Below are 94,180 nucleotides of genomic sequence, written 5' to 3' on the forward strand. Positions count from 1 at the left end.
GCCCGCCAGGACGGCGGGCCGGGGAGATCAGTCTTGCGGGGCGTCCCTGAGGAATACCAGCTGATCCGGGCCGGATTGCTCGGCGCTGAAGTAATAGCCGTGGGCATTGAAGTCCTTCAGCCCGGCCGGGTCGCGCAGGCGCTCGCGGATCACGTAGCGAGCCATCATGCCGCGAGCCTTCTTGGCGTAGAAGCTGATGATCTTGTACTGGCCGTTCTTCAGGTCCTTGAACTCGGTGTCGATGACCCGCGCTTGCAGCGCCTTGCGCTTCACCGCGCCGAAGTACTCGTTGGAGGCCAGGTTGAGCAGCACGTCGTCGCCCTGGGCGGCCAGCGCTTCGTTCAGCCACTGGCTGATACGCTCGCCCCAGAAGGCGTAGAGATCCTTGCCACGGGCGTTGGCCAGGCGGGTGCCCATTTCCAGTCGATAGGGCTGCATGAGGTCGAGCGGGCGCAGCACGCCGTAGAGACCGGAGAGCATGCGCAGGTGATCCTGGGCGAAGGCGAAATCGTCCTCGCCGAAGTCTTCCGCGTTGAGGCCGGTGTAGACATCGCCCTTGAAGGCGAGCAACGCCTGCTTGGCGTTCTCCGGGGTGAACTCCGGATGCCAGCTGGCGTAGCGAGCGGCATTCAGGCCGGCGAGCTTGTCGGAAAGCTTCATCAGTTCGCTGATCTGCAGTGGCGTGAGCTGGCGCAGTTGCTGGATCAGTTCCTGGGCGTGGTCCAGGTATTGCGGCTGGGTGAAGCGGTGGGTGACCGGCGGGGTCTCGTAGTCCAGGGTCTTGGCGGGGGAAATCACCATCAGCATCGTTCAGGCTCCTCGAATCGTCGGGCGATTGTAGGGGCTGGAGACGTCCGGCTCCACCTATGCGGTCGATAGGGAAAGGCGCCGCCGACCGAACGGCGCCGAGGTATCAGGCCTGGACGGGAGCGAGGTGCGCGGCGACGCTGCCCCGGGCGGCGAACACCACCAGGTGGTCGGCGGCGACGCGGATACCGACGTCATCGCCCGGCTGGTGGTCGGCATGGCTGGGGAAGATCGATTCCAGCTGGGTACCGGTGGGCAATTGCAGGCGGTACAGGGTGGCGGCGCCGAGGAAGGTCTTGCCGACGATCCGCGCCTTCAGCTCGCCCTGCGGCGCGTGCACCAGGTCGTCCGGGCGCAGCAGGACGTCTACCGCGCTGCCGGAAGGCAGGCTGTAGGCGCGATTGCCGCGGATCACGCCGAGTTCGGTCTGCACCGTATCGGGGCTGAGCAACTGGCCGCGAATGAAGTAGCCCTGGCCGACGAAGCTGGCGACGAAGGGCGTCAGCGGCTCGTGGTAGAGGTTGTAGGGGGTGTCCCACTGTTCCAGGTGACCTTCCTTGAACACGCCGATGTGGTCGCAGACGGCGAAGGCTTCTTCCTGGTCGTGGGTCACCAGGATCGCGCTGGTGCCGCGTGCCTTGAGGATCTCGCGAACCTCCTGGCTGAGGCTGCGGCGCAGTTCCACGTCGAGGTTGGAGAAGGGTTCGTCGAGCAGCAGCAACAGCGGTTCGGGCGCCAGCGCGCGGGCCAGGGCCACCCGTTGTTGCTGGCCGCCGGAGAGTTCGTGGGGGTGGCGCGCGGCGAGGTGGTCGAGCTTGACCAGCTCCAGAAGCTCGCGCACCAGGCGCTCGCGTTGTGGATGCTTGCGGATGCCGAAGCCGACATTGTCGGCCACGCTGAGATGGGGGAACAGCGCGTAGTCCTGGAACACCATGCCGATCCGGCGTTTCTCCGGCGCCAGGGTGAAGCCGGGACGCGAGATGACTTCGCCGCCCAGTTCGATCTGCCCGGCCAGCACCGGCTCGAAGCCGGCGATGGCGCGCAGGGTGGTGGTCTTGCCGCATCCCGAAGGACCCAGCAGGCAGCCGATGTCTCCGGCATTGAGGTGCAGGTCGAGGTCCTGCACCACTTTCTGCGAGGCGTAGCCGCAGGCGAGATCTTTCAGGTTCAGCAGCAGGTCGTGGCTCATGGGCTCAGGCGTAATGGGCGTGTTCGATCAGCAATTCGAGGAGGGCCTTCTGCGCGTGCAGACGGTTCTCTGCCTGGTCCCAGGCTACCGAGCGCGGGTCGTCCAGCAACTCTTCGCTGATTTCCTCGCCGCGGTGGGCCGGCAGGCAGTGCATGAATAGTACATCGTCGGCGGCCCCATCGAGCAACGCGGCGTTCACCTGGTAGGGACGGAACAGGGCGATGCGCGCGGCGGCTTCGTCTTCCTGGCCCATCGAGGCCCACACGTCGGTGCTCACCAGGTGCGCGCCGGCCACCGCCTCGCGCGGGTCGCGGACGACGCGCAGGCGGTCGCCGGCAAGGGCGACGAACTCGGCCTTCGGCTCGTAGCCCTCGGGGCAGGCCACGCGCAGCTGGAAGTCGAACTTCAGCGCCGCTTCTATATAGCTGTTGCACATGTTGTTGCCGTCGCCGATCCAGGCCACGGTCTTGCCCTGGATGCTGCCGCGGTTCTCGTGGAAGGTCTGCATGTCGGCGAGCAACTGGCAGGGGTGCAGGTCGTCGGACAGGCCGTTGATCACCGGCACCTTCGAGTGCGCGGCGAATTCCGTCAGGGTGGCGTGGGCGAAGGTGCGGATCATCACGCCGTCGAGCATCCGCGACATGACCCGGGCGCTGTCGCCGATCGGCTCGCCGCGGCCGAGCTGGGTGTCGCGCGGGGAGAGGAAGATCGCCTGGCCGCCGAGCTGGATCATCCCGGCTTCGAAGGACAGGCGGGTACGGGTCGAAGCCTTCTCGAAGACCATGCCCAGGACCCGGCTCTTCAGCGGCTCGTAGAGCACGCCTCGGTTGCGCAGGTCCTTCAGCTCGCTGCCGCGGCGGATCAGACCGATCAGCTCTTCGGGGCTGTAATCCATAAACGAGAGAAAGTGCCGTACGCTCATCGCTGACTACCTTTTATTTTTACTGCTGGCCGAGGCACTGGCCGGCTTTCGCGAGAGAAAACGGGACTGGACCTGCGGCGGGACCGCAACGTGCGGGAAAATAGGGGAAGGCGCGATCTTATAAGGAAATGTCGCGGAAACACAAGGAGGGGCTTGGAAGGCGCGGGTTACGGGGTTTTTCCCCGGGTCTTCGCGGTTGTCCCGCCGCCAAAGTCCCGCCTCGTCGATCTATCGGTTGGGCGGGACGACGCTTTATGCTGTGCGCGCCCGAATGCCTTCATGGAGGAGGCGGGTTTCGGACCAGGGAGGTCGAACATGCACACGGGAGAAACACTCGCCGCCGCGCCGCCGGCACGGCCATTGCGCCAATCGCGGCTGGGCGGCCTGTCGCTGTTCCTCGCCCTGGTCGGGGTCGCCATCGCGCTGGCGGTGATGGCGCTGGCGCTCGGCGAGCGGATCGACCTCAGCGACGAGAACCATCTGCTCGGCCTGTTCGCCGCCTTGCTGGCGGTCTTCGCGGTATCGACCTGCGGCCTGGTGCTGGGCCTGGCCGGCCTGCTCAGGCGCAGCCGCAAGCGTCACCTGGCCCTGGCCGGCATCGTCCTCAACCTGTCGTGCCTGCTCTGGGGCTGGCATGCGCTGAGCACGGCGGCGGCCGCGATCCTGATGGTCCTGGGGCAAACCGGGTTGTCGTTCCTCAGCGCCCTGGCGGTGCTGTTCGGCATGATCTTCTTCCGCCAGGCCTGACCCGTTCAGCGACTGTGCGCAGGCAGCCTGGGCGCCCGCCGTTCGGCCGCTCGTTCATCGGATTGCCGGATTGCGGCCATTCGTCGCGGATTTGCAGGGGGAGGGGCTCAGCCGGGGAAGGAGGGTGCGAGAGGAGCAAAAGGTGAGCCCCGGAGGTGCGGATCTCCGGGGCTCGTGCGGCACGGTGGTGCGGGCACCGGGTCGCGATCAGCGCTGGAAGGGATAGTACAGCGCTGGATGGACAGTATAGCGCTATGCATTTCGCATGAATCCTTTAGTTAGGTCTTTTTCTCATATTTGCAGCGGTTTCGTGACCGAGGGCAATGAAGTGGCTTTTTCCCCTTGCCGCCCGCCGGAACCCATCCAACGGCTGGCATGCCCTCGTAACCGAAGTCAGAAACGCCAGTCGACGGCCAGTCCGACGCCATGGTCCTTCTCGCGGCTGCCCAGCAGGCCGTTGTAGCCCAGCCGCACGCTCACTTCGCGATTCACCGCGAGGCTGGCGTCGACGCCGAGCAGCGCGGCGTCGCGGGACAGGGCCACGCTTTCCACGCTGAATGGCTGGCTGCCGCTGGCGAACGCCAGGTGCCGTTGCGGGGTGGTGTCGCTCAGGTTGTGGCGCCAGCCGAGGGTGCCGGAGAGCGCCAGGCGGCGTTCGGCATCCAGCTCGAAATGCCGTTTCGCGCGCAGGCCCAGGGTGGTGAAGGCGGCGTCCAGGTTGTCGTCGCCACCCTCCAGGGCCGCGGCGCTACCGCGTTCGCGGAAGTCATCGCTGGCGACGTGCACGTAGGCCAGCCCGGCGAAGGGTTCCAGCTCCAGGCTGCGCCAGCCCAACGCGTAGGCGGCCTCGGCGAACAACTGGCTGCTCTGTGCGTCGAGCTTGGCCTTCTGCTTGCCGGCCACGGCGCCGTATTGCAGGTCGCGCTTGACCTCGGCGCGGTGCCAGGCGTGCGCTGCGCCGAGGCTCAGGCGCCATTGCTGCAATTGCCGGCCGAGGTAGGCGCCGAGGTGGTAGCTGTCGATGCTGGCGGAGGATTGCAGGCTGCTGTCCATGTTCAGCGAGCTGTTGCTGTAGCCGGCCACCAGGCCGAGGCGCGTGTCGCTGGCGACCTGGCTGTCGACGCCGAGCAGGAAGCCGCCGACCGAATGCCGGTAGCCTTCGCTACCGTGGCTGCCATCGGCGCTCTTGCCCCAGGAGCCGAGCGCCTTGAACCAGCCTTCGGGAGCCTCCCCGCCGGCCTCGCCGTCGCTGGCCTGGCGCAGGCGTTCGCCGACGCTGTCGCGCAGATAGCGGCTGTCGTTGAGCAACAGGCCGGCGAGCGCCGGGTAGATTTCCCCGGACAATTGCTGGAAGGCCCGTTGGGCGGTTGCGGCGTTTTCCGACAGGAGCAGGCTTTCGTAGACCGGGTTGCCGGCGCCGAGCGTTTCCACGGCCCCAGCGACCGCCGCCTGGTTGGGCGTCTGCGCGACGCTGGCGAGGGCCGTGCCGTTGCGTCCGATATCCAGGCGGATGGCGTTGGCCGCGTAGTCCAGGGTGCCGCCGAGGAACAGGTAGTTCGGCAATACCGCGTCGAAGCGCCCGTCGATGCCGCCGGCGGCGTCGAGGATGTCGTAGCGGCGGCCGACCAGGCTCTCGACCTGGGACTGGCTGAGCAGGTCGGGGCTGTTTTCCATGGCCAGGGTGACGTTGCCGCCCGCGATGCTCGCCTTGCCGCTGGCGACGATCCGGTCGCTGGCGCTTTCCGAAAGCTCCACCGCGTAGGTCGAGCCGGATTCGAAGCGCAGGTCCCCGGCGACCTCCAGGGTGCCGATGGAGTTGCCCGCGGCCACCGTGCCGCCGGAGCGCGCCAGCAGGCCGCCGATCCTGCCGCTGCCGCCGAGGGTGCCGCCGGCATTGACTTCGACGGCGGACAGCAGCGAACCGTCGACGCTGAGCAGCCCGCCATCGACCAGGGTCGGCCCGCGATAGGTGCTGTCGCCGCTCAGGACCAGGCTGCCGGCACCGGCCTTGACCAGGCTGCCCTGGTACTGGCGCTGGGCGGCGGCCTGGTCGCGGGCCATGCCGATGGCATAGTCGGTGCGTTCCTGCTGGCTGGCACCGGCCGGCAAGCCGTTTTCCCAGCCCTTGTCCTTCAGCGTCCGCTGCCAGGCCGCGTGCTCGGCGGCGTCCTCGGCCTGGCGCTGGAGCAGGGCGCTATCGGAAATCGGGTTGCTCCAATCGTCGCGCAGGCCGGCCGGGAGGTTGGCCTCGAAGCGGCCGAGCAATTGTCCAGGCCCATGCATCGCCCGACCGAGATCCGGCACGCCCCAGCCGACGGTGTCGGTGGGGGCGCCGGTCGGCGTGCCGTCGAGCTGGGTGGCGGTGGTCAGCAGAACCTGCAGCGCCTGCTCGTTGTTCAGGTACGGATAGCGCTGCATGACCAGGGCCAGCGCGCCGGTGGCGTGGGGCGCGGCCATCGAGGTACCGGACTTGTTGGCATAGCCGCCGCCGGGCATGGTGCTGTTGATCAGGCGGCCGGGCGTGGTGATGCACCAGTACTTGGCGATGCCGCAGCGGTTGTAGCGCTGGCCGTTCTGCTGGTCGAGGCCGGACACGGCCAGCCAGTGGCCTTCCAGGTCCGGCTGGAAGTAGGGCAGGGCGGAGCGCACGCTGGCGTTGGCGTAGCCGCTGTTGCCGGCGCTGAAGACGTTGATCACGCCCTGGCGGGAGACGCCGGCGGCGGCGTCCAGCCAGGTGGAGCGCCCGTAGTGCTGGGCATAGGCGGCGTGCAGGCCGTCGAGGGTCTCGTAGCTGACGTCCTTGGGCTGGCTGCCCCAACTGTTGTTGATCGCCCGCACCCCGGCGTCGGCCAGCGCCTGGTAGGCGGCCTTGAAATAGTTCGGGTCGGGCGTCGGGCCGAACAGGAAGCTGTCGTTCTGGTTGGTGTTGGCGACGTACACCTGTGCCGCGTAGGCCACCCCGTGCATGCCGACGCCGTCGCGCGAGGCACCGAGGGTGCCGCCGACGTGGGTGCCGTGGGAGTCGTTGTTGCCGTTCATCGCGCCGCTGACGCTGAACGGCGTGCCGTCGACATAGGTGCCGCTGGCCGTCACCGGCTGGTAGCGCGAGGCGGGGGTATCCGGATGGCTCGGGTCGAAACCGGAGTCCATCTCGCCGATCTTCACGCCCTGGCCGTCGATCCCGGCGGCATAGGCCTGGTCGGCCCGCATCCGTTCCAGGCCCCAGTCCTGCTGGTATTCGGCGGAGCGCCAACTGGCCGGATCGCCGGGCCGACCGGTTTCGACATAGGCGGCCGTGGCCGGCTGGGCGATCCAGGCGCCCAGCAGCAGGGCGGCTGACAACGAGGTGGGGCGAGGGCGGAAGGGGCGGGCGTCGGTCATGCGGTCTCCACGCTTTATTGGTCTTGTCGGACAGGGGTGGACTCGAAGAGACAAGGTTTAGCACCGGCTTTCGCCGCGCCGGAATTCCCAGGTGGATAGTTGACAGCCGGACAAACGGCACGCCTCCCCTCTACCGCGCCCATCGGCCAGCCTGATGCCTGGCGATTCAGCCGACTGACGCTGCTGGCGCGGCGGCGGAAGGCGCCGCATAGTGCCGATTCGACGACTAGACCGGTCGTCTGGTCCTCGCGTACGCGCCGGGCCGCGACGGCCGGCGACGACAATGAAGAGGCGAGCCATGAGCAAGACCCTCCACTACCGTGCGTGCCATCTCTGCGAGGCCATCTGCGGGCTCGCCATCGAGACCGAGAGCGACGAGGGCGGCGTGCCGCGGATCCGCTCGATCAAGGGCGACCCGCAGGACAGCTTCAGCCGCGGCCATGTCTGTCCCAAGGCGGTGGCCCTGCAGGACATCCAGGACGACCCCGACCGCCTGCGCCAGCCGTTGCGCCGGGTCGGCAGCGAGTGGCAGCCGATCGGCTGGGACGAGGCCTTCGCGCTGGTGGCCAGCCGCCTCGGCGAGATCCGCGAGCGCCATGGCAACGATGCGGTGGCGGTCTACCAGGGCAATCCGAGCGTGCACAACTACGGCCTGATGACCCATAGCAACTACTTCCTCGGCCTGCTGAAAACGCGCAACCGCTTCTCCGCGACTTCCGTCGACCAGTTGCCGCATCACCTGGTCAGCCAGCAGATGTACGGCCATGGTTTGTTGATCCCGATCCCCGACATCGACCACACCGACTTCATGCTGGTGCTCGGCGGCAACCCGCTGGCGTCCAACGGCAGCATCATGACCGTGCCGGACGTGGAGAAGCGCCTGAAGGCGCTGAAGGCACGCGGCGGCCGGTTGGTGGTGGTCGATCCCCGGCGCAGCGAGACCGCGGCTATCGCCGACCGGCACCTGTTCATTCGTCCCGGCCAGGATGCGGCGCTGTTGCTCGGGATACTCAACACCCTGTTCGAGGAGAACCTCGGTCGCCCCACGCCGCTGCCGGTCGACGGGCTGGAGCGGGTGCGCGAGGCGGTCGCGGCCTTCGACGCCGAGTCCATGAGCGCGCGCTGTGGCGTGCCGGCCGAAAGCATTCGCCAACTGGCGCGGGATTTCGCCGCCGCCGAACGGGCGGTCTGCTATGGCCGGATGGGCGTTTCCACCCAGGCCTTCGGCACGCTCTGCCAGTGGCTGGGGCAACTGATCAACCTGGTCACCGGCAACCTCGACCGGGTCGGTGGCGCGCTGTGCACCTCGCCGGCCCTGGACCTGGTGGCGAGTACCTCGGGTGGCCACTTCGGCCGTTGGCGCAGCCGCGTCTCGGGGCTGCCGGAATATGGCGGCGAACTGCCGGTGGCGGCATTGGCGGAAGAAATCCTCGGTGAAGGCGAGGGGCAGGTGCGCGCGCTGGTCACGGTAGCCGGCAACCCGGTGCTGTCCACGCCCAACGGGAGGCGGCTCGAACAGGCCCTGGACGGCCTGGAGTTCATGCTCAGCATCGACCTCTACATCAACGAGACGACCCGCTACGCCGATCTCATCCTGCCGCCCACCGCGCCGCTGGAGCACGATCACTACGACACCACCTTCAACGTCTTCGCCGTGCGTAACGTGACCCGTTTCAACGAGGCCGTGCTGCCGCGTCCCGAGGGTGCGCTGCACGACTGGGAGATCTTCGTCGGCCTGGCGCGGGCCTTCGCCGCGCGCAACGGCCTGGAGCTGAAACCGACCCTGGAGCCGCAGCAGATGATCGACCTCGGCCTGCGCGCTGGCGCCTACGGCGACCGTTCCGAGCACAGGCTGAGCCTGGCCACTCTGCGCGAACATCCCCACGGCATCGACCTCGGGCCGCTGCGGCCGAACCTGGCGCCGCGCCTGAAGACCGCCGACCAGCGCATCCAGGCCGCGCCGCCGCTGTTCGTCGACGACCTGCAACGCTTCGCCGCACAGCCGCTGCCTGCGTCCGACCAGTTGCTGCTGATCGGACGACGCCACGTGCGCAGCAACAATTCCTGGATGCACAACTACCATCGCCTGGTGAAGGGCAAGCCGCGTCACCAGTTGCTGATGCACCCGCGGGACCTGGAGGGTCGCGGCCTGGTCGACGGGCAACGGGTGCGGGTGCGCTCGCGGGTCGGCAGCGTGGAGGTGGAGGTGGCGGCGAGCAGCGAGATGATGCCCGGGGTGGTCAGCCTGCCGCACGGCTGGGGCCACGCGCGGCCCGGCGTGCAACTGGCGATCGCCCGCGCCCAGGCCGGCGTCAGCGCCAACGACCTGACCGACGAGCGTCATCTCGACCTGCTGTCGGGTAACGCCGCGCTCAACGGCCTGCCGGTGGAGGTGGAAGCGGCCTGAGCGGGTCGACGGAACGCGAGAGTAAAGCCGAGCGTCGCGCTAGGCTTTCCGATACAATACCGGTCATTATTTGCCGAGTTACCGTGTCGAAACGTTCCTGTTGAGGTAAGCCATGGACATCATCGAAACCATTAAAGAGCAGATCGCTAACAACCCCATCCTGCTGTACATGAAGGGTTCGCCGAACGCCCCGCAGTGCGGTTTCTCCTCGCGCGCGGCCCAGGTGCTGATGGCCTGTGGCGAGAAGTTCGCCTACGTCGACATCCTGCAGAATCCGGAAATCCGCGCCAACCTGCCGAAGTACGCGAACTGGCCGACCTTCCCGCAGCTGTGGGTCAATGGCGAACTGGTCGGCGGCAGCGACATCCTCGCCGAGATGTTCGAGAAGGGCGAACTGCAGACCCTGGTCAAGGACGCGGCGGCCAAAGCCAACGCCTGATCCGCGCATCCGACGAAGAGCCCCGCCTTGTGCGGGGTTTCTTTTTTGTCCGGAGAAACCAGCAAGGAAACCGGGAGCCTCCATGTCGGAAGTCAATCCTCGCCAGGGTCGCCTGGCTTGCATCTATTTCTTCGCCATGGCCGGGCTGGTCATCGGCAACCTGATGGGACGCATCCCGGCGCTCAAGGAGCAGACCCAGCTGGACGAGCGCGCGCTCGGCCAGGCCCTGCTCGGCGTCGGGGTCGGCGCGCTCACGGCGTTCCCGTTGAGCGGTTTCCTGGTCCAGCGCATCGGCAGCCGCAGCGTAGTGATCGGCGGTTGCCTGATCATGCTGCTGGTGTTTCCGCTGCTCGGCCTGAGCCAGGGCTGGTGGCAACTGGCGTTGGCCTTCTACGTGCTGGGCGTGAGCTTCGCCGGGATGGACGTGGCGATGAACATCCAGGCGGTGGATGTCGAGCGCCTGCTCGGCAAGCCCTGCATGTCCATGCTGCATGGCATGTACAGCCTCGGCTGCCTGGTCGGTGCGTTGAGCGCCGCGGCCCTGGCCGGACTGACGCCGTTCTGGCACTTCCTCATTCTCACCGCACTCGGCCTGCTGAGCCTGCCATTCTTCGTACGCGCGTTGCTTCCGCCGGACCCGAGCAAGGCGGGCGCGCGCAAGGGCGGCGGCTTCACCTTGCCGCCGCGGGCCTTGCTCGGCCTGGGCCTGCTGATTCTCTGCGCGTTCGTTTCCGAGGGCGGCGTGGCTGACTGGAGCGCGCTGTTCCTGCACAGCGTTCTGGATGCTTCCGAGCGGGTGGCGGCGCTGGGCTTCGCGGCGTTTTCCGCGGCGATGGTGGTGGGGCGGCTGTTCGGTGACCGCCTGCGCGGACGCATCGACGATGCGCCGTTGCTGCGCGGCCTGGGTTCGCTGGCCACGCTGGGCATGCTGGTGGCGCTGTTCAGCCCCTGGCCGGCGCTGAGCATCGCCGGTTTCGGGGTGGTTGGCCTGGGACTGTCGGTGATGGTGCCGATCGTGATCAGCGCTGCTGGCAACCAGCCGGGCATCGATCCGGTGATCGGGGTCGCCGCCGTCTCTACCGTGGGGTATGGCGGACTGCTGATGGGACCGCCGCTGATCGGCCTGCTGGCCCACGAGATCGGCCTGCGCTGGGCATTGCTGGTACTGGTCGGTCTTTGCCTGTTGCTGGCCCTGCGCGCCGATCTGGTCCGGCGCAGGCCGCGCAGCGCCTGAGGCTTTCTGGCGGCAAGAAAAAAGCGCCGGCGGGGCAGGCCGCCGGCGCTTCGTCGTGGTTCCCGATCAGTCGTCTTCGTGCATGTGCGACTGCAGGTAGTTCTCCAGGCCGACTTTCTGGATCAGGCCCAGCTGGGTTTCCAAGTAGTCGATGTGCTCTTCTTCCGACTCCAGGATGTCCTTCAGCAGGTCGCGGCTGACGTAGTCGTGCACCTGCTCGCAATGCACGATGGCTTCGCGCAGGTCCTTGGTCGCCTTCAGCTCCAGGTTCAGGTCGCACTGCAGCATTTCCTGGGTGTTCTCGCCGATCAGCAGCTTGCCGAGGTCCTGCAGGTTGGGCAGGCCTTCGAGGAAGAGGATGCGCTCGATGAGCTTGTCGGCATGCTTCATCTCGTCGATCGACTCGTGGTACTCGTGGGCGCCGAGGCGCTTCAGGCCCCAGTCGTTCCACATGCGCGAGTGGAGGAAGTACTGGTTGATCGCGATCAGCTCGTTGCCGAGGATCTTGTTGAGGTGCTGGATGACTTTCTTGTCGCCTTTCATGCCGAATCCTGCCGTCGTAGTGGGTGTGATTCGCCAAGTTTGGCCGCGACGAAGCAGGGTGTCAAACCTAAGTTATTGAAATATAAGGGAAAAAGAATATGAATACGAATGTTTTCTTTCCGCGTTCTGCCGCTAAGTCATTGAATTGAAGGCATAAAAAAACCGGGCGCCAGGCCCGGTTCTTCTGAAAGAGGGATAAAAAATATTTTTCAGGCAGCGACGAACGCCGTAGTCCCGAACGCCGGTACCGGCTGGGCACTCTGCAGGTCGTTGAGGGTTTCGCGTACCACCTGCTTGGCCAGGCATGCGCACTTGCCGCACTGGGTACCGACGCCGGTGGCTTCGCGAACCTCACGATAGCTGCAGCAGCCTTCGTAGATGGCATCGCGGATCTGGTTGTCGGTAACACCTTGGCAGAGGCAGACGTACATGGCGATCTGGCTACTGGGAAGTTGAGTTGGAAAAGATACTAATAATAATGAGAATGATTGTCAAAGTTCCCTGGAGCGTTTTAGTCGGGTTTTTTTCGCCCCCCGACAAATGGCTTTGTCGGACAAAGACTTAGCGCCGGCTGGGGCGGGGTGTATGATGGTTGTTTCCCGGGGAACGGCGCCCCTGCCATCGAGGCTTCACGAGGAGCCGGCAGGCTGCGGTGCCGTCCTTCAACCTTCCGCTTAAAGGAGACATGGAATGAGCGTACTCGTAGGTAAGAAAGCGCCTGACTTCAACGTTGCCGCGGTACTGGGCAATGGCGAGATCGTCGAGAGCTTCACCCTGTCCGAGGCCATCAAGGGCAAGTACGGCCTGGTGTTCTTCTATCCGCTGGACTTCACCTTCGTCTGCCCGTCCGAGCTGATCGCCCTGGACCACCGCATCCCGGAATTCCAGGCGCGCAACGTCGAGGTGATCGGCGTTTCCATCGACTCCCACTTCACCCACAACGCCTGGCGCAACACCCCGGTGGACAAGGGCGGCATCGGTGCCGTCAAGTACACCCTGGCGGCCGACACCAAGCACGAGATCGCCAAGGCCTATGACGTCGAGTCCGACGGTGGCGTGGCCTTCCGTGGCGCGTTCCTGATCGACAAGGAAGGCGTAGTGCGCTCGCAGATCGTCAACGACCTGCCGCTGGGCCGCAACATGGACGAGCTGCTGCGTCTGGTCGATGCCCTGCAGTTCCATGAGGAGCACGGCGAAGTCTGCCCGGCCAACTGGAAGAAGGGCGACAAGGGCATGACCGCATCGCCCGAAGGCGTGGCCAAGTACCTGGCCGAGAACGCCAGCAAGCTGTAAGAAGAGCCTGCTTCGCGCGTTGGAAAAAGCCCCGCTTCGGCGGGGCTTTTTCATGGGTTCGCGGGGGCCGGCAGCCCCATCCCAGGTCACGCGCCTCGCTCCGAAGAGGGGGAGATTGCCTGACCGGTCGCGTAGGACGGATAACGTCCTGGCGTTATCCGCCTAAGTGGGCCGAGGCTCAGTCGTCGTCATCCATCCAGCCGCCCATTTCCTTCCAGCGGTTGACGATGCCGCAGAACAGCTCGGCGGTCTTCTCGGTGTCGTAGCGTGCCGAGTGCGCCTCGCGGTTGTCGAACTCCATGCCGGCGGCCTGGCAGGCCTTGGCCAGGACCGTCTGGCCGTAGGCGAGGCCAGCCAGGGTGGCGGTGTCGAAGCTGGAGAAGGGATGGAACGGATTGCGCTTGATCCCGGTACGCGCCACGGCGGCATTGAGGAAACCGAGGTCGAAGCTGCTGTTGTGGCCGACCAGGATCGCCCGCTTGCAGCCATTGGCCTTCAGCGCCTTGCGGATGCCGCGGAAGATCTCGGTGAGTGCCGCTTCCTCCTGCACCGCCATGCGCAGCGGGTGGTCAAGCTTGATGCCGGTGAATTCCAGCGCGGCCGGCTCGATGTTGGCGCCTTCGAAGGGCTCGATGCGGAAGAAGTAGGTGTGTTCCGGGAACAGGAAGCCTTTCTCGTCCATGCCGACAGTGGTCGCGGCGATTTCCAGCAGCGCGTCGGTGGCCGAGTTGAAGCCGCCGGTCTCGACGTCCACCACTACCGGCAGGTAGCCGCGGAAGCGGCGCGCCATCGGATGGCGCGGGCCGCTGGGGAGGCTGCCGTCGAATTCGTCGTCGAAGTTGTCTTCGCTCATGCCCCGGCCTCCAGCAGTTTCCAGCGGAGTGTCTCGCCGGCGCGCAGCGGCACCACGTCGAAGTCGCCGAAGGGGAGGCTGGCGGGCGCCTGCCATTCCTCGCGGACCAGGGGGATCCGGTCGGTGTTGCGCGGCAGGCCATAGAAGTCCGGGCCGTGCAGGCTGGCGAAGCCTTCCAGCTTGTCCAGCGCATTGCGCTGTTCGAAGGCCTCGGCATACAGCTCGATGGCGGCGTAGGCGCTGTAGCACCCGGCGCAACCGCAGGCGGCTTCCTTGGCGTGGCGGGCGTGCGGCGCCGAGTCGGTGCCGAGGAAGAATTTCGGATTGCCGCTCACCGCGGCGTCCAGCAGGGCTTCCTGGTGGGTGTTGCGCTTGAGGATCGGCAGGCAATAGAAGTGCGGACGGATACCGCCGACCAGCATGTGGTTGCGGTTGTACAGCAGGTGATGGGCGGTAATGGTCGCGCCGACGTTGGCCGGGGCTTCCCGGACGAACTGGGCGGCGTCGCCGGTGGTGATGTGCTCGAAGACCACCTTCAGGGTCGGGAAGCGCTCGACCACCCGGCGCAGGTGCTCGTCGATGAACTGCTTCTCACGATCGAATACGTCGACCTCGGCGCGGGTCACCTCGCCATGCACCAGCAGCGGCATGCCGACCTCGGCCATCGCCTCGAGCGCTTCGAAGATATTGTCGATGCGGGTCACGCCAGAATCCGAGTTGGTGGTGGCGCCTGCCGGATAGAGCTTGGCGGCATGCACGAAGCCGCTGGCCTTGGCGGTACGGATTTCCTCGGCGCTGGTGCGGTCGGTGAGGTACAGCACCATCAGCGGCTCGAAGCGGCTGGCGGCGGGGCGGGCGGCGAGGATGCGCTGCCGGTAGGCGTCGGCTTCGGCGGCGTTGCGCACCGGCGGCACCAGGTTCGGCATGACGATGGCGCGGCCGAAGGTGCGGGCGGCGTCGCCGACGGTATTGGCCAGCGCGGCACCGTCACGCAGGTGAATGTGCCAGTCGTCGGGGCGCAGGAGGGTGAGACGGTCGGACATGGGGCTTCCAGGACGGGATTTCGTGGGGGGAAATGCTACCGGAAAAGGGGGGGCGGGGCACTCGCTATCAAGTTTTGTCCGGGCCGTCCGATACATCCTTCGTATTTGGACGCTTTCCCGGAGCCCGCCGTCGTGCAGCCGCGCCTTCTTCTATTGCCTTTCCTGCTCAGCAGCCTGCCGGCACTGGCGGTGACCTTCCAGACGCGGCTGGAGAGCGTCGAGTGGAAGGTCGAAGGCGACCAGTTCGAATGCCGCCTGTCGCAGCCGGTGGCGAATTTCGGGGTCGGCGAGTTCGTCCGGCGTGCCGGCGAGCAGGCGACCTTCCGCCTGAAGCCCGAGGCCCAGTGGCTGGGGCGCGGGTCGGCGACCCTGCTGGCTGCCGCGCCGCCCTGGCGACCGGGACAGGGCGACATCAACCTTGGCCAGGTCAGCATCGGCAGCGGCGAGGTGCCGTTCAACAGCAGCCAGCAACAGGCCGGTCGGTTGCTCACCGGCCTGCTCGAGGGGCGCAGCCCGCTGGTCCGCCATCGCACCTGGCAGGGCGATCGCCTGGAGGTGCGCCTGCTGCCGGCGCGCTTCGCCAGCGTCTACAGCCAGTACCAGGCCTGCATCGCCAAGCTGCTGCCGGTGAACTTCGACCAGGTCAAGCTGGCCCAGGTCGGCTTCCCCGACGGCGGCACGGCGCTGAACGACGTGGCGCGAGCCAAGCTGGACATCATCCTGCAACTGCTCAAGGCCGATCCGAGCATCAACCGGATCGAACTCGACGGGCACTCCGACAACAGCGGCAACCGCCTGACCAACCGCGACCTGTCGCGTCGCCGCGCGCTGGCGGTGCAGGAGTACCTGAAGAGCAACGGGGTGCCGGAAAGCCAGATCAACGTGCGCTTCTATGGCGAGCGCTACCCGCTGGTGGCCAACAACAGCGCCGCCAACCGTGCGCGCAACCGCCGGGTCACCGTGCACCTGTCGCGCGAGGCGGTGGTCGAGCCGGCGACGGAAGCGCCGAAGGCCGAGGACAAGCCGGCGCCGCCCGCGGCAGAACCTGCCGCACCGAAGCCTCCGGCCGCCTCGCTTCAGGGAAAACCCACGGTTTGAGTCGCGCAAACGATAGAATCTGTCGCTTTTGCGTCTAAAGCTGTCGCCCCTCTGTAATTTCCCGAATGCCCTGCGTAGAATTGTCGCTTTTCGTGACGACCCCCGTGGAGTGATGGCATGGCGGATGTGAAGAAGGTAGTCCTGGCGTATTCCGGCGGCCTGGATACCTCGGTAATTCTGAAGTGGTTGCAAGATACCTATAACTGCGAAGTGGTGACCTTCACCGCCGACCTCGGCCAGGGCGAGGAAGTCGAACCGGCTCGCGCCAAGGCCCGCGCGATGGGCGTCAAGGAAATCTACATCGACGACCTGCGCGAAGAATTCGTCCGCGACTTCGTCTACCCGATGTTCCGCGCCAACACCGTCTACGAAGGCGAGTACCTGCTGGGCACCTCCATCGCTCGTCCGCTGATCGCCAAGCGCCTGATCGAGATCGCCAACGAGACCGGCGCCGACGCCATCTCCCACGGCGCCACCGGCAAGGGCAACGACCAGGTCCGCTTCGAGCTGGGCGCCTACGCGCTGAAGCCCGGCGTCAAGGTGATCGCGCCCTGGCGCGAGTGGGACCTGCTGTCCCGCGAGAAGCTGATGGACTATGCCGAGAAGCACGGCATCCCGATCGAGCGCCACGGCAAGAAGAAGTCGCCGTACTCGATGGACGCCAACCTCCTGCATATCTCCTACGAAGGCGGCGTGCTGGAAGATACCTGGACCGAGCACGAAGAAGACATGTGGAAGTGGACCGCTTCCCCGGAAAACGCGCCGGACACCCCGACCTACATCGAGCTGACCTACCGCAAGGGCGACATCGTCGCCATCGACGGCAAGGACATGACCCCGGCCGAGGTGCTCACCGAGCTGAACCGCGTCGGCGGGATCAACGGCATCGGCCGCCTCGACATCGTCGAGAACCGCTATGTCGGCATGAAGTCCCGTGGCTGCTACGAGACCCCCGGCGGCACCATCATGCTCAAGGCCCACCGCGCCATCGAGTCGATCACCCTGGACCGCGAAGTGGCCCACCTGAAAGACGAGCTGATGCCCAAGTACGCCAGCCTGATCTACACCGGCTACTGGTGGAGCCCGGAGCGCCTGATGCTGCAGCAGATGATCGACGCCTCGCAGGTCAACGTGAACGGCGTAGTGCGCCTGAAGCTGTACAAGGGCAACGTCGTGGTGGTGGGCCGCAAGTCCGACGACTCGCTGTTCGACGCCAACATCGCGACCTTCGAGGAAGACGGCGGCGCCTACAACCAGGCCGATGCCGCGGGCTTCATCAAGCTCAACGCGCTGCGCATGCGCATCGCCGCGAACAAGGGCCGCACGCTGTCCTGACCGACGTGCGCCGCCTGCGATGGAACGAAGAACCCCGGCCATGAGCCGGGGTTCTTCGTTCCTGATTGCTGAAAGCGATAGCCGGGGCCGTTCAGGAAGACTTCTGGATCAGTTCGATCTTGTAGCCGTCCGGGTCGGTCACGAAGGCGATCACGGTGGTACCGTGCTTCATCGGCCCGGCTTCGCGGGTGACCTGGCCGCCGTTGTTGCGGATGTCGTCGCAGGCCTGGTAGGCGTCGTCGACCTCGATGGCGATATGGCCGTAGCCGGTGCCGATCTCGTAGGCATCCACGCCCCAGTTGTGGGTAAGCTCGATCACGGCGGAATCCGCCTCGTTGCCATAGCCGACGAAGGCCAGGGTGAACTGGCCGTCGGGATAGTCGTTCTTCCTGAGCAGGGTCATGCCTAGCACCCGGGTATAGAAATCGATCGAGCGATCGATGTTTCCGACCCGGATCATGGTATGGAGAATGCGCATTTTCATTGCCTCGAGCTTCACGGTCAAAGGCGGATTTTACCATGTGGCCGGCAACCGGCTGCGAGATCGGGATTGTCCCCGTCCCGGCGACCGGCCCTTTGCCGGACTTCCCTTCCTACGGGGCGTTTCGCCTCTTCCCTGGGCCGGCCGTCGATAGCCGGTCGGCCTGCCTCCGCCACCTTCCCGAGCTGCCCGCTGCGTCTCCGAGCGTGCCAGGCGTCCCGCCCCCGGTGACCGGCCGAAAGCTCGCTGCGCCTTCGCCATGAGGTCGGAAAAAAGGGGGGTTGACCTTGCCAAGGTGTCAAGGTCGATAACCGGCCACGGAAGCGGTTTCGTCCAGCCAGGCCACGCAGGCTCAGACCAGGAAGGCACAACAATGAATCTCAGACACTTCATCCGCATCACCGCGACGCTAGGTGTCGCGGCCCTTATCGCTGGCTGCGGGGAATCGGCGCCGCCGGGAGCGGCGAGCGCCCCGCCAAGCGTTCCCGTCGCCGAGGTGGTGGTTCGCCCGGTGACACCCTACGCCGAGTTCACCGGCTCGCTGACCGCTGTCGAGCAGGTAGAACTACGGCCGCGCGTCGCCGGCTACATCCAGGACGTTACGGTGCCGGAAGGCCGCCTGGTAGAGAAGGGCCAGCAACTGTTCCTCATCGACCCGCGCGTGTTCAAGGCGGCGCAGGATGCCGCCAGGGCGCGCCTGCGCGAGGCCGAGGCCGCGGCGTTGCTGGCGCGCACCGAACACGAGCGAGCCGAGCTGCTGTATGCGCGGAAGGTCGTCGCCCGGGAGCGGCTCGACAGCGCCATCGCCTCGCGCAATGCCAGCAAGGCCCAGGTCGATGCGGCCAGGGCCGCCCTCGACGCGGCGCAACTGGATCTCGGCTTCACGCGGGTGACGGCACCGATCGGCGGGCGTGTCGGGCATATTCAGGTCACCGAGGGCAACTACGTCACCAATGGCGTCACCGCGCTGACCAGCATCGTTTCGGTCGATCCGCTGTATGTGTACTTCGATGTCGACGAGCGCACCTACCTGCAGGCCCTGGCGCCGACCCGCGGCAGGGAGGGTGAGCAGGCCCCCAGGGTCAAGGTGGCGTTGCTCACCGACGAGTCCTATGGACGAAGCAGTCGCCTCGATTTCCTCGCCAATGCCGCCGACCGCGGGACCGGCACGGTCCGGGTTCGGGCGGTGGTCGACAACCCGGACGGGCAACTGACGCCGGGGCTGTTCGCCAAGGTCAGGCTGGAGACCGGCAAGCCTCGCGCGCAGGTGCTGGTCGCCGACCATTCCATCGGCACCGACCAGGGCCGGCGCTATGTGCTGGTCGTCGACGAAGGCAACAAGACCCAGTACCGGCCGGTGGAACTCGGCCCGATGGTCGACGGCCTGCGGGTCGTCCGCCAGGGCCTGCAGCCGGGCGAGCGCATCGTCGTCAAGGGCCTGGTCCGGCCGGACATGCAGATCACGCCGCTCCTTGCGGAAATCGATGGCACGCCCGTCGACCTGTCGAAGACCGTGGGGGCCGCACAATGACATTCCCACGCTTCTTCATCGATAGGCCGATCTTCGCCATCGTTCTTTCGGTGCTGATGATGATCGGAGGCATCGTTTCGTTCTTCCAGTTGCCGCTGAGCGAATACCCGGCGGTGACGCCGCCGACCGTGCAAGTGACCACCGCCTATCCCGGCGCCAACCCCGACGTGATCGCGCAGACGGTGGCGACACCGCTGGAGCAGGCGATCACCGGGGTCGAGGGGATGCTGTACATGTCCTCGCAGTCGGCCACCGACGGGCGAATGATCCTGACCATCACCTTCGACCAGCACATCGATCCCGACATGGCCCAGATCCAGGTGCAGAACCGGGTCTCGCGGGTGCTCTCGCGCCTGCCCGACGAGGTGCAGCGGCAGGGCGTGGTCACCCAGAAGACCTCGCCGGACATCCTCATGGTGGTGCACCTGCTGTCGCCGGAGCAACGCTACGACCCGCTGTACATCTCGAACTACGCCTACCTCCAGGTGCGTGACGAACTGCTGCGCCTGCCGGGGATCAGCGATGTGGTGGTGTGGGGCGCCGGCGAGTACAGCATGCGCCTGTGGCTCGACCCCGACCTGATCGCCGCGCGCGGGCTGACGGCGGGCGAGGTGATCGCCGCGGTACGCGAACAGAACGTCCAGGTGGCGGCCGGCGCCGTCGGCCAGGCGCCGGACTCCACCGCGGCCTTCCAGGTCACGGTGAATACCCTCGGGCGGCTGAGCGACGAAGAGCAGTTCGGCGACATCATCGTCCGCACCGGCGCCGACGGCCAGGTGACGCGCCTGCGCGACGTCGCGCGGATCGAGATGGGCGGCGATGCCTATGCGCTGCGCAGCCTGCTGGACGGCGAGCCGGCGGTGGCCTTGCAGATCATCCAGAGCCCCGGAGCCAACGCGCTGGATACCGCCGAAGCGGTGCGTGCCACCGTGGCGAGGCTCGAAGGCAACTTCCCGGCCGGCCTGAGCGCGCGCATCGCCTACGACCCGACGGTGTTCGTCCGCGCTTCGTTGCAGACCGTGGCCACCACCCTGCTGGAGGCGATCCTGCTGGTCGTGGTGGTGGTGGTGCTGTTCCTGCGTAGCTGGCGTGCTTCGCTGATTCCGCTGATGGCCGTGCCGGTCTCGCTGGTCGGCACCTTCGCCGTCATGCACCTGATGGGTTTCTCGCTGAATACCCTGTCGTTGTTCGGCCTGGTGTTGTCGATCGGCATCGTCGTCGATGACGCCATCGTGGTGGTGGAAAACGTCGAGCGCCACATCGAGAACGGCGAGCCGCCGCTCCAGGCCGCGCGGCGTGCGATGGACGAGGTCACCGGGCCGATCATGGCGATCACCTCGGTGCTGGCGGCGGTGTTCATCCCCACGGCCTTTCTCAGTGGCCTGCAGGGCGAGTTCTATCGTCAGTTCGCCCTGACCATCGCCATCTCCACCATCCTGTCGGCGCTCAACTCGCTGACCCTCAGCCCGGCCCTGGCGGGCCTGCTGTTGCGTCCGCGGCCGGCCGGAGGTGCGGTGGCGGGGCGCTTCCAGCGACTGCTCCAGGTCCTCGGCCGACCGTTGCGAAATGCCCCCGAGGCCTACGGCAACGCGGTGCGCAAGGTGGTGCGGGTGAGCGGCCTGGCCCTGGTGGTGTATGGGGGCCTGCTTGGCCTGACCTGGGTCGGTTTCCAGGCGGTGCCGCCGGGCTTCGTGCCGATGCAGGACAAGTACTATCTGGTCGGCATCGCCCAGTTGCCGAACGGAGCGTCGCTGGAGCGTACCGATGCGGTGGTCAGGCAGATGTCCCGGATCGGCCTCGACGAGCCGGGGGTGGAGAGCGTCGTGGCCTTTCCGGGCCTGTCGGTGAACGGTTTCGTCAACGTGCCGAACGCCGCGGTCATGTTCTTCATGCTCGATCCGTTCGAATCGCGCACCTCCGCCGATCTCGGCGCGCTGGCCATCGCCGGGCGCCTGCAAGCCAGGTTCGCCAGCATTCCCGACGGCTTCCTCGGGGTCTTCCCGCCGCCGCCGGTACCGGGGCTGGGAACCATCGGCGGCTTCAAGATGCAGGTCGAGGATCGCGGCGGCGCCGGGCTGGAAGCCCTGGCCAGGCAGACCCAGGTGCTGATGATGAAGGCCACTGAGTCCGGCCAGCTCGGGGGCTTGATGACCAGCTTCGATATCAATGCCCCGCAGCTCGAGGTGGTGGTCGACCGCACCAAGGTGAAGAGCCAGGGCGTTCGCCTGGCCGATGTGTTCGAGGCATTGCAGGTCTACCTCGGCTCGCTGTACATCAACGACTTCAACCGCTTCGGTCGCACCTACAAGGTCACTGCCCAGGCCGATGCGCCGCACCGCATGCAGGCCGAAGCCATCGGGCGCCTGCAGGTACGCAATGCCGCCGGGGCGATGTTGCCGCTGTCCTCGTTCGTCACCGTGACGCCCAGCTCCGGTCCCGACCGGGTGATCCACTACAACGGCTATCCGTCGGCGGATATCAGCGGCGGCGCGCTTCCCGGCGTCAGTTCGGGACAGGCGGTGGCGTTGATGGAGCGCCTGGCCGGCGAAGTGCTGCCCGAGGGCATGACCTTCGAATGGACCGACCTGACCTACCAGCAGAAGCTGGCCGGCAACAGCGCGCTGTTCATCTTCCCGCTGTGCGTGCTGCTGGCCTACCTGATCCTCGCCGCGCAGTACAACAGCTGGCTGTTGCCGCTGGCGGTCCTGCTGATCGTGCCGATGTGCCTGCTCAGCGCGATCGCCGGGGTGTGGCTGGGGGGCGGCGACAACAACGTGTTCGTCCAGATCGGGCTGGTGGTGCTGGTAGGCCTGGCGGCGAAGAACGCGATCCTGATCGTCGAGTTCGCCCGCACGCTGGAGGCCGAGGGCGCCCGTGCGCTGGAGGCGGTGGTCGAGGCTTGCCGCCTGCGCCTGCGGCCGATCCTGATGACCTCGCTGGCGTTCATCGCCGGCGTGGTGCCGTTGGTCATGGCCAGCGGCGCCGGAGCGGAAATGCGCCAGGCGATGGGCGTCGCGGTATTCGCCGGGATGCTCGGGGTGACGCTGTTCGGCCTGTTCCTCACGCCGGTGTTCTACGTACTGGTACGGGCACTGGCGGCGCACCTGGAGCGACGCGCCGGCGGCAGCCTGGCGCATCTGGAGGGAGGCCGTCCATGAAGCCATACCTGCGGTCTTCGTTGAGCGCGCTGATCCTGCTGGGCGGCTGTGCCGCGGTGGGGCCCGACTATGCGCCGCCGAGCGCGTCCGCACCGGCCAGCTTCGGCGCGATGCCGGCGGGTATCGATGGCGGTGGCGTGGAGATCGAGTGGTGGCGCGGGTTCGACGAGCCAGCCCTGGAGTCTCTGATCCAGCGGGCGCTCGCGGCGAACCTCGACATCGCCCTTGCCGGCGCGCGCCTGGACGAAGCGAAGGCGCTGCTGCGCGAGAACCGCGAAGAGTTCCTGCCGCGCGGCGGGCCGGCGTTCGATTACCAGGCCCGGCGGCGCGGCGAGGTGGAAACACCGGCCGGCCAGCAGCGCGACATCGAGACCTATCGCGGCGCGCTGGATGCTTCCTGGGAAATCGACCTGTTCGGCCGGGTGCGGCGCTCGGTGGAGGCCGCCGAGGCGCAGGCGGGCTCGCGCGAGGCCCTGCTGCGCAACGTGCAGGCGAGCGTCGCGGCTACGGTTGCCATGACCTGGTTCCAGCTACAGGGCATCGAGGCCGAACTTGCGGTGGTCCATGACATCGCCGGCAACCAGCGCGACAGCCTGGAGATGGTCGAACGCCTGGTCAGCGCCGGCTCCGCCCACGAGTTCGACCGGTTGCGCGCCGAAGCGTTATTGCACAACGTCGAGGCGGCCGTGCCTGACCTCGAACGGCGCCGCGCCGCCACCCGCAATGCGCTGGCCGTTCTCCTCGCGGAAGCCCCGCAGGCCTTCAGCCCGCCGGTCGCCCGTGCCTCCGGGGAAAGGCTGACGCTCCGCACCCTCGGGGTCGGCGACCCGGCGGGACTGCTGGCGCGTCGCGCCGACATCGCCGCGGCCGAACGCAACCTGGCGGCCGCGACCGCACGTATCGGCGTCGAGACCGCGGGGCTGTATCCGCAGGTCGAGGTACGCGGCTCGATTGGCCTGGTCGCCGGCAATCTCGATGCTTTGGACGAGAGTGGTACGTCCTTCAACGTCCTGAACCCGGTGATTCGCTGGGCGTTACTCGACCGCGGTCGCGTGCGGGCGCGGATCGCCGCCAGCGAGGCCCGTGCGCAGGAGGCATTGATCCTCTACGACCGGACGGTGCTGCGCGCCCTGCAGGAGACCGATGATGCCTTCAACGGCTATGGCGCTGCCGCTGACAGGCTCCGCCTGCGCCTGCTCGAGGCGACGGCCAATCGCGAGGCGGCGCGCCTGGCCCGGGAACGCTTCGTCCAGGGGGACGGCGAGTACCTGGACGTGCTCGAGGCGGAACGCTCGGACTACCTCAGCCGGCGCGCATTGAGCATCGCGCGCACCGAGCAGCGCCTTGCCGTCGTGGGTATCTACAAGGCGCTGGGGGGTGGCTGGGAGGCCTGCGCGGGGGCGCGGCGCTGTGGCGTGGCTACCGACGATACCTCTCCAGGCGTGGCACGGCAGCGCGACAGTCGCTCCTGATCAGCCGCCGGCGGCTTCCGGCCGCCGGCCTTCGCTCGACTGCCTGGGTCGAGGGCCGTGCGGCGCGTCCTCCGGTTATTTGGCGAACCCCGGGAGTACGGATTGCCTGGTGCGGATCACTCGTCCCTATCCGCCTTATCGATAAGTCGGTTCCGAACTCTTTTCGGTAGTTCATTCAGATGGATGAGTGAAGAGGGCAGATGGAAAGTATCTGCTCGGGACTTCAATGTTCAGAAGAGTGGGGAAGCATTACTTTCTCACTGTTCTTCAGGTACGTTCCGGCTGCCCGCCGTTTCTTATTGAACGAAGTCACTCCTGTGCCTCTGCGCTCGCGCCGCACGGAGAATATCGTCGAGAGGTTCTTCAATGGTGAGTGGAGCTGGCTGACGCGGTATCTCGGTTGTCTGGCGGAGTTGTTCTATATGTTCGAACTTGGCTTTGCCCGTTGTTTGAAGTTTGCGGAATAACCTCTGGAACTATTCATATGAATTTTTGAAAGTTTGGTTTACCTGAGAGATTTATGAGTTGACCTTGTCACGATGGCAGGACTCATGGTTCGCAGGAGTCAACAAACCAGGAGGTTGCGATGTTTTCTTTCCATATTCCGAACATGACCTGCGGCGGTTGTGCCAAGACTGTCACCCGTATCCTGCACGGCGTCGATCCCCAGGCGCGCGTAGAGACCGATCCCCCTCGGCGCGAGGCCAGGGTCGAGAGCACTCTGGACAAGCACGCATTCCTCGAGGCGTTGAGCGAGGCCGGTTATCCGGAGGGCCGTTGAGTGCATGGGCATGACGCAGGCGTAGGGTCGGATAGTAGCGTTTCGCCCAGTGCCGGCAATAGGAAAATGATTTTCATTGAAGTCTGCGCGCCATATGCCATCAATGGTGCTTGGCTATTGTGGAAAGAACGCTTTGGAATTTGTAAATCAATATTTCAGGCGGCCGCGAGGTGACAGTTATGTGAACGGAAAGAGGCGCTGACAGGAAACCCTAAAAGTTATTCTCCGATGGATTCGCAGGCCTTTAGCTCGGGGTTTTTCGCAGCGCATCCAGTGTTATCGAAGAGCACCTTTCGGCGAACTCCGTTGTCCGCCGAGAAGGCCGCTGCATTGCTTGACCTTGCCACCGTGGCAAGCTTTACGGTCGCCCCGCACAACAACAAAAACAAGGGTGATCCAAATGACTTCAAATCCGTTACAGCAATGCTGCAGTTCTTCCTCCGATATGAATATCCGTTCCCAGCGGACAATGTCGGAACCTGCCCGAAATGCATCGGCTCTCCTGGCTGAAGCCTTGAAACCCGGTGCCTCCCTGGACCAGATCACGCTCGCGCTCGAGGCGATTCTCGCGGTCACGGCCAAAGGCCTGGGCGGCGATGCTTCGGCTTACGCGCAGTACCAGGCGTTGCTCCTGGAACTGCACGTAGGCAGCGATCCGCATACGGAGCCGACCCGCCGCTGGATGGCGAGCCAGGTCTACCTGGTCGAGGATCGTTTCGCTCCCGAGCCGGCCGGTTTCAGCGCCGTCCCGGTGGAGGAGTTCCGCAAGAAGGTCGACGCCGAGATCGAGGCGCGCAGCCGGGTGCGCCATCCCATGTCGGTCCACCTGTTCCAGGGCACGCCGCCGGTCGAGGACGTGCGCTTCTTCCTGGAACACCATTGGGTCCGTTCCTACAACTTCTACAGCCTCCTGGCGGAGCTGGCCTTCCGCTTCGAAAACATCGAGGACGCCTCGGTGTTCTACCGCAACCTCTACGGCGAGGCCGGGGCGGAGACGCCGGAGCGCTCGCACCCCGCGTTGCTGTCCCACCTGATGACCTACTTCGACATACCGCTGCGCATCGATTTCCCGGCGCTGCATCCGCTGGAGAAGGCCTACCTCAACAACCGTATCCGTTGCGTGCGGCACACCGATGTCGCCTGGGGCCTTGCGCTCCTGTACGCGGTCGAGTCGGTGAGCTGCGTCAACCACCGGCGCATCTACGAACTCCTGCAGCGCCTGGGCGTGCCCGAGCAACCCAGCGAGTTCCATCGCCTGCACGGCACCCAGGACGAGATCGATACCGAGGAGATGTGGGCGCTGATCGCCAAGTTCGCGCCGAGCGAAGACTTCCAGCGCAAGTTCATGCAGTCGCTGGCGCGCCACTTCGAAATCAACCGGGCCTACTTCGACCTGCTCTGGGAGCAGATGCAGGCGAATTCCCTGGCCATGGCCTGATGCCTATCCAGAACAAGAACAAGGAGTACAGGATGAATACCCGCAATTTTTCCCTGCCGCAGTTGCAGAACCTGCCCATCGAAGAAGCACGCATCGTTGCCGATGCGCTGGCCGTCCACGCTACTTCCCGCCAGATCGATAGCGCCGCGAGCAAGCTGGCCGCGCTGGCCGAGGCAGGGCTCAAGGGCGACCGCCAGGCCTATGCCGCGTACCAGCAGTTGCTCTACGTCCTTTCGTTGAGCGACGACGTGGCGACCGCCCAGACCCGGCGCTGGCTGGCCCGGGCGATCTATCGCGTCGAAGAGCGTTTCATGCCCGCCGCCGATCTTTCCAGGGCGCTGTCCGAGGAGGATTTCCAGAAGCGTCTCGAACAGGAAATCGCCGCGCAGTCCCGCGAGCGGCACCCGATGTCGCAGTACGTGTTCTCCGGCTCGGCCTCCCGCGCGCAGCTCCAGGTGTTCCTCCGTCACCAGTGGTTCCGCACCTTCCGCCTGTACCGCGATGCGGCCGATCTGTTGGTCAACCTGACCGATGTGGACGAGGCCGCGGCGCTCGCGCGCTACCTCTATGGCGAGTTGGGCGAGGAAGACGAAAAGGGTTCGCATCCGCGCCTGCTGGCCAAGCTGCTCGAAGCCATCGGCCTGGAGGCGGACTTCCAGGCCGTCTCGACGATGCCCGAGGAAATCGCCTACCTGAACAATCGCGCCCGTGCCTTCCGGCATGCCGAGGTCGGTTGGGGGCTGGCGGTGTTCTACATCACCGAACTGGTCGTGCCGGGGAACCACGAAAAGCTCTATCGGGCCCTGCTCCAGGCCGGCCTGAGCGAGGACCAGGCGGAGTACTACAAGGTCCACATCAGCCTCGTACCGCCGCGGGCCAAGCGCGAATGGCAACTCATCGCGCGGCGGATTCCGGACGTGCAGTTCCAGAATGCGTTCCTGACCTCGCTATCGCAGCACTTCCGTGTGGAAAGGGCCTATTACGACGCGATCTGGGAAGAGATGCAGAGCGTCAAGTGACTTCCACCGGGACAAAGCGAGCACTCGAAAATGCCAAGTCACATTACGGAATCCCGTATACACGGGGGCGCCTACTCGTCCCCGGCATTCGCCGCGATCTTTTCCGATACCAACCAGGTGCGGAGGTGGCTGGATGTCGAGCGAGCCTTGGCGGCGACCCAGGCCGAGATGGGCATCATCCCCCACGAGGCGGCGCGGGAGATCGACCGCGCCGCCCAGGTGGAGCGCTTCGACCTCACCCAACTGGGCCGCGAAAGCCTGGAGACAGGGCACCTGCTGGTGCCTACCATCCGCGCCCTGGCGAGGTCGTGCGAGGGTAGCTGGGGGGAGTACGTGCACTATGGCGTGACCACCCAGGACATCCTCGACACCGGGCTGATGCTGCAGGTCAAGGAAGCCTGGGGCCATGCGCTCGGGCTCCTGCACTCGATCCGTGGCCATCTGCTGGCGCTTGCCCTGCGCCACCAGCACACGCCGATGGTTGCACGCACCCACGGGCAGCAGGCGCTGCCCACCACCTTCGGCTACAAGGTCGCCGTCTGGGTGGATGAAATCGACCGTCACCTGGCGCGCTTCGACGAAGCGCGCGAACGCGTCCTGGTCGGCAACCTGACCGGTGCCGTGGGAACCCTGGCGTCGTTCGGCGCCCAGGGCTTCGAGCTACAGCGGCGAACCCTGGCCAGGCTTGGCCTCGGCGCGCCGTCGACCAGTTGGCACAGCGCCCGGGACCGGGTGCTGGAGGTTGCCGGGTTGCTGGTCCAGGTGTCGGTGACGCTGGGCCGGGTGGCGAACGAGATCTACCACCTGCAGCGCAGCGAAATCGACGAGGTACGCGAGGGCAGCCGGCCGGGACAGGTGGGCAGCAGCACCATGCCGCACAAGCGGAACCCGTCGTCGGTCGACCTGGTCAGCGCGCTGTCGCGGCTGGTGCGGGCGCAGATGGTGGCGCTCACCGATGCCGCGTTCCAGTTGCACGAGCGCGACGGCACCGCCTGGCGCATCGAGTGGGCGGCGTTGCCGGAGCTGTTCGTCTACGCCGGCGCCTTGCTGACCCGCATGGAGGCGGTGCTGGCCGAGGGGCTCGAGGTGCGCGAGGAACGCATGCGCACCAACCTCGACCTGCTGGGTGGGCTGATCCTGTCGGAGCGGGTCATGCTCGCGCTGGCGGGGCAGTTCGGCAAGCAGACCGCCCACGAACTGCTCCATGAGATAACCCAGGCCTCCCAGCGGCAGGGCGTTCCGTTCCGCGAGGCGCTGCTCGGGCAGCCAAGGTTGCGCGGCTGTTTCAGCGCCGAGGCGCTCGAAGAACTGCTCGACCCCGTCGGCTACGTCGGCCTCGCCGCGGAGATGGTCGACCTGGTCGCCGGCAAACCACGAACCGGCGCGTCGGGCGACAGGCCCGAAGGCGCCGCCTCTTCCCAAGGAAATCCCGGTCAGTCCCAGTACGTGATGGAGGATAGGTGATGGATGCTGAATCGCTGGAAATGCTTGCCCGTTCCTCGTGCACCGCGCATCCGCAGAGCTTCGGCGGCGCACCGGCCGAGTCGTCCTGCAAGCACGAACACAGTCACATCGTTGACTCTAAAACCCATGGCGGAGGCTACGCCGGTCCGGTGAGCCGACGGATCTTCTGTAGCCACTGCCGCCTGCAACGCTGGCTCGACGTGGAGGCGGCGCTGGCGCTGGCGCAGGCCGATGTCGGCGTCATTCCGCCCGAGGCCGCGCTGGAGATCGCGAAGGCCGCCAGGCTTTCGGCCGTCGACCTGCAGCAGATCGCCGACGGCGTGGCCAGCACCGGGCACTCGCTGATGCCCCTGCTGGGCGCGCTGCAAAGGAACTGCAGCCCCAGCGCGCGCGAGTACGTGCATTTCGGCGCGACCACGCAGGATATCCAGGACACCGCGCAGTCCCTGGAAATGCGCGATGTGCTGGATGAAACGGAGCGGGCGCTGGACATCCTCCTGGACCGGCTCTCGGTGCTGGCGAGCGGGACCCGCAATGCGCTGATGGTCGCCAGGACCCACTCGATCCCGGCGTTGCCGACCACCTTCGGGCTGAAGGTGGCCGGCTGGATCGACGAGTTGCTGCGTCACCGCGAACGCCTGGGCGAGGCGCGCAAGCGGATCCTGGTGGTGCAACTGTTCGGCGGCGTGGGCACGATGGCCGCCTTCGGCGACGAGGCCATGCTCCTGCTCGAAAGCTTCGCGCGGCGGCTGTCGCTGGACGTGCCGCTGGCGGGTTGGCACGTGTCCCGCGACCGGGTTACCGAGTTCGTCAGCACCCTGGCCATGGTCACCGCGTCCCTGGCGCGGATCGCCGACGAGATCCGCACCCTGAACCGCTGGGAGATCGGCGAGCTGGAGGTGGGCTGGACGCAGCAGCAGATCGGTAGCAGCACCATGCCCCACAAGCGCAATCCGGAAGGCTGCGAGCAGGTCGTGGTGCTGGCCCGGCTGGCCAAGGCCCAGGTCCTGCTCGCGTTGGACGCCATGATCCTCGAGCACGAGCGGGACTACCGCGGCACGCGCCTGGAATGGTGTGCGGTGGCGGACGTTTCCCACTATGCGCTGATGGCGCTGTCGCTGCTGACCGACACCATCGACGGGCTCACGGTCCACGACGAGACCATGGCGCGGACGGCGAATGCATACAGCGATGCGATCTGTACCGAGGCGTTCGTCTTCGAGATGGCCAAGCAACTGGGCAAGAGCAGCGCTTACGAAATCATCTTCGAGATCACCCAGGCCTGCCAGCGCAAGCGGATTCCGATGCGCCAGGCGCTCGAGTCGGATCCGCGGGTGGGCGCCGTCATGCCGAAGGAAACCCTGGCCAGGCTGTTCGAGCCGCGGACCCATCTCGGCATGGCCGGGACCATCGTCGACAAGGTGCTGGACAAGGTCGCCAGCCACCACTGAATCACCCGCCGCCAGAGGCGGCGGTACTGCATATCAACGGAGAACAAGAATGACAAAGGCTAACGAGATCGAAACCGCGAAGGTCAAGCAGTTTTCAGCACGGATCATGGAGGACTACGGCAATACCCTGCGCGGCGCGATGCTCTACATCGGCGACCGCCTGGGGCTGTTCAAGGCGCTCGCCCATGGCCAATGGGTGACCCTGGAAGAGCTGGCGCAGCAGACCGGCTACACCACCCGCTACCTGCGCGAATGGCTGGGCAGCATGGTCACCGGCAACTACCTGGCCTACGATCCGCAGAGCAGGAGCTATCGGTTGCCGGCCGAGTTCGTCCCGGTGCTCGCCGACGAGGACTCGCCTTATTTCGCCGGCGGGATCATCCAGTTGAGCGTGCCCTTCGTGAGCATGGCGCCGAAGATCATCGAGGCCTTCCGCTGCGGCGGCGGTTGCCCCGAGGAATCCTTCCCGCTGGAAACCTGGGAAGGCATGGAGCGCATGACCATGCCCTGGTACAAGCACTTCCTCGTGCAGCACTGGATTCCTTCGCTGGATGGCGTCAAGGAAAAGCTCCAGGCGGGTGGCAGCGTGCTCGATTTCGGCTGCGGCAGCGGGCTGGCCGCGATCATGATGGCCAAGGCGTTCCCCGAAGCCCAGGTCTATGGCTGTGACTTCCACGCGCCGTCCATCGAACGCGCGCGGGCGAACGCCGAGGCCGCGGGGGTCGGCGACCGGGTGCGCTTCGAGGTCAGCGATTCCGATGCGCTGGCGGGCAAGAAGTTCGACTTCGTCACGACCTTCGTGGTCATCCACGACGCGACCGACCCGCAGCAGATGATGAAGGACCTGCGCGAGTCGACCGCCGACGATGGGACCTACCTGATGGTGGAACTCAACCTGTCGCAGGAACTGCACGAGAACATGAACCTGTTCGGTCGCGTGATGTACCCGCAGAGCACGCTGTATTGCATGACCTGTTCGCTGTCCCACGGCGGCGAGGGCCTCGGCGCCTTCATGGGCGAGGACCGCGCGCGGCAGATGGCCGAGGCCGCCGGCTTCAGTCGCTTCCGCAAGGTGCCTTCGGAGTGGCCGCCGCTGCCGGCGCTGTTCGAACTGCGACCCTGACGGCGTTATCCGGGACGGCCGGGACGGCGACCGTCGGATAGCGGTTGCCGTGGCCGCCGCCCGGCGCGTGCCGGCTGGGCATGGCGGTCTCGGCTCGATCGCACCGGTGTTCAGGCCCGCTTCGGCGGGCTTTTCATGGCCCCCGGAAAAACGAAGCCCCGCCAATTGCGGGGCTTGCTTGCGGTGTGGGCGGCGCTCTCACAGGTCGAAGTCGTAGTCCGACAACTGGCGCTGCAGGCGGCGTTCTTCCAGCAGGTTGTCGATGATGCGACGCTTGGTCAGGTTGGTCTTGGCCACCTCGACGCTGGTTTCCTCGCCGTCATCCTCTTCAACGCCGGCTTCGTCGTCGATCTCGAGTTCTTCTTTGGCTTTTGCCATGACATTCACTCCAACTTATGGGGTGGTAATGGCGCACCTTATAGCGACAAAGCCGTGGCTGGTAAAAAAGATTTTTTCAATCGTAAAGATAGGATTTCGAATAGTTGATCAATCGTCTGAAGTCTTGTGCTTGTATTCGCACAGGTCCTCGATCCGGCAGCTTCCGCATTGCGGCTTGCGCGCCTTGCAGACGTAGCGGCCATGCAGGATCAGCCAGTGGTGGGCATCGAGCAGGTACTCGCGCGGCACGAACTTCAGCAGTTTCTTCTCCACTTCCAGAACGTTCTTTCCCGGTGCTATGCCGGTGCGGTTGGCGACGCGGAAGATATGCGTGTCCACCGCCATGGCCAGTTGCCGGAAGGCGGTGTTGAGCACCACGTTGGCGGTCTTGCGGCCAACCCCGGGCAGGGCTTCGAGGTCCTCGCGGTTGTCGGGGACCTGGCCGCCGTGCTTTTCGATGAGGATGCGGCAGGTTTCGATGACGTTCTTCGCCTTGCTGTTGTAGAGGCCGATGGTCTTGATGTACTCCGACAGCCCCTCGACGCCGAGGGCGTGGATCGCCTCGGGGGTGTTGGCCACCGGATAGAGGCGGGCGGTGGCCTTGTTCACCCCGACGTCGGTGGCCTGGGCGGAGAGGATCACCGCGATGAGCAGTTCGAAGGGGGTGGTGTAGGCCAGTTCGGTCCTTGGCTCGGGGTTGTCTTCGTGCAGTCGGCGGAAGATCTCCGCGCGCTTGGCGGCATTCATTCAATCACTCCGGTGACGCGGACGCGCTGGCGCTGGGTGGCGGGTACGTCGCCCGCCTGCACCTTGGCGCGTTCCGCCAGGCTTTCATCGATACGGTTCTTCAGGGCGATCAGCAGGCCGAGCATGATGAACGCGCCCGGCGGCAGGATCGCCAGCAGGAAGCCCTGGTACTGCGGGAACGGCTGGATCTTCCAGTCCGCCGCCGCCGGGCCGAACAGCAAGTGCATGTCGGCCAGCAGGGTACCCTGGCCGAGCAGCTCGCGCAGGCCGCCGAGGACCAGCAGGACCAGGGCGAAGCCGAGGCCCATCAGCAGTCCGTCGAAGCTGGCGCGCAGCACGCCGTTCTTCGCCGCGAAGGCCTCGGCGCGACCGAGGATCACGCAGTTGGTGGTGATCAGCGGGATGAAGATGCCGAGGACCTGGTACAGCTCGTAGGTCCAGGCCTGCATCAGCAGTTCGATGCAGGTGGTCAGCGCGGCGATGATCATGACGAACGCCGGCAGCCGGATCGCCTCGCTCACCGCGCCGCGCACCAACGATACCGCGGCATTGGAGCAGGCCAGCACGAGCATGGTGGCCAGGCCCAGGCCGAGGGCGTTGACCGTCGAGTTGCTGGTGCCCAGCAGCGGGCACAGGCCGAGCAACTGGACCAGGCCCGGGTTGTTGCGCCACAGGCCGTTGCGGGCGATCTCGCGGAAATCTTGTTCACTCATGTCCGGCAGCCTCTTCGGGGGCGAGCAGGCGTTCGCGGTTGGCGTCGAAGTAGCGCAGCGCCTTGTGCACGGCGCGGACCACGGCGCGCGGGGTGACGGTGGCGCCGGCGAACTGGTCGAACGTACCGCCGTCCTTCTTCACCGCCCAGCCGGCGTCCGCCGGGTCGCCCAGGCTCTTGCCGTCGAAACCGTGCACCCAGGGACTCTTGGCCAGTTCGATGCGGTCGCCGAGGCCGGGGGTTTCCTTGTGCGCGACGACCCGCACGCCGAGCAGCCGGCCCTGGGCGGTGACCCCGACCAGTAGCTGGATGGCGCCGCTGTAGCCATCCGGCGCGCTGGCCTGGAGGATGACTGCGCTGGCCTGGCCGTGCAGGCGGGCGACATAGGCCGGACGCGGCGCATCCAGGCCGAGCAGCTTCGGCGCGAAGGTTGGCACCTGGCTGTCCAGCGGATGGTTGTCGTAGCTGCCCGGCGGCAGCAGTTCCAGCAGGGCGCGGCCGCGCGCCTCGCGCTGGGCTTCGGCGATGCGCGCTTCTGTGAATTGCTGCACCAGGGCCACCAGGCCCACCCCGACCAGGGCGAAGAGCCCGAGCAGGAGGGCGTTGTGCAGCATCGAACGGCGAGTCGCGGCGTCCATCAGTCGCCTGCCTTGAAGCCGCGCTCGGCCTTGCGATGGCCGTAGGTGCGCGGCCGGGTGTAGTAGTCGATGGTCGGCGCCGCCAGGTTCATCAGCAGCACGGCGAACGCCACGCCATCGGGATAGCCGCCCCAGGTGCGGATGACGTAGGTGAGGACGCCGACGCCGAGGCCGAAGACCAGCCGCCCGCGATTGCTGGTGGCGCCGGACACCGGGTCGGTGACGATGAAGAAGGCGCCGAGCATGGTCGCCCCGCTGAACAGATGGAACAGTGGCGAGCCATGGGAATCGGAGCCGGAACCATTCCAGAACAGCAGGCTCATGGCGAACAGGCCGGCGAGCATGCCCAGCGGCGCGTGCCAGGTGAACAGCCGGCGCCAGAGCAGGAACAGGCCGCCGAGGAGGAACGCCAGGTTGACCCACTCGCTGCCGGCGCTACCGAGGTGGCCGAAGGCCGGGTTGCCGGCGAACAGCTCATCGACGGTCAGGCTGCGGTCGGTCTTCAGCACGTCGAGGGCGGTGGCGTGGGCCCAGGCGTCCGGCCGGGTAGCGAGGCCGAGGAATTCGCGGAGGCTGTCGGGCAGGCCGAGGGCGCTGTCCGGCGAGGGCCAGCGGGTCATTTCCAGGGGAAACGAGACCAGCGCCACGACGTAGCCGAGCATCGCCGGGTTGAACGGGTTCTGTCCGAGGCCGCCGTACAGGTGCTTGCCGAATACCAGGGCGAAGAAGGTCGCCACCAGGGTCAGCCACCAGGGGGCGTAGGGCGGCAGGGCGACTGCCAGCAACAGGGCGGTGACCAGCGCGCTGCCGTCCTTGAGGAACACCCCCGGCGGACGTTTGCGCAGGGCCAGCATGGCGGCTTCGCAGGCCAGCGCGACGAGGCTGGCCCAGGCCAGGTTGAGCAGGGTGCCCGGGCCGTACAGCCAGGTCAGCGTCAGCAGGCCGGGGACGCAGGCGCCGAGCACCAGGCGCATGATCGCCGGGGTACGGTTGGAGCCGCGGGCGTGGGGCGAGGTGGGGCGGGGCAGGGCCATGGTCACTCCGTGCCGTGTTCGGTCAGGGCGCGCTCGGCGGCGCTCAGGCGCGTGCGGGCGGCGGCGAGTGCGGCGGCGTCGGCGTTCGCCAGGCGTTCGAGCTTCTTCAGGGCGGCGCGGGCGTAGGCCAGCTCGGTCTTCAGCTCGCGGGTGCGCGGGTCGACCGGGCGCTTGTCGATCCGCACCAGCTCCGGCGCCGGCTTGCCGCAGGCGTCCTCGGCGGCATGCAGGTCGCGCTCGGCGGCTTGCAGCTCGCCGCGCAGGCGTTCCAGCTCGCTGTCCATCACCCCGGCCTGCTCGGCCTTCTTCAAGGCCGCGCGCTTGCCGACCAGAGCGATCTTCGCCCGCTTCAGCGCCGCCTGGCCGTCGTCGCCGGGCGCCGCGGGCTTCGGCGCGTGACGCTCGAGGCGGGCCAGGGTGGCTTCGCAACGCTCGACCTCGGCGCGCAGTTCGTCGAGGGTCGCCCGCTGCTCGGCGCCGGGCGCTTCGCCGAAGGCCTTTTCCGAGCGCTTGAGCTGGGCGCGGGCCATGGCGGCCTGGGCCTTGGCCTTCTTCAGTTCGGCTTCGTCGTCGAGCGCGGCAGGCGGTGCGCTGGGTAGGTCGCGCGGCAGGCTGGCTTCGGCATCGGCCAGGGCCTTGTCGGCGGCCTCGGCGGCGGCGCGCAGTTCCGCGACCAGGCCATGCTGTTCCGGGGTGTCGTGGCTGAGCAACTGTTTCTCGGCCTTCTTCAGGGCCACCCGCGCCATGCTCGCTTCGATCTTCAGCCGTTTCAGTCGTTCGCTGCCGCTACCGGCCTGCTTGCGCGCCCTGGCCCGCTCGATCGCCGCCTGCACCGGGTCGACCGCCGTGGCGGGGGCGGCTTCCTCGCGCTCGGCCTGGGCGGCGCGCGCCCGCGCGGCCTTCTCGGCGCGTTGGGCGCGTTCTGCGGCCCGGCGCTCCTCGTCGCGGCGCAGGCGAGCCTGGCGTTGCTCGAAACGCTCACGGGATTGTTCGGCCTTCAGCAACTTCTGCCGCTGCTCGCGGATCTCCGCCTTGGACGCGCGGTAGTACTGCACCAGGGGAATGCTCGACGGGCAGACGTAGGCGCAGGCGCCGCATTCGATGCAATCGAACAGGTTGTGGGCGAGCAATTGCTCGTGCTCGTCGCCCAGGGCGAAGAAATGCAGTTGTTGTGGCAGCAGGCTGACGGGGCAGACCTGGGCGCAGTCGCCGCAGCGGATACAGGGCATGGCCGGCACTGGTTCCGGCAGCTCCGTGGCATCGCCGGCGAGCAGGCAGTTGCAGGTCTTGATCAGCGGCACCGAGAGATCGGGCAGGGCGAAGCCCATCATCGGCCCGCCCATCAGCACGCGTTCCAGGCGTCCCTCGGCGAGGCCGGCGAACGCCAGCAGCTCGTGCACCGGCGTGCCGATCAGCGCCTCGACGTTCATCGGCCGCTCCAGGGCGCCGCCGGCGAGGGTGGTGATCCGCGAGATCAGCGGCCGACCGAGGACGACGGCATCGTGCACGGCGGCCAGGGTGCCGACGTTCTGGCACAGGATGCCGATGTCCGCCGGCAGGCCGTCCGCGGGGACTTCCCTGCCGGTGAGCAACTGGATCAACTGGCGCTCGCCGCCCGAGGGATAGCGGGTCGGCAGGGCGACGATGCGATAGGGCCGTTCACCGAGGGCGGCGCTGAGGGCGGCGATGGCTTCCGGCTTGTCGTCCTCGATGCCGACCAGCACCTCTTCGGGGCGCAGGATCTGCACCAGGATATCGATGCCGCCCAGCACCTGCGTGGCGCGCTCGCGCATGAGCAGGTCGTCGGCGCTGATGTAGGGCTCGCATTCGGCGCCGTTCACCACCAGCGTATGGATCTTTTCCGCCGGGCGCGCGGCGAGCTTGGCCGCGGTGGGGAAGCCGGCGCCGCCGAGACCGCCGATGCCGGCCGCGCGGATGCGTTCGAGCAACGCCAGCGGGCTTTCGGCGCGGAAGTCCGGGCAGGGATGCAGCTCGGTCCAGCGCTCCAGGCCGTCGCTGGCGATGACGATGGCCGGCGCGGGAAGACCGGAGGCATGCGGATAGGGGTGTGCGCCGATCGCCACCACGGTACCCGAGGTCGGGGCATGCAGCGCGGCGCTGACGGTGCCGTCCGGGAGGGCGATGGTCTGGCCCTTGAGTACGGCCTGGCCGACTTCCACGCAAGGCCGCGCCGGCGCGCCGATGTGCTGGCCGAGCGGCACGATGTAGCGCTGCGCCAGCGGCGCCTGCTGGATCGGCAGGGCGGTGGAGCGCTCCTTGTTGGCCGGCAGGCAGAGGCCGCCGGGGAAGGCGTGCAGGGCGCTCATGCCGCTCGCTCCCGGTCGCTGGCGATCAGTCGCGGCGACGGCTGCGGCCATTTCCAGTGGCGCACGTCGTCCGGTATCTCGCGCATCTCGATGCAGTCCACCGGACAGGGCTCCAGGCACAGGTCGCAACCGGTGCATTCGTCGGCGATCACCGTGTGCATCAACCGTGCGGCGCCGACGATGGCGTCCACCGGGCAGGCCTGGATGCACTTGGTGCAGCCGATGCATTCGGCCTCGCGGATGTAGGCTACCCGCGGCGGGGTTTCCTCGGCGGCGTCGAGCGGCTCGGGCTCCAGGTCGAGCAGGTCGGCGAGGGCGCGGATGGTCGCTTCGCCGCCCGGCGGGCACTTGTTGATCTTGTCGCCGGCGGCGATCGCCTCGGCGTAGGGCTTGCAGCCGGGGTAGCCACACTGGCCGCACTGGGTCTGCGGCAACAGGGCGTTGACCTGCTCGGCGACCGGATCGCCCTGGACGCGGAAGCGCACCGCCGCATAGCCGAGCAGCGCACCGCCGGCCAGGCAGATCGGCAGCAGCGCGCCGATCGCCAGGAACACGCCGTTCATGGCCGGACCAACCCGCTGAAGCCCATGAACGCCAGCGACATCAGGCCGGCGGTGATCATGCCGATGGCCGCGCCGCGGAACGGCGCCGGCACGTCGGCGATGGCGATGCGCTCGCGCAGGGCGGCGAACAGCACCAGCACCAGGGAAAAGCCCAGCCCGGCGCCGAAGCCCTGGGTAGTGGCCTGGAGGAAGCCGTATTCAGCCTTGTTGGCGTTGAGCAGGGCGACGCCGAGGACGATGCAATTGGTGGTGATCAGCGGCAGGAAGATGCCGAGCACCCGGTACAGCAGCGGGCTGGTCTTCTTCACCAGCATCTCGGTGAACTGCACCACCACCGCGATCACCAGGATGAAGCCGATGGTGCGCAGGTACTCCAGGTCCAGCGGGCGCAGCACGTAGCGTTGCAGGATATGGCTGCACATCGCCGCCAGGGTCAGGACGAAGGTGGTGGCGAGGGACAGGCCGATGGCCGTCTCGATCTTCCGCGACACGCCCATGAACGGGCACAGGCCGAGGAACTGCACCAGGACAAAGTTGTTGACCAGGATGGCACTGACCAGGATCAGGGCGAGTTCAGTCATACGCGAAGCATTCGTTGCAGGGCCGGGGCCGTCGGGGAAATCCCCTATTATCGGGTGGGATTGCCCTGCAAGGCTAGCGCAAACACGTACGAAAGACCGGGAGACGGACTGCCGTTGCGTCTCCCGGGGTCGCGCTCACTGCAACCTGGCCCGCTCCAGCAGCGCCCAGGCCAGGGCGAAGGTCGGTTCGCCATCCTCGCTCTGCTCGCTGGCGCTGACCACGATCCACCGCGCGCCCGCCGGCTTGGCTGCCCACAGGCGGTATTCGCTGCCTGCGGAGCCGCCGTCGTCTTCCTCTACCTTGTAGCGCGCCTCGCCGTCGCCCAGGCGCCTGCTCGCCAGGTCGGGCGGGGGCGGCGCGTCCTGGCGCTGGACCTCCAGTTGGCGTGGGTTGCGCAGCTTGCCGCCTTCGTCGAAGCGGAAGCCCTCGGCGCTGCGCCGCGCGTCGAAGCCAACGGGGCGCTCCACCACCAGGCCGTTCGGGTGGGTCAGGGTCTTGTCGAAGTCCACCCCGGACTCCGCGGTGCAGGCCAGCAGGGCGAGGCTGGCGAGAATCAGGGCGACTGTCTTCATGGGAACCTCATTCCGGGGTCGAGGAAGGTGGCGTAGGCATCGTCGACGAACATCGGCCAGCCCGGCGACAGGTTGTCGTCCCAGGGCCGCGAGGTGTATTCCGAGGCCAGCGCGCGGACATTGTCCCGCGGCCAGTTGCGCGGATTGCCGGCGTAGGCGCGGAGATCGATGGAGGGAAATGCGCCGCGGGTCTTCGGCAGCTTGCGCAGGTCCTGTTGCGACGCGAGGTTGGCGACGTAGCGGATGTAACGGGCGGTGGCGAAGATGTTGAATTCGTCGGAAGCCAGCAGGGTGGCGACCGCCTTGCGCGACAGACCGCGGCGCACCGGCTGGCCGAGCAGGTCGGTGAACAGCTCGTACTTGATCGCGGTGGAGACCACCACCTGGCCGAGGCCGATGGAGGTGTTGGCGCTCTTGATGCTGACTGCCGCCTGATAGTCCTTGGCGTCTTCGTCGCGGGTCTGGTCACGCTGCTCGGCGAGGATGATCGCGCCGATCAGTTGCGGCGTCAGGTCGTACTTGCGCGCGGCCGCGGACATGACCTTGGCCCGCGACGGCGGGTTGCCCGGATAGGCGTCGGGGAACAGCGTGCTGATCGGCTGGCCGACCAGCGTCTGTGCCTGGTTCAGCTTGTCTTGCGGCGAAAGCTGGCTCAGGTAGGCGCCCAGGTCGCCGAGCGGGTTGCTGTACTTGGTGACGGTCGCCGGGTCCTTGTTGAGCAGCTTGAGCTGGTCGCCGAAGGCAATGGACGGCAGGTCGGTCGGATTGACGCCGGTGGCGCCGACCCCGCTGAACGGACCCTGGATCGCCTGGCTGGCCACCCCGGTGGCGCCGGCCGCGGCGAAGCCCAGGCGGCCAGCGGCGTCGGCGAGGTCGGCGCAGATGTCGAAGAAGGTGATGGTGGGGAAGTAGATCCAGTTGTCGGTCTGGGTGCCCAGGGGATTGTTGATCAGGCTGCGGATCAAGGCATTGCGTGCCTGGTAGCGCTGCATGGTGGTGCGCCCGGCGATGCTGGCGATCAGCGAGCGCGCCAGTTCCGGCGGGCCCACCCGCTGGAACAGCTTGATCAGCGAGCCGCTCTTGTCGAGTGCGGCGATGGTCGCATCGGGCACGTTGTCGTTGCGGATCGCGGCGATCACCCGGCGGGCTTCCTGGCGGGTCACCTGCCAGTCGTCCCAGCTATAGGAAATCAGTGACTCGATCAGGTCGCTGGTGGCGGTCATCGGTCTTCCTCCTTGTGAGTTGCCAGGCCCGTCAGGCGGTCCTGGGCGAAAGAGCGGACCCTCCCGGTCCGCCCGTATGCCTGGGCTCAGCGCGCCTCGTTCTTGCCGGGCCGCCGCAACCAGCGCCACAGGCCGCGCAGCAACAGGCCCAGCGGCAGCAGCACGACGAGGAACGGCAGGCTGTAGGCGAAGAACTTCATTGCGGCGATGGTGCCATCGACAAGGTCGTCGAGCAGTTGCCCGGCGGCCGTGGCGAGCTGGCCGAGGCGGCTGTCCGGCTGCGCCTCGCTGCTGAAGCTCAGGGTCAGCAGGTTGGTAGCGATGCGCCGCTGCTGCTGGGCGCCGGCCTGGGCGTTGTCGGCCAGTTGGGCTTCCACCGCGGCGATTTCCTTGGCCAGGGCCAGCAGGTCGCCGACGCTCATGTCCTTGCGCCCCTGGTATTGCTGCAGGGTCTGGTACTCGCGTTGCAGGCGCTCGCGTTGCTGGCGGGTGTCGGCGACCGCCTGGGCCAGGTCCTCGGCGCGGGTCTGCCGGCTTTCCAGCGTGCCGCCCTCGGCAGCGGCCGCGACCAGCTTCTCCACGCCGTCCGGGACGATGCGCACGGTGAGTTCGGCGTAATGGCCGATACCGCCGCGTTGTTCGATGGCGAGCACGTCGCACTGGCCGAAGCGCTCGCTGTTGCAGGCGTCGCGGCTGGCGGCGAGTTGCGCGTCGATACGCGCGGCGGGAAGGCGGATGCCGACGCGGTGTTCGTAGGCGAGGGCGGTGCCGGGTTTGCCCGTCTCGCCCTGGAAACCGGCATTGCCGGAGACGCTTTCGGCGTGTTCGGCGGAGCATCCGTAGAGCGCCGCCAGCAGGACGCCGGCGGCAAGCTTCCATGCGTTCATTCTATCGAGCCCTCCGTGGCTTCGTGGTCTGCGTTACTTGACGCGCTGGCCCGGCTTGGCGCCGCTGTCCGGACTCAGCAGGTAGATCTCCTCGCCACCCGGGCCGGCGGCCAGGACCATGCCCTCGGACACCCCGAACTTCATCTTGCGCGGCGCCAGGTTGGCCACATAGAGCGTCAGGCGGCCTTCCAGGGCACTCGGGTCGGGATATGCGCTCTTGATCCCGGAGAACACGTTACGCTTCGCGTCGCCGATGTCCAGCGACAGGCGCAGCAGCTTGTCGGCGCCTTCGACGAATTCGCACTTCTCGATCAGGGCGATGCGCAGGTCGACCGCGGCGAAAGCGTCGAAGTCGATCTCCGCGGCGATGGGTTCCTTGACCAGCTCGCCATTGCCGGCGGGTTGGGATGCGGCGGCGAGGTCTTCCTTGGAGGCTTCGATCATGGCTTCTACTTTCGCGGGCTCGATACGGGTCATCAGGGGCTGGAACGGGTTCAACTGGTGGTTGGCCAGCAGGGTCTGGTGGTCGGCCCAGGTCAGCGGGGCGACGTTGAGGAAGGCTTCGGCGGCGGCGGCCAGCTTCGGCAGCACCGGCTTGAGGAAGATCACCAACTGGCGGAACAGGTTGATGCCCAGGCCGCAGACGGCCTGGACCTTGTCCTGCTGGCCTTCCTGCTTGGCCAGCGCCCAGGGCGCCTGTTCGGCGATCCAGGCGTTGGCGCGGTCGGCGAGGGCCATGATCTCGCGCATGGCGCGATTGAAGTCGCGGGCCTCATAGGCCTCGGCGATGCCCGGGGCGGCCTCGCGGAAGGCGGCGAGCAGCTCCGGCGCCGGATCGGCGCCGACCAGCACGCCGGCGTTGCCCTTGTGGATGAAGCCGGCGCAGCGGCTGGCGATGTTGACGACCTTGCCGACCAGGTCGGAGTTGACCTTCTGCACGAAGTCCTCGAGGTTCAGGTCGAGGTCCTCGACGCCGCGGCCGAGCTTGGACGCGTAGTAGTAGCGCAGGTATTCCGGGTCCAGGTGGTCGAGGTAGGTGCGCGCCTTGACGAAGGTGCCGCGCGACTTGGACATCTTCTGGCCGTTCACGGTCAGATAGCCGTGCACGTTCAGCGCGGTGGGCTTGCGGTAGCCGGCGCCTTCGAGCATGGCCGGCCAGAACAGCGCGTGGAAGTTGACGATGTCCTTGCCGATGAAGTGGTACAGCTCGGCACTGGAGTCCTTGCCCCAGAACGCGTCGAAGTCCAGCTCGGGACGCCGCGCGCAGAGGTTCTTGAAGCTGGCCATGTAGCCGATCGGCGCGTCCAGCCAGACGTAGAAGTACTTGCCGGGAGCGTCGGGAATCTCGAAGCCGAAGTACGGCGCGTCACGCGAGATGTCCCACTGCTGGAGGCCGCTGTCCAGCCATTCGGCGAGCTTGTTGGCCACCGACTCCTGAAGGGCGCCGCTGCGGGTCCATTGCTTGAGCATGGCCTCGAAGTCCGGCAGTTTGAAGAAGTAGTGCAGCGATTCCTTGAGCACCGGGGTGGCGCCGGAGATCGCCGATTTCGGGTCCTTCAGTTCGGTCGGGGCGTAGGTCGCGCCGCAGGCCTCGCAGTTGTCGCCGTACTGGTCGGCGGTGCCGCACTTCGGGCAGGTGCCCTTGATGAAGCGGTCGGCGAGGAACATCTGCTTTTCCGGGTCGAAGTACTGGGTCACCGGGCGGGTGTCGATGTGCCCGGCGTCGCGCAGTTTCAGGTAGATCGCGCTGGACAGCTCGCGGTTCTCTTCCGAGTGGGTCGAGTGGTAGTTGTCGAAGTCCATCAGGAAGTCGGCGAAGTCGCCCATGTGCTCGGCGCGCACGGCGTCGATCAGTTGCTCGGAGGTGATGCCCTCGCGCTCGGCGCGGAGCATGATCGCCGAACCGTGGGCGTCGTCGGCGCAGACGTAGACGGCCTGGTTGCCACGCATCTTCTGGAAGCGCACCCACATGTCCGTCTGGATGTACTCCAGCATGTGTCCCAGGTGAATGGAACCGTTGGCGTAGGGGAGGGCGCTGGTAACGAGGATCTTGCGTGGTTCGGACATGGGTTCGGCTTATCGGCTGAGAGCTAAACGGATCGGTCACTATAAAGAAGCGGCGGTTTTTTTTCATCCGCGCGCCACTCGGGTAGGATGACCGGCATCGATTCCCCGCTTAACCCTCAGGAAATCCCCCATGTCCGCTATCACTCGCCAAACGGTGGAAGCCACCCTCCGCCAGTACCAGGACCCCTATCTGAACCAGGACCCCGTCAGCGCCGGCTGCCTGCGCGAGGTGGAGATCCAGGGCGACCGCGTGCGGGTGCGCCTGGAACTGGGGTACGCCGCCGGGCTGTTCAGAAACGGCCTGGCGCAAACCCTGCAAATGGCCCTGGAGGCGCTCGACGGCGTCGCTCGCGCCGAGGTCCGGGTCGACTGCGTGATCCAGCCGCACAAGGCACAGCCGCAGGTCGAGGTGATGGGCAACGTGAAGAACATCGTCGCGGTGGCTTCCGGCAAGGGCGGCGTCGGCAAGTCCACCACCGCCGCCAACCTGGCCCTGGCCTTGGCCCGCGAGGGTGCGCGGGTGGGCATCCTCGACGCGGACATCTACGGACCCAGCCAGGGCATCATGTTCGGCCTGCCGGAAGGCACCCGGCCGAAGGTCCGTGAGCAGAAGTGGTTCGAGCCCCTGGAGGCGCACGGGGTGCAGGTGATGTCGATGGCCTTCCTCACCGACGACAGCACTCCGGTGGTCTGGCGCGGGCCGATGGTCTCCGGTGCCCTGATCCAACTGATCACCCAGACCGCCTGGGACAACCTCGACTACCTGGTGGTGGACATGCCGCCGGGCACCGGCGACATCCAGCTGACCCTGGCGCAGAAGGTGCCGGTGGCCGGCGCGGTGATCGTCACCACCCCGCAGGACCTGGCGCTGCTCGACGCGAAGAAGGGCGTGGAGATGTTCCGCAAGGTGAACATCCCGGTGCTCGGCGTGGTGGAGAACATGGCGGTGCATATCTGCTCCAACTGCGGCCATGCCGAGCACCTGTTCGGCGAGGGCGGCGGCGAGAAGCTGGCGGCGCAGTTCGGCGTCGAGCTGCTGGCGTCCATGCCGCTGTCGATCGCCATCCGCACCCAGGCCGACAGCGGCCGGCCGACGGTGATCGCCGACCCGGAAAGCCAACTGGCGATGCTCTACCAGGAAATCGCCCGCCATGTCGGCGCGCGCATCGTTCTCAGCGAGCGGGCCAGCGTCGGCCTGCCGAACATCAGCATCAGCGACGACTGAGGCGATCGGGCAGCCGTCGGCGACGGCTGCCTTTGCCCTGGGGCGGCGGCCCCGGTAAGATTCGCGATCATTTTTCGCAGCTTTCGACAGGACACCCTCCATGACCATCAAATCGGACAAGTGGATTCGCCGCATGGCTCAGGAGCACGGCATGATCGAGCCGTTCGTCGAGCGCCAGGTGCGCGGCGCGGACGACAGCCGGGTGATTTCCTACGGGGTGTCCAGCTACGGCTACGACGTGCGCTGCGCCGCCGAATTCAAGGTGTTCACCAACATCCATTCGGCGGTGGTCGATCCGAAGAACTTCGACGAGAAAAGCTTCGTCGACATCAACAGCGACGTCTGCATCATCCCGCCGAACTCCTTCGCCCTGGCGCGCACCGTCGAGTACTTCCGCATCCCGCGCGACGTCCTGACCATCTGCCTGGGCAAGAGCACCTACGCGCGTTGCGGCATCATCGTCAACGTCACCCCGCTGGAGCCGGAGTGGGAAGGCCATGTGACCCTCGAGTTCTCCAATACCACCAACCTGCCGGCGAAGATCTACGCCAATGAAGGCGTGGCGCAGATGCTCTTCCTGCAATCCGACGAGGCCTGCGAAGTGTCCTATAAGGACCGTGGCGGCAAATACCAGGGCCAGCGCGGCGTGACCCTGCCAAAAGCCTGACGCCAGAGCGTTTCGACACCGGAAACCGGGCCTGGCGCCCGGTTTTTTCATGCCTTTTCCGCCAACCCCTCGCTGTTCCCCGCCGGCCGCTCTGGCACGCCTTATCGCGGGCGGGCAGGGGCTTATGCGCAGGCGGCCGCCCGTCCTGTGAAATCTGGCAGTTACCGTTAGCTTTCGAATTGGCTAAAAAGTGTTCATCGGCTACGCGTGAACACGGACGCCAATCGTTTGCGCAGGCCGATCTGCAAGACCCACACAAGCCCCTCGCCTGAAGGGGTACGCATCCGCCGTGGCTGGTCCGCGCGGATGGCCGCTGAGTTACTTGTCTGCCGTTCGAACAATAAGAACGAACTCTACGTAATGCCGGGATACCCGTGGCAGCGATAGCTGTTTGCCTGTTCGAAAATTTTTGGGAGGTGTGAAATGCGGCGCGAAAGTCTGTTGGTATCGGTTTGCAAGGGCCTGCGGGTACATGTCGAGCGCGTTGGGCAGGATCCCGGGCGCAGCACGGTGATGCTGGTCAACGGCGCGATGGCGACCACCGCCTCGTTCGCCCGGACCTGCAAGTGCCTGGCCGAACATTTCAACGTGGTGCTGTTCGACCTGCCCTTCGCCGGGCAGTCGCGTCAGCACAACCCGCAGCGCGGGTTGATCACCAAGGACGACGAGGTGGAAATCCTCCTGGCGCTGATCGAGCGCTTCGAGGTCAATCACCTGGTCTCCGCGTCGTGGGGCGGTATCTCCACGCTGCTGGCGCTGTCGCGCAATCCGCGCGGCATCCGCAGCTCGGTGGTGATGGCATTCGCCCCTGGACTGAACCAGGCGATGCTCGACTACGTCGGGCGGGCGCAGGCGCTGATCGAGCTGGACGACAAGTCGGCGATCGGCCATCTGCTCAACGAGACCGTCGGCAAATACCTGCCGCCGCGCCTGAAAGCCAGCAACCATCAGCACATGGCTTCGCTGGCCACCGGCGAATACGAGCAGGCGCGCTTTCACATCGACCAGGTGCTGGCGCTCAACGATCGGGGCTACCTGGCTTGCCTGGAGCGGATCCAGAGCCACGTGCATTTCATCAACGGCAGCTGGGACGAATACACCACCGCCGAGGACGCCCGCCAGTTCCGCGACTACCTGCCGCACTGCAGTTTCTCGCGGGTGGAGGGCACCGGGCATTTCCTCGACCTGGAGTCCAAGCTGGCCGCGGTACGCGTGCACCGCGCCCTGCTCGAGCACCTGCTGAAGCAACCGGAGCCGCAGCGGGCGGAACGCGCGGCGGGATTCCACGAGATGGCCATCGGCTACGCCTGAACCCTTGACCTGCGAAGACCCGGCCTGGCCGGGCTTTGCGGTTGCATAACGCACGGAGTAGCCCCATGCACGCCATCCTCATCGCCATCGGCTCGGCCGGCGACGTATTTCCCTTCATCGGCTTGGCCCGGACCCTGAAATTGCGCGGGCACCGCGTGAGCCTCTGCACCATCCCGGTGTTTCGCGACGCGGTGGAGCAGCACGGCATCGCGTTCGTCCCGCTGAGCGACGAACTGACCTACCGCCGGACCATGGGCGATCCGCGCCTGTGGGACCCCAAGACGTCCTTCGGCGTGCTCTGGCAAGCCATCGCCGGGATGATCGAGCCGGTCTACGAGTACGTCTCGGCGCAGCGCCATGACGACATCGTGGTGGTCGGCTCGCTCTGGGCGCTGGGCGCACGCATCGCTCACGAGAAGTACGGGATTCCCTACCTGTCCGCGCAGGTCTCGCCATCGACCTTGTTGTCGGCGCACCTGCCGCCGGTACACCCCAAGTTCAACGTGCCCGAGCAGATGCCGCTGGCGATGCGCAAGCTGCTCTGGCGCTGCATCGAGCGCTTCAAGCTGGATCGCACCTGCGCGCCGGAGATCAACGCGGTGCGCCGCAAGGTCGGCCTGGAGACGCCGGTGAAGCGCATCTTCACCCAATGGATGCATTCGCCGCAGGGCGTGGTCTGCCTGTTCCCGGCCTGGTTCGCGCCGCCCCAGCAGGATTGGCCGCAACCCCTGCACATGACCGGCTTCCCGCTGTTCGACGGCAGTATCCCGGGGACCCCGCTCGACGACGAACTGCAACGCTTTCTCGATCAGGGCAGCCGGCCGCTGGTGTTCACCCAGGGCTCGACCGAACACCTGCAGGGCGACTTCTACGCCATGGCCCTGCGCGCGCTGGAACGCCTCGGCGCGCGTGGGATCTTCCTCACCGGCGCCGGCCAGGAACCGCTGCGCGGCTTGCCGAATCACGTGCTGCAGCGCGCCTACGCGCCACTGGGAGCCTTGCTGCCATCGTGCGCCGGGCTGGTCCATCCGGGCGGTATCGGCGCCATGAGCCTGGCCTTGGCGGCGGGGGTGCCGCAGGTGCTGCTGCCCTGCGCCCACGACCAGTTCGACAATGCCGAACGGCTGGTCCGGCTCGGCTGCGGGATGCGCCTGGGCGTGCCATTGCGCGAGCAGGAGTTGCGCGGGGCGCTGTGGCGCTTGCTCGAGGACCCGGCCATGGCGGCGGCCTGTCGGCGTTTCATGGAATTGTCACAACCGCACAGTATCGCTTGCGGTAAAGCGGCCCAGGTGGTCGAACGTTGTCATAGGGAGGGGGATGCGCGATGGCTGAAGGCTGCGTCCTGAACGGTGCTGGCATAACAGATAGGGTTGCCATGATTTTGCCGTATCGGCAAGGCTGCGCGCTTGACAGCGTCATACCCCGGGCCAATTCTGCTGTGATGCATTTTATCGATCAGGGCTTACTGCAATGAGGAATGACGGAGGCTTTTTGCTGTGGTGGGACGGTTTGCGTAGCGAGATGCAGCCGATCCACGACAGCCAGGGCGTGTTCGCCGTCCTGGAAAAGGAAGTGCGGCGCCTGGGCTTCGATTACTACGCCTATGGCGTGCGCCATACGATTCCCTTCACCCGGCCGAAGACCGAGGTCCATGGCACCTATCCCAAGGCCTGGCTGGAGCGATACCAGATGCAGAACTACGGGGCCGTGGATCCGGCGATCCTCAACGGCCTGCGCTCCTCGGAAATGGTGGTTTGGAGCGACAGCCTGTTCGACCAGAGCCGGATGCTCTGGAACGAGGCTCGCGATTGGGGCCTCTGTGTCGGCGCGACCTTGCCGATCCGCGCGCCGAACAATTTGCTCAGCGTGCTTTCCGTGGCGCGCGACCAGCAGAATATCTCCAGCTTCGAGCGCGAGGAAATACGCCTGCGGCTGCGTTGCATGATCGAGTTGCTGACCCAGAAGCTGACCGACCTGGAGCATCCGATGCTGATGTCCAACCCGGTCTGCCTGAGCCATCGCGAGCGCGAGATCCTGCAATGGACCGCCGACGGCAAGAGTTCCGGGGAAATCGCCATCATCCTGAGCATCTCCGAGAGCACGGTGAACTTCCACCACAAGAACATCCAGAAGAAGTTCGACGCGCCGAACAAGACGCTGGCTGCCGCCTACGCCGCGGCGCTGGGCCTCATCTGATGCTTAGGGCGCGCCGGCTGGCGCGCCCTACCAGATCTGGCAGGTTGCCTGCCGTTCATCCTCCTTTAGTCTTCCCCCTCATGTGTGTGCTGGTATGTCCTCCGACTGAGAGGGCCCAGGAGTATCAGGGTAGGGATGCCGCCTTTTTTTCTCGGCCGGCACGACACGGGGACTTGGTCATGATCGAATTGCTCTCTGAATCGCTGGAAGGGCTTTCCGCCGCCATGATCGCCGAGCTGGGACGCTACCGGCATCAGGTCTTCATCGAGAAGCTGGGCTGGGATGTGGTCTCCACCTCCAGGGTCCGCGACCAGGAGTTCGACCAGTTCGACCATCCGCAAACCCGCTACATCGTCGCCATGGGCCGCCAGGGTATCTGCGGTTGTGCCCGCCTGTTGCCGACGACCGACGCCTACCTGCTCAAGGAAGTCTTCGCCTACCTGTGCAGCGAAACCCCGCCCAGCGATCCGTCGGTCTGGGAGCTTTCGCGTTACGCCGCCAGCGCGGCGGACGATCCGCAACTGGCGATGAAGATATTCTGGTCCAGCCTGCAATGCGCCTGGTACCTGGGCGCCAGTTCGGTGGTGGCGGTGACCACCACGGCCATGGAGCGCTATTTCGTTCGCAACGGCGTGATCCTCCAGCGCCTCGGCCCGCCGCAGAAGGTCAAGGGCGAGACGCTGGTCGCGATCAGCTTCCCGGCCTACCAGGAGCGCGGCCTGGAGATGCTGCTGCGCTACCACCCGGAATGGCTGCAGGGCGTACCGCTGTCGATGGCGGTGTGAGGTCGTCAGCCGTTTCGCGCACTTTTTTCCGCTTCTCCTGCCGCATGCTCGGCCCGCGCCCCGGCGTCATCGGGCGTTCCCCTGCATTCCGGGATTTGGCCGCGGCTGCCGACTTGCGTAGTCTCTCTGCGGTCCGCCATCCCGAGGAGTCGCCATGCCGAAGTCATTCCGCCATCTCGTCCAGGCCCTGGCCTGCCTTGCGCTGCTGGCCAGCGCCAGCCTCCAGGCGCAGGAGAGCCGCCTCGACCGCATCCTCGAAAGCGGCGTGCTGCGCGTCGCCACCACTGGCGACTACAAGCCCTTCAGCTACCGCACGGAAGAGGGCGGTTACGCCGGTTTCGACGTGGACATGGCGCAGCGCCTGGCCGAGAGCCTGGGGGCCAAGCTGGTAGTGGTGCCGACCAGTTGGCCGAACCTGATGCGCGATTTCGCCGACGACCGCTTCGACATCGCCATGAGCGGCATCTCGATCAACCTGGAGCGCCAGCGCCAGGCGTATTTCTCGATTCCCTACCTGCGCGACGGCAAGACGCCGATCACCCTCTGTAGCGAAGAAGCGCGTTTCCAGACCCTGGAGCAGATCGACCAGCCGGGCGTGACGGCCATCGTCAACCCCGGCGGCACCAACGAGAAGTTCGCCCGGGCGAACCTGAAGAAGGCCCGGATCCTGGTGCATCCGGACAACGTGACGATCTTCCAGCAGATCGTCGACGGCAAGGCCGACCTGATGATGACCGACGCCATCGAGGCCCGCCTGCAGTCGCGTCTGCACCCGGAACTCTGCGCCGTGCATCCGCAGCAACCCTTCGACTTCGCCGAGAAGGCCTACCTGCTGCCGCGCGACGAGGCCTTCAAGCGCTACGTCGACCAGTGGCTGCACATCGCCGAGCAGAGCGGCTTGTTGCGCCAGCGCATGGAGCACTGGCTCGAATACCGCTGGCCCACCGCGCACGGCAAGTAATACAGGGGCGGCGAGGGTGGCCGCGGGCCCGCGCGGCCTTCCTTGGCGGCGGCAAAAACGTTATGGTCGGCGCCCCATCCTGGTGCCTGGTCCATGCGTTATCTACTGTTCGTCACCGTCCTCTGGGCGTTCTCCTTCAACCTGATCGGCGAGTACCTCGCCGGCCAGGTCGACAGCTACTTCGCCGTGCTTACCCGGGTCCTTCTCGCTGGCCTGGTGTTTCTCCCGCTGACCCGCTGGCGCGGCGTCGAACCGCGTTTCGTCGGCGGGGTGATGCTGGTCGGCGCGCTGCAGTTCGGCATCACCTACGTCTGCCTGTACCTGAGCTTCAACGTGCTGACGGTGCCCGAGGTGCTGCTGTTCACCGTGCTGACGCCGGTCCACGTGGCCCTGTTCGACGACCTGCTCAACCGCCGCTTCAACTTCTGGGCCCTGGCCGCCGCGCTGGTGGCGGTGCTGGGCGCGGCGATCATCCGCTACGACGGGATCACCGGCGAATTCCTCCAGGGCTTCCTGCTGCTGCAACTGGCCAACGCCACCTTCGCCGCCGGCCAGGTGCTGTACAAGCGCCTGGTGCGCAAGTACCCGTCCGAGCTGCCGCAGCGCCAGCGCTTCGGTTATTTCTTCGTTGGCGCGCTGCTGGTGGCGTTGCCTGCCTGGCTGCTGTTCGGCGATCCGCAGCGCCTGCCGGCCGGCGAGCTGCAATGGGGCGTACTGGTATGGATGGGGCTGCTGGCCACCGCCCTCGGCCAGTTCTGGTGGAACAAGGGCGCCACCGAGGTGGACGCCGGTACCCTGGCGGTGATGAACAACCTGCACGTGCCGGTCGGGTTGCTGCTCAACCTGCTGATCTGGAACCAGCACGCCGACCTGCCGCGCCTGGCCCTGGGCGGCGCGGTGATCGTCGCTTCGCTGTGGGTCAACCGGCTCGGCCGGCGCGAGGTGCGTGCATGAGGATTTCCGGACAGGGCGTGCTGCTGTCGCTGGCCGCCTCGGTGCTGTTCGTTACCCTGCCGGGCTACGTCCACCTGCTGGAGCCGCTGGACAGCCTGCAGGTGGTGGCGCATCGGGTGGTCTGGTCGATCCCGATGGTATTCCTGCTGGTCGTCGCCACCCGCCAGTGGCCGACCCTGCGCGCCGCCTGGCGCCGGCTGTTCGCCGAGCCCTGGCTGCTGGCCTGCTTCCCGCTGACCGCGGCGATGATGCTGCTGCAATGGGGCATCTTCATCTGGGCGCCGTTGGCCGGGAAGACCCTTGAACTGTCGCTGGGCTACTTCCTCCTGCCGCTGGCGATGGTGCTGGTGGGGCGGGTGTTCTACGGCGAGCGCCTGACGCCGCTGCAGGCTATCGCCGTGGCCTGCGCGCTGGCCGGGGTGCTCCACGAGTTCTGGCTGACCCGCGCGTTCTCCTGGGTCTCCCTGGTCACCGCGCTGGGCTATCCCCCGTACTTCATGCTGCGGCGCAGGATGGGCGTGGACGCGCTGTCCGGGTTCGTCTTCGAGATGCTCTTCCTGCTGCCGCTGGCGTTGGCCGCGCTGTACTGGCTGGGCGACGAGAGCCAGGCCTTCCGCGAGGCGCCGCGCCTGTGGCTGCTGCTGCCGATGCTGGGGCTGATCAGCGCGCTGGCCTTCGGCGCGATGATGGCTTCCAGCCGGCTGCTGCCGATGGGGCTGTTCGGGATTCTCAGCTACGTCGAACCGGTGCTGCTGTTCCTGGTGGCGGTACTGTTCCTCGGCGAGGCGTTCCGTCCCGAGCAGCTATGGACCTACGCGCCGATCTGGCTGGCGGTGCTGTTGACCGGCTGGGACAGCGCGCGCCTGCTGAGGAAACAGGCGCGGCGGGGCATCTGAGCGAGCCGCAGGCGCCGGAATCAGCGCTTGCGGGTGCTTTCGACCTGGGCGAGGGTGGTCGGCAGGATGCGCTTGCCGGCCAGGTAGTGGCGTTTCCAGTAGCTGCTGTTGAGGTCGGAGACACGGACCTTCTTGCCGCGCCGCGGCGCGTGCACGAAGCGGTCGTTGCCGACGTAGATGCCGACGTGGTCGACGCTGCGGCTGCGGATCCGGAAGAACACCAGGTCGCCCGGTTGCAGCTTGCCGCGGGAGACCTTGTTGTTGTCCATGTTGTAGATGGCGCGGGCGGTCCGCGGCAGGTCGACGTCGTCGACGTCCTGGAACACATAGTTGACCAGGCCGCTGCAATCGAAGCCTTTCTTCGGCGTGGTGCCGCCCCAGCGGTAGGGGGTGCCGATCATGCTGAAGGCGCGGTCGGTGACTTCGGAAGCGGCGGCCGCGACCACCGAGCGGTTGGCGGACTGGCGGGTGCTGACGACCCGGCTGGGCGACAGGGTGGAATTCTTCGACGGCTTGAAGGTGTGGGTGACCTGGTTGGAAGCCAGGCTGGGCGTCGAGAGGGCGGCCAGAAGGGCCGCGAAGCCTACAGACAGGCATGTCAAAAAGGGTGAACGCATTTCGGCATGTCTTCGCGTGCGTGAATAACGGTCCAGGCTTCCGCTGGTTCGTGGTTACTCTCTGTTCATCGGAGTGTCTTCTGGGTGACCGGAACGAGCCCTCCTGACTCTTCCGACCAGGCCGTCAAACGAAACGGCCAACTGCTTCCGGGCCTGGATGCATTCAGGTTGTCCCGGCGATAACGGGCTTAACGAAGGAAAATCGGGGACTCATCGGCGTTCCCAGCGTATTCCCCTACGAAAGCGGCGGCTATTGTGACCTATTTTGACGCCAGCCTTCTGACCATTCGTCGAATGATCGGTTCCGGATGTGACGCGCCGGTTTCGCCGTGCAAGTGGCGATACTTGCGGGTCCGGCAATGACCTGTTGTTCGCCGTGGCCTTGGAAAGCCTCTGCGCCGGGGGTATGTTCGTGGTCCCCGTACCCGAGTGAAGCCCGTAGAAGCGAGTCCAGATATGACCGAAACAGCCAAGCGTCCCTTGTACGTTCCCCATGCCGGCCCATCGCTGCTGGAGATGCCGCTGCTGAACAAAGGCAGCGCGTTCAGTACCCAGGAACGCATCGATTTCAACCTGCAGGGCCTGCTGCCGCACAACATCGAGACCATCGAGGAGCAGACCGAGCGCGCCTACAGCCAGTACAACCTGTGCAACACCGATCTGGACCGCCACATCTTCCTGCGCTCGATCCAGGACAATAACGAGACCCTGTTCTTCCGCCTGCTCGAGGAGCACCTGGAAGAAATGATGCCGATCATCTACACCCCCACGGTCGGCCAGGCCTGCCAGGAGTTCTCGAAGATCTACCGGACCCACCGCGGCCTGTTCATCTCCTACCCGGACCGCGAGCGGATCGACGACATCCTGCGCAGCGCCACCAAGAACAACGTGAAGATCGTGGTGGTCACCGACAGCGAGCGGATCCTCGGCCTGGGCGACCAGGGCATCGGCGGGATGGGCATCCCGATCGGCAAGCTGTCCCTGTACACCGCCTGCGGCGGTATCAGCCCGGCCTACACCCTGCCGGTGGTGCTGGACGTCGGCACCAACAACCCGGACCTGCTCAACGACCCGATGTACATGGGCTGGCGCCACGAGCGGGTGAGCGGGGCGCAGTACGAGGAGTTCGTCGACCTGTTCATCCAGGCGATCAAGCGCCGCTGGCCCAACGTCCTGCTGCAATTCGAGGACTTCGCCCAGACCAATGCCATGCCGTTGCTGGAGCGCTACAAGGACGAGCTGTGCTGCTTCAACGACGACATCCAGGGCACCGCCGCGGTGGCCGTGGGCACCCTGCTGGCGGCTTGCAAGGCCAAGGGCGAGAAGCTCAGCGAGCAGACCGTGACCTTCGTCGGCGCCGGCTCCGCCGGTTGCGGCATCGCCGAACAGATCATCGCCGCCATGCAACTGGAGGGCCTGGACGAGGCCCAGGCGCGTCGGCGCATCTTCATGGTCGACCGCTGGGGCCTGCTCACCGACGACATGAGCAACCTGCTCGACTTCCAGCACCGCCTGGCGCAGAAGCGCGCCGATCTCGGTGCCTGGGGCGGCCAGCAGGGCGACGACCTGGCGTTGCTGGAAGTGATCCGCAATGCCCGGCCGACGGTGCTGATCGGCGTCTCCGGGCAGCGCGGGCTGTTTTCCGAAGAGGTCATCCGTGAGCTGCACAGCCATTGCAAGCAGCCGCTGGTGATGCCGCTGTCCAACCCGACCTCGCGGGTCGAGGCGACTCCGCAGGAAATCCTCAACTGGACCGACGGCCAGGCGCTGGTCGCCACCGGTAGCCCGTTCCAACCGGTGCAGGTGGGCGACAAGCGGATTCCCATCGCCCAGTGCAACAACGCCTATATCTTCCCCGGCATCGGCCTGGGGGTGATCGCCGCGCGGGCCAACCGGGTCACCGAAGGCATGCTGATGGCCGCGGCCAACGCCCTGGCCAACTGCTCGCCGATCGTTACCCAGGGCGAGGGCGCCGTGTTGCCGGCGCTGGGCGACATCCGCGAGGTCAGCAAGCGCATCGCCGTCGCCGTGGCCAAGCAGGCCCAGGCCGAGGGCAAGGCCCTGCATACCAGCGACGAGGTACTGAACGACGCCATCGAGGCGAACTTCTGGTTCCCGCGCTACCGTGCCTACCGCCGGACTTCGTTCTGAGGCTCTGCCGCAGGCTGCGCACGGGGGAGAGGCGTTAACCGCCGATATTCCGCGCGATCGGTGCGAGAACGCGAAAAGGCCACCCCGAGGTGGCCTTTTTCGTTGACGGTAGCGCTAGCGCTCAGCGCACATGATCGGGGCGCGTCCGGTGTTCGGCCTGGGTTTCCGGGTTTTCCGCCGCGCGCCGCGCCAGGGCCGGCAGGACATGATCGCGCAGCAGCGGCGCGAGATTGTCCGGCTGCGCTTGGCCGGGGACCAGCCAGGCCAGTTCCTCCAGCTCCGCCTGCGCACAGACGGCGTGGGGCAAGCGGGCGACGTAGATATCGGCATCGACGCGGGTGTTCGCCTCGTTGGCCGCCGGCGCCTGGAAGCTGCCGAGGTGCTCGAAGGTCGAGGCGCCCATCGGCAGGCGCAGTTCCTCCAGCAGTTCGCGCTGTAGCGCGGCGAGGGGCGTTTCGCCCGGCTCGCGCTTGCCGCCCGGGAGCATGAAGGCCTGGGTGCCGCGCTTGCGCACCAGCAACAGGTTGCCCTGGTCGTCGAACAGGCAGGCGGCGGAAATGCTCAGCAGGTTGTCGGTCATTGCGGGTCGTCCTCGGCGATCACCTGGTAGCGCATCTGTACGATGCCGCTGTTGTAGCCATGTTGTTCCAGCAGTTGCAGGCGCCGCTCGCGGCCGCCGGCGAACAGCGGGATGCCGGCGCCGAGCAGCTGCGGAATGACGCTGACGATCACCTCGTCGAGCAGCCCGGCCGCCAGGCAACTACCGGCGAGGCTGCCGCCGCCGGCCAGCCAGACCCGCCGGCAGCCCTGTTCGCCGAGGCGTGCGAGGCCTTCCTGGGGCGTGCCATGGCGCAACTCGACGCCTTCCACCGCGCTCTCCCGGGGATTGCGGGTGAGCACCTGGCAGGGCTTGCCCGGATACGGCCAGTCGCCGAAGCCGCGCACGATATCGTAGGTGCCGCGGCCCATCAGCAGCCCGTCGATGCCCTGGTAGAAGCCGTTGTAGCCATGGTCGTTGCCGCCCTCGGCGAAACGGTCGAGCCAGTCGACGCTACCGTCGGGACGGGCGATGAAGCCGTCCAGGCTGGTGGCGACGTAGTAGATCAGGTGCGGTTTCATGGACGGCGCTCCCCTCGCTTCAGACAGTGGCTTCGTCGCTGCGGCTCGGTGCGGCCAACGCCTCGAACGAACGGGCCTCGGCGTCACGCCCTTCGAGCATGCCCTGCAGCCCCTGGCGCAGGTCCTGGCCGCTGGGCTGCTGGTAGGCGCCGAGGCCGAACTCCGGCATCACCGCCAGCAGGTAGTCGAACACGTCGCCCTGGATGCGCTCGTAGTCGACCCAGGCGGTGGTGCGGGTGAAGCAGTATATCTCCAGCGGGATGCCCTGGGCGGTCGGCTGCAACTGGCGGACCATGCAGGTCATGTGCGGATGGATGTCCGGATGGTTCTGCAGGTAGGCGAGGGCGTAGGCGCGGAACGTACCGATGTTGGTCAGCCGGCGGCGGTTGGCGGCCAGCGGGGCGACCCCGCCGTTGGCGGCATTCCACTCCTGCAACTCGGTCTGCTTGCGGGCCATGTATTCGGTGAGCAGGCGCACCTGGCTCAGGCGCCGCTCTTCCTTCTCGTCGAGGAAACGCACCTGGCTGGAGTCGACGTAGATCGCCCGCTTGATCCGCCGTCCGCCGGACTGCTGCATGCCGCGCCAGTTCTTGAACGACTCCGACATCAGGCGCCAGGTCGGCACCGAGACGATGGTCTTGTCGAAGTTCTGCACCTTCACGGTGTACAGGGTGATGTCCACCACGTCGCCGTCGGCGCCGACCTGCGGCATCTCGATCCAGTCGCCGACTCGCAGCATGTCGTTGCTGGTGAGCTGCACGCTGGCGACGAAGGACATCAGGGTGTCCTTGTAGACCAGCAGGAGGACCGCCGACATCGCGCCGAGGCCGGACAGCAGCAGGAGCGGCGAGCGGTCGATGATGATCGAGACGATGATGATCGCGCCGAACACGAACACGGCGATCTTCGCCAGTTGCACGTAGCCCTTGATCGAGCGGGTGCGGGCGTGCTCGGTACGCGCGTAGATGTCCAGCAGGGCATTCAGCAGCGCTGTGAGGGCGAGGATCAGGAACAGCACGGTGAAGGCCAGTGCCAGGTTGCCGAGGAAGTGCGCGGCCTTGTCCGGCATCTCCGGGATCCATGGCAGGCCGAATTGCACCAGCAGCGAGGGCGTGGTCTGCGCCAGGCGCTGGAACACCTTGTTGCGGATCAGGTCGCCGAGCCAGTGCAGCGCGGGCTGGCGGGCGAGCAGGTTGGCGGCGTAGAGGACGATGTAGCGGGCCACCCGGCCGAGGATCAGGGCGCCCACCAGCAGCAGGCCGAAGGCCAGGCCGGCGTGCAGGATAGGGTGTTGGTCGAGCGCCGACCAGTACCCGGAGAGCTGGTCGAGAAGGGATGTGGAGTCCATGGACAGGCGACTTCCTTTGTTGCGGGCGGGGGGGACGGGCCGGCCCCGCGGTTGAACGGACATCCCGACGCGGGGGCCGGGAACGCACAAAGGAACCAAGAGTGCCCCATCGGGCGCCGGATCGCATCCCCGACGTGTCTACAAAGGTTTTCCGCCGACGCGCGGGCTCAGCCGGCAAGCTCCTCCAGGGTGCGCCCGCGGGTCTCGATGCCGAAGGCCCAGACCACCAGGGCGGCGACGCCGAAACAGAGGGCGCCGAGGGTGAACACCCCGCCCTGGCCGGTGAGCGGCAGGACCAGCCCGGTGACCAGCGGGCCGAGCAGCGAGCCGATCCGCCCGACCGCCGAGGCGAAGCCCGAGCCGGTGGCGCGCGCGGAGGTCGGATAGAGTTCCGGGGTATAGGTGTAGAGCACCGCCCACATGCCGAACAGGAAGAACTGCATGGCCAGGCCGAAGCCGATCAGCAGTGCCAGGCTGCCGCCGAACACCGCGGTCTGGCCGTAGGCGTAGGCCATCGCGCCGCCGCCGAGGAGCATCAGCACGCAGCTCGGCTTGCGGCCCCAGCTTTCCACCAGCCAGGCCGCGCAGAGGAAGCCGGGTATCCCGGCCAGCGAAATCAGCACCGTGTAGTACACCGACTGGGTGACGGCGAAGCCGGATTGCTGGAGCAGCGCGCTGAGCCAGGAGGTCAGGCCGTAGAAACCGAGCAGGGCGAAGAACCACAGGCCCCAGACGGTCAGGGTGCGGCGCCGGTAGGCTGGCGACCAGAGCTCGGCGAAGGCGCTGAAGAAGCCCGGACGGCTGCGTTCCCGCTGCGGCTGGCGCAGCGGCGGCGGCAGTTCGGTCAGGCCCAGCGAACGCATCACCCGTGCTTCTATGTCGCGCAATACCCGGTCCGCCTGTTCGCGCCGGCCGGCCTGCTCCAGCCAGCGCGGCGACTCGGGAATCAGGAAGCGGATGGCGAGGACGAACACCGCCGGCAGCGCCAGCACCAGGAAAATGCTGCGCCAGCCGGTCAGCGGCAGCAGGAAGTAGGACAGGCAGCCGGCAGCGACGAAGCCCAGCGGCCAGAAGCCGTCCATCAGCGCAATGTACTTGCCGCGGCGGCTGGCCGGGATCATCTCCGACAGCAGCGACTGGGCGATGGGAAACTCCATCCCCATGCCGATCCCCAGCAATACCCGGTAGAAGGTCAGGCTGTCGAGGTCGCCGGCGGTGGAGCACAGGTAGCTGGCCAGGCCCCAGAGCACGATGCTGGCCTGGAATACCGGCTTGCGCCCGAAGCGGTCGGCGAGCATGCCCGACAGGGCCGCGCCGATCACCATGCCGAAGAAGCTCGAGCTGGCCAGCAGCCCGGCCTGCGCCGAGTCGAGCCCGAACTCGGCTTTGATCGAGCCGAGCAGGAAGGTCATCATCGCCAGGTCCATCGAGTCGAAGAAGAACGCCAGCGCGATGATCACGAAGACCAGTCGGTGATACGGACTCAGCGGCAGCCGTTCGAGGCGTTCGGCGGCGGATGCGGGCGCGTCGGGCATGACCTGGTTCCTCTGGGCGGCGGGCGTCGAACGAGTCTGCGATCGCCGCCCGCGCCGTGCTTGCCTGGCGGCGACCCGGCGTCGAGCCGATTGCGACGCCGGCGCTGGCCGTCGCGCCGCGCGAATAAAGCCTGCGCGCCGGCGCGGCAACCGTTAGGCTATGCACCTGTCCATTTTCACGTGCAATGCCGAGGTCTCCCTTGTTCAGCCAATTTCCCCTCCACGAACGCCTGCTGAAGGCACTGGAAAGCCTGTCCTTCAGCGAGCCGACGCCGGTCCAGGCCGCGGCCATTCCCAAGGCGCTGGAGGGGCACGACCTGCGGGTCACGGCGCAGACCGGCAGCGGCAAGACCGCGGCCTTCCTGCTGCCGCTGCTGCACCGCCTGCTGGCCGAGGACAAGCCGCGCTCCCTGGCGCGCGCGCTGATCCTCCTGCCGACCCGCGAGCTGGCCCAGCAGACCCTCAAGGAAGTCGAGCGCTTCGCCCAGTTCACCTTCATCAAGGCCTGCCTGATCACTGGCGGCGAGGACTTCAAGGTGCAGGGCGCGCGCCTGCGCAAGAACCCGGAGATCATCATCGGCACCCCCGGCCGCCTGCTCGAGCAGCGCAACGCCGGCAACCTGCCGTTGCAGGACATCGAGGTGCTGGTGCTGGACGAGGCCGACCGCATGCTCGACATGGGCTTCGCCGACGACGTGCTGGCCCTGGCCAATGCCTGCCCGGCCGAGCGCCAGACCCTGCTGTTCTCCGCCACCCACAGCGGCGCCGGGTTGAACAAGGTGATCGCCGAGGTGCTGCGCGAGCCGCAAGTGCTGCGCCTGAACCAGGTCGGCGAGCTGAACGAGAACGTCCGCCAGCAGGTCATCACCGCCGACGACGTGGCGCACAAGGAACAGTTGCTGCAATGGCTGCTGAGCAACGAGACCTACACCAAGGCCATCGTCTTCACCAATACCCGGGTCTCCGCCGATCGCCTGACCGGGCGGCTGATCGCCAACCAGCACAAGGTCTTCGTCCTGCATGGCGAGAAGGACCAGAAGGACCGCAAGCTGGCCATCGAACGCCTGAAGCAGGGCGCGGTGAAGATCCTCGTCGCCACCGACGTCGCCGCACGCGGCCTGGACGTCGAAGGCCTGGACCTGGTGATCAACTTCGACATGCCGCGCAGCGGCGACGAGTACGTGCACCGCATCGGCCGGACCGGTCGCGCCGGCGCCGAGGGCCTGGCGATCTCGCTGATCTGCCATGGCGACTGGAACCTGATGTCGAGCGTCGAACGCTACCTCAAGCAGAACTTCGAACGACGCAACATCAAGGAACTGAAGGCCGCCTACCAGGGGCCGAAGAAACTCAAGGCGTCGGGCAAGGCCGCCGGCAGCAAGAAGAAAAAGCAGGACAGGAAGGGCGCCGCCGCCAAGCCCGCGGCCAAGCGCAAGCCCGCCGCGCGGCCGAAGGCCGGGCCGTCGGCGGTGGTCAGCGCCGACGGCATGGCGCCGCTCAAGCGCAAGAAGCCGACGGCGGAGTGATCGCGCGCCGCCGACCGCTTCGGAGGGCGGATAACCGTTTGCTGTTATCCGCCGCGCCGGCGTTGGATGGCGGATAACGCCGCTGGCGCTGTCCGCCCCGGGGGACTGCCTGGCCCCGTTCTCAGCTCCCCGCCGTCGCGCCCGCCTCGTCGTTGGCCGGCGGCGTGGCGCTCTTCACCAGCGGCGTATCGTAGCTGCTCGCCTCGTAGCTCACGCAATGGCGGATCTGCGGCGGACCGTCGCCGGCATGCAGGGCGGTGACGTTGTCGATGACGATCTTGTCGGCCAGGGTCATGCGGTCGAGCATGCGCAGGTGCTGGATCCAGTTGTCCACCAGGAACAGTTCCTGCCAGACCTCCGGGTTGCTCACGTCGCGGAACAGCGACCAGCGCTCCGCGCCGTTGCGCAGGCGCAGGCGGCGCAGCGGCTGGGCGGCGCGAACGAAGTCGCGGGTGCGCTCGGCGGGAATCCGGTATTCGATGGAGACCAGCACCATGCCCCGCCGCGTGTTGAAGACGAAGCTCGGCTGCCCGGGCATGCTCGCCGGCGCGCGGGAAATACTGGCGGCGTCCATTTCCGGCAGGCGCGAGTTGTACAGGAGGATCACCGAGGCCAGCAGCAGGCAGCCGGCGGCCAGCAGCGCGCCGTGCACGGTCATGGTCTCGGCGAGATGGCCCCAGAGGAACGAACCCAGCGCCAGGCCACCGTACAGCGCGGTCTGGTACAGCGCCAGGGCGCGCGCCTTGATCCAGTCGGGGACGAGGATCTGCACCGCCGAGTTGTAGGTGGCGAGGGCGCCGATCCAGCAGCCGCCACCGAGGATCAGCACCGGGAACAGGACCCAGAGGTTGTCCACCAGGCCGAGGGTCAGCAGGATCAGCGCCAGGGTGAAGCCGGCCAGGCTGATCAGCCGGCTGCTGCCGATCCGCTGGCGCAGGCGCGAGACCTGGGTGCTGCCGAGGATCGCGCCGAGGCCGAGGGCGCCGAGCATGTAGCCGTAGATCGCCGCGTCGCCGTCCGGGTTGCGGTGCGCCAGCAGCGGCAGCAGGGCCCAGACCGCGCTGGCGGAGAGGCCGAAGGCGAAGGAGCGCATCATCACCAGGCGGGTGACGGTTGAGTACTGGGTGAAGCGCAGCGCCGCGGTGACGCCTTCGAGGATGCCTTCCGGCGGCAGGCTGCGCTTGGGCACGTCGCGCCGCCACTGCCAGATCGCCCAGATCAGGGCCATGTAGCAGAAGCTGTTGAACAGGAACACCCAGGCCGGTCCCACCGCGCTCAGCAGCAGGCCGCCGAGGGCCGGGCCGGCGGCGCGGGCGACGTTGTAGTTGACGCTGTTGAGCAGCACCGCGTCGCTGACCATGCGCGCCGGCACCTGCTCGTTGACCGCCGCCTGCCAGGCCGGGATGGTCACCGAGCCGCCGAGGGAGATCCAGAGGATGGAGATGATCAGCAGCACCGGGTCGAGGTAGCCGAGGAAGGCCAGCAGGGTGGCGAACATCGCTCCGGTCATCTCGAAGCTGAGCCCCCAGAGCATGATCTTGCGCCGGTCGTGGTTGTCGGCGATGACCCCGGAGAGGATCGACAGCAGCACCAGCGGCAGCGCCGCGGCGACCTGGATCATCGCCACCATCAGCGGGCTGGCGTGGGCGTCGGTGACCACCCAGGCGGCGGCCACCGACTGGGCCCAGGTGCCGAGGTTGGCGAACAGGTTGCAGATCCAGATGATGCGGAAGGCCTGGATCGAGAACGGCGCCCAGGTGCCGGTGCGTTCTGGCTTGGCCGCTTGGCCTTCGGGTTTGAGGGGCAGGTCGTGCTTGGGCGAAACGGACTGGAGCATCAGATGGGTGCCTTGTATCAGCGTGCCTGATGTCGGGAAAGTCTAGCCGCCTGGCGCCTGGGCGCCATTGATGGCGGTCATGGGGCCGGCCCGGCGTGGATAGACATTGGTCCGATGGCGCTATCGGAGAGTTCCGATGTCCAGGCAGGACAGTGCCCTGGGTGTCCCGCATTGGTAGGCTTGCCGGCACCGAGTCGAGACAAGAGCGAAAAGCCGATGAAGTTGCTGTTGCGTTGCCTGCTGCTGGGGGCGTGGGTCGTCTCGCCGAGCCTGTGGGCCTGGTCCAACCATACGGTGGGCAGCTACCTGGCATTGCGCGAGCTGGCGGCCATCCGCGAGGCGCCGGAAGTCGAGGTGGAGTCGCTGGAGGCGTTCCTCGCCGCCGAGCGCGGCGGACTGGCCGCCCTGCTGGACGAGCAGGAAGCCTACGCCCGCGCGCATATCGGCAACTACCCGGCGCGTCCGGACGCCCTGCGCTTCGCTGCCGAGGGCGAGGCCGGCGACTTGCGTCAGGCGTTCCTCGCGGCGCTGCGGGTCAACCCGGAGATCCGCCTGGCGCTGGCGCTCCAGCCGCTTCCCGGGCAGGACCAGCCGCAGCGTCCGCACCTCAAGCCACAGGAGGTGCTGGTGTTCCAGAACCTCTCGCCGTGGACCGCCTGGCGTTTCATCCGCCTGGAGCCCGGCGAGCGAGTCGCGCCTCTGGCAGTGCTGGCCACCGCCGCCGACGAACCGGACTACGGCCACGACATCAACCTGTTCAGCGACAACCCCGGCGAAGCCGGCCAGCGCTACGGCTTCGGCACCCAGCCATTCGGCGACCCGCGCTTCGAGTTCAGCTCCCAGGCGCCGTTCCACATGGGCTTCTATCACGAGGCGGCGGTGATCTACAGCGGCGCGCCGTTCCTCGCCCGGGCCTGGCCGGAATGGCGTGCCTACCAGTACTTCGGCCTGTCCCGCTTCGCCTTCGCCAACGGTCATCCCTACTGGGGCTACCGGTTCCTTGGCTGGGGCATGCACTACATCCAGGACATCACCCAGCCCTACCACTCCACGCCGCTGCCCGGTGCCAGCCTGGCGGCGATGCTACAAATGGAGGGCAAGGCATTGCTCGGCTACCCGGAGGAAAAGCAGGCGGCCATCGAGCGTGTCGCGAACCGCCATACCGCGGTGGAGAAATACCAGTTCGACTGGCTGCGCCAACTGCTCCGCGACGGCCGCCCGCAGCCGATGCTCGACGCCTACGCCGACACCCGCCGCGACGGTGCCTATCCGGCCTATTCGCCGACCTACTTGCGCGAGGTGGTGGCCGCCGAGTCGAACGCCCACGCCGCGGCCTTCGACGCCGCCATCGGCGAATGGCTGGCCGCCCGCCCGGCCTCCGCCGCGCAGGACTTCAGCGAGAGCAACCAGCCACGCCCCGAGGCCCACGACAATGCGGGGCTGAACGCGCAACTGATCGAGCTGATCGGGCATTTCGGCGCGCATAGCCGGAACATCGCCAGGGCGGCGTTGGAGACGGAGGAGGGTGGGGCGAAGGAGTGAGGGGGCGGCGGATGAGCGGCGGATAACCGCGAGCGGTTATTCGCCCTACGGAGCGGGGGCCCAGTCCGGCTTTTTCGGGGTGTGTAGGGCGGCGAACCCGCCCCCGCCAGGCGGGGCGATGCCGAGACTCAGTCGCGCAACAGCTCCGCAGGCACCTCGCTGCGCAACATCAACTGGCACTGCTGGCTCTCCGGGTCGAACAGGATCACCGCCTCGCCCCGCCGCAAGGCATGCCGGGCGCGTTCTACACGCACGTCCAGCGGGGTCTCGTCGCCATTGTCGGTGCCTTCGCGGGTGACGAAGTCTTCCAGCAGGTTGTTCAGGGTGTCGGCTTCGAGCAGGTCGTGGGGGATCAGCATGGCGGTACTCCGGTATGGCGGCGAATGCTAGCGCGACGCATCGCGTACTGTCATGCCTGTCGCGAAGGCTGGCCGAGCAGGCGTTCGAGGGTGGCATAGAGTTCCGCCCGGTCCACCGGCTTGCCGAGGTAGGCGTCCATGCCGGCCTCGATTCCGGCCCGGCGGTGTTCGTCGAGGATGTGCGCGGTCAGGGCGACGATCGGGACGCGCGGCCAGCCCTGGGCACGCTCCTCCCGGCGGATCAGGCGGGTCGCCTCGAAGCCGTCCATTTCCGGCATCTCGCCATCCATCAGGATCAACTGGATGCCGTTCGGGTCGCGCAGGTACTCGTCCAGCGCGAGCCGTCCGTTGCCGGCCAGGCGCACCGCGTAGCCGCGCTTGGCGAGGAAGCCGCGCACCACCAGCTGGTTCACCGGGTTGTCCTCGGCGACCAGGATGCATGGGGCGTCCAGGCGTTCGTCCGGGGCCGCCTCGCTGCTCCGCCCTGGCTGTCGGCGCCGCTCCCGGTACAGTTCCAGCAGGGCTTCGCGCAGGGCCTTCACCGCCACCGGCTGGGCCAGGGCCAGCAGGCGCAGGCCTTCGTGCGGCGGCAGGTCCTGGCAGTGCTGCGGCGGGCATAGCAGGAGGATGCGCTGGCCTTGCTCCAGTTGCGCATAGAGGGTGTCCAGCCAGATCGACGGCGGCCCCGGCCAGGGCGCCGCCAGGACCAGCAGGGGCGGTGCGCTGAAGTCCTCCAGGTAGGCGTTCAGCCGTCTCGGCTGCAGGCAGCGTTCGACCCGCAGCCCCCAACGCTCCAGCAATGCCTGCAGGCAGTCCAGGGTCAGGTTGTCCTCGCTGGCCAGCAGGGCCGGGCGGTGTTGCAGCAGTTGCGCCAGTTCATCCGCTTCGCCGGCGTCGAGGGCGGGGCTGAGCGGCAGGTCGACGCTGAACCGGGTGCCCTTGCCCGGCTCGCTGCTCACCTCGATGCGCCCGCCCATCATCTGCACCAGCTCCCGGCTGATCGCCAGGCCCAGGCCGCTGCCGCCGTAGCGGCGGGTGGTGCTGGAGTCGGCCTGGGAGAAGGATTCGAACAGGGTCTTCTGCGCCTGGGCGGATATCCCGATGCCGCTGTCGCTGACGCTGTACAGCAGGCGCTCGTGTCCGCCCTCGTCGAAGCGCCGCTGCACGCGCACGGCGACATGGCCTTCGGCGGTGAACTTGAGGGCATTGCTGAGCAGGTTCATCAGTACCTGGCGCAACCGCGTCGGGTCGCCGTTGAGGCGGCGCGGCACGCCCCTGTCCAGGCCGAGATGCAGGCGCAGGCGTTTTTCCACGGCCTGGGCGCTGAACAGCGCCAGGGTGTCGGAGAGCAGTTCCTCCAGGTCGAAGTCGATGCGCTCCAGGTGCAGCTTGCCGGACTCGATGCGAGCGTAGTCGAGGATATCGTTGATCACCGACATCAGCGCGCTGCCGGAGCTGGCGATGGTCTCCACGTAGGCCGCCTGGCCGCGGTCCAGCGGGGTGTCGCGGAGCAGTTGCAGCATGCCCAGCACGCCGTTCAGCGGGGTGCGAATCTCATGGCTCATCTTCGCCAGGAAGCGGCTCTTCGCCTCGTTCTCTACCCGCGCCTGCTCGGCCGCCTGGCGCGAGCGGAAGCCTTCCTCCTTGAGCGCATTGATGCGGTCGGCGAGGCCGATGGACAGGGTCACCAGTTCCACGGTCATGCCGATCTTGACCACGCTGCTGCCGAACAGGCCGAACAGTTCGAAGCCCAGCGAGGCGGCGGTGGTGACCAGGAACGACAGCAGCAGCGCGCCCCAGGCCAGGATGTAGTAGAGGCCGTAGCGCAGGCCCTGGCGCCAGACGTGGACGCCGGCCAGCAGCAGGCTGAGGGACACCAGCATCACCGTCAGGCTGGCGAGGACGTTCCAGGCGCGCAGCCCCACCAGCGGCTCGCTGGCCAACAGGACCACGCAGGCCAGCAGCAGGCCGCGGAGGAAGCGGTCGAGGCGCGGGAAGTCGCGGCGGGTGTAGAGGTAGCCGCGGCTGAACTGGATCGACACCAGGCAGCTCAGGTACATCAGCAGGTAGATGCCGGCCGACTCCAGCGCCACGTGTCCGGGCAGCAACTTGAACAGCAGGCCGTCGAAGCTGGCGGAAAACAGGCCGAGGCTGAGGTTGTACAGCAGGTACCAGGCATAGGTGGCCTCGCGTAGCGAGACGAAGAGGAACAGGTTGTAGCAGAACAACCCGAACAGCACCCCGTAGAAGGCCCCGTTGAAGCCCATCAGGGTTTCCTGGCTGGCCGCGCTGGCCGCGTAGGTGCTGAAGTACAGCGGCACGTAGACGGTGCTGGTGCTCTGCACGCGCAGCAGCAGGGTGCTCTCGCCGGGCGGCAGTCGCAGCGGGAACCAGAAGTTGCGCACTTGCACCGGGCGCTGGGAGAAGGCGAACAGGTCGCCGCTCTCCTGCTGTTCGATGCGCCCATCGGCGGTCAGCAGGTAGACCTTGAGGTCGTCCAGCAGCGGGTAGTTGATCTCCAGGAAACCGGCCAGGTCGGTGCCGTTGCGGTTGTCCAGGCGCACCCTGAACCACCAGGCCGCGGCGTTCTTGCCGAAGTTCGCGTGGTCGCCGCGCAGGGCGGCGAAGGCCTGCGCCGGCAAGGCGAGGATGTCGCCCAGGCGCGCCTTGCCGCCGGCGTCGCGGTAGTACTCGGCGTATGCGCCCAGGGACAGGCGCAGGTCCTCTCCGTCCAGCGGCGCGGGCGGCTGCGCCCGGGCCGGCAGCGCGCAGCAGAGCAACAGCAGGACCAGGCAGAGTCGGGACATGCAACTACTCCATGGACACGAGTCGGCACGCATGATGCTACGGAGGAAACGAGACAGGCGAGGGAACCTGCCATCAGCCTAGCAGTTGGCTGGAGAGGAGGGCGGCCTCCCCGGGGGCGGGGAGGCCGGCGCGGGTTCAGTCCTTGTCGCTGTTGTTGCTGCTGTCGAGCACTTCGTCCACCGGCGGGACGTGGGTGCAGCTTTCCATGTGCACCGGATGCTCGAGCTGCTTGTTGAAGCGTTCCAGCGAGGTTTCCCGGGGCTTGGCGTCGCTGGCGAAGACCGGCGGGCTGAGGATGTAGGCGGTGAGCAGCCGGCTCAGCGCGGCGAGGCTGTCGATGTGCGTGCGCTCGTAGCCGTGGGTGGCGTCGCAGCCGAACGCCAGCAGCGCGGCGCGGGTGTCGTGGCCGGCGGCGATCGCCGACTGCGCGTCGCTGTGGTAGTAGCGGAACAGGTCGCGGCGCAGGGCGATGTCGTGGCGCTCGCCGAGCCGCAGCAGGTGCCGCGACAGATGGAAGTCGTAGGGCCCGCCGGAGTCCTGCATGGCCACGCTGACGCTGTGCTCGTTGGAATTCTGGCCTTCGGCCACCGGGGCGATGTCGATGCCGACGAACTCGCTGACGTCCCAGGGCAGGGCGCCGGCGGCGCCGGAGCCGACTTCCTCGGTGATGGTGAACAGCGGGTGGCAGTCGATCGGCGGCTCCTGGCCGCTTTCCTTGACCGCCTTCAGCGCCGCCAGCAGCGCCGCGACCCCGGCCTTGTCGTCCAGGTGGCGGGCGCTGATATGGCCGCTCTCGGTGAACTCCGGCAGCGGATCGAAGGCCACGTAGTCACCCACCGAGATGCCCAGGCTCTCGCTGTCGGCGCGACTGGCGGTATAGGCGTCGAGACGCAGCTCGATGTTGTCCCAACTGATCTTCAGGTTGTCCACCTCGGTATTGAAGGCGTGGCCCGAAGCCAGCAGCGGCAGCACGCTGCCACGGAACACGCCCTGTTCGGTGAACACCGTGACCCGGCTACCCTCGGCGAAGCGGCTCGACCAGCAGCCTACCGGGGCCAGGCCGAGGCGGCCGTTGGGCTTGATCTCGCGGACCAGCGCGCCGATCGTGTCGAGGTGCGCGGAAACCGCACGGTCCGGGGTATTCAGGCGGCCCTGGAGGGTCGCCCGGATGGTTCCCCGGCGAGTCATCTCGAAGGGCACGCCAAGTTCGTCGAGCTGCTCGGCGACATAGCGCACGATGGTATCGGTGAAGCCGGTGGGGCTGGGGATGGCGAGCATCTCCAGCAGCACCCGTTGCAGGTAGTTGAGGTCCGGTTGTGGCAGAGGGGTCATGAAGGCACCTCGCGGCTGAGGGGGAAGAGAAGATCGACGAAGCGTTCGGCGGTCGGCTGCGGCTCGTGGTTGGCCAGGCCGGCGCGCTCGTTGGCTTCGATGATCACGTAGTCGGGCTGGTCGGCGGCCTCGACCAGGAAGTCCAGGCCCACCACCGGTATTTCCAGGGCCCGCGCGGCCTGGATCGCGGCCTCGCGGAGGGCCGGATGGAGGGCGTCGGTGACGTCCTCGAGGATGCCGCCGGTGTGCAGGTTGGCGGTGCGCCGCACGGCCAGGTGTTCGCCGCTGGGCAACACGTCGTCGTAGCCATAGCCGGCGGCCCGCAGGGTGCGCTCGGTCTCGTGGTCGAGCGGGATGCGGCTTTCCCCGCCGGTGGCGGCCTGGCGCCGGCGGCTCTGCGCCTCGATCAGCTCGCGGATGCTGTGCCGGCCGTCGCCGATCACCGCGGCGGGACGACGGATGGCGGCGGCCACCACCTCGTAGCCAATCACCAGCACGCGCAGGTCGTGGCCGGCGTGGTAGCTCTCCAGCAGCACGCGCGAATCGAAATGGCGGGCGGCCTCGATGGCCTCCTCGACCTCTTCCGCGGTGCGCAGGTCCACCGCCACGCCCTGGCCCTGCTCGCCGTCCACCGGCTTGACCACCAGCGAACCGTGCTCGGCGAGGAACGCGGCGTTTTCTTCCGCGCTGCCGGCCAGGCGCTGCTGTGGCTGGCGCAGGCCGGCGTGCTGCAGGGCGCGGTGGGTGAGGACCTTGTCCTGGCAGAGGGTCATGCTTACCGCCGTGGTCAGGTCGGAGAGCGATTCACGGCAGCGGATCTGCCGGCCGCCCTGGGTCAGGGTGAACAGGCCGCCCTCGGCGTCGTCGACGCGCACCTCGATGCCGCGCCGGTGGGCTTCGTTGACGATGATCCGGGCGTAGGGGTTGAGGTCTTCCTCCGGGCCGGGGCCGAGGAACAGCGACTGGTTGATGCCGTTCTTGCGCTTGATGGTGAAGGTCGCCAGTTCGCGGAAGCCGAGCTTGCGGTAGAGCGCCTTGGCCTGCTGGTTGTTGTGCAGCACCGAGAGGTCGAGGTAAGCCAGTTCGCGGCTCATGAAGTGCTCGACCAGGTGCCGTACCAGCGCCTCGCCGACGCCCGGCCGGCTGCATTGCGGGTCCACCGCCAGGCACCAGAGGCTGGAGCCGCCCTCCGGATCCTGGAACGCCTTGGCGTGGTTGAGGCCCATCACCGTGCCTACCGCGACGCCAGTGTCGGCGTCCTCGGCCAGCCAGTAGATCGGCCCGCCCTGGTGGCGCGGGCTGAGGCGCTCGGTCTGCACCGGAAGCATGCCGCGCGCCAGGTACAGGCGGTTGATCGCCGCCCAGTCCTCCTCGGTATGCACCCGGCGGATGCGGAAACCGCGTGGCGGACGGCGTGCCGGGCGGTAGTCGGTGAACCACAGGCGCAAGGTATCCGAGGGATCGAGGAAGAGCTGCTGCGGGGCGTGGGCCAGGACCTGCTGCGGCGCCGCCACGTAGAGCGCGATGTCGCGTTCGCCGGGGGCTTCCTGCAACAGGTCGCGGGCCAGTTCCTCGGCGTCCGGGTAGGTCTGCCCGATCAGCAGGCGGCCCCAGCCGCAGTGGATGCTCAGCGGTTTCTCGGTGGGCTCGCTGTGATCTTCGGCGAGACGCGCCTGGAGGCGTTCGTAGGTGGGCGCCTGGATACGTTGCAGGCGCTGGTTGTGCGGGTGAGGCAGATGCAAGTGGCCTTTCATGATCGCTCCTGGTTCGGGCCCCTGCGTTGGGGGCCCATTTTCAAAGTCCCTGTTCGCTGAGCCAGAGGTTGAGGGCGGCCAGCTGCCACAGCTTGGAGCCGCGCAGCGGTGTGAGGTCGCCGTCCGGATCGCTCAGCAGGCGATCGAATATCGCCGGCTGGAACAGGCCGCGGTCCTGGCTCGGGTCGAGCAGCAGTTCGCGTACCCATTCGCGGGTGCGGCCCTGCAAGTGCTTGAGGCCGGGCACCGGGAAGTAGCCCTTGGGCCGGTCGATGACTTCGCTGGGAATCACCTTGCGCGCGGCACCCTTGAGCACCTGCTTGCCGCCGTCGCCGAGCTTGAAGCGGGCGGGAATGCGCGCCGACAGCTCGGCCAGGCGGTAGTCGAGGAACGGCACGCGGGCTTCCAGGCCCCAGGCCATGGTCATGTTGTCGACCCGCTTGACCGGGTCGTCGACCAGCATGATCGTGCTATCCAGGCGCAGCGCCTTGTCCACCGCGGCCTCGGCGCCGGGGCTGGCGAAGTGGTCGCGGACGAAGCGCCCGGCGACGTCCTCGACGCGGAAGCGCTCGCCGACGGTGGCCAGGTATTCCTCGTGGTCGCGGTCGAAGAACGCCGCGCGGTACGCGGCGAAGGCGTCGTCGGCGCCATCCACCTTCGGATACCAGTGGTAGCCGGCGAACAGCTCGTCGGCGCCCTGGCCGCTCTGCACCACCTTGCAGTGCTTCGAGACTTCCCGCGCGAGCAGGTAGAAGGCGATGCAGTCGTGGCTGACCATCGGCTCGCTCATGGCGCGGAAGGCCGCCGGCAACTGCTCGATCACTTCGTGCTCGCCGATGCGCAGGCGATGGTGGCGGGTGTGATAGCGCTCGGCGATCAGGTCGGAATACTGGAACTCGTCGCCGCGCTCGCCGCCGGCATCCTCGAAGCCGATGGAGAAGGTCAGCAGGTTGTCCACCCCGGCTTCGTGCAGCAGGCCCACCAGCAGGCTCGAATCGACCCCGCCGGAGAGCAGCACGCCGACCTCGCGGGCGGCGCGCTGGCGGATCGCCACCGCTTCGCGGAGGCCGTCGAGGACGCGCTCCTGCCAGTCGTCGAGCGTCAGCTCGCGCTCGTCCGGGCGTGGGCCGTAGTCCAGCGTCCACCAGGTGCGCTGCTCGCAGCTGCCGTCGAGGTCGACGCTCATCCAGGTCGCCGGCGGCAGCTTCTTCACGCCCTCCAGCAAGGTGTGCGGGGCGGGAACCACGGCGTGGAAGTTGAGGTAGAAATTCAGCGCCTGCGGATCGAGGTCGCTGGCGATGTCGCCGCCCTTGAGCAGGGCCGGCAGGCTCGAGGCGAAGCGTAGGCGCGAGCGGTCGAGGCTGTAGTAGAGCGGCTTGATGCCGAGTCGGTCACGGGCCAGGAACAGCCGCTGGCGATCGCGCTCCCAGACGGCGAAGGCGAACATCCCATTGAGCCGGGGCAATAAATCGGCGCCCCAGGCATGGTACCCCTTCAAGAGAACTTCGGTGTCGCCGCCGGAGAAGAACCGATAGCCAAGGCTTTCCAGTTCGCCACGCAGTTCGGGGTAGTTGTAGATGGCGCCATTGAACACCATGGCCAGGCCGAGATCGGGATCGATCATCGGTTGGCCGGAAGCTTCCGCCAGGTCCATGATCTTCAGCCGTCGATGTCCGAGGGCGATCGGACCCTGGGCGTGGAAGCCCCAGGCGTCGGGGCCACGAGGGGCCAGGTGGTGGGTGATGCGTTCGACCGCTGCGAGGTCGGCTGCCTGGTTGTCGAAACGAAACTCTCCTGATATGCCGCACATATTCCTTACCGGTTCTCCGTTGGGGAAGTGGGTTGCGTACCCCTTCCGGGTACATGACTTACCTAACAGAGGACCGTTACAGTTGGAAGGAGTTCTATACGAATTTTCCGGGCCTATCAGGACCCTTAACGAAGAATTTATTATGGTTGAAAGTAATAAGACCGCTGCCGATACCTATTCGCTCGCTATTTTCCGCGCCATCCGCCGTCTCCAGCAGGCCGCCGAAATCCACTCCAAGCGTCTCAGCCGATACGGTGGCCTGACCCCGCTGCAATTGCTGATCCTGCATGTCCTGGCGGTGGAGGGAGAACTGACCGCGACGCAACTGGCCAAGCTGGTCAGCCTGTCCCAGGCATCGCTCTCCGGCGTGCTCGATCGCCTCGAAGGACGCGGCCTGCTCTATCGTCGGCGCGACGAACAGGACCGGCGCAAGTCCTGGCTGCACCTCGACCCGGCCGGCCACGAAGCCCTGGCGGAGGCGCCGCCGCTATTGCCGGAGTACGTGATCGAGCGCTTCGCCGCGTTGCCCGAGTGGGAGCGCCACGGCCTGCTGGCCGCGCTGCTGCGCGCGGCCGACCTGTTCGGCTTGCCGGAAGAGGACGTCGAAGAAGAGTGAGGGCGCCAGGTTCGCTACGAAAGACAGTCGCGTCGGCGGTCTTTACCTGGCGAACCTGCCGATGCCTGGTGGACAAGCGCGTTGTACGCCATGGCGTGACCTCCGCGTAGGGCGGATAACGCCGTCGGCGTTATCCGCCGACCCAGCGATATCCGCCAGACGACATGGCATGACCGTCGAGCAGGGCGCATAACGCCGCTTCCCCGGTGCCCCGGCCGCCGAGGAAAGCTACCCGCCGTAGAGCTTCTGCGCCGCCAGGGAGAAGCTCACCGCCACCAGCATCAGCGCGAACAGGCGTTGCAGGGTCGGGCCGCCGAGGCGCTGCGCCAGCAGGTTGCCGCCGAGCACGCCGACCGCGCCGCCGGCGGCGAGGCCGCCGAGCAGCGGCAGCGGCGGGTGGGCGCCGGTCAGGTAGATCAGGAAGCCGCCGCCGGAGACCAGCGCGATCACCGCCATCGAGGTGGCGGTGGCGGCCATCATCGACAGCGGGGTGAACCAGAGTAGCCCCGGCACCACCAGGAAGCCGCCGCCCACGCCCATCAATCCCGACAGCAAGCCGACCGCCAGGCCGATGCCGAGCAGCGGCAGGCTCCGTGCCTGGTCGCTGGCCTCGCGTTTCATCCCGGCGCCGCGCCACATGCGCCAGGCTGACCAGAGCACCAGCAGGCAGAAGGCGACGATCAGCACGCCTTCCGGGACGAAGCGGCCGAGCCATTGGCCGACGGCGTTGCTCGGCAGGCCGGCCAGCGCCAGGACCAGCACCGGCCGCCAGGCCACCTGGCCCTGGCGCGCGCGCGGAATGGCGCCAATCAGCGCCGACAGGGCGACCGCGCCGAGGCTCACGCCGATGGCGTCGCGCAGCGGCAGGTGCAGGCTGAGCAGCAGGGGCAGGGCGACCAGCGAGCCGCCGGCGCCGGTGAGGCCGAGCAGCAGGCCGAGAACGGCGCCGATGCCCAGGGATTCGAAGAGCAGTACATCCATCGTCGATCAACTATTTCCGCGGGTGAGCCAGCCGGTGGTCCGGTATGGCCTGCGCGTGCGGCAGGCCCGAAGGGTAGCGCAAATCGGTGCGCCCGGGGCTTCAGCCGCGCTGCCCGCGCACCAGGTCGCGCAGCAGGAAGCGGTTCGGGTGGCAGGCCTCGGCCACCGCGCGCGGCAGCGGCAGCGGCTCGCCGCAGATCCACGCCGCCAGCAGTTCGCCGGACAGCGGCGCACTGATCAGCCCGCGCGAGCCGTGGCCGCTGTTCAGGTACAGGCCTGGCAGCCAGGGGCAGGCACGCTCCGGCACCTGGCGGGCGTCGCGGGCGAGCACCGCGTAGGCCTCGTCGAAGGCCGCGCGCTCGGCCAGCGGGCCTACCAGGGGCAGGTAGTCGGGGCTGGTGCAGCGGAATGCCGCGCGGCCTTCCAGGCGCTCCAGCGGCAGGTCGTCGGCGCCCAGGCGCTGCAACAGGTCGGGGGATATTTCCCGCAGCAGTTCGAGGTTGCCCTGGTGTTCGGCGAGGGTCGGCGCCAGGTCTTCGCTCTTGAAGTCGAAGCTGGCGCCGAGGGTGTGTTCGTCGCCACGCGGCGGTGCGACGTAGCCCTCGGCGCAGACCACGGTGCGCAGCGCCCGGCTTTGCGGGGTGGCCGGCAGGCGGGTGACCTGCCCGCGAATGCGCTTCAGCGGCAGCTCGGCGGCGGGCGGGAAGTCGCGGATGTCGGCGGCGGTGGCGAGGATCGCGAGTGGCGCGCGGGCCAGGCATTCGTCGCCGGCGTAGGCGCACCAGTCGTCGCCCTCGCGGCGCAAGCGTACTGCCCGGCCGCTCAGCAGGGTGATCCCGGGGGTGGCGGCCAGGGCCTGGCACAGCGCGGGCGGATGGACCCAGCCGGCTTCGGGATAGAACAGGCCGCCGGCGGGCAGGGCGACGCCGGCGAGGCGCTCGGCCTGCTCGCGCTCCAGGCCGTGCAGCAGGTCGGCGGGGAAGGCTGCGGCCAGTTGCGCCTGGCGTTGCGCTTCCTTGGCGTCGAAGGCCAGTTGCAGTACGCCGCAGGCGTCCCAGTCGTGGCCGCGCCGCAGGCGTTCGAGCAGCCGGCGGGTATGGCCGAAGCCGCTGAGCACCAGGCGCGACAGCGGCGTGCCGTGGGCCGAGAGTTTCAGGTAGAGCACGCCCTGGGGGTTGCCCGAGGCTTCCCGGGCGAGGCCGGGATGGCGTTCGATCAGGGTCACCTGCCAGCCGCGCGCGGCGAGGCTGGCGGCGCTGGCGCAGCCGGCCAGGCCGCCGCCGACCACCAGTGCCGCGCGGCGCCCGGCGTGGGGCGCGGGGCGTGCGTACCAGGGCTTGCCGGCGTTCGCCGGCGGCCCCTGGTAGGTGCCGCTGAGCATCTCGCGCTTCTGTCCGTAGCCCGGTACCCGTTGCATGGCGAAACCGGCCTCGACCAGCCCGCGGCGGACGAAACCGGCGCTGGTGAAGGTGCCCAGGGTCGCCTGCGGCGCCGACAGTCGCGCCAGTTCGGCGAACAGTACGGGCGACCACATGTCCGGGTTCTTCGCCGGGGCGAAGCCATCGAGGAACCAGGCGTCGACCCGCGCGTCGAGCTGCGGCAGGCACTCCAGGGCATCGCCCAGCAGTAGGGTCAGGCCGACCCTTCCGCCCGCGAACGCCAGGCGCTGGAAGCCCGGGTGCACGGCAAGGTACTGGCCCAGCAGGGCCTCGCTCCAGGGCGCCAGTTCCGGCCATAGCGCCAGGGCGCGGCGCAGGTCGGCGGCGGCGAGGGGGAATTTCTCCACGCTGACGAACTCCAGGCGCGCGCCGGCCGGCGCGACCCGCTCGAACAGCTGCCAGGCGCAGAGGAAGTTCAGTCCGGTGCCGAAGCCGGTCTCGCCAATGCACAGCACCTCGCCGTCGCCCAGCGCGGCGAAGCGCTCGGCCAGGCGGTTGGTGGCGAGGAACACATGGCGCGTCTCGTTGAGCCCGGAATGCCGGGAAAAATATACGTCGCCGAAGGCGCGGGATAGCGGCTGGCCGTTTTCGTCCCAGTCGAGCTGGGCATGCTGGAAGTCGGACATGGCAGAACCTGAAAAAGCGGATGGCGCATTTTACGGGGCTTTGCCGGCCAGCGGCGAGGCGCTGCGCGAACATGCCGCGGCGCCGCGCAGACAGCCGCACGCCGATCCGCTACCTTGAAGGACTCAGGTTAAGGGAGACCTCCATGTTCGAATCCGCGGAAGTTGGCCACAGCATCGACAAGGACACCTACGAGAAGGCCGTCATCGAGTTGCGCGAAGCGCTGCTCGAGGCGCAGTTCGAGCTCAAGCAGCAGGCGCGCTTCCCGGTGATCATCCTGATCAACGGCATCGAGGGCGCCGGCAAGGGGGAGACGGTCAAGCTCCTCAACGAGTGGATGGACCCGCGCCTGATCGAAGTGCAGAGCTTCCTCCGTCCCTCCGACGAGGAACTGGAGCGGCCGCCGCAGTGGCGCTTCTGGCGGCGCCTGCCGCCCAAGGGGCGGACCGGTATCTTCTTCGGCAACTGGTACAGCCAGATGCTCTACGCGCGGGTCGAGGGGCATATCAAGGAGGCCAAGCTGGATCAGGCCATCGATGCCGCCGAACGCTTCGAGCGCATGCTCTGCGACGAAGGCGCGCTGCTCTTCAAGTTCTGGTTCCACCTCTCCAAGAAACAGCTCAAGGAACGCCTCAAGGCGCTGGAAAAGGACCCGCAGCACAGCTGGAAGCTCAGTCCGCTGGACTGGAAGCAGAGCGAGGTCTACGACCGCTTCGTGCATTACGGCGAGCGCGTGCTGCGCCGCACCAGCCGGGACTACGCGCCCTGGTACGTGGTGGAAGGCGTGGACGAGCGCTACCGCGCCCTGACCGTCGGTCGCATCCTCCTCGAAGGGTTGCAGGCCGCGCTGGCCACCAAGGAGCGCGCCAAGCGCCAGCCGCACGCCGCGCCGCTGGTGTCGAGCCTGGACAACCGCGGCCTGCTGGACTCCCTGGACCTGGGCCAGTACCTGGACAAGGACGCCTACAAGGAGCAGCTCGCCGCCGAGCAGGCCCGCCTGGCCGGGCTGATCCGCGACAAGCGCTTCCGCCAGCATTCGCTGGTCGCGGTGTTCGAGGGCAACGACGCGGCCGGCAAGGGCGGCGCCATCCGCCGTGTCACCGACGCGCTGGACCCGCGCCAGTACCATATCGTGCCGATCGCCGCGCCGACCGAAGAGGAGCGTGCGCAGCCCTATCTCTGGCGCTTCTGGCGGCACATTCCGGCGCGTCGCCAGTTCACCATCTTCGACCGTTCCTGGTACGGCCGCGTGCTGGTGGAGCGCATCGAGGGCTTCTGCGCACCGGCCGACTGGCTACGCGCCTATGGCGAGATCAATGACTTCGAGGAGCAGCTCAGCGAGTACGGGATCATCGTGGTGAAGTTCTGGCTGGCGATCGACAAGCAGACCCAGATGGAGCGCTTCAAGGAACGCGAGAAAACCCCCTACAAGCGCTACAAGATCACCGAGGAAGACTGGCGCAACCGCGACAAGTGGGACCAGTACGTGGACGCGGTGGGCGATATGGTCGACCGTACCAGCACCGAGATCGCGCCCTGGACCCTGGTCGAAGCCAACGACAAGCGCTTCGCCCGGGTCAAGGTGCTGCGCACCATCAACGACGCCATCGAAGCGGCGTACAAGAGGGACAAGTGAGGCCCGCCGGAATGCGGCGCCGTCCTCTCCAGGGGATGGCGACGCATACGCCGGATGAATGATCGGTGCCTCGCGCGATTGCCTCGCCTTATCCTCGCTCGATCCGGCCGCTGCCCCGGCGGCCGACCGACAATAACAGCGAGGGTACCCCCATGCGTGAAGTGGTGATCGTCGACAGCGTCCGGACCGGCCTGGCCAAGTCCTTCCGCGGCAAGTTCAACCTGACCCGGCCGGACGACATGGCCGCCCACTGCGTCGACGCGCTGCTGGCGCGCAACGACCTCGACCCGCTGCTGGTGGATGACTGCATCGTTGGCGCCGGCTCCAACGAAGGCGCCCAGGGCCACAACATCGGGCGCAACGTGGCGGTGCTCTCCGGCCTCGGCATCCAGGTGCCGGGGATGACCCTCAACCGCTACTGTTCCTCCGGCCTGCAGGCGATCGCCATCGCCGCCAACCAGATCGCTTCCGGTTGCAGCGAGGTGATCGTCGCCGGCGGCGTCGAGTCGATCACCCTGACCCTGAAGAGCGTCAACACCGACCACCTGGTGAACCCGCTGCTGCAAAGGGAGGTGCCGGGCATCTACTACCCCATGGGGCAGACCGCCGAGATCGTCGCCCGTCGCTACGGCATCACCCGCGAGGCCCAGGACGCCTACGCCCTGCAGAGCCAGCAGCGGATGGCGCGAGCCCAGGCGGACGGGCTGTTCGCCGACGAGATCGTGCCGATGACCACCCGCTACGCGGTGGAGGACAAGGCCAGCGGCGAGAAGCAGGTGCTCGATGGAGTGGTCGACCGCGACGACTGCAACCGCCCGGACACCACCCTCGAAGGCCTGGCCTCGCTGAAGCCGGCGTTCGCCGAGGACGGTTCGGTCACCGCCGGCAACGCCTCGCAACTCTCCGACGGCGCCTCGATGACCCTGCTGATGAGCCTGGAGAAAGCGCTGGCGCTGGGCCTGGAGCCGAAGGCCTTCTTCCGTGGCTTCACCGTGGCCGGCTGCGAGCCGGACGAAATGGGCATCGGTCCGGTGTTCTCGGTGCCGAAGCTGCTCAAGGCGAAGGGGCTGAAGATCGCCGACGTCGATCTCTGGGAACTCAACGAAGCCTTCGCCTCGCAGTGCCTGTACTGCCGCGACCGGCTGGAGATCGACAACGAGAAGTACAACGTCAATGGCGGCTCCATCGCCATCGGCCACCCGTTCGGCATGACCGGCTCGCGCCAGGTCGGTCATCTGGTCCGCGAACTGCGCCGGCGCAACCTGCGCTACGGCGTGGTGACCATGTGCGTCGGCGGCGGCATGGGCGCCAGCGGGCTGTTCGAAGCCGTACGCTGAGCCCGTGCGCGACGGCGGGCCCCGCAGGTCGGGGCTCGCCTCATGGGTTTTATTTACATGACGCTCCGTGCCATCCCCGGCGACTCGCGCTAGGCTAGGCGCCTTTTTCCTTGCATAGGGATGTAGCGATGTCCACCGAGCCCAACTCGCCGTTCGTCGACGACCCGCTGAGCGCCGTCGATGCACGGATTCTCGGCAGCCTCGTCGAGAAGCAGGCGACCACCCCGGAAACCTATCCGCTGACCCTCAATGCCCTGGTCCTCGCCTGCAACCAGAAGACCAGCCGCGATCCGGTGATGAACCTCACGCCCGGCCAGGTCGGCCAGAGCCTGCGCCAGCTCGAGGGGCGCGGCCTGGTCAGGCTGGTGATGGGCAGCCGCGCCGACCGCTGGGAGCACACCCTGGGCAAGGGCCTGGAATTGGTGGCGCCACAGGTGGCGCTGCTCGGCCTGCTGTTCCTGCGTGGTCCGCAGACCCTCAACGAACTGCTCACCCGCAGCAACCGCCTGCACGATTTCGACGACGTCGAGCAGATCCGCCACCACCTGGAACGCCTCGCCGGCCGTGGCCTGGCCGTGCACCTGGAGCGTCGCGCCGGGCAGCGCGAGGAGCGCTACATGCACCTGCTCGGCAGCCAGGCCGACCTCGAGGCCGCCGTGGAGGCGATGGGCAGCGACCCGGAACGCGCCGCGCCGGCCGCTCTGTCGGCCGATGCGGAAGCGCGGATCGCCGAGCTGGAGACGCGCCTGGCGGCGCTGGAGGAGCGCCTGGCCAGGCTCGAAGGAGGGGCGTGATATCGCGGGAGGGCGCAATCGGTGACATGCAGGTTCCGGCGGATAACCGCGAGCGGTTGTTCGCCCTACGGCCCGCAGTGACTTTGTGGGCGGCGCTGCCTGTCGGGTAGGGCGAATAACGCCAGCGGCGTTATCCGCCGATGCGCCGCCCCGCAAGGCGAACGCCAACCCAAAAAAGCCCGGCTATTGCCGGGCTTTTTCATGCGCGCGCGTCGGTGGCCGATCAGGCCTCCGGCTGTACCGGCACGTGGATCAGTTGCAGGCGCTCGCTGCTCCAGGCACGGGTGCTGTTGGTCAGCTCGATGTCGTTGTTCAGCTTGCGCCCGTAAGACGGCACGATTTCCTTCAGGCGTGCCTGCCACTCGGGAGTAGCGACCTTGTCCTTGAAGGCCTTCTCCAGCACCGACAGCATGATCGGCGCGGCGGTCGAGGCGCCCGGCGAGGCGCCGAGCAGGGCGGCGACGGAGCCGTCCGCTGCGGTCACCACTTCGGTGCCGAATTGCAGTACGCCGCCTTTCTCGGCGTCCTTCTTGATGATCTGCACGCGCTGGCCGGCCTGCACCAGCTTCCAGTCCTCGTCGCGGGCTTCCGGGAAGTACTCGCGCAGCGAGGCCATGCGGTCGTCCTGGCTGAGCATCAACTGGCCGATCAGGTACTGGCTGAGATCGAAGTTGTCGATGCCGGCGTTGAACATCGGGCCGATGTTGCCGCTGGTCACCGAGCCCGGCAGGTCCCACAGCGAGCCGTTCTTCAGGAACTTGGTGGAGAAGGTGGCGAACGGACCGAACAGCAGAACCGGCTTGCCGTCGATCATGCGGGTGTCGAGGTGCGGCACCGACATCGGCGGCGAACCCACCGAAGCCTTGCCGTAGACCTTGGCCAGGTGGCGCTTGACCACGTCCGGGTTGGTGGTGGCGAGGAACGAACCGCCCACCGGGAAGCCGGCGTAGCCTTCGGCCTCGGGGATGCCGGACATCTGCAGCAGCTTCAGCGCGCCGCCGCCGGCGCCGATGAAGACGAACCTGGCCTTGACGCTGGTTTCCTTGTCGCCATTGGCCAGGTCGGCCATGGTCACGGTCCAGGTGTTGTCGTCGTTGCGCTTGAGGTCGCGGACCTCATGTTGCAGGCGCAGCTTGAAGGTGTCCTTGGCCGACAGCGAGCCCACCAGTTGGCGAGTGATCTCGCCGAAGTTGACGTCGGTGCCGATCGACATGCGCGTGGCGGCGATCTTCTGCCCCGGCTCGCGGCCTTCCATCACCAGCGGCACCCACTGCTTGATCTGCTCGGGGTCTTCCGAGTACTCCATGCCGCGGAACAGCGAGCTGTGCTGCAGGGCGGCGTGGCGCTTCTTGAGGAAGGCGACGTTGTCGTCGCCCCAGACGAAGCTCATGTGCGGGACGTTGTTGATGAACGACTTCGGATCGTTCAGCACCTTGCGGTCGACCTGGTAGGCCCAGAACTGCTTGGAGATCTCGAAGTTCTCGTTGATCGCCACCGCCTTGCTGATATCCATCGAGCCGTCCGCGGCCTCGCTGGTGTAGTTCAGTTCGCAGAACGCCGAGTGACCGGTGCCCGCGTTGTTCCAGCCGTTGGAGCTTTCTTCGGCGACCTTGTCCAGGCGCTCGACCATCTCGATGGTCCAGCCTGGTTCCAGTTCGTTCAGATAGGTACCCAGGGTGGCGCTCATGATGCCGCCACCGATCAGGAGCACGTCGACCGGTTTTTCCGATTCGACGCTGTTTTTGGAGCAACCCAGCACGCTGACGCACAAAAGCATCAATAAGATTTTTTTCATGGATTTACCGCTAGAAAACGTGGAGAAGCGTGGATACGCACGACATGGCAGGTATTCACCGGGTGAATGATACTGGAACTCACCCCCGATGTGAGTGCGTTCACATGCGGTGACATTTGCCTCGGCGTTCCGCCGAGAATACCTGCCTTCCCTTTCTTGAACGTTTCAGCCGCCGGGAAATAAATTCAGCGCCTGTATCGTTTCAGCGGGAACCCGGCGCGTGGATTTCCGCCGATTGGCGCATCCTGCGGATATACGCGTCGATTTCCCGCTCCGCGTCGAAACGGGTGAAATAGGGACCTTCCAGGGTCCCTTCGCGGGTGGAGAAGAAGTACTGCCCATTCACCGAACTTATGCGATCGCTGCGAAAGCGGGTGGCCGGGGTGGGATCGGTGGAACGTTTCCCCAACATGACGGCGACTCCTGGATAGCGGGCCAAGGTGTTTTCAGTGTAGGCGGGGGTTGGCCGGGCGGCAGGCCGGCGGACGAAAGGAGACGGATTTCCAGGCGAAGGGTTGGGTATTCTATTTTTTGTTATAAGAAAATCTGAATTTATTCTTTTTAACGTCAGCCGGCCTTGGGCATAGTGGGCTCCAACACGAACAAGGAGTGACCCCATGAGCCTCAGACTCGGCGACATCGCCCCCGATTTCGAACAGGACTCCAGCGAAGGGCGCATCCGCCTCCACGAGTGGCTGGGCGACAGCTGGGGCGTGCTGTTCTCCCACCCCGCCGACTTCACCCCGGTGTGCACCACCGAGCTGGGTTTCACCGCCAAGCTCAAGGACCAGTTCGCCCAGCGCGGGGTCAAGGTCCTGGCGCTGTCGGTGGATCCGGTGGAGTCGCACCTGAAGTGGATCGACGATATCAACGAGACCCAGGACACCCGGGTCAATTTCCCGATCATCGCCGACGCCGACCGCAAGGTTTCCGAACTCTACGACCTGATCCACCCGAACGCCAACGACACGCTGACCGTGCGTTCGCTGTTCATCATCGACCCGAACAAGAAGGTGCGCCTGATCATCACCTACCCGGCGAGCACCGGGCGCAATTTCAACGAGATCCTCCGGGTGATCGATTCGCTGCAACTGACCGACGAGCACAAGGTCGCCACGCCGGCCAACTGGGAGGACGGCGACGAGGTGGTAATCGTGCCTTCGCTGAAGGACGAGGAAGAGATCAAGCGGCGTTTCCCCAAAGGCTACCGCGCGGTGAAGCCCTACCTGCGCCTGACGCCCCAGCCCAACCGCTGAGGCCGGATTCGTCCCGCCTGCATGGGCAGGCACGGCAGGCGGGACCTTTTATTCGACGGTGCGTGCCGTCATGCAACGCTGTTTAGCCACGAGCAGGGTTTTTGGCCGGTTTCGACCGGCCCTCTTTTTTATGTGCGCCAGCGCGTCGCCGCGACGCTTTTTATCCGCCATCCATTTCCGAAACCGGCTCTGACTTGCCCGCCAGACGGGGAGAAGGCTCGCTCATCCACCTCCTTCCAGGAGCAGACGCATGATCGCCGCTCTCCGTCGCTGCCGGGCCTGGCTGGCCCTGCTCGCCGTTCTTGCCGTGTTTCCCGCGGCAGAGGCCGCCGCCCCCGCTGAAATCCGTCTCGACTATGCCTACTACGCCCCCACCAGCCTGGCGCTCAGGAAGTTCGGCTGGCTGGAGAAAAGCCTGGACGGCAGCGGCACCCGGGTGCGCTGGGTGTTCAGCCAGGGCAGCAACCGTTCCCTGGAGTACCTCAACGCCGGCAGCGTCGATTTTGCCTCGACCGCCGGCCTCGCCGCGGTACTCGCGCGGGCCAACGGCAGCCCGGTACGTACCGTATACGTCGCCAGCCGCCCGGAGTGGACCGCGCTGCTGGTGCGCAAGGATTCGCCGATCCGCAGCCTCGCCGAGCTCAAGGGGCGCAAGGTGGCTGCCACCAAGGGCACCGATCCCTACCTGTTCCTGCTCCGCAGCCTGCACAGCGTAGGCCTGGACAAGAACGACCTGCGTATCGTCCACCTGCAGCATCCCGACGGCCGGGTAGCCCTGGAGAAGGGCCAGGTCGACGCCTGGGCCGGACTCGATCCGCACATGGCGGCCAGCGAGTTGCAGGCCGGCTCGCGGCTGCTCTACCGCAACCTCGGCTTCAACAGCTACGGCGTGCTCAATGTCCGCGAGGATTTCGCCGAACGCCATCCGCAACTGATCCGCCAGGTGCTGGCGGCCTACGAGCAGGCGCGCCACTGGGTGATCGGGCATCCCGACGAGGCCGCGCAACTGCTTGCCGAGGAAGCCGGCCTGCCGCTGGAAGTGGCTCGCCTGCAACTGTCGCGCACCGATTTCAGCCAGCCGCTGCCGGGCGCCGAACAGGTCGCCGCGCTCAAGGCCGCGGCGCCGATCCTGGCGGACGAGCGCCTGGTGCGGCCGGGCGTGGACGTGCAGAAGGTGGTCGACGAACTGATCGCGCCGCAGTGGGCCGCCGAGGTCATCGGCGGTGTCCCGTTGGCGCGCACGGAGCCCTGAGCCATGGTCAGCCAGAGCCTGCGACTGGCCCGGCGAGTCTCGCGCCGGGCGTGGCGACTGCGCGTGCCGGGCGCCTGGCGGGCCTGGGCCTTGCCGCTGCTGGCACTATCGTCGTGGGAGGCGCTGGTGCGCCTGGGCTGGCTGCCGGCCTACCAGATGCCGGCGCCGAGCGGCATCCTGCTGACCCTGGTGGAACTGGCTCGCGGCGAGCTGTGGGGGCATGTCGGCGCGAGCCTGGCGCGGGTCGCCGCCGGCTTCGCGATCGGCAGCGGCCTGGCCCTGGTGGTCGGTACCTGGGTCGGTCTCAGTCGTCGCGCCGAAGCCTACCTGGAGCCGAGCTTCCAGGCCCTGCGGGCGATCCCCAGCCTGGCCTGGGTGCCCCTGCTGCTGCTCTGGTTCGGCATCGACGAGACGCCGAAGATCGTCCTCATCGCCCTCGGCGCCTTCTTCCCGGTCTACCTCGCGCTGGTCGCCGGGGTACGCGGGGTCGATCGCAAGTGGGTGGAACTGGGGCGGCTCTACCGTTTGTCGCGCTTCGCCCTGGTCCGCCGCATCCTCCTTCCGGCGGCGCTGCCGAACCTGTTCACCGGCCTGCGCGGGGCGCTCAGCCTGAGCTGGATGTTCCTCGTCGCGGCGGAGCTGATCGCCGCCACCCAGGGCCTCGGCTACCTGCTCAGTGACGGTCGGGAAACCTCGCGTCCGGACCTGGTGATCGCCGCGATCCTGGTCCTGGCGGCCCTCGGCAAGCTCAGCGATGGCCTGCTCCGCTCGCTGGAGCGCCGGGCCCTGCGCTGGCGCGACAGCTTCGACGGGGAGGGCGGCGCATGAGCGGCCTGCTCGACCTGCTGGAGATTCGCAAGGCCTATGGCGATACGCGGGTGCTGGAGGGCGTGGCGCTGTCGCTGGCGCCCGGCGAGGTGGTCAGCCTGCTCGGCCCCAGTGGTTGCGGCAAGAGCACCCTGCTGCGGATCGCCGCCGGACTGGACGATGACTTCCAGGGCACTGTCGAACGCAACCCGATCCTCGGCTTCGGCCCGGACGGCGAGAACGGCCGCAGCGGCGGAATCGGCGTGGTGTTCCAGGAGCCGCGCCTGTTGCCCTGGCTGACGGTGGCGCAGAACGTCGGTTTCGCCGACGGCTGGCTGGAGGACGAGCACTGGGTCGAGCGCCTGCTCGCCGATGTCGGACTGGCCGGCTGCGGAGGATTGCTGCCCAAGCAACTGTCCGGCGGCATGGCGCAGCGCGCGGCGATCGCCCGCGGTCTCTACGGACGGCCGCAGGTGCTGTTGCTCGACGAGCCGTTCAGCGCGGTCGACGCCTTCACCCGCATGCGCCTCCAGGACCTGCTGCAGGACGTGGTGCAGAACTACGAGATCAGCGTCCTGCTGGTCACCCACGATCTCGACGAGGCGTTCTATCTCGCCGACCGCGTGCTGCTGATGGGCGGCCGTCCCGGACACATCCGCCGCGAGTTCCACGTACCGCTGGCGCGTCCCCGCGATCGCCGGGCGGTGGAGCTGGCCTACTTGCGCGGCGAGGCCCTGACCGAAATGCAGCGGGCGCACGTGCTCTGAGGCAAGACCCCGAACCGGGTTCTTATATGCTTTATGGAATAAATAAATGAATAAAAAACATTTATTGGAATATGAGGCCGCCTGTTAAGGTCTATGCAACTTGGTTAGCAAGCCAAACGAATATTCTGTTTTCCGGTTATAAGGAATCCCCCCATGCTCGTCGTTTCCATCGCCGGAAGTCCCAGCGTACGCTCCCGCTCCGGGGTGTTGCTGGAGCGTGCCAGGGACTGGCTGAGCCGTCGCGGCGTCGAGGTGGCCAGCCACCAGGTGCTGGATTTTCCCGCCGAGGACCTGCTGCGTGCCCGGCTCGACAGTCCGCCGGTACTGGCGCTGGCCGAGCAGATCGGCCGCGCCGACGGCCTGCTGGTCGCCACCCCGGTGTACAAGGCCTCGTTTTCCGGCGCGCTGAAGGTCCTGCTCGACCTGTTGCCCGAGCGCGCCCTGGAGCACAAGGTGGTGCTGCCGTTCGCTACCGGTGGCAGCAGCGCGCACATGCTGGCCGTGGACTATGCATTGAAGCCGGTCCTGGCCGCGCTCAAGGCCCAGGAGGTACTGCATGGCGTATTCGCCGTGGACAAGCAGATCGCCTACGCCACCGAGAGCGACCCGGCGCGCCTGGAACCGGTCCTCGAGCAGCGCCTGGAAAACGCCCTGGAAACCTTCCACCTGGCCCTCTCGCGACGGCCGCAGCCGATCGACCCGCAGTTGCTCAACGAGCGCCTGGTGAACGCCCGCTGGAGCATCTGATCCGTCCGCCGCCAGCGCACGCGCGCCGCGGCCCGATTGCACAACGCACACACGACGACCTCACTGTTCCGTCAACGGCGCGGCAGGTTCGGCACCCACAACGACAAAGGAGAGCGCCATGCGCACCATCGCTTTGCGTCGTGGACTGGCGGCCCTGCTGGTGGCGGCCCTGTCCTACGGCGTTCAGGCCGACGAGAAGTCGGCCAACACCCTGCGGATCGGCTACCAGAAATACGGCACCCTGGTCCTGCTCAAGGCCCGCGGCACCCTGGAGAAACGTCTCGCCGAAGACGGCGTGAAGGTGCAATGGACCGAGTTTCCCGGTGGCCCGCAACTGCTCGAGGGACTCAATGTCGGCAGCATCGACTTCGGCGTGACCGGCGAAACCCCGCCGGTATTCGCCCAGGCCGCCGGCGCCGACCTGCTCTACGTGGCCTACGAACCGCCGGCGCCGACCAGCGAGGCGATCCTCCTGCCGAAGGACTCGCCGATTCGGTCGGTGGCCGAGCTGAAGGGCAGGAAAGTCGCCCTGAACAAGGGCTCCAACGTGCATTACCTGTTGGTCCGCGCCCTCGAGCAGGCCGGCCTGAAGTACAGCGACATCCAACCCGTCTACCTGCCGCCGGCCGACGCCCGCGCCGCCTTCGAGCGTCACAGCGTCGACGCCTGGGTGATCTGGGACCCCTACCAGGCCGCCGCCGAGAAGCAGTTGTCCGCGCGGGTCCTGGTGGATGGTCGCGAGCTGGTCGACAACCACCAGTTCTACCTCGCCACCCGGACTTACGCGCAACGGCATCCGCAGGTGCTCGACAAGCTGGTGGACGAGATCCGCCAGGTCGGCGACTGGTCGCGGGCCAACCCGCAGCAGGTGACCGAGCAGGTCGCGCCGCTGCTCGGGCTGCCCGCCGACATCACCCTTACCGCGGTGAAGCGCCAGGGCTACGGCGCGCAGTTGATCACCCCGGCGGTGGTCGAGGCGCAGCAGAAGATCGCCGACACCTTCACCCAGCTGAAGCTGATTCCCAAACCGCTGAGCATCAAGGACGTGATCTGGACGCCACCGGCCGGCAAGGTCGCCAGCGCACCCTGAGCCCGTACCGCCCACATACCGACACGATCATCGCGCGGCTACGCCACGCCGGCGCGCTCACCCTGGAGTCAATTGCGATGAGCCTCGAGATTTTCTGGTTCCTTCCCACCCACGGCGACGGCCACTACCTGGGCACCACCCAGGGCGCCCGTGCCGTCGACCACGGCTACCTGCAGCAGATCGCCCAGGCCGCCGACCGCCTGGGCTTCGGCGGCGTACTGATCCCCACCGGACGTTCCTGCGAGGACTCCTGGCTGGTCGCCGCCTCGCTGATCCCGGTAACCCAGCGCCTGAAGTTCCTCGTCGCGCTGCGTCCCGGGATCATTTCGCCGACCGTCGCCGCGCGCCAGGCGGCGACCCTGGACCGGCTGTCCAACGGCCGCGCGCTGTTCAACCTGGTCACCGGCGGCGATCCCGACGAACTGGCTGGCGACGGCCTGCACCTGAGCCACGCCGAACGCTACGAGGCCTCGGTCGAATTCACCCGCATCTGGCGTCGCGTGCTGGAGGGCGAGACCGTCGACTACGCCGGCAAGCACATCCAGGTGAAGGGCGCCAAACTGCTCTATCCGCCGTTGCAGCAGCCGCGTCCGCCGCTGTACTTCGGCGGCTCCTCGGAGGCCGCCCAGGACCTCGCCGCCGAGCAGGTCGAGCTGTACCTGACCTGGGGCGAGCCGCCGGCGGCGGTTGCCGAGAAGATCGCCCAGGTACGCGAGAAGGCCGCCCGCCAGGGCCGCCAGGTGCGCTTCGGGATCCGCCTGCACGTGATCGTCCGCGAGACCAGCGAGGAAGCCTGGCAGGCCGCCGATCGCCTGATCGCGCACCTCGACGACGACACCATCGCCCGCGCCCAGGCTTCCCTGGCGCGCTTCGACTCGGTCGGCCAGCAACGCATGGCCGCGCTGCACGGCGGTTCGCGCGACAACCTGGAAGTCAGCCCCAATCTCTGGGCCGGCGTCGGCCTGGTGCGCGGCGGCGCCGGCACCGCGCTGGTCGGCGACGGGCCGACGGTGGCGGCGCGGGTCAGGGAGTACGCCGAGCTGGGCATCGATACCTTCATCTTCTCCGGCTATCCGCACCTGGAAGAGTCCTACCGGGTCGCCGAACTGCTGTTCCCGCACCTCGACGTGCAGCGCCCGGCGCAGCCCGAGGGACGCGGCTATGTCAGCCCGTTCGGCGAGATGGTGGCCAACGACATCCTGCCCCGGCAGGCCGCGCAGAGTTGAGAGCGGTCGGAGCGAACGACATGAGCATTTCCAAACGACTGGCCGAGCGCCTGGCGCCCTGGGCGCTGCCGCTGGTCCTGCTGGCGGTGTGGCAGGCGGCGGTTGAGTTCGGCTGGCTGTCCAGCCGCATCCTCCCCGCGCCCAGCGCCGTACTCGAGGCCGGCTGGGCGCTGCTGCGCAGCGGCGAGATCTGGCAGCACCTGGCGATCAGCGGCTGGCGCGCGGCGATCGGCTTTCTCATCGGCGGCGCCATCGGCCTGGTGCTGGGCTTCGTCACCGGCCTGTCGAAGTGGGGCGAACGCTTCCTCGACAGTTCGGTGCAGATGATCCGCAACGTGCCGCACCTGGCGCTGATCCCGCTGGTGATCCTGTGGTTCGGCATCGACGAGTCGGCGAAGATCTTCCTGGTCGCCCTCGGCACGCTGTTCCCGATCTACCTGAACACCTACCACGGCATCCGCGGCATCGACCCCGGCCTGCTGGAGATGGCGCGCAGCTACGGGTTGTCCGGCTTCGCCCTGTTCCGCCAGGTGATCCTGCCCGGCGCGCTGCCGTCGATCCTGGTCGGGGTGCGCTTCGCCCTCGGCTTCATGTGGTTGACCCTGATCGTCGCCGAGACCATTTCCGCCAGCTCCGGCATCGGTTACCTGGCGATGAACGCCCGCGAGTTCCTGCAGACCGACGTGGTGGTCCTGGCGATCCTGCTCTATGCCGTCCTCGGCAAGCTCGCCGACCTCGCCGCCCGCGGCCTGGAACGCGTCTGGCTACGCTGGCACCCGGCCTACCAGGTCAAGGGAGGTGGCGCATGAATGCCCACAACGCCGCCCTTGGCGGCACTCCGCAGCGCCTCAAGCGCGGTATACCGCTGGCCCTGCGCGGAGTGGCGCGGCGCTTCGGCGAGCGCGAGGTGCTCAAGGACATCGACCTGCTGGTTCCGGCCGGGCAGTTCGTCGCTATCGTTGGCCGCAGCGGCTGCGGCAAGAGCACCTTGCTGCGCCTGCTGGCCGGCCTCGACCAGCCCAGCCGCGGCGAGTTGCTGGCCGGCTCGGCGGCGCTGGCCGAGGCCCGCGAGGACACCCGGCTGATGTTCCAGGACTCGCGCCTGCTGCCGTGGAAGCGGGTGATCGACAACGTCGGCCTTGGCCTGCGCGGCGACTGGCGGGCGAAGGCCCTGCAGGCGCTGCGGGCGGTCGGCCTGGCCGAGCGTGCCAACGAGTGGCCGGCGGCCCTGTCCGGCGGGCAGAAGCAGCGCGTCGCGCTGGCTCGCGCGCTGATCCACGAGCCGCGCCTGCTGTTGCTCGACGAGCCGCTCGGCGCGCTCGATGCGCTGACCCGGATCGAGATGCAGCAACTGATCGAAGGACTCTGGCGCGAACACGGTTTCACCGTCCTGCTGGTCACCCACGACGTCAGCGAGGCGGTGGCGGTGGCCGACCGGGTGATCCTCATCGAGGACGGCGAGATCGGCCTCGACCTGCCGGTGGAATTGCCCCGGCCGCGCTCGCGTGGCTCGGCGCGACTGGCCGCGCTGGAAGCCGAAGTGCTCAACCGGGTGCTGGCGCAGCCGGAGCTGCCGCCGCAACCCGAGCCCGTTTCACCCCTGCCCACGCAACTGCGCTGGGCGCTCTAAGCAACCATGCCTCGTTCCGAATCCCCCCAGGAGAAACGCCATGACCATCAAAGCCATCAACGTTCGTAACCAGTTCAAGGGCACCGTGAAGGAAATCATCGAAGGGCCGGTGCTCTCCGAGATCGACGTGCAGACCGCCGCCGGGATCGTCACTTCGGTGATCACCACGCGTTCGGTGAAGGAACTGGAGCTGGCCATCGGTAGCGAAGTGATCGCCTTCGTCAAGTCCACCGAGGTCTCCATCGCCAAGCTGTGACGCTGGCTGCGCCGCGCTTGCGGCGGCGAGAAGGGCGGGGACCCCGATGGGGCCCCGCCTTTTTTCGTCGCGTATCGGCAAGGCCGGCCGGTGGCGACGGCTGGCGTGGGTCGCTATGGAGCGGTCGGTAGGGCGAATAACCGCTCGCGGTTATCCGCCGTGGGGGCGACCGGGACTTCTCAGCCCCGGCGCGACAGGGGCTGGCGCTCGAAATGCACGCCGGCCAGGCCGGTCTGTTGCAGGGCGCGGATGTTGGCGTGGTCGTCGCCTTCCGGGTTGTCGCGCACCGCACGGTAGTGCTCGCCGAAGGCCAGCAGGGTTTCCTCGAGGCTGAGGCCCTCGAGGATGGCGAAGCCCAGGGTCTTGCAGGAACCTTCGTTCTGCCCGGCCGGGTTGCTCACGCTGCCGTTGTCGAAGGCGCTCGGCGTGTAGCTGTAGTGCTCGGCGATGAACGCCAGGGTGTCGGTGAACAGGTGGTGTTCGCTGCGCAGACGCGCGCGGAAGTCGGTCAGGGTCATCGAAACAGGCTCATGGTGTCTGGGGCAGGGTTGGCAAGGGGCCCGGTGGCCTCAGGCGTTGCCCTGGCTCTTGGCGAAGGCGGCCTGTTGTTCCGGGCTCGCTTCTTTCTGGTACTTGGCTTTCCACTCGGCATAGGGCATGCCGTAGATCTCTTCGCGGGCCTGGTCATTGCTGACTTCCACCCCGAGGTCGTCGGCGGCGGCCTTGTACCACTTGGACAGGCAGTTGCGGCAGAAACCGGCGAGGTTCATCAGGTCGATGTTCTGCACGTCCTTGCGGGTCTGCAAATGATGGACCAGGGTGCGGAAGGCGGCGGCTTCGAGTTCCAGGCGTTGCTGTTCGGTGAGGTTGGCTGCGGTCATGGCGGTGTTTCTCGACGATGGCTCGGGGCAGGGTGAAGGCACAGGGCCAGGTCCGGCGATGATAAGAGTTGGCGCGGCCGGCGGGCAACGCTTGTGCGCGTCTTCGCGCGGTTCGCTCGTCGGCCGCCTCAGCGATGGCCGGCGAGGGTGATCGAGACCGACTCGGCGAAGCGCAGCGCGTGCGGCTTGTCCACTTCCACCTCGGCGTAGCGCACCGCCGGGTTCTCCATCACCAGGTCGAGGATTTCCTGGGTCATCCGTTCGAGCAGGGCGAAGCGGTTCTCCTCGACGTGGCGGATGATCGCCTTGGTGATGGTGCGGTAGTTCAGCGCGTGCTCGATGTCGTTGACCTCCACGGCGTCCGCGGCCGGGTAGAGGATGGTCAGGTTGATCAGCACGTCCTGCTTGTTGAGGATTTCCTCCTCCTTGATCCCGATGAAGGTGCGCAGGCGCAGGTCCTTGACGCGGATTCGCGCCATTCCCGGTTCCAGTCGCGGCATGTCACTTGCTCCTTCCGATCAATTGCAGAAATTCCTGGCGGGTGGTGTTCGAGTCGCGGAACGCGCCGAGCATCACCGAGGTGAACATCTGCGAGTTCTGCTTCTCCACCCCGCGCATCATCATGCACATGTGCTGGGCCTCGATCACTACCGCCACGCCAGCGGCGCTGGTCACCTGGCGGACCGCCTCGGCGATCTGCCGGGTGAGGTTCTCCTGGATCTGCAGGCGGCGGGCGAACATGTCGACGATCCGCGCCACCTTCGACAGGCCGAGCACCTTGCCGGTGGGAATGTACGCCACATGAGCCTTGCCGATGAAGGGCAGGAGGTGGTGTTCGCACAGGGAGTACAGCTCGATGTCGCGGACGATGACCATTTCATCGTTGTCCGAGGCGAACAGCGCGCCGTTGACGATTTCCTCCAGGGTCTGGCCATAGCCGTGGCAGAGGTACTGCATGGCCTTGGCCGCGCGCTTCGGGGTGTCGAGCAGGCCTTCGCGCTGCGGGTCTTCGCCGAGACCGACGAGGATCTCCCGGTAATGCTGGGAAAGTGCTGGGTTCATAAGGGGTCCTTGGCGCCTCACTTGACGTGGCGGCCGCCGTTCACGGTCAGGGTGGTCCCGGTGACGTAGGGGTTGTCCAACAGGTAGCGAAGGCTCTGGTAGATGACTTCCGGCCCCGGTTCGATGCCGAGGGCGGATTTCGCCAGGGTGCGGGCGCGGTATTCGGCGTCGTCCCCGTCGTTGAACATCACCAGTGCCGGTGAAATGGCGTTGACCTTGATCCTCGGCGCGAAGCGCGCGGCGAACGACAGGGTCAGGTTGTCCAGCCCGGCCTTGCTCGCGCAGTAGGCGATACGCCGGGCGCTGCCCTTGCGCGCCACGTCGTCGGTGAGGTGAACGATGTCGGCAGGCTGCGAGCGTTCCAGCAGCTCGGCGCAGTGCAGGTTGATCAGGTAGGGCGCGAGCATGTGCACGCTGAACAGTTGCTGGAACGCCTCGGCTTCGTGGCCGGGCGTCTCGGCGACCCAGTCCGAGGCGTTGTGGACGATCGCTCGCAGGCTGTCGGTATGCTGTCGGAGGGCCCCGATGAAGGCGAAGATGCCGGCCTCGCTGGCGAAGTCGGCGTGCAGGGTCAGCGCGCCGGCCTGGCGCAGTTCGTCCAGCGCCGGGCGTTCGCTGCGGTAGCTGACGATCACCGACTCGCCGTCGGCCAGCAGGCGGCGGGCGCAATGCAGGCCGACACGCTGGCTGGCGCCGGTGATCAGGATCGGGGCTGTCGCCATGGGACTCTCACAGCAGGCGAAGGGAATCGGATGGATGCAGGGTACCCGACTGAGCCAGTCGGGCAAAGCCTTGCGCTACGGCCCACCCCGCCGGGGTGGGCAGCAAGCCGTCAGTGCGCTTCCGGCAGGCTGGCGGCGCGCTGCGGGCGGCGGTGCAGCCAGGGGGCGAGCAGGCGGCTGGAGAGAGGGATGAACCAGTAGGTCATCAACGGGGTGAGGACCAGGGTGCTGAGCAGCACCCGCGCGGCCAGCGACAGCTCGCCGAGGTAGGGGCCGGCGCCGAGGTTGAAGGCCAGCGAGACCGGGAAGAACGCCAGCCAGATCGCCACGCTCTGCTTCCAGCGCGGCGGTTTGCGGTTGTCGTCGAACCAGGCGGCGAGTCCGTGGGCGCGGCGCTCGCGCGGTTCGTCGAAGAGTCCCTGGCCGCGTTCGAGCCAGGCCTGGCGCGAGGCGGAGTGGGCCCAGGCGGCGAGGGTGGCGTCGTCGGCGAAGCGAAAGATCATCTGGAATTCGTCTCCGCCGGCGGGCGGCGCCAGCGCCCCGGAGCCGAGGTAGCCGGGGAAGTCGGCGGCGAGGGCTTCGCCTTCGCGCTGCCAGGCGAGGAAGTCGCGGTAACGGCCGGCGGCGACGCGGCGGGCCACCAGCAGGGTAACGGGAGCGGTAGACATCGTGTATCTCCTGGAACGGTTGAGCGCGCTTCGTGGGCGCCCTCGGACAACGGCGCAGCGCCGGGGGTGGTGGGCTGCGTCGGAGGACAGGCAAGGATCGTTCCCGGCGTGGTGGCGAAGGTTCGCTGCCGTGTCTACGGCAGCGCGATGACATCCCGATGATAGGGTGCGCACCGAAATGGTGCTTTTGCAGCCTGTCTGCATTGATTCGGTGCGTCCCGCTCGGCGAACGCATGCGGCATAATGCCCGGCTTACCCCTGTTGGCTTACGGAGTGTTCATGAAAGTCGCCATTCTCTCCGGCTCGGTCTACGGCACCGCCGAAGAAGTCGCCCGGCACGCCCAGAAATTGCTGTCCGCGGCCGGCCTCGAGGCCTCCCATCTGCCCCGCGCCAGCCTCGACGAACTCAAGGCCTTCGCCCCCGAGGCATTCCTGGTGGTGACCTCGACCACCGGCATGGGCGAACTGCCGGACAACCTGCAACCGCTGTACTACGCGATCCGCGACCAACTGCCGGCCTGGCACGGCCTGCCGGGCGGGGTCATCGGCCTGGGCGATTCGAGCTACGGCGACACGTTCTGCGGTGGCGGCGAGCAGGTTCGCGAACTGTTCGGCGAACTGGGCGTGCGCGAAGTGCTGCCGATGCTGCGCCTGGATGCCAGCGAAACCGTTACCCCCGAGACCGACGCCGAGCCTTGGCTGGCCGAGTTCGCCGCCGCCCTCAAGGGCTGATCCCGGGCCTGCCCCGCCGAGGCGGCGGATAACCGCGTAGCGGTTATTCGCCCTACACGGGGAGGGAGCAAGCGGTAGGGCGAATAACGCCTCAGGCGTTATCCGCCGAAACGCCTGCCGAGGCGGCGGATAACCGCGAGGCGGTTATTCGCCCTGCACGGGGAGGGAGCAAGCGGTAGGGCGAATAACG

At 67.2% G+C, this 94,180-nt stretch carries 87 protein-coding genes; 45 read left to right on the forward strand and 42 right to left on the reverse strand.

The window, feature by feature from the left end:
• Positions 1–27: 27 nt before the first annotated feature.
• From yaaA to argF, 3 genes are all read right to left on the reverse strand, one after another.
• On the reverse strand, positions 28–807 hold the full coding sequence (yaaA, locus tag HMPREF2716_RS27075; RefSeq protein WP_003092094.1) for a peroxide stress protein YaaA: 780 nt from the start codon (positions 805–807) through the stop codon (positions 28–30).
• Positions 808–913: 106 nt separating this feature from the next.
• Entirely contained in the window at positions 914–1,996 is a 1,083-nt protein-coding gene (locus HMPREF2716_RS27080) for an ABC transporter ATP-binding protein (RefSeq protein WP_003092092.1), read from the reverse strand.
• 4 nt (positions 1,997–2,000) lie between these two features.
• Positions 2,001–2,918 carry an ornithine carbamoyltransferase gene (gene argF / locus HMPREF2716_RS27085; RefSeq protein WP_070622066.1) on the reverse strand — a complete coding sequence of 306 codons (918 nt, stop codon included), beginning with the start codon at positions 2,916–2,918 and terminating at the stop codon, positions 2,001–2,003.
• A gap of 315 nt (positions 2,919–3,233) precedes the next feature.
• Between argF and HMPREF2716_RS27090 the strand changes: the two genes are divergently transcribed.
• Positions 3,234–3,665: a hypothetical protein gene (locus tag HMPREF2716_RS27090; RefSeq protein WP_003162731.1), complete on the forward strand. Its 432-nt coding sequence runs from the start codon at positions 3,234–3,236 to the stop codon at positions 3,663–3,665.
• A 393-nt stretch (positions 3,666–4,058) separates the two neighbouring features.
• Here HMPREF2716_RS27090 and HMPREF2716_RS27095 read toward each other — a convergent pair whose 3' ends face one another.
• The gene (locus HMPREF2716_RS27095) at positions 4,059–7,046 is read right to left on the reverse strand and encodes an autotransporter serine peptidase EprS (protein WP_070622067.1); all 2,988 of its coding nucleotides are present in this window, start codon (positions 7,044–7,046) and stop codon (positions 4,059–4,061) included.
• A gap of 298 nt (positions 7,047–7,344) precedes the next feature.
• Here HMPREF2716_RS27095 and HMPREF2716_RS27100 point away from each other — a divergent pair, with 298 nt between their 5' ends.
• From HMPREF2716_RS27100 to HMPREF2716_RS27110, 3 genes are all read left to right on the forward strand, one after another.
• On the forward strand, positions 7,345–9,453 hold the full coding sequence (locus tag HMPREF2716_RS27100) for a molybdopterin oxidoreductase family protein (RefSeq protein ID WP_070622068.1): 2,109 nt from the start codon (positions 7,345–7,347) through the stop codon (positions 9,451–9,453).
• A gap of 112 nt (positions 9,454–9,565) precedes the next feature.
• A complete protein-coding gene (gene grxD, locus HMPREF2716_RS27105) occupies positions 9,566–9,892 on the forward strand; it encodes a Grx4 family monothiol glutaredoxin (protein WP_003092082.1) in 327 nt (108 codons plus the stop codon).
• 82 nt (positions 9,893–9,974) lie between these two features.
• Positions 9,975–11,126, forward strand: coding sequence for an MFS transporter (locus HMPREF2716_RS27110; protein WP_003104266.1), 1,152 nt, complete (start codon positions 9,975–9,977; stop codon positions 11,124–11,126).
• A gap of 66 nt (positions 11,127–11,192) precedes the next feature.
• On the opposite strand, the gene bfrB is transcribed toward HMPREF2716_RS27110, so the two are convergent.
• Positions 11,193–11,669, reverse strand: coding sequence for a bacterioferritin BfrB (gene bfrB, locus HMPREF2716_RS27115; protein ID WP_003092078.1), 477 nt, complete (start codon positions 11,667–11,669; stop codon positions 11,193–11,195).
• Between the two features lie 209 nt (positions 11,670–11,878).
• Positions 11,879–12,100, reverse strand: coding sequence for a bacterioferritin-associated ferredoxin (locus HMPREF2716_RS27120; protein ID WP_003092075.1), 222 nt, complete (start codon positions 12,098–12,100; stop codon positions 11,879–11,881).
• Positions 12,101–12,359: 259 nt separating this feature from the next.
• Between HMPREF2716_RS27120 and HMPREF2716_RS27125 the strand changes: the two genes are divergently transcribed.
• Positions 12,360–12,962: a peroxiredoxin gene (locus tag HMPREF2716_RS27125; protein ID WP_003092073.1), complete on the forward strand. Its 603-nt coding sequence runs from the start codon at positions 12,360–12,362 to the stop codon at positions 12,960–12,962.
• A gap of 178 nt (positions 12,963–13,140) precedes the next feature.
• Here the strand turns inward: HMPREF2716_RS27125 and rnt are convergent, their stop codons facing one another.
• Positions 13,141–13,815, reverse strand: coding sequence for a ribonuclease T (rnt, locus tag HMPREF2716_RS27130; protein ID WP_003092070.1), 675 nt, complete (start codon positions 13,813–13,815; stop codon positions 13,141–13,143).
• A complete protein-coding gene (gene pyrC, locus HMPREF2716_RS27135; protein WP_070622069.1) occupies positions 13,812–14,858 on the reverse strand; it encodes a dihydroorotase in 1,047 nt (348 codons plus the stop codon). The genes rnt and pyrC overlap by 4 nt, the downstream gene beginning before the upstream one ends.
• A gap of 132 nt (positions 14,859–14,990) precedes the next feature.
• Between pyrC and motY the strand changes: the two genes are divergently transcribed.
• Both motY and HMPREF2716_RS27145 read left to right on the forward strand, forming a co-directional pair.
• Complete coding sequence (motY, locus tag HMPREF2716_RS27140; RefSeq protein ID WP_003104269.1) at positions 14,991–15,956, forward strand: flagellar protein MotY; 966 nt, start codon at positions 14,991–14,993, stop codon at positions 15,954–15,956.
• 117 nt (positions 15,957–16,073) lie between these two features.
• Positions 16,074–17,291 (forward strand): argininosuccinate synthase, encoded by a 1,218-nt coding sequence (locus HMPREF2716_RS27145; RefSeq protein ID WP_003092065.1) that lies wholly within the window; start codon positions 16,074–16,076, stop codon positions 17,289–17,291.
• Positions 17,292–17,382: 91 nt separating this feature from the next.
• On the opposite strand, the gene gloA is transcribed toward HMPREF2716_RS27145, so the two are convergent.
• Positions 17,383–17,769, reverse strand: a complete 387-nt coding sequence (gene gloA, locus HMPREF2716_RS27150) for a lactoylglutathione lyase (RefSeq protein WP_003110007.1) — start codon at positions 17,767–17,769, stop codon at positions 17,383–17,385.
• Positions 17,770–18,145: 376 nt separating this feature from the next.
• Between gloA and mexP the strand changes: the two genes are divergently transcribed.
• From mexP to HMPREF2716_RS27195, 11 genes are all read left to right on the forward strand, one after another.
• The gene (mexP, locus tag HMPREF2716_RS27155; RefSeq protein ID WP_003124272.1) at positions 18,146–19,303 is read left to right on the forward strand and encodes a multidrug efflux RND transporter periplasmic adaptor subunit MexP; all 1,158 of its coding nucleotides are present in this window, start codon (positions 18,146–18,148) and stop codon (positions 19,301–19,303) included.
• Positions 19,300–22,461, forward strand: coding sequence for a multidrug efflux RND transporter permease subunit MexQ (gene mexQ / locus HMPREF2716_RS27160; protein WP_070622070.1), 3,162 nt, complete (start codon positions 19,300–19,302; stop codon positions 22,459–22,461). Before mexP ends, mexQ begins: the two co-directional genes overlap by 4 nt.
• Positions 22,458–23,933 (forward strand): multidrug efflux transporter outer membrane subunit OpmE, encoded by a 1,476-nt coding sequence (gene opmE / locus HMPREF2716_RS27165; RefSeq protein ID WP_003162728.1) that lies wholly within the window; start codon positions 22,458–22,460, stop codon positions 23,931–23,933. The genes mexQ and opmE overlap by 4 nt, the downstream gene beginning before the upstream one ends.
• Before the next feature lie 200 nt (positions 23,934–24,133).
• Positions 24,134–24,400 carry a hypothetical protein gene (locus HMPREF2716_RS29550; protein ID WP_128665778.1) on the forward strand — a complete coding sequence of 89 codons (267 nt, stop codon included), beginning with the start codon at positions 24,134–24,136 and terminating at the stop codon, positions 24,398–24,400.
• Positions 24,401–24,519: 119 nt separating this feature from the next.
• On the forward strand, positions 24,520–24,714 hold the full coding sequence (locus HMPREF2716_RS27170) for a heavy-metal-associated domain-containing protein (protein ID WP_003092060.1): 195 nt from the start codon (positions 24,520–24,522) through the stop codon (positions 24,712–24,714).
• A gap of 228 nt (positions 24,715–24,942) precedes the next feature.
• Positions 24,943–25,224, forward strand: coding sequence for a hypothetical protein (locus HMPREF2716_RS29645; protein ID WP_161789441.1), 282 nt, complete (start codon positions 24,943–24,945; stop codon positions 25,222–25,224).
• Positions 25,115–26,152, forward strand: a complete 1,038-nt coding sequence (locus tag HMPREF2716_RS27175) for an HOASN domain-containing protein (RefSeq protein ID WP_003119554.1) — start codon at positions 25,115–25,117, stop codon at positions 26,150–26,152. Before HMPREF2716_RS29645 ends, HMPREF2716_RS27175 begins: the two co-directional genes overlap by 110 nt.
• Before the next feature lie 32 nt (positions 26,153–26,184).
• A complete protein-coding gene (locus HMPREF2716_RS27180; protein ID WP_003112894.1) occupies positions 26,185–27,171 on the forward strand; it encodes an HOASN domain-containing protein in 987 nt (328 codons plus the stop codon).
• Between the two features lie 30 nt (positions 27,172–27,201).
• A complete protein-coding gene (gene purB / locus HMPREF2716_RS27185; protein WP_023092603.1) occupies positions 27,202–28,635 on the forward strand; it encodes an adenylosuccinate lyase in 1,434 nt (477 codons plus the stop codon).
• Positions 28,635–30,086 carry a class-II fumarase/aspartase family protein gene (locus tag HMPREF2716_RS27190; protein ID WP_003092055.1) on the forward strand — a complete coding sequence of 484 codons (1,452 nt, stop codon included), beginning with the start codon at positions 28,635–28,637 and terminating at the stop codon, positions 30,084–30,086. Before purB ends, HMPREF2716_RS27190 begins: the two co-directional genes overlap by 1 nt.
• Before the next feature lie 49 nt (positions 30,087–30,135).
• Complete coding sequence (locus HMPREF2716_RS27195) at positions 30,136–31,209, forward strand: class I SAM-dependent methyltransferase (protein ID WP_003092054.1); 1,074 nt, start codon at positions 30,136–30,138, stop codon at positions 31,207–31,209.
• Positions 31,210–31,407: 198 nt separating this feature from the next.
• Here HMPREF2716_RS27195 and HMPREF2716_RS27200 read toward each other — a convergent pair whose 3' ends face one another.
• The 12 genes from HMPREF2716_RS27200 to metG all read right to left on the reverse strand — a co-directional run bounded on the left by HMPREF2716_RS27200 (position 31,408) and on the right by metG (position 42,939).
• Positions 31,408–31,587, reverse strand: a complete 180-nt coding sequence (locus HMPREF2716_RS27200) for a PA3496 family putative envelope integrity protein (RefSeq protein ID WP_003092052.1) — start codon at positions 31,585–31,587, stop codon at positions 31,408–31,410.
• 108 nt (positions 31,588–31,695) lie between these two features.
• Positions 31,696–32,334, reverse strand: coding sequence for an endonuclease III (gene nth, locus HMPREF2716_RS27205; RefSeq protein ID WP_003092050.1), 639 nt, complete (start codon positions 32,332–32,334; stop codon positions 31,696–31,698).
• Positions 32,331–33,047, reverse strand: a complete 717-nt coding sequence (locus HMPREF2716_RS27210) for an electron transport complex subunit E (protein WP_003092049.1) — start codon at positions 33,045–33,047, stop codon at positions 32,331–32,333. Before HMPREF2716_RS27210 ends, nth begins: the two co-directional genes overlap by 4 nt.
• A complete protein-coding gene (gene rsxG / locus HMPREF2716_RS27215; RefSeq protein ID WP_019726580.1) occupies positions 33,040–33,684 on the reverse strand; it encodes an electron transport complex subunit RsxG in 645 nt (214 codons plus the stop codon). Before rsxG ends, HMPREF2716_RS27210 begins: the two co-directional genes overlap by 8 nt.
• On the reverse strand, positions 33,684–34,718 hold the full coding sequence (locus tag HMPREF2716_RS27220) for an RnfABCDGE type electron transport complex subunit D (protein ID WP_003117527.1): 1,035 nt from the start codon (positions 34,716–34,718) through the stop codon (positions 33,684–33,686). Before HMPREF2716_RS27220 ends, rsxG begins: the two co-directional genes overlap by 1 nt.
• Positions 34,719–34,720: 2 nt before the next feature.
• Entirely contained in the window at positions 34,721–37,045 is a 2,325-nt protein-coding gene (gene rsxC, locus HMPREF2716_RS27225; protein WP_023517868.1) for an electron transport complex subunit RsxC, read from the reverse strand.
• Positions 37,042–37,608, reverse strand: coding sequence for an electron transport complex subunit RsxB (gene rsxB, locus HMPREF2716_RS27230; RefSeq protein WP_003103780.1), 567 nt, complete (start codon positions 37,606–37,608; stop codon positions 37,042–37,044). The genes rsxC and rsxB overlap by 4 nt, the downstream gene beginning before the upstream one ends.
• Positions 37,605–38,189, reverse strand: coding sequence for an electron transport complex subunit RsxA (rsxA, locus tag HMPREF2716_RS27235; protein WP_003092041.1), 585 nt, complete (start codon positions 38,187–38,189; stop codon positions 37,605–37,607). Before rsxA ends, rsxB begins: the two co-directional genes overlap by 4 nt.
• Positions 38,190–38,324: 135 nt before the next feature.
• Complete coding sequence (tsi3, locus tag HMPREF2716_RS27240) at positions 38,325–38,762, reverse strand: T6SS effector muramidase immunity protein Tsi3 (RefSeq protein ID WP_003113900.1); 438 nt, start codon at positions 38,760–38,762, stop codon at positions 38,325–38,327.
• Positions 38,759–39,985 (reverse strand): type VI secretion system effector muramidase Tse3, encoded by a 1,227-nt coding sequence (gene tse3, locus HMPREF2716_RS27245; protein WP_003092026.1) that lies wholly within the window; start codon positions 39,983–39,985, stop codon positions 38,759–38,761. The genes tsi3 and tse3 overlap by 4 nt, the downstream gene beginning before the upstream one ends.
• A gap of 86 nt (positions 39,986–40,071) precedes the next feature.
• The gene (locus HMPREF2716_RS27250; RefSeq protein ID WP_003117530.1) at positions 40,072–40,872 is read right to left on the reverse strand and encodes a DUF4349 domain-containing protein; all 801 of its coding nucleotides are present in this window, start codon (positions 40,870–40,872) and stop codon (positions 40,072–40,074) included.
• 33 nt (positions 40,873–40,905) lie between these two features.
• Positions 40,906–42,939 (reverse strand): methionine--tRNA ligase, encoded by a 2,034-nt coding sequence (metG, locus tag HMPREF2716_RS27255; protein WP_043493329.1) that lies wholly within the window; start codon positions 42,937–42,939, stop codon positions 40,906–40,908.
• A 130-nt stretch (positions 42,940–43,069) separates the two neighbouring features.
• On the opposite strand from metG, the gene apbC reads away from it, so the two are divergent.
• The 9 genes from apbC to rarD all read left to right on the forward strand — a co-directional run bounded on the left by apbC (position 43,070) and on the right by rarD (position 51,934).
• Positions 43,070–44,164, forward strand: coding sequence for an iron-sulfur cluster carrier protein ApbC (gene apbC / locus HMPREF2716_RS27260; RefSeq protein ID WP_003092020.1), 1,095 nt, complete (start codon positions 43,070–43,072; stop codon positions 44,162–44,164).
• A gap of 100 nt (positions 44,165–44,264) precedes the next feature.
• A complete protein-coding gene (gene dcd, locus HMPREF2716_RS27265; protein ID WP_003092017.1) occupies positions 44,265–44,831 on the forward strand; it encodes a dCTP deaminase in 567 nt (188 codons plus the stop codon).
• A gap of 423 nt (positions 44,832–45,254) precedes the next feature.
• A complete protein-coding gene (gene rhlA / locus HMPREF2716_RS27270) occupies positions 45,255–46,142 on the forward strand; it encodes a 3-(3-hydroxydecanoyloxy)decanoate synthase (protein WP_003092013.1) in 888 nt (295 codons plus the stop codon).
• Positions 46,143–46,207: 65 nt separating this feature from the next.
• Entirely contained in the window at positions 46,208–47,488 is a 1,281-nt protein-coding gene (locus HMPREF2716_RS27275; protein WP_003092007.1) for a glycosyltransferase, read from the forward strand.
• Between the two features lie 124 nt (positions 47,489–47,612).
• Positions 47,613–48,338 (forward strand): quorum sensing system transcriptional regulator RhlR, encoded by a 726-nt coding sequence (gene rhlR, locus HMPREF2716_RS27280; protein ID WP_003119559.1) that lies wholly within the window; start codon positions 47,613–47,615, stop codon positions 48,336–48,338.
• A 179-nt stretch (positions 48,339–48,517) separates the two neighbouring features.
• Complete coding sequence (gene rhlI / locus HMPREF2716_RS27285) at positions 48,518–49,123, forward strand: acyl-homoserine-lactone synthase RhlI (RefSeq protein ID WP_003111059.1); 606 nt, start codon at positions 48,518–48,520, stop codon at positions 49,121–49,123.
• Positions 49,124–49,277: 154 nt separating this feature from the next.
• Complete coding sequence (gene pheC, locus HMPREF2716_RS27290) at positions 49,278–50,084, forward strand: cyclohexadienyl dehydratase (protein ID WP_003092003.1); 807 nt, start codon at positions 49,278–49,280, stop codon at positions 50,082–50,084.
• A 93-nt stretch (positions 50,085–50,177) separates the two neighbouring features.
• Positions 50,178–51,038, forward strand: coding sequence for a carboxylate/amino acid/amine transporter (locus HMPREF2716_RS27295; RefSeq protein WP_003092000.1), 861 nt, complete (start codon positions 50,178–50,180; stop codon positions 51,036–51,038).
• Positions 51,035–51,934, forward strand: coding sequence for an EamA family transporter RarD (rarD, locus tag HMPREF2716_RS27300; RefSeq protein ID WP_003091995.1), 900 nt, complete (start codon positions 51,035–51,037; stop codon positions 51,932–51,934). Before HMPREF2716_RS27295 ends, rarD begins: the two co-directional genes overlap by 4 nt.
• A gap of 20 nt (positions 51,935–51,954) precedes the next feature.
• Here rarD and HMPREF2716_RS27305 read toward each other — a convergent pair whose 3' ends face one another.
• Positions 51,955–52,551, reverse strand: a complete 597-nt coding sequence (locus HMPREF2716_RS27305; protein ID WP_003103763.1) for a C40 family peptidase — start codon at positions 52,549–52,551, stop codon at positions 51,955–51,957.
• Between the two features lie 456 nt (positions 52,552–53,007).
• Here HMPREF2716_RS27305 and HMPREF2716_RS27310 point away from each other — a divergent pair, with 456 nt between their 5' ends.
• Positions 53,008–54,702, forward strand: a complete 1,695-nt coding sequence (locus tag HMPREF2716_RS27310; RefSeq protein WP_003103761.1) for an NAD-dependent malic enzyme — start codon at positions 53,008–53,010, stop codon at positions 54,700–54,702.
• Between the two features lie 121 nt (positions 54,703–54,823).
• Here the strand turns inward: HMPREF2716_RS27310 and HMPREF2716_RS27315 are convergent, their stop codons facing one another.
• The 4 genes from HMPREF2716_RS27315 to HMPREF2716_RS27330 all read right to left on the reverse strand — a co-directional run bounded on the left by HMPREF2716_RS27315 (position 54,824) and on the right by HMPREF2716_RS27330 (position 58,704).
• A complete protein-coding gene (locus HMPREF2716_RS27315) occupies positions 54,824–55,282 on the reverse strand; it encodes an NUDIX hydrolase (RefSeq protein ID WP_003113894.1) in 459 nt (152 codons plus the stop codon).
• Positions 55,279–55,821 (reverse strand): dihydrofolate reductase family protein, encoded by a 543-nt coding sequence (locus HMPREF2716_RS27320; protein WP_003119560.1) that lies wholly within the window; start codon positions 55,819–55,821, stop codon positions 55,279–55,281. The genes HMPREF2716_RS27315 and HMPREF2716_RS27320 overlap by 4 nt, the downstream gene beginning before the upstream one ends.
• Before the next feature lie 19 nt (positions 55,822–55,840).
• Positions 55,841–57,169 carry a mechanosensitive ion channel family protein gene (locus HMPREF2716_RS27325; protein WP_003103754.1) on the reverse strand — a complete coding sequence of 443 codons (1,329 nt, stop codon included), beginning with the start codon at positions 57,167–57,169 and terminating at the stop codon, positions 55,841–55,843.
• 167 nt (positions 57,170–57,336) lie between these two features.
• Positions 57,337–58,704, reverse strand: coding sequence for an MFS transporter (locus HMPREF2716_RS27330; protein ID WP_003113893.1), 1,368 nt, complete (start codon positions 58,702–58,704; stop codon positions 57,337–57,339).
• Between the two features lie 185 nt (positions 58,705–58,889).
• Here HMPREF2716_RS27330 and HMPREF2716_RS27335 point away from each other — a divergent pair, with 185 nt between their 5' ends.
• On the forward strand, positions 58,890–60,230 hold the full coding sequence (locus HMPREF2716_RS27335; protein WP_003122185.1) for a DEAD/DEAH box helicase: 1,341 nt from the start codon (positions 58,890–58,892) through the stop codon (positions 60,228–60,230).
• Between the two features lie 121 nt (positions 60,231–60,351).
• Here HMPREF2716_RS27335 and HMPREF2716_RS27340 read toward each other — a convergent pair whose 3' ends face one another.
• Positions 60,352–62,067, reverse strand: coding sequence for an MFS transporter (locus tag HMPREF2716_RS27340; RefSeq protein WP_003103747.1), 1,716 nt, complete (start codon positions 62,065–62,067; stop codon positions 60,352–60,354).
• Between the two features lie 216 nt (positions 62,068–62,283).
• Here HMPREF2716_RS27340 and HMPREF2716_RS27345 point away from each other — a divergent pair, with 216 nt between their 5' ends.
• Positions 62,284–63,609 carry a phospholipase C/P1 nuclease family protein gene (locus HMPREF2716_RS27345; protein ID WP_003453529.1) on the forward strand — a complete coding sequence of 442 codons (1,326 nt, stop codon included), beginning with the start codon at positions 62,284–62,286 and terminating at the stop codon, positions 63,607–63,609.
• Between the two features lie 128 nt (positions 63,610–63,737).
• Here the strand turns inward: HMPREF2716_RS27345 and HMPREF2716_RS27350 are convergent, their stop codons facing one another.
• The 5 genes from HMPREF2716_RS27350 to HMPREF2716_RS27370 all read right to left on the reverse strand — a co-directional run bounded on the left by HMPREF2716_RS27350 (position 63,738) and on the right by HMPREF2716_RS27370 (position 71,672).
• Positions 63,738–63,968, reverse strand: coding sequence for a YheU family protein (locus HMPREF2716_RS27350; protein ID WP_003091959.1), 231 nt, complete (start codon positions 63,966–63,968; stop codon positions 63,738–63,740).
• A gap of 50 nt (positions 63,969–64,018) precedes the next feature.
• A complete protein-coding gene (locus HMPREF2716_RS27355; protein ID WP_003106637.1) occupies positions 64,019–66,775 on the reverse strand; it encodes a hybrid sensor histidine kinase/response regulator in 2,757 nt (918 codons plus the stop codon).
• A 136-nt stretch (positions 66,776–66,911) separates the two neighbouring features.
• The gene (locus HMPREF2716_RS27360) at positions 66,912–68,108 is read right to left on the reverse strand and encodes an osmoprotectant NAGGN system M42 family peptidase (RefSeq protein ID WP_003091951.1); all 1,197 of its coding nucleotides are present in this window, start codon (positions 68,106–68,108) and stop codon (positions 66,912–66,914) included.
• Entirely contained in the window at positions 68,105–69,862 is a 1,758-nt protein-coding gene (gene ngg, locus HMPREF2716_RS27365) for an N-acetylglutaminylglutamine synthetase (RefSeq protein WP_023091115.1), read from the reverse strand. The genes HMPREF2716_RS27360 and ngg overlap by 4 nt, the downstream gene beginning before the upstream one ends.
• A gap of 40 nt (positions 69,863–69,902) precedes the next feature.
• Positions 69,903–71,672 carry an N-acetylglutaminylglutamine amidotransferase gene (locus HMPREF2716_RS27370; RefSeq protein ID WP_003106635.1) on the reverse strand — a complete coding sequence of 590 codons (1,770 nt, stop codon included), beginning with the start codon at positions 71,670–71,672 and terminating at the stop codon, positions 69,903–69,905.
• Between the two features lie 142 nt (positions 71,673–71,814).
• On the opposite strand from HMPREF2716_RS27370, the gene HMPREF2716_RS27375 reads away from it, so the two are divergent.
• Complete coding sequence (locus HMPREF2716_RS27375) at positions 71,815–72,288, forward strand: MarR family winged helix-turn-helix transcriptional regulator (protein ID WP_003091943.1); 474 nt, start codon at positions 71,815–71,817, stop codon at positions 72,286–72,288.
• A 228-nt stretch (positions 72,289–72,516) separates the two neighbouring features.
• Here the strand turns inward: HMPREF2716_RS27375 and HMPREF2716_RS27380 are convergent, their stop codons facing one another.
• Both HMPREF2716_RS27380 and mnmC read right to left on the reverse strand, forming a co-directional pair.
• Positions 72,517–73,269, reverse strand: coding sequence for a sulfite exporter TauE/SafE family protein (locus HMPREF2716_RS27380; protein ID WP_003117537.1), 753 nt, complete (start codon positions 73,267–73,269; stop codon positions 72,517–72,519).
• Between the two features lie 100 nt (positions 73,270–73,369).
• A complete protein-coding gene (gene mnmC, locus HMPREF2716_RS27385; protein ID WP_003114497.1) occupies positions 73,370–75,334 on the reverse strand; it encodes a bifunctional tRNA (5-methylaminomethyl-2-thiouridine)(34)-methyltransferase MnmC2/FAD-dependent 5-carboxymethylaminomethyl-2-thiouridine(34) oxidoreductase MnmC1 in 1,965 nt (654 codons plus the stop codon).
• 143 nt (positions 75,335–75,477) lie between these two features.
• Between mnmC and pap the strand changes: the two genes are divergently transcribed.
• The 3 genes from pap to HMPREF2716_RS27400 all read left to right on the forward strand — a co-directional run bounded on the left by pap (position 75,478) and on the right by HMPREF2716_RS27400 (position 79,099).
• The gene (pap, locus tag HMPREF2716_RS27390) at positions 75,478–76,968 is read left to right on the forward strand and encodes a polyphosphate:AMP phosphotransferase (protein WP_003122193.1); all 1,491 of its coding nucleotides are present in this window, start codon (positions 75,478–75,480) and stop codon (positions 76,966–76,968) included.
• A 152-nt stretch (positions 76,969–77,120) separates the two neighbouring features.
• Complete coding sequence (locus tag HMPREF2716_RS27395) at positions 77,121–78,305, forward strand: thiolase family protein (RefSeq protein ID WP_003102299.1); 1,185 nt, start codon at positions 77,121–77,123, stop codon at positions 78,303–78,305.
• Positions 78,306–78,433: 128 nt separating this feature from the next.
• On the forward strand, positions 78,434–79,099 hold the full coding sequence (locus HMPREF2716_RS27400; RefSeq protein ID WP_003091932.1) for a YceH family protein: 666 nt from the start codon (positions 78,434–78,436) through the stop codon (positions 79,097–79,099).
• A gap of 223 nt (positions 79,100–79,322) precedes the next feature.
• Here the strand turns inward: HMPREF2716_RS27400 and HMPREF2716_RS27405 are convergent, their stop codons facing one another.
• Both HMPREF2716_RS27405 and HMPREF2716_RS27410 read right to left on the reverse strand, forming a co-directional pair.
• Positions 79,323–80,894: a malate:quinone oxidoreductase gene (locus tag HMPREF2716_RS27405; protein ID WP_003102300.1), complete on the reverse strand. Its 1,572-nt coding sequence runs from the start codon at positions 80,892–80,894 to the stop codon at positions 79,323–79,325.
• Between the two features lie 202 nt (positions 80,895–81,096).
• Positions 81,097–81,306: a DUF6316 family protein gene (locus HMPREF2716_RS27410; protein WP_003102301.1), complete on the reverse strand. Its 210-nt coding sequence runs from the start codon at positions 81,304–81,306 to the stop codon at positions 81,097–81,099.
• Between the two features lie 205 nt (positions 81,307–81,511).
• Here HMPREF2716_RS27410 and HMPREF2716_RS27415 point away from each other — a divergent pair, with 205 nt between their 5' ends.
• The 10 genes from HMPREF2716_RS27415 (at position 81,512) to HMPREF2716_RS27460 (ending at position 89,925) form a co-directional block, all read left to right on the forward strand.
• Positions 81,512–82,150 carry a peroxiredoxin gene (locus HMPREF2716_RS27415; protein ID WP_003102302.1) on the forward strand — a complete coding sequence of 213 codons (639 nt, stop codon included), beginning with the start codon at positions 81,512–81,514 and terminating at the stop codon, positions 82,148–82,150.
• Between the two features lie 250 nt (positions 82,151–82,400).
• Entirely contained in the window at positions 82,401–83,402 is a 1,002-nt protein-coding gene (locus HMPREF2716_RS27420) for an aliphatic sulfonate ABC transporter substrate-binding protein (protein ID WP_003117540.1), read from the forward strand.
• 3 nt (positions 83,403–83,405) lie between these two features.
• Positions 83,406–84,230: an ABC transporter permease gene (locus HMPREF2716_RS27425; protein ID WP_003102304.1), complete on the forward strand. Its 825-nt coding sequence runs from the start codon at positions 83,406–83,408 to the stop codon at positions 84,228–84,230.
• Positions 84,227–84,976: an ABC transporter ATP-binding protein gene (locus tag HMPREF2716_RS27430; protein ID WP_003091922.1), complete on the forward strand. Its 750-nt coding sequence runs from the start codon at positions 84,227–84,229 to the stop codon at positions 84,974–84,976. The genes HMPREF2716_RS27425 and HMPREF2716_RS27430 overlap by 4 nt, the downstream gene beginning before the upstream one ends.
• A 153-nt stretch (positions 84,977–85,129) precedes the next feature.
• Positions 85,130–85,723, forward strand: a complete 594-nt coding sequence (gene ssuE, locus HMPREF2716_RS27435; protein WP_003091915.1) for an NADPH-dependent FMN reductase — start codon at positions 85,130–85,132, stop codon at positions 85,721–85,723.
• Positions 85,724–85,841: 118 nt separating this feature from the next.
• Positions 85,842–86,813: a sulfonate ABC transporter substrate-binding protein gene (locus HMPREF2716_RS27440; protein WP_003117542.1), complete on the forward strand. Its 972-nt coding sequence runs from the start codon at positions 85,842–85,844 to the stop codon at positions 86,811–86,813.
• Between the two features lie 77 nt (positions 86,814–86,890).
• Positions 86,891–88,039 carry an FMNH2-dependent alkanesulfonate monooxygenase gene (ssuD, locus tag HMPREF2716_RS27445; RefSeq protein ID WP_003091910.1) on the forward strand — a complete coding sequence of 383 codons (1,149 nt, stop codon included), beginning with the start codon at positions 86,891–86,893 and terminating at the stop codon, positions 88,037–88,039.
• 20 nt (positions 88,040–88,059) lie between these two features.
• The gene (ssuC, locus tag HMPREF2716_RS27450) at positions 88,060–88,848 is read left to right on the forward strand and encodes an aliphatic sulfonate ABC transporter permease SsuC (RefSeq protein WP_003102309.1); all 789 of its coding nucleotides are present in this window, start codon (positions 88,060–88,062) and stop codon (positions 88,846–88,848) included.
• Entirely contained in the window at positions 88,845–89,669 is an 825-nt protein-coding gene (gene ssuB, locus HMPREF2716_RS27455; protein ID WP_003102311.1) for an aliphatic sulfonates ABC transporter ATP-binding protein, read from the forward strand. The genes ssuC and ssuB overlap by 4 nt, the downstream gene beginning before the upstream one ends.
• Positions 89,670–89,709: 40 nt before the next feature.
• Positions 89,710–89,925 carry a TOBE domain-containing protein gene (locus HMPREF2716_RS27460; protein WP_003091900.1) on the forward strand — a complete coding sequence of 72 codons (216 nt, stop codon included), beginning with the start codon at positions 89,710–89,712 and terminating at the stop codon, positions 89,923–89,925.
• Positions 89,926–90,104: 179 nt separating this feature from the next.
• Here the strand turns inward: HMPREF2716_RS27460 and HMPREF2716_RS27465 are convergent, their stop codons facing one another.
• The 6 genes from HMPREF2716_RS27465 to HMPREF2716_RS27490 form a co-directional block, all read right to left on the reverse strand.
• A complete protein-coding gene (locus tag HMPREF2716_RS27465; protein ID WP_003091899.1) occupies positions 90,105–90,443 on the reverse strand; it encodes a HopJ type III effector protein in 339 nt (112 codons plus the stop codon).
• A gap of 51 nt (positions 90,444–90,494) precedes the next feature.
• Positions 90,495–90,806 (reverse strand): DUF1244 domain-containing protein, encoded by a 312-nt coding sequence (locus tag HMPREF2716_RS27470; RefSeq protein ID WP_003091898.1) that lies wholly within the window; start codon positions 90,804–90,806, stop codon positions 90,495–90,497.
• Positions 90,807–90,934: 128 nt separating this feature from the next.
• Positions 90,935–91,306: a dihydroneopterin triphosphate 2'-epimerase gene (gene folX, locus HMPREF2716_RS27475; RefSeq protein WP_003091897.1), complete on the reverse strand. Its 372-nt coding sequence runs from the start codon at positions 91,304–91,306 to the stop codon at positions 90,935–90,937.
• Between the two features lies 1 nt (position 91,307).
• Complete coding sequence (gene folE / locus HMPREF2716_RS27480; protein WP_003091896.1) at positions 91,308–91,868, reverse strand: GTP cyclohydrolase I FolE; 561 nt, start codon at positions 91,866–91,868, stop codon at positions 91,308–91,310.
• Between the two features lie 17 nt (positions 91,869–91,885).
• Complete coding sequence (gene folM, locus HMPREF2716_RS27485; RefSeq protein WP_003091895.1) at positions 91,886–92,590, reverse strand: dihydromonapterin reductase; 705 nt, start codon at positions 92,588–92,590, stop codon at positions 91,886–91,888.
• Positions 92,591–92,700: 110 nt separating this feature from the next.
• Positions 92,701–93,258, reverse strand: coding sequence for a putative antibiotic biosynthesis monooxygenase (locus HMPREF2716_RS27490; protein ID WP_003102317.1), 558 nt, complete (start codon positions 93,256–93,258; stop codon positions 92,701–92,703).
• 279 nt (positions 93,259–93,537) lie between these two features.
• On the opposite strand from HMPREF2716_RS27490, the gene HMPREF2716_RS27495 reads away from it, so the two are divergent.
• Positions 93,538–93,990 carry a flavodoxin gene (locus HMPREF2716_RS27495; protein ID WP_003102319.1) on the forward strand — a complete coding sequence of 151 codons (453 nt, stop codon included), beginning with the start codon at positions 93,538–93,540 and terminating at the stop codon, positions 93,988–93,990.
• Positions 93,991–94,180: the final 190 nt, after the last annotated feature.

Origin of the sequence: Pseudomonas sp. HMSC076A11 (genome assembly GCF_001810205.1) — a bacterium.
GTDB classification, from domain to species: Bacteria; Pseudomonadota; Gammaproteobacteria; order Pseudomonadales; family Pseudomonadaceae; genus Pseudomonas; species Pseudomonas aeruginosa.

Excerpts from the sequence above, each read along its gene's own strand:
- tsi3 (WP_003113900.1), bottom strand. The coding sequence starts at position 38,762 with ATGAAGACAGTCGCCCTGATTCTCGCCAGCCTCGCCCTGCTGGCCTGC.
- HMPREF2716_RS27335 (WP_003122185.1), top strand. The coding sequence starts at position 58,890 with ATGCCGAGGTCTCCCTTGTTCAGCCAATTTCCCCTCCACGAACGCCTG.
- HMPREF2716_RS27330 (WP_003113893.1), bottom strand. The coding sequence starts at position 58,704 with ATGCCCGACGCGCCCGCATCCGCCGCCGAACGCCTCGAACGGCTGCCG.
- HMPREF2716_RS27120 (WP_003092075.1), bottom strand. The coding sequence starts at position 12,100 with ATGTACGTCTGCCTCTGCCAAGGTGTTACCGACAACCAGATCCGCGAT.
- HMPREF2716_RS27100 (WP_070622068.1), top strand. The coding sequence starts at position 7,345 with ATGAGCAAGACCCTCCACTACCGTGCGTGCCATCTCTGCGAGGCCATC.
- ssuE (WP_003091915.1), top strand. The coding sequence starts at position 85,130 with ATGCTCGTCGTTTCCATCGCCGGAAGTCCCAGCGTACGCTCCCGCTCC.
- HMPREF2716_RS27220 (WP_003117527.1), bottom strand. The coding sequence starts at position 34,718 with ATGGCCCTGCCCCGCCCCACCTCGCCCCACGCCCGCGGCTCCAACCGT.
- HMPREF2716_RS27395 (WP_003102299.1), top strand. The coding sequence starts at position 77,121 with ATGCGTGAAGTGGTGATCGTCGACAGCGTCCGGACCGGCCTGGCCAAG.
- HMPREF2716_RS27080 (WP_003092092.1), bottom strand. The coding sequence starts at position 1,996 with ATGAGCCACGACCTGCTGCTGAACCTGAAAGATCTCGCCTGCGGCTAC.
- HMPREF2716_RS27425 (WP_003102304.1), top strand. The coding sequence starts at position 83,406 with ATGGTCAGCCAGAGCCTGCGACTGGCCCGGCGAGTCTCGCGCCGGGCG.
- HMPREF2716_RS27190 (WP_003092055.1), top strand. The coding sequence starts at position 28,635 with ATGGATGCTGAATCGCTGGAAATGCTTGCCCGTTCCTCGTGCACCGCG.
- HMPREF2716_RS27195 (WP_003092054.1), top strand. The coding sequence starts at position 30,136 with ATGACAAAGGCTAACGAGATCGAAACCGCGAAGGTCAAGCAGTTTTCA.
- rhlR (WP_003119559.1), top strand. The coding sequence starts at position 47,613 with ATGAGGAATGACGGAGGCTTTTTGCTGTGGTGGGACGGTTTGCGTAGC.
- folE (WP_003091896.1), bottom strand. The coding sequence starts at position 91,868 with ATGAACCCAGCACTTTCCCAGCATTACCGGGAGATCCTCGTCGGTCTC.
- mexQ (WP_070622070.1), top strand. The coding sequence starts at position 19,300 with ATGACATTCCCACGCTTCTTCATCGATAGGCCGATCTTCGCCATCGTT.
- HMPREF2716_RS27180 (WP_003112894.1), top strand. The coding sequence starts at position 26,185 with ATGAATACCCGCAATTTTTCCCTGCCGCAGTTGCAGAACCTGCCCATC.
- HMPREF2716_RS27470 (WP_003091898.1), bottom strand. The coding sequence starts at position 90,806 with ATGACCGCAGCCAACCTCACCGAACAGCAACGCCTGGAACTCGAAGCC.
- rsxB (WP_003103780.1), bottom strand. The coding sequence starts at position 37,608 with ATGAACGGCGTGTTCCTGGCGATCGGCGCGCTGCTGCCGATCTGCCTG.
- apbC (WP_003092020.1), top strand. The coding sequence starts at position 43,070 with ATGTCCGCTATCACTCGCCAAACGGTGGAAGCCACCCTCCGCCAGTAC.
- HMPREF2716_RS27430 (WP_003091922.1), top strand. The coding sequence starts at position 84,227 with ATGAGCGGCCTGCTCGACCTGCTGGAGATTCGCAAGGCCTATGGCGAT.
- grxD (WP_003092082.1), top strand. The coding sequence starts at position 9,566 with ATGGACATCATCGAAACCATTAAAGAGCAGATCGCTAACAACCCCATC.
- HMPREF2716_RS27315 (WP_003113894.1), bottom strand. The coding sequence starts at position 55,282 with ATGACCGACAACCTGCTGAGCATTTCCGCCGCCTGCCTGTTCGACGAC.
- HMPREF2716_RS27410 (WP_003102301.1), bottom strand. The coding sequence starts at position 81,306 with ATGTTGGGGAAACGTTCCACCGATCCCACCCCGGCCACCCGCTTTCGC.
- HMPREF2716_RS27200 (WP_003092052.1), bottom strand. The coding sequence starts at position 31,587 with ATGGCAAAAGCCAAAGAAGAACTCGAGATCGACGACGAAGCCGGCGTT.
- ngg (WP_023091115.1), bottom strand. The coding sequence starts at position 69,862 with ATGAAAGGCCACTTGCATCTGCCTCACCCGCACAACCAGCGCCTGCAA.
- HMPREF2716_RS27090 (WP_003162731.1), top strand. The coding sequence starts at position 3,234 with ATGCACACGGGAGAAACACTCGCCGCCGCGCCGCCGGCACGGCCATTG.
- HMPREF2716_RS27460 (WP_003091900.1), top strand. The coding sequence starts at position 89,710 with ATGACCATCAAAGCCATCAACGTTCGTAACCAGTTCAAGGGCACCGTG.
- ssuC (WP_003102309.1), top strand. The coding sequence starts at position 88,060 with ATGAGCATTTCCAAACGACTGGCCGAGCGCCTGGCGCCCTGGGCGCTG.
- folX (WP_003091897.1), bottom strand. The coding sequence starts at position 91,306 with ATGCCGCGACTGGAACCGGGAATGGCGCGAATCCGCGTCAAGGACCTG.
- HMPREF2716_RS27380 (WP_003117537.1), bottom strand. The coding sequence starts at position 73,269 with ATGGATGTACTGCTCTTCGAATCCCTGGGCATCGGCGCCGTTCTCGGC.
- rsxC (WP_023517868.1), bottom strand. The coding sequence starts at position 37,045 with ATGAGCGCCCTGCACGCCTTCCCCGGCGGCCTCTGCCTGCCGGCCAAC.
- pap (WP_003122193.1), top strand. The coding sequence starts at position 75,478 with ATGTTCGAATCCGCGGAAGTTGGCCACAGCATCGACAAGGACACCTAC.
- HMPREF2716_RS27145 (WP_003092065.1), top strand. The coding sequence starts at position 16,074 with ATGGCGGATGTGAAGAAGGTAGTCCTGGCGTATTCCGGCGGCCTGGAT.
- folM (WP_003091895.1), bottom strand. The coding sequence starts at position 92,590 with ATGGCGACAGCCCCGATCCTGATCACCGGCGCCAGCCAGCGTGTCGGC.
- rsxA (WP_003092041.1), bottom strand. The coding sequence starts at position 38,189 with ATGACTGAACTCGCCCTGATCCTGGTCAGTGCCATCCTGGTCAACAAC.
- rhlI (WP_003111059.1), top strand. The coding sequence starts at position 48,518 with ATGATCGAATTGCTCTCTGAATCGCTGGAAGGGCTTTCCGCCGCCATG.
- HMPREF2716_RS27465 (WP_003091899.1), bottom strand. The coding sequence starts at position 90,443 with ATGACCCTGACCGACTTCCGCGCGCGTCTGCGCAGCGAACACCACCTG.
- HMPREF2716_RS27400 (WP_003091932.1), top strand. The coding sequence starts at position 78,434 with ATGTCCACCGAGCCCAACTCGCCGTTCGTCGACGACCCGCTGAGCGCC.
- rhlA (WP_003092013.1), top strand. The coding sequence starts at position 45,255 with ATGCGGCGCGAAAGTCTGTTGGTATCGGTTTGCAAGGGCCTGCGGGTA.
- mexP (WP_003124272.1), top strand. The coding sequence starts at position 18,146 with ATGAATCTCAGACACTTCATCCGCATCACCGCGACGCTAGGTGTCGCG.
- HMPREF2716_RS27295 (WP_003092000.1), top strand. The coding sequence starts at position 50,178 with ATGCGTTATCTACTGTTCGTCACCGTCCTCTGGGCGTTCTCCTTCAAC.
- argF (WP_070622066.1), bottom strand. The coding sequence starts at position 2,918 with ATGAGCGTACGGCACTTTCTCTCGTTTATGGATTACAGCCCCGAAGAG.
- HMPREF2716_RS27175 (WP_003119554.1), top strand. The coding sequence starts at position 25,115 with ATGACTTCAAATCCGTTACAGCAATGCTGCAGTTCTTCCTCCGATATG.
- HMPREF2716_RS27495 (WP_003102319.1), top strand. The coding sequence starts at position 93,538 with ATGAAAGTCGCCATTCTCTCCGGCTCGGTCTACGGCACCGCCGAAGAA.
- HMPREF2716_RS27340 (WP_003103747.1), bottom strand. The coding sequence starts at position 62,067 with ATGCTCCAGTCCGTTTCGCCCAAGCACGACCTGCCCCTCAAACCCGAA.
- tse3 (WP_003092026.1), bottom strand. The coding sequence starts at position 39,985 with ATGACCGCCACCAGCGACCTGATCGAGTCACTGATTTCCTATAGCTGG.
- HMPREF2716_RS27355 (WP_003106637.1), bottom strand. The coding sequence starts at position 66,775 with ATGTCCCGACTCTGCCTGGTCCTGCTGTTGCTCTGCTGCGCGCTGCCG.
- dcd (WP_003092017.1), top strand. The coding sequence starts at position 44,265 with ATGACCATCAAATCGGACAAGTGGATTCGCCGCATGGCTCAGGAGCAC.
- HMPREF2716_RS27415 (WP_003102302.1), top strand. The coding sequence starts at position 81,512 with ATGAGCCTCAGACTCGGCGACATCGCCCCCGATTTCGAACAGGACTCC.
- opmE (WP_003162728.1), top strand. The coding sequence starts at position 22,458 with ATGAAGCCATACCTGCGGTCTTCGTTGAGCGCGCTGATCCTGCTGGGC.
- HMPREF2716_RS27095 (WP_070622067.1), bottom strand. The coding sequence starts at position 7,046 with ATGACCGACGCCCGCCCCTTCCGCCCTCGCCCCACCTCGTTGTCAGCC.
- HMPREF2716_RS27125 (WP_003092073.1), top strand. The coding sequence starts at position 12,360 with ATGAGCGTACTCGTAGGTAAGAAAGCGCCTGACTTCAACGTTGCCGCG.
- yaaA (WP_003092094.1), bottom strand. The coding sequence starts at position 807 with ATGCTGATGGTGATTTCCCCCGCCAAGACCCTGGACTACGAGACCCCG.
- HMPREF2716_RS29550 (WP_128665778.1), top strand. The coding sequence starts at position 24,134 with ATGGAAAGTATCTGCTCGGGACTTCAATGTTCAGAAGAGTGGGGAAGC.
- rarD (WP_003091995.1), top strand. The coding sequence starts at position 51,035 with ATGAGGATTTCCGGACAGGGCGTGCTGCTGTCGCTGGCCGCCTCGGTG.
- HMPREF2716_RS27110 (WP_003104266.1), top strand. The coding sequence starts at position 9,975 with ATGTCGGAAGTCAATCCTCGCCAGGGTCGCCTGGCTTGCATCTATTTC.
- HMPREF2716_RS27490 (WP_003102317.1), bottom strand. The coding sequence starts at position 93,258 with ATGTCTACCGCTCCCGTTACCCTGCTGGTGGCCCGCCGCGTCGCCGCC.
- HMPREF2716_RS27250 (WP_003117530.1), bottom strand. The coding sequence starts at position 40,872 with ATGAACGCATGGAAGCTTGCCGCCGGCGTCCTGCTGGCGGCGCTCTAC.
- HMPREF2716_RS27370 (WP_003106635.1), bottom strand. The coding sequence starts at position 71,672 with ATGTGCGGCATATCAGGAGAGTTTCGTTTCGACAACCAGGCAGCCGAC.
- rnt (WP_003092070.1), bottom strand. The coding sequence starts at position 13,815 with ATGAGCGAAGACAACTTCGACGACGAATTCGACGGCAGCCTCCCCAGC.
- HMPREF2716_RS27305 (WP_003103763.1), bottom strand. The coding sequence starts at position 52,551 with ATGCGTTCACCCTTTTTGACATGCCTGTCTGTAGGCTTCGCGGCCCTT.
- gloA (WP_003110007.1), bottom strand. The coding sequence starts at position 17,769 with ATGCGCATTCTCCATACCATGATCCGGGTCGGAAACATCGATCGCTCG.
- HMPREF2716_RS27210 (WP_003092049.1), bottom strand. The coding sequence starts at position 33,047 with ATGAGTGAACAAGATTTCCGCGAGATCGCCCGCAACGGCCTGTGGCGC.
- rsxG (WP_019726580.1), bottom strand. The coding sequence starts at position 33,684 with ATGGACGCCGCGACTCGCCGTTCGATGCTGCACAACGCCCTCCTGCTC.
- nth (WP_003092050.1), bottom strand. The coding sequence starts at position 32,334 with ATGAATGCCGCCAAGCGCGCGGAGATCTTCCGCCGACTGCACGAAGAC.
- bfrB (WP_003092078.1), bottom strand. The coding sequence starts at position 11,669 with ATGAAAGGCGACAAGAAAGTCATCCAGCACCTCAACAAGATCCTCGGC.
- ssuD (WP_003091910.1), top strand. The coding sequence starts at position 86,891 with ATGAGCCTCGAGATTTTCTGGTTCCTTCCCACCCACGGCGACGGCCAC.
- HMPREF2716_RS27325 (WP_003103754.1), bottom strand. The coding sequence starts at position 57,169 with ATGGACTCCACATCCCTTCTCGACCAGCTCTCCGGGTACTGGTCGGCG.
- pheC (WP_003092003.1), top strand. The coding sequence starts at position 49,278 with ATGCCGAAGTCATTCCGCCATCTCGTCCAGGCCCTGGCCTGCCTTGCG.
- pyrC (WP_070622069.1), bottom strand. The coding sequence starts at position 14,858 with ATGTCCGACCGTCTCACCCTCCTGCGCCCCGACGACTGGCACATTCAC.
- HMPREF2716_RS27350 (WP_003091959.1), bottom strand. The coding sequence starts at position 63,968 with ATGCTGATCCCCCACGACCTGCTCGAAGCCGACACCCTGAACAACCTG.
- HMPREF2716_RS29645 (WP_161789441.1), top strand. The coding sequence starts at position 24,943 with ATGGATTCGCAGGCCTTTAGCTCGGGGTTTTTCGCAGCGCATCCAGTG.
- HMPREF2716_RS27170 (WP_003092060.1), top strand. The coding sequence starts at position 24,520 with ATGTTTTCTTTCCATATTCCGAACATGACCTGCGGCGGTTGTGCCAAG.
- HMPREF2716_RS27440 (WP_003117542.1), top strand. The coding sequence starts at position 85,842 with ATGCGCACCATCGCTTTGCGTCGTGGACTGGCGGCCCTGCTGGTGGCG.
- HMPREF2716_RS27310 (WP_003103761.1), top strand. The coding sequence starts at position 53,008 with ATGACCGAAACAGCCAAGCGTCCCTTGTACGTTCCCCATGCCGGCCCA.
- HMPREF2716_RS27420 (WP_003117540.1), top strand. The coding sequence starts at position 82,401 with ATGATCGCCGCTCTCCGTCGCTGCCGGGCCTGGCTGGCCCTGCTCGCC.
- HMPREF2716_RS27320 (WP_003119560.1), bottom strand. The coding sequence starts at position 55,821 with ATGAAACCGCACCTGATCTACTACGTCGCCACCAGCCTGGACGGCTTC.
- HMPREF2716_RS27345 (WP_003453529.1), top strand. The coding sequence starts at position 62,284 with ATGAAGTTGCTGTTGCGTTGCCTGCTGCTGGGGGCGTGGGTCGTCTCG.
- metG (WP_043493329.1), bottom strand. The coding sequence starts at position 42,939 with ATGTCCGAACCACGCAAGATCCTCGTTACCAGCGCCCTCCCCTACGCC.
- HMPREF2716_RS27275 (WP_003092007.1), top strand. The coding sequence starts at position 46,208 with ATGCACGCCATCCTCATCGCCATCGGCTCGGCCGGCGACGTATTTCCC.
- mnmC (WP_003114497.1), bottom strand. The coding sequence starts at position 75,334 with ATGTCCGACTTCCAGCATGCCCAGCTCGACTGGGACGAAAACGGCCAG.
- ssuB (WP_003102311.1), top strand. The coding sequence starts at position 88,845 with ATGAATGCCCACAACGCCGCCCTTGGCGGCACTCCGCAGCGCCTCAAG.
- purB (WP_023092603.1), top strand. The coding sequence starts at position 27,202 with ATGCCAAGTCACATTACGGAATCCCGTATACACGGGGGCGCCTACTCG.
- HMPREF2716_RS27360 (WP_003091951.1), bottom strand. The coding sequence starts at position 68,108 with ATGACCCCTCTGCCACAACCGGACCTCAACTACCTGCAACGGGTGCTG.
- HMPREF2716_RS27375 (WP_003091943.1), top strand. The coding sequence starts at position 71,815 with ATGGTTGAAAGTAATAAGACCGCTGCCGATACCTATTCGCTCGCTATT.
- HMPREF2716_RS27405 (WP_003102300.1), bottom strand. The coding sequence starts at position 80,894 with ATGAAAAAAATCTTATTGATGCTTTTGTGCGTCAGCGTGCTGGGTTGC.